Source organism: Bacillus sp. FSL K6-1366 (genome assembly GCF_037976695.1).
Lineage (GTDB): Bacteria > Bacillota > Bacilli > Bacillales > Bacillaceae > Bacillus > Bacillus subtilis.
The window spans coordinates 2,125,917-2,230,000 of record NZ_CP150268.1 but is presented as its reverse complement, the minus strand read 5'-3'; the positions used below and the strand labels follow the sequence as shown (position 1 = coordinate 2,230,000).

Annotated in this window: 98 protein-coding genes, 9 tRNA genes, 5 rRNA genes, 1 other RNA gene, 5 pseudogenes and 1 other annotated feature (2 of these 119 cut by a window edge); of the genes and pseudogenes, 61 read left to right on the top strand and 57 right to left on the bottom strand. The window is 43.3% G+C overall.

What is annotated here, in order from left to right:
- From MHI44_RS11695 to tadA, 11 genes are all read right to left on the bottom strand, one after another.
- Window positions 1–312 (bottom strand): 23S ribosomal RNA (locus tag MHI44_RS11695) (it extends 2,616 nt beyond the left edge of the window).
- Window positions 313–393: 81 nt separating this feature from the next.
- Window positions 394–469: transfer RNA gene (locus MHI44_RS11690), tRNA-Ala, on the bottom strand.
- An 11-nt stretch (window positions 470–480) separates the two neighbouring features.
- Window positions 481–557 (bottom strand) — tRNA-Ile (locus tag MHI44_RS11685).
- Between the two features lie 102 nt (window positions 558–659).
- Window positions 660–2,209 (bottom strand): 16S ribosomal RNA (locus MHI44_RS11680).
- The 16S and 23S rRNA genes sit together here with 2 tRNA genes alongside, the layout of an rRNA operon.
- Window positions 2,210–2,454: 245 nt before the next feature.
- A complete protein-coding gene (bofA, locus tag MHI44_RS11675; RefSeq protein ID WP_003225421.1) occupies window positions 2,455–2,718 on the bottom strand; it encodes a sigma-K factor-processing regulator BofA in 264 nt (87 codons plus the stop codon).
- Window positions 2,719–2,784: 66 nt separating this feature from the next.
- Window positions 2,785–3,009, bottom strand: a complete 225-nt coding sequence (locus tag MHI44_RS11670) for a YaaL family protein (RefSeq protein ID WP_212059419.1) — start codon at window positions 3,007–3,009, stop codon at window positions 2,785–2,787.
- A gap of 17 nt (window positions 3,010–3,026) precedes the next feature.
- Entirely contained in the window at window positions 3,027–3,623 is a 597-nt protein-coding gene (gene recR / locus MHI44_RS11665; RefSeq protein WP_003225425.1) for a recombination protein RecR, read from the bottom strand.
- Window positions 3,624–3,637: 14 nt separating this feature from the next.
- On the bottom strand, window positions 3,638–3,961 hold the full coding sequence (locus MHI44_RS11660) for a YbaB/EbfC family nucleoid-associated protein (RefSeq protein ID WP_003225427.1): 324 nt from the start codon (window positions 3,959–3,961) through the stop codon (window positions 3,638–3,640).
- A 23-nt stretch (window positions 3,962–3,984) separates the two neighbouring features.
- A complete protein-coding gene (gene dnaX, locus MHI44_RS11655) occupies window positions 3,985–5,676 on the bottom strand; it encodes a DNA polymerase III subunit gamma/tau (RefSeq protein WP_029317164.1) in 1,692 nt (563 codons plus the stop codon).
- A gap of 129 nt (window positions 5,677–5,805) precedes the next feature.
- An RNA gene (gene ffs, locus MHI44_RS11650) (signal recognition particle sRNA large type) lies at window positions 5,806–6,070 on the bottom strand.
- 82 nt (window positions 6,071–6,152) lie between these two features.
- On the bottom strand, window positions 6,153–6,638 hold the full coding sequence (gene tadA / locus MHI44_RS11645; RefSeq protein ID WP_003226784.1) for a tRNA adenosine(34) deaminase TadA: 486 nt from the start codon (window positions 6,636–6,638) through the stop codon (window positions 6,153–6,155).
- An 85-nt stretch (window positions 6,639–6,723) separates the two neighbouring features.
- Between tadA and MHI44_RS11640 the strand changes: the two genes are divergently transcribed.
- From MHI44_RS11640 to dck, 4 genes are all read left to right on the top strand, one after another.
- Window positions 6,724–7,269 carry an isochorismatase family cysteine hydrolase gene (locus MHI44_RS11640; RefSeq protein ID WP_003226786.1) on the top strand — a complete coding sequence of 182 codons (546 nt, stop codon included), beginning with the start codon at window positions 6,724–6,726 and terminating at the stop codon, window positions 7,267–7,269.
- Between the two features lie 69 nt (window positions 7,270–7,338).
- A complete protein-coding gene (locus MHI44_RS11635) occupies window positions 7,339–8,622 on the top strand; it encodes a glycoside hydrolase family 18 protein (protein WP_024572658.1) in 1,284 nt (427 codons plus the stop codon).
- A 98-nt stretch (window positions 8,623–8,720) separates the two neighbouring features.
- A complete protein-coding gene (gene dgk / locus MHI44_RS11630; protein WP_319622046.1) occupies window positions 8,721–9,344 on the top strand; it encodes a deoxyguanosine kinase in 624 nt (207 codons plus the stop codon).
- On the top strand, window positions 9,341–9,994 hold the full coding sequence (dck, locus tag MHI44_RS11625; RefSeq protein ID WP_003226792.1) for a deoxyadenosine/deoxycytidine kinase: 654 nt from the start codon (window positions 9,341–9,343) through the stop codon (window positions 9,992–9,994). The genes dgk and dck overlap by 4 nt, the downstream gene beginning before the upstream one ends.
- 111 nt (window positions 9,995–10,105) lie before the next feature.
- Here the strand turns inward: dck and MHI44_RS11620 are convergent.
- The 6 genes from MHI44_RS11620 to guaB form a co-directional block, all read right to left on the bottom strand.
- A tRNA-Ser gene (locus MHI44_RS11620) sits at window positions 10,106–10,198 on the bottom strand.
- A 134-nt stretch (window positions 10,199–10,332) separates the two neighbouring features.
- Entirely contained in the window at window positions 10,333–11,610 is a 1,278-nt protein-coding gene (gene serS, locus MHI44_RS11615) for a serine--tRNA ligase (protein WP_015253023.1), read from the bottom strand.
- Between the two features lie 56 nt (window positions 11,611–11,666).
- Window positions 11,667–11,879 (bottom strand) — a binding site (T-box leader).
- A 52-nt stretch (window positions 11,880–11,931) separates the two neighbouring features.
- On the bottom strand, window positions 11,932–12,522 hold the full coding sequence (gene pdxT, locus MHI44_RS11610) for a pyridoxal 5'-phosphate synthase glutaminase subunit PdxT (RefSeq protein WP_003226797.1): 591 nt from the start codon (window positions 12,520–12,522) through the stop codon (window positions 11,932–11,934).
- Between the two features lie 21 nt (window positions 12,523–12,543).
- A complete protein-coding gene (pdxS, locus tag MHI44_RS11605; protein ID WP_003247145.1) occupies window positions 12,544–13,428 on the bottom strand; it encodes a pyridoxal 5'-phosphate synthase lyase subunit PdxS in 885 nt (294 codons plus the stop codon).
- 196 nt (window positions 13,429–13,624) lie between these two features.
- A complete protein-coding gene (dacA, locus tag MHI44_RS11600; RefSeq protein ID WP_015482683.1) occupies window positions 13,625–14,956 on the bottom strand; it encodes a D-alanyl-D-alanine carboxypeptidase in 1,332 nt (443 codons plus the stop codon).
- Window positions 14,957–15,108: 152 nt separating this feature from the next.
- Entirely contained in the window at window positions 15,109–16,575 is a 1,467-nt protein-coding gene (gene guaB / locus MHI44_RS11595; protein WP_003226803.1) for an IMP dehydrogenase, read from the bottom strand.
- A gap of 120 nt (window positions 16,576–16,695) precedes the next feature.
- Here guaB and MHI44_RS11590 point away from each other — a divergent pair, with 120 nt between their 5' ends.
- Complete coding sequence (locus MHI44_RS11590) at window positions 16,696–17,643, top strand: YaaC family protein (RefSeq protein WP_015715083.1); 948 nt, start codon at window positions 16,696–16,698, stop codon at window positions 17,641–17,643.
- A 39-nt stretch (window positions 17,644–17,682) separates the two neighbouring features.
- Here MHI44_RS11590 and rrf read toward each other — a convergent pair.
- From rrf to dnaA, 12 genes are all read right to left on the bottom strand, one after another.
- Window positions 17,683–17,798, bottom strand: a 5S ribosomal RNA gene (gene rrf, locus MHI44_RS11585).
- 55 nt (window positions 17,799–17,853) lie between these two features.
- Window positions 17,854–20,781, bottom strand: a 23S ribosomal RNA gene (locus tag MHI44_RS11580).
- 81 nt (window positions 20,782–20,862) lie between these two features.
- Window positions 20,863–20,938 (bottom strand) — tRNA-Ala (locus tag MHI44_RS11575).
- 11 nt (window positions 20,939–20,949) lie between these two features.
- A tRNA-Ile gene (locus tag MHI44_RS11570) sits at window positions 20,950–21,026 on the bottom strand.
- Between the two features lie 102 nt (window positions 21,027–21,128).
- A 16S ribosomal RNA gene (locus MHI44_RS11565) occupies window positions 21,129–22,678 on the bottom strand.
- Between the two features lie 352 nt (window positions 22,679–23,030).
- A complete protein-coding gene (gyrA, locus tag MHI44_RS11560; RefSeq protein WP_014475555.1) occupies window positions 23,031–25,496 on the bottom strand; it encodes a DNA topoisomerase (ATP-hydrolyzing) subunit A in 2,466 nt (821 codons plus the stop codon).
- 210 nt (window positions 25,497–25,706) lie between these two features.
- Window positions 25,707–27,623, bottom strand: coding sequence for a DNA topoisomerase (ATP-hydrolyzing) subunit B (gyrB, locus tag MHI44_RS11555; protein ID WP_003226808.1), 1,917 nt, complete (start codon window positions 27,621–27,623; stop codon window positions 25,707–25,709).
- A 54-nt stretch (window positions 27,624–27,677) separates the two neighbouring features.
- Window positions 27,678–27,923 (bottom strand): extracellular matrix regulator RemB, encoded by a 246-nt coding sequence (gene remB, locus MHI44_RS11550; protein ID WP_003219266.1) that lies wholly within the window; start codon window positions 27,921–27,923, stop codon window positions 27,678–27,680.
- Between the two features lie 17 nt (window positions 27,924–27,940).
- Window positions 27,941–29,053, bottom strand: coding sequence for a DNA replication/repair protein RecF (recF, locus tag MHI44_RS11545; protein ID WP_339201978.1), 1,113 nt, complete (start codon window positions 29,051–29,053; stop codon window positions 27,941–27,943).
- A 15-nt stretch (window positions 29,054–29,068) separates the two neighbouring features.
- Window positions 29,069–29,284, bottom strand: a complete 216-nt coding sequence (gene rlbA, locus MHI44_RS11540; protein WP_003226810.1) for a ribosome maturation protein RlbA — start codon at window positions 29,282–29,284, stop codon at window positions 29,069–29,071.
- Window positions 29,285–29,414: 130 nt separating this feature from the next.
- Window positions 29,415–30,551, bottom strand: coding sequence for a DNA polymerase III subunit beta (gene dnaN, locus MHI44_RS11535; protein ID WP_003226811.1), 1,137 nt, complete (start codon window positions 30,549–30,551; stop codon window positions 29,415–29,417).
- 188 nt (window positions 30,552–30,739) lie between these two features.
- Window positions 30,740–32,080: a chromosomal replication initiator protein DnaA gene (gene dnaA, locus MHI44_RS11530; RefSeq protein WP_003242674.1), complete on the bottom strand. Its 1,341-nt coding sequence runs from the start codon at window positions 32,078–32,080 to the stop codon at window positions 30,740–30,742.
- A gap of 626 nt (window positions 32,081–32,706) precedes the next feature.
- Between dnaA and rpmH the strand changes: the two genes are divergently transcribed.
- From rpmH to noc, 8 genes are all read left to right on the top strand, one after another.
- The gene (gene rpmH / locus MHI44_RS11525) at window positions 32,707–32,841 is read left to right on the top strand and encodes a 50S ribosomal protein L34 (RefSeq protein WP_003178075.1); all 135 of its coding nucleotides are present in this window, start codon (window positions 32,707–32,709) and stop codon (window positions 32,839–32,841) included.
- 151 nt (window positions 32,842–32,992) lie between these two features.
- A complete protein-coding gene (rnpA, locus tag MHI44_RS11520) occupies window positions 32,993–33,343 on the top strand; it encodes a ribonuclease P protein component (RefSeq protein WP_003242628.1) in 351 nt (116 codons plus the stop codon).
- A gap of 144 nt (window positions 33,344–33,487) precedes the next feature.
- Window positions 33,488–34,273, top strand: a complete 786-nt coding sequence (gene spoIIIJ / locus MHI44_RS11515) for a YidC family membrane integrase SpoIIIJ (RefSeq protein WP_339201976.1) — start codon at window positions 33,488–33,490, stop codon at window positions 34,271–34,273.
- The gene (gene jag / locus MHI44_RS11510; protein WP_003243764.1) at window positions 34,270–34,896 is read left to right on the top strand and encodes an RNA-binding cell elongation regulator Jag/EloR; all 627 of its coding nucleotides are present in this window, start codon (window positions 34,270–34,272) and stop codon (window positions 34,894–34,896) included. The genes spoIIIJ and jag overlap by 4 nt, the downstream gene beginning before the upstream one ends.
- 310 nt (window positions 34,897–35,206) lie before the next feature.
- Window positions 35,207–36,586 carry a tRNA uridine-5-carboxymethylaminomethyl(34) synthesis GTPase MnmE gene (mnmE, locus tag MHI44_RS11505; RefSeq protein WP_339201975.1) on the top strand — a complete coding sequence of 460 codons (1,380 nt, stop codon included), beginning with the start codon at window positions 35,207–35,209 and terminating at the stop codon, window positions 36,584–36,586.
- Between the two features lie 20 nt (window positions 36,587–36,606).
- The gene (gene mnmG / locus MHI44_RS11500) at window positions 36,607–38,493 is read left to right on the top strand and encodes a tRNA uridine-5-carboxymethylaminomethyl(34) synthesis enzyme MnmG (RefSeq protein WP_003226825.1); all 1,887 of its coding nucleotides are present in this window, start codon (window positions 36,607–36,609) and stop codon (window positions 38,491–38,493) included.
- Window positions 38,494–38,506: 13 nt separating this feature from the next.
- Window positions 38,507–39,226, top strand: a complete 720-nt coding sequence (gene rsmG / locus MHI44_RS11495) for a 16S rRNA (guanine(527)-N(7))-methyltransferase RsmG (protein ID WP_015250777.1) — start codon at window positions 38,507–38,509, stop codon at window positions 39,224–39,226.
- Between the two features lie 121 nt (window positions 39,227–39,347).
- Window positions 39,348–40,199, top strand: coding sequence for a nucleoid occlusion protein (gene noc / locus MHI44_RS11490; protein ID WP_003226829.1), 852 nt, complete (start codon window positions 39,348–39,350; stop codon window positions 40,197–40,199).
- A 50-nt stretch (window positions 40,200–40,249) separates the two neighbouring features.
- Here the strand turns inward: noc and MHI44_RS11485 are convergent, their stop codons facing one another.
- Window positions 40,250–40,690, bottom strand: a complete 441-nt coding sequence (locus MHI44_RS11485; RefSeq protein ID WP_076457319.1) for a PH domain-containing protein — start codon at window positions 40,688–40,690, stop codon at window positions 40,250–40,252.
- Between the two features lie 247 nt (window positions 40,691–40,937).
- Here MHI44_RS11485 and soj point away from each other — a divergent pair, with 247 nt between their 5' ends.
- Complete coding sequence (soj, locus tag MHI44_RS11480; RefSeq protein ID WP_339203545.1) at window positions 40,938–41,699, top strand: sporulation initiation inhibitor protein Soj; 762 nt, start codon at window positions 40,938–40,940, stop codon at window positions 41,697–41,699.
- Entirely contained in the window at window positions 41,692–42,540 is an 849-nt protein-coding gene (gene spo0J / locus MHI44_RS11475; protein WP_003226832.1) for a stage 0 sporulation protein Spo0J, read from the top strand. The genes soj and spo0J overlap by 8 nt, the downstream gene beginning before the upstream one ends.
- A 38-nt stretch (window positions 42,541–42,578) precedes the next feature.
- On the opposite strand, the gene yyaC is transcribed toward spo0J, so the two are convergent.
- Window positions 42,579–43,196 carry a spore protease YyaC gene (yyaC, locus tag MHI44_RS11470; RefSeq protein ID WP_003226834.1) on the bottom strand — a complete coding sequence of 206 codons (618 nt, stop codon included), beginning with the start codon at window positions 43,194–43,196 and terminating at the stop codon, window positions 42,579–42,581.
- A gap of 459 nt (window positions 43,197–43,655) precedes the next feature.
- Here yyaC and MHI44_RS11465 point away from each other — a divergent pair, with 459 nt between their 5' ends.
- From MHI44_RS11465 to MHI44_RS11415, 11 genes are all read left to right on the top strand, one after another.
- Window positions 43,656–44,672: a membrane protein gene (locus MHI44_RS11465; protein ID WP_010886647.1), complete on the top strand. Its 1,017-nt coding sequence runs from the start codon at window positions 43,656–43,658 to the stop codon at window positions 44,670–44,672.
- A gap of 93 nt (window positions 44,673–44,765) precedes the next feature.
- Window positions 44,766–44,972, top strand: a complete 207-nt coding sequence (locus MHI44_RS11460) for a DUF951 family protein (protein WP_003226838.1) — start codon at window positions 44,766–44,768, stop codon at window positions 44,970–44,972.
- A 50-nt stretch (window positions 44,973–45,022) separates the two neighbouring features.
- Complete coding sequence (locus tag MHI44_RS11455; RefSeq protein WP_339201973.1) at window positions 45,023–47,026, top strand: molybdopterin-dependent oxidoreductase; 2,004 nt, start codon at window positions 45,023–45,025, stop codon at window positions 47,024–47,026.
- 126 nt (window positions 47,027–47,152) lie between these two features.
- A complete protein-coding gene (gene ychF, locus MHI44_RS11450) occupies window positions 47,153–48,253 on the top strand; it encodes a redox-regulated ATPase YchF (RefSeq protein ID WP_015250781.1) in 1,101 nt (366 codons plus the stop codon).
- A gap of 110 nt (window positions 48,254–48,363) precedes the next feature.
- On the top strand, window positions 48,364–48,651 hold the full coding sequence (gene rpsF / locus MHI44_RS11445; RefSeq protein ID WP_003244064.1) for a 30S ribosomal protein S6: 288 nt from the start codon (window positions 48,364–48,366) through the stop codon (window positions 48,649–48,651).
- 40 nt (window positions 48,652–48,691) lie between these two features.
- The gene (gene ssbA / locus MHI44_RS11440) at window positions 48,692–49,210 is read left to right on the top strand and encodes a single-stranded DNA-binding protein SsbA (protein WP_003219228.1); all 519 of its coding nucleotides are present in this window, start codon (window positions 48,692–48,694) and stop codon (window positions 49,208–49,210) included.
- A 43-nt stretch (window positions 49,211–49,253) separates the two neighbouring features.
- Window positions 49,254–49,493 (top strand): 30S ribosomal protein S18, encoded by a 240-nt coding sequence (gene rpsR, locus MHI44_RS11435; protein ID WP_003219224.1) that lies wholly within the window; start codon window positions 49,254–49,256, stop codon window positions 49,491–49,493.
- A 63-nt stretch (window positions 49,494–49,556) separates the two neighbouring features.
- Window positions 49,557–50,315 (top strand): exodeoxyribonuclease III, encoded by a 759-nt coding sequence (gene xth, locus MHI44_RS11430; protein ID WP_003226843.1) that lies wholly within the window; start codon window positions 49,557–49,559, stop codon window positions 50,313–50,315.
- Between the two features lie 58 nt (window positions 50,316–50,373).
- Window positions 50,374–51,309 carry a transcriptional regulator CcpB gene (ccpB, locus tag MHI44_RS11425; protein WP_339201970.1) on the top strand — a complete coding sequence of 312 codons (936 nt, stop codon included), beginning with the start codon at window positions 50,374–50,376 and terminating at the stop codon, window positions 51,307–51,309.
- Window positions 51,310–51,364: 55 nt separating this feature from the next.
- Window positions 51,365–51,745 carry a VOC family protein gene (locus MHI44_RS11420; protein WP_339201969.1) on the top strand — a complete coding sequence of 127 codons (381 nt, stop codon included), beginning with the start codon at window positions 51,365–51,367 and terminating at the stop codon, window positions 51,743–51,745.
- 15 nt (window positions 51,746–51,760) lie between these two features.
- On the top strand, window positions 51,761–52,315 hold the full coding sequence (locus MHI44_RS11415; RefSeq protein WP_032722825.1) for a sugar O-acetyltransferase: 555 nt from the start codon (window positions 51,761–51,763) through the stop codon (window positions 52,313–52,315).
- A 33-nt stretch (window positions 52,316–52,348) separates the two neighbouring features.
- On the opposite strand, the gene MHI44_RS11410 is transcribed toward MHI44_RS11415, so the two are convergent.
- On the bottom strand, window positions 52,349–53,704 hold the full coding sequence (locus MHI44_RS11410) for an MFS transporter (RefSeq protein ID WP_041337895.1): 1,356 nt from the start codon (window positions 53,702–53,704) through the stop codon (window positions 52,349–52,351).
- A gap of 226 nt (window positions 53,705–53,930) precedes the next feature.
- Between MHI44_RS11410 and MHI44_RS11405 the strand changes: the two genes are divergently transcribed.
- Window positions 53,931–54,830 (top strand): type II CAAX endopeptidase family protein, encoded by a 900-nt coding sequence (locus MHI44_RS11405; RefSeq protein WP_041337896.1) that lies wholly within the window; start codon window positions 53,931–53,933, stop codon window positions 54,828–54,830.
- Here MHI44_RS11405 and MHI44_RS11400 read toward each other — a convergent pair.
- The 4 genes from MHI44_RS11400 to MHI44_RS11385 form a co-directional block, all read right to left on the bottom strand.
- On the bottom strand, window positions 54,827–56,896 hold the full coding sequence (locus tag MHI44_RS11400) for a thioredoxin domain-containing protein (protein WP_339201966.1): 2,070 nt from the start codon (window positions 56,894–56,896) through the stop codon (window positions 54,827–54,829). The genes MHI44_RS11405 and MHI44_RS11400 overlap by 4 nt on opposite strands.
- Before the next feature lie 71 nt (window positions 56,897–56,967).
- Window positions 56,968–57,885: an EamA family transporter gene (locus tag MHI44_RS11395; protein ID WP_029726092.1), complete on the bottom strand. Its 918-nt coding sequence runs from the start codon at window positions 57,883–57,885 to the stop codon at window positions 56,968–56,970.
- A complete protein-coding gene (locus tag MHI44_RS11390; protein WP_339203543.1) occupies window positions 57,882–58,298 on the bottom strand; it encodes a MerR family transcriptional regulator in 417 nt (138 codons plus the stop codon). Before MHI44_RS11390 ends, MHI44_RS11395 begins: the two co-directional genes overlap by 4 nt.
- A 269-nt stretch (window positions 58,299–58,567) precedes the next feature.
- A complete protein-coding gene (locus tag MHI44_RS11385; RefSeq protein ID WP_134983403.1) occupies window positions 58,568–59,665 on the bottom strand; it encodes an amidase domain-containing protein in 1,098 nt (365 codons plus the stop codon).
- 32 nt (window positions 59,666–59,697) lie between these two features.
- On the opposite strand from MHI44_RS11385, the gene MHI44_RS11380 reads away from it, so the two are divergent.
- Window positions 59,698–60,174: a DUF4944 domain-containing protein gene (locus MHI44_RS11380; protein ID WP_339201964.1), complete on the top strand. Its 477-nt coding sequence runs from the start codon at window positions 59,698–59,700 to the stop codon at window positions 60,172–60,174.
- A 72-nt stretch (window positions 60,175–60,246) separates the two neighbouring features.
- On the opposite strand, the pseudogene MHI44_RS11375 reads toward MHI44_RS11380, so the two are convergent.
- Window positions 60,247–60,417, bottom strand: a pseudogene (locus tag MHI44_RS11375) (DUF255 domain-containing protein); the annotation flags it as partial.
- Between the two features lie 349 nt (window positions 60,418–60,766).
- Between MHI44_RS11375 and tet(L) the strand changes: the two are divergent.
- Window positions 60,767–62,143 (top strand): tetracycline efflux MFS transporter Tet(L), encoded by a 1,377-nt coding sequence (gene tet(L) / locus MHI44_RS11370; RefSeq protein ID WP_339201962.1) that lies wholly within the window; start codon window positions 60,767–60,769, stop codon window positions 62,141–62,143.
- A gap of 102 nt (window positions 62,144–62,245) precedes the next feature.
- On the opposite strand, the pseudogene MHI44_RS11365 reads toward tet(L), so the two are convergent.
- The 3 genes and pseudogenes from MHI44_RS11365 to MHI44_RS11355 form a co-directional block, all read right to left on the bottom strand.
- Window positions 62,246–62,408: pseudogene (locus MHI44_RS11365) on the bottom strand (DUF255 domain-containing protein).
- A gap of 254 nt (window positions 62,409–62,662) precedes the next feature.
- On the bottom strand, window positions 62,663–63,229 hold the full coding sequence (locus tag MHI44_RS11360; RefSeq protein WP_339201961.1) for a dihydrofolate reductase family protein: 567 nt from the start codon (window positions 63,227–63,229) through the stop codon (window positions 62,663–62,665).
- A 159-nt stretch (window positions 63,230–63,388) separates the two neighbouring features.
- On the bottom strand, window positions 63,389–63,745 hold the full coding sequence (locus tag MHI44_RS11355; RefSeq protein WP_339201960.1) for an MmcQ/YjbR family DNA-binding protein: 357 nt from the start codon (window positions 63,743–63,745) through the stop codon (window positions 63,389–63,391).
- A 396-nt stretch (window positions 63,746–64,141) separates the two neighbouring features.
- Here MHI44_RS11355 and satA point away from each other — a divergent pair, with 396 nt between their 5' ends.
- On the top strand, window positions 64,142–64,663 hold the full coding sequence (satA, locus tag MHI44_RS11350; protein ID WP_163189171.1) for a streptothricin N-acetyltransferase SatA: 522 nt from the start codon (window positions 64,142–64,144) through the stop codon (window positions 64,661–64,663).
- A 67-nt stretch (window positions 64,664–64,730) separates the two neighbouring features.
- Here the strand turns inward: satA and MHI44_RS11345 are convergent, their stop codons facing one another.
- Both MHI44_RS11345 and MHI44_RS11340 read right to left on the bottom strand, forming a co-directional pair.
- Entirely contained in the window at window positions 64,731–65,333 is a 603-nt protein-coding gene (locus tag MHI44_RS11345) for a YitT family protein (protein WP_167408612.1), read from the bottom strand.
- 1 nt (window position 65,334) lies between these two features.
- Window positions 65,335–65,775 carry a GNAT family N-acetyltransferase gene (locus MHI44_RS11340; RefSeq protein ID WP_264099407.1) on the bottom strand — a complete coding sequence of 147 codons (441 nt, stop codon included), beginning with the start codon at window positions 65,773–65,775 and terminating at the stop codon, window positions 65,335–65,337.
- 119 nt (window positions 65,776–65,894) lie between these two features.
- On the opposite strand from MHI44_RS11340, the gene MHI44_RS11335 reads away from it, so the two are divergent.
- The 3 genes and pseudogenes from MHI44_RS11335 to MHI44_RS11325 all read left to right on the top strand — a co-directional run.
- On the top strand, window positions 65,895–66,347 hold the full coding sequence (locus MHI44_RS11335; protein WP_003226875.1) for a MarR family transcriptional regulator: 453 nt from the start codon (window positions 65,895–65,897) through the stop codon (window positions 66,345–66,347).
- 146 nt (window positions 66,348–66,493) lie between these two features.
- A complete protein-coding gene (locus MHI44_RS11330; protein ID WP_339201958.1) occupies window positions 66,494–67,156 on the top strand; it encodes an MBL fold metallo-hydrolase in 663 nt (220 codons plus the stop codon).
- A 16-nt stretch (window positions 67,157–67,172) separates the two neighbouring features.
- Window positions 67,173–67,306, top strand: a pseudogene (locus tag MHI44_RS11325) (LysR family transcriptional regulator); the annotation flags it as partial.
- A gap of 24 nt (window positions 67,307–67,330) precedes the next feature.
- On the opposite strand, the gene MHI44_RS11320 reads toward MHI44_RS11325, so the two are convergent.
- The 3 genes and pseudogenes from MHI44_RS11320 to MHI44_RS11310 all read right to left on the bottom strand — a co-directional run bounded on the left by MHI44_RS11320 (window position 67,331) and on the right by MHI44_RS11310 (window position 69,227).
- Window positions 67,331–67,810 carry a hypothetical protein gene (locus MHI44_RS11320; protein ID WP_003243923.1) on the bottom strand — a complete coding sequence of 160 codons (480 nt, stop codon included), beginning with the start codon at window positions 67,808–67,810 and terminating at the stop codon, window positions 67,331–67,333.
- Between the two features lie 82 nt (window positions 67,811–67,892).
- The gene (locus MHI44_RS11315) at window positions 67,893–68,336 is read right to left on the bottom strand and encodes a GNAT family N-acetyltransferase (protein ID WP_003226881.1); all 444 of its coding nucleotides are present in this window, start codon (window positions 68,334–68,336) and stop codon (window positions 67,893–67,895) included.
- Window positions 68,337–68,349: 13 nt separating this feature from the next.
- Window positions 68,350–69,227 (bottom strand): annotated as a pseudogene (locus MHI44_RS11310) (LysR family transcriptional regulator).
- Window positions 69,228–69,413: 186 nt separating this feature from the next.
- Here MHI44_RS11310 and MHI44_RS11305 point away from each other — a divergent pair.
- Complete coding sequence (locus MHI44_RS11305; protein WP_087614839.1) at window positions 69,414–70,628, top strand: MFS transporter; 1,215 nt, start codon at window positions 69,414–69,416, stop codon at window positions 70,626–70,628.
- 34 nt (window positions 70,629–70,662) lie between these two features.
- Here the strand turns inward: MHI44_RS11305 and MHI44_RS11300 are convergent, their stop codons facing one another.
- Complete coding sequence (locus MHI44_RS11300) at window positions 70,663–71,502, bottom strand: pentapeptide repeat-containing protein (protein WP_339201954.1); 840 nt, start codon at window positions 71,500–71,502, stop codon at window positions 70,663–70,665.
- Window positions 71,503–71,647: 145 nt separating this feature from the next.
- Here MHI44_RS11300 and MHI44_RS11295 point away from each other — a divergent pair, with 145 nt between their 5' ends.
- On the top strand, window positions 71,648–72,037 hold the full coding sequence (locus tag MHI44_RS11295) for a nuclear transport factor 2 family protein (RefSeq protein ID WP_131228302.1): 390 nt from the start codon (window positions 71,648–71,650) through the stop codon (window positions 72,035–72,037).
- 67 nt (window positions 72,038–72,104) lie between these two features.
- Entirely contained in the window at window positions 72,105–72,893 is a 789-nt protein-coding gene (locus tag MHI44_RS11290; RefSeq protein WP_038429953.1) for a hypothetical protein, read from the top strand.
- Between the two features lie 37 nt (window positions 72,894–72,930).
- Here the strand turns inward: MHI44_RS11290 and MHI44_RS11285 are convergent, their stop codons facing one another.
- Window positions 72,931–73,668: a MerR family transcriptional regulator gene (locus MHI44_RS11285; protein ID WP_153255558.1), complete on the bottom strand. Its 738-nt coding sequence runs from the start codon at window positions 73,666–73,668 to the stop codon at window positions 72,931–72,933.
- A gap of 160 nt (window positions 73,669–73,828) precedes the next feature.
- Complete coding sequence (locus MHI44_RS11280) at window positions 73,829–75,139, bottom strand: MFS transporter (protein WP_014478548.1); 1,311 nt, start codon at window positions 75,137–75,139, stop codon at window positions 73,829–73,831.
- Window positions 75,140–75,239: 100 nt separating this feature from the next.
- On the opposite strand from MHI44_RS11280, the gene MHI44_RS11275 reads away from it, so the two are divergent.
- Window positions 75,240–75,560: a hypothetical protein gene (locus MHI44_RS11275; RefSeq protein WP_015715060.1), complete on the top strand. Its 321-nt coding sequence runs from the start codon at window positions 75,240–75,242 to the stop codon at window positions 75,558–75,560.
- 11 nt (window positions 75,561–75,571) lie between these two features.
- Entirely contained in the window at window positions 75,572–76,018 is a 447-nt protein-coding gene (locus MHI44_RS11270; RefSeq protein WP_015715059.1) for a DUF6376 family protein, read from the top strand.
- A 32-nt stretch (window positions 76,019–76,050) separates the two neighbouring features.
- Here MHI44_RS11270 and MHI44_RS11265 read toward each other — a convergent pair whose 3' ends face one another.
- On the bottom strand, window positions 76,051–76,980 hold the full coding sequence (locus MHI44_RS11265; protein WP_061890970.1) for a manganese-dependent inorganic pyrophosphatase: 930 nt from the start codon (window positions 76,978–76,980) through the stop codon (window positions 76,051–76,053).
- 205 nt (window positions 76,981–77,185) lie between these two features.
- Here MHI44_RS11265 and hypR point away from each other — a divergent pair, with 205 nt between their 5' ends.
- Entirely contained in the window at window positions 77,186–77,563 is a 378-nt protein-coding gene (gene hypR / locus MHI44_RS11260) for a transcriptional regulator HypR (RefSeq protein WP_014478546.1), read from the top strand.
- A gap of 31 nt (window positions 77,564–77,594) precedes the next feature.
- On the opposite strand, the gene cotF is transcribed toward hypR, so the two are convergent.
- Window positions 77,595–78,077, bottom strand: coding sequence for a spore coat protein CotF (cotF, locus tag MHI44_RS11255; RefSeq protein WP_003226906.1), 483 nt, complete (start codon window positions 78,075–78,077; stop codon window positions 77,595–77,597).
- A gap of 145 nt (window positions 78,078–78,222) precedes the next feature.
- On the opposite strand from cotF, the gene MHI44_RS11250 reads away from it, so the two are divergent.
- The 4 genes from MHI44_RS11250 (at window position 78,223) to rplI (ending at window position 81,988) form a co-directional block, all read left to right on the top strand.
- Complete coding sequence (locus tag MHI44_RS11250) at window positions 78,223–78,372, top strand: hypothetical protein (RefSeq protein WP_003226909.1); 150 nt, start codon at window positions 78,223–78,225, stop codon at window positions 78,370–78,372.
- A gap of 224 nt (window positions 78,373–78,596) precedes the next feature.
- Window positions 78,597–79,526, top strand: a complete 930-nt coding sequence (locus MHI44_RS11245) for a YybS family protein (protein WP_003226911.1) — start codon at window positions 78,597–78,599, stop codon at window positions 79,524–79,526.
- Between the two features lie 36 nt (window positions 79,527–79,562).
- The gene (gdpP, locus tag MHI44_RS11240; protein ID WP_003242517.1) at window positions 79,563–81,542 is read left to right on the top strand and encodes a cyclic-di-AMP phosphodiesterase GdpP; all 1,980 of its coding nucleotides are present in this window, start codon (window positions 79,563–79,565) and stop codon (window positions 81,540–81,542) included.
- Window positions 81,539–81,988, top strand: coding sequence for a 50S ribosomal protein L9 (gene rplI / locus MHI44_RS11235; RefSeq protein WP_003226915.1), 450 nt, complete (start codon window positions 81,539–81,541; stop codon window positions 81,986–81,988). The genes gdpP and rplI overlap by 4 nt, the downstream gene beginning before the upstream one ends.
- A 37-nt stretch (window positions 81,989–82,025) precedes the next feature.
- On the opposite strand, the gene MHI44_RS11230 is transcribed toward rplI, so the two are convergent.
- From MHI44_RS11230 to MHI44_RS11220, 3 genes are all read right to left on the bottom strand, one after another.
- Window positions 82,026–84,083 (bottom strand): glycosyltransferase family 39 protein, encoded by a 2,058-nt coding sequence (locus MHI44_RS11230; RefSeq protein WP_339201951.1) that lies wholly within the window; start codon window positions 84,081–84,083, stop codon window positions 82,026–82,028.
- 105 nt (window positions 84,084–84,188) lie between these two features.
- On the bottom strand, window positions 84,189–85,397 hold the full coding sequence (locus MHI44_RS11225) for a CynX/NimT family MFS transporter (protein ID WP_024572082.1): 1,209 nt from the start codon (window positions 85,395–85,397) through the stop codon (window positions 84,189–84,191).
- Window positions 85,398–85,469: 72 nt separating this feature from the next.
- Window positions 85,470–85,610: a YycC family protein gene (locus tag MHI44_RS11220; protein WP_003242786.1), complete on the bottom strand. Its 141-nt coding sequence runs from the start codon at window positions 85,608–85,610 to the stop codon at window positions 85,470–85,472.
- A 120-nt stretch (window positions 85,611–85,730) separates the two neighbouring features.
- Here MHI44_RS11220 and MHI44_RS11215 point away from each other — a divergent pair, with 120 nt between their 5' ends.
- The gene (locus tag MHI44_RS11215) at window positions 85,731–85,934 is read left to right on the top strand and encodes a hypothetical protein (RefSeq protein WP_015250806.1); all 204 of its coding nucleotides are present in this window, start codon (window positions 85,731–85,733) and stop codon (window positions 85,932–85,934) included.
- 47 nt (window positions 85,935–85,981) lie between these two features.
- On the opposite strand, the gene MHI44_RS11210 is transcribed toward MHI44_RS11215, so the two are convergent.
- On the bottom strand, window positions 85,982–86,182 hold the full coding sequence (locus MHI44_RS11210) for a DUF2188 domain-containing protein (RefSeq protein ID WP_003226922.1): 201 nt from the start codon (window positions 86,180–86,182) through the stop codon (window positions 85,982–85,984).
- Between the two features lie 169 nt (window positions 86,183–86,351).
- On the opposite strand from MHI44_RS11210, the gene dnaB reads away from it, so the two are divergent.
- The 14 genes and pseudogenes from dnaB (at window position 86,352) to MHI44_RS11140 (ending at window position 97,772) form a co-directional block, all read left to right on the top strand.
- Window positions 86,352–87,716 (top strand): replicative DNA helicase, encoded by a 1,365-nt coding sequence (gene dnaB / locus MHI44_RS11205; protein WP_003226923.1) that lies wholly within the window; start codon window positions 86,352–86,354, stop codon window positions 87,714–87,716.
- A 122-nt stretch (window positions 87,717–87,838) separates the two neighbouring features.
- The gene (locus MHI44_RS11200) at window positions 87,839–88,258 is read left to right on the top strand and encodes a VOC family protein (protein ID WP_029726112.1); all 420 of its coding nucleotides are present in this window, start codon (window positions 87,839–87,841) and stop codon (window positions 88,256–88,258) included.
- Window positions 88,259–88,463: 205 nt separating this feature from the next.
- Window positions 88,464–89,756 carry an adenylosuccinate synthase gene (gene purA, locus MHI44_RS11195; RefSeq protein ID WP_003226929.1) on the top strand — a complete coding sequence of 431 codons (1,293 nt, stop codon included), beginning with the start codon at window positions 88,464–88,466 and terminating at the stop codon, window positions 89,754–89,756.
- A gap of 223 nt (window positions 89,757–89,979) precedes the next feature.
- Window positions 89,980–90,055, top strand: a tRNA-Lys gene (locus MHI44_RS11190).
- Window positions 90,056–90,064: 9 nt separating this feature from the next.
- Window positions 90,065–90,136, top strand: a tRNA-Glu gene (locus tag MHI44_RS11185).
- Window positions 90,137–90,217: 81 nt separating this feature from the next.
- Window positions 90,218–90,294, top strand: a tRNA-Asp gene (locus MHI44_RS11180).
- 35 nt (window positions 90,295–90,329) lie between these two features.
- Window positions 90,330–90,402, top strand: a tRNA-Phe gene (locus MHI44_RS11175).
- Between the two features lie 383 nt (window positions 90,403–90,785).
- Window positions 90,786–91,493: a cell wall metabolism DNA-binding response regulator WalR gene (walR, locus tag MHI44_RS11170; protein ID WP_003244363.1), complete on the top strand. Its 708-nt coding sequence runs from the start codon at window positions 90,786–90,788 to the stop codon at window positions 91,491–91,493.
- 7 nt (window positions 91,494–91,500) lie between these two features.
- Entirely contained in the window at window positions 91,501–93,336 is a 1,836-nt protein-coding gene (gene walK, locus MHI44_RS11165) for a cell wall metabolism sensor histidine kinase WalK (RefSeq protein ID WP_009968432.1), read from the top strand.
- Window positions 93,326–94,693, top strand: a complete 1,368-nt coding sequence (gene walH, locus MHI44_RS11160) for a WalRK two-component regulatory system regulator WalH (protein WP_069323080.1) — start codon at window positions 93,326–93,328, stop codon at window positions 94,691–94,693. The genes walK and walH overlap by 11 nt, the downstream gene beginning before the upstream one ends.
- Window positions 94,680–95,522, top strand: coding sequence for a WalRK two-component regulatory system regulator WalI (gene walI, locus MHI44_RS11155; protein WP_029318542.1), 843 nt, complete (start codon window positions 94,680–94,682; stop codon window positions 95,520–95,522). Before walH ends, walI begins: the two co-directional genes overlap by 14 nt.
- A gap of 21 nt (window positions 95,523–95,543) precedes the next feature.
- A complete protein-coding gene (locus MHI44_RS11150) occupies window positions 95,544–96,338 on the top strand; it encodes an MBL fold metallo-hydrolase (RefSeq protein WP_003226939.1) in 795 nt (264 codons plus the stop codon).
- A gap of 81 nt (window positions 96,339–96,419) precedes the next feature.
- On the top strand, window positions 96,420–97,622 hold the full coding sequence (gene htrC, locus MHI44_RS11145) for a serine protease HtrC (RefSeq protein WP_015250812.1): 1,203 nt from the start codon (window positions 96,420–96,422) through the stop codon (window positions 97,620–97,622).
- Window positions 97,623–97,642: 20 nt separating this feature from the next.
- Window positions 97,643–97,772, top strand: a pseudogene (locus MHI44_RS11140) (hypothetical protein).
- On the opposite strand, the gene MHI44_RS11135 reads toward MHI44_RS11140, so the two are convergent.
- Both MHI44_RS11135 and MHI44_RS11130 read right to left on the bottom strand, forming a co-directional pair.
- Window positions 97,769–98,269 (bottom strand): PepSY domain-containing protein, encoded by a 501-nt coding sequence (locus tag MHI44_RS11135; protein ID WP_339201948.1) that lies wholly within the window; start codon window positions 98,267–98,269, stop codon window positions 97,769–97,771. The pseudogene MHI44_RS11140 and the gene MHI44_RS11135 overlap by 4 nt on opposite strands.
- Before the next feature lie 160 nt (window positions 98,270–98,429).
- The gene (locus MHI44_RS11130) at window positions 98,430–99,329 is read right to left on the bottom strand and encodes a PepSY domain-containing protein (protein WP_339201946.1); all 900 of its coding nucleotides are present in this window, start codon (window positions 99,327–99,329) and stop codon (window positions 98,430–98,432) included.
- A 211-nt stretch (window positions 99,330–99,540) separates the two neighbouring features.
- Between MHI44_RS11130 and MHI44_RS11125 the strand changes: the two genes are divergently transcribed.
- Both MHI44_RS11125 and MHI44_RS11120 read left to right on the top strand, forming a co-directional pair.
- Complete coding sequence (locus MHI44_RS11125; RefSeq protein ID WP_038428106.1) at window positions 99,541–100,224, top strand: response regulator transcription factor; 684 nt, start codon at window positions 99,541–99,543, stop codon at window positions 100,222–100,224.
- Window positions 100,221–101,687 carry an ATP-binding protein gene (locus tag MHI44_RS11120; RefSeq protein WP_339201945.1) on the top strand — a complete coding sequence of 489 codons (1,467 nt, stop codon included), beginning with the start codon at window positions 100,221–100,223 and terminating at the stop codon, window positions 101,685–101,687. Before MHI44_RS11125 ends, MHI44_RS11120 begins: the two co-directional genes overlap by 4 nt.
- On the opposite strand, the gene rocR is transcribed toward MHI44_RS11120, so the two are convergent.
- A complete protein-coding gene (gene rocR, locus MHI44_RS11115) occupies window positions 101,669–103,054 on the bottom strand; it encodes an arginine utilization regulatory protein RocR (RefSeq protein ID WP_003244510.1) in 1,386 nt (461 codons plus the stop codon). The two genes, MHI44_RS11120 and rocR, sit on opposite strands and share 19 nt — an antisense overlap.
- A 240-nt stretch (window positions 103,055–103,294) precedes the next feature.
- Between rocR and rocD the strand changes: the two genes are divergently transcribed.
- On the top strand, window positions 103,295–104,084 hold the 5' portion of the coding sequence (gene rocD, locus MHI44_RS11110; protein ID WP_339201944.1) for an ornithine aminotransferase. The gene runs 416 nt beyond the window's last position; the window shows 790 of its 1,206 coding nt (coding positions 1–790); its start codon is at window positions 103,295–103,297; its stop codon lies off the right edge, out of view.

Here is a 104,084-nt window from a genome sequence, read left to right as displayed (position 1 = left end):
CAGAGTGTCCTACAACCCCAAGAGGCAAGCCTCTTGGTTTGGGCTAATCCCGTTTCGCTCGCCGCTACTCAGGGAATCGCATTTGCTTTCTCTTCCTCCGGGTACTTAGATGTTTCAGTTCCCCGGGTCTGCCTTCTCATATCCTATGAATTCAGATATGGATACCACTCCATTACGAGTGGTGGGTTTCCCCATTCGGAAATCTCCGGATCAAAGCTTGCTTACAGCTCCCCGAAGCATATCGGTGTTCGTCCCGTCCTTCATCGGCTCCTAGTGCCAAGGCATCCACCGTGCGCCCTTTCTAACTTAACCGTTAAAAAGAATCACTATGTGATATCTTGTATTACTAATTGAATGTGATGTCTACTGTTATCTAGTTTTCAAAGAACACGTTGGTGGAGCCTAGCGGGATCGAACCGCTGACCTCCTGCGTGCAAAGCAGGCGCTCTCCCAGCTGAGCTAAGGCCCCGTTATATAAGATGGTGGGCCTGAGTGGACTCGAACCACCGACCTCACGCTTATCAGGCGTGCGCTCTAACCAGCTGAGCTACAGGCCCATCTTAACTTATTCAAGGAACAAAGTTCCTTCAAAACTAAACAAGACAGGGAACGTTCTGTTTATAAGACCCAAGGTCTTATATTCCGTAAAATATCCTTAGAAAGGAGGTGATCCAGCCGCACCTTCCGATACGGCTACCTTGTTACGACTTCACCCCAATCATCTGTCCCACCTTCGGCGGCTGGCTCCTAAAAGGTTACCTCACCGACTTCGGGTGTTACAAACTCTCGTGGTGTGACGGGCGGTGTGTACAAGGCCCGGGAACGTATTCACCGCGGCATGCTGATCCGCGATTACTAGCGATTCCAGCTTCACGCAGTCGAGTTGCAGACTGCGATCCGAACTGAGAACAGATTTGTGGGATTGGCTTAACCTCGCGGTTTCGCTGCCCTTTGTTCTGTCCATTGTAGCACGTGTGTAGCCCAGGTCATAAGGGGCATGATGATTTGACGTCATCCCCACCTTCCTCCGGTTTGTCACCGGCAGTCACCTTAGAGTGCCCAACTGAATGCTGGCAACTAAGATCAAGGGTTGCGCTCGTTGCGGGACTTAACCCAACATCTCACGACACGAGCTGACGACAACCATGCACCACCTGTCACTCTGCCCCCGAAGGGGACGTCCTATCTCTAGGATTGTCAGAGGATGTCAAGACCTGGTAAGGTTCTTCGCGTTGCTTCGAATTAAACCACATGCTCCACCGCTTGTGCGGGCCCCCGTCAATTCCTTTGAGTTTCAGTCTTGCGACCGTACTCCCCAGGCGGAGTGCTTAATGCGTTAGCTGCAGCACTAAGGGGCGGAAACCCCCTAACACTTAGCACTCATCGTTTACGGCGTGGACTACCAGGGTATCTAATCCTGTTCGCTCCCCACGCTTTCGCTCCTCAGCGTCAGTTACAGACCAGAGAGTCGCCTTCGCCACTGGTGTTCCTCCACATCTCTACGCATTTCACCGCTACACGTGGAATTCCACTCTCCTCTTCTGCACTCAAGTTCCCCAGTTTCCAATGACCCTCCCCGGTTGAGCCGGGGGCTTTCACATCAGACTTAAGAAACCGCCTGCGAGCCCTTTACGCCCAATAATTCCGGACAACGCTTGCCACCTACGTATTACCGCGGCTGCTGGCACGTAGTTAGCCGTGGCTTTCTGGTTAGGTACCGTCAAGGTACCGCCCTATTCGAACGGTACTTGTTCTTCCCTAACAACAGAGCTTTACGATCCGAAAACCTTCATCACTCACGCGGCGTTGCTCCGTCAGACTTTCGTCCATTGCGGAAGATTCCCTACTGCTGCCTCCCGTAGGAGTCTGGGCCGTGTCTCAGTCCCAGTGTGGCCGATCACCCTCTCAGGTCGGCTACGCATCGTCGCCTTGGTGAGCCGTTACCTCACCAACTAGCTAATGCGCCGCGGGTCCATCTGTAAGTGGTAGCCGAAGCCACCTTTTATGTTTGAACCATGCGGTTCAAACAACCATCCGGTATTAGCCCCGGTTTCCCGGAGTTATCCCAGTCTTACAGGCAGGTTACCCACGTGTTACTCACCCGTCCGCCGCTAACATCAGGGAGCAAGCTCCCATCTGTCCGCTCGACTTGCATGTATTAGGCACGCCGCCAGCGTTCGTCCTGAGCCAGGATCAAACTCTCCGATAAAGTAGTTTGACTGACTACGCACATCGCTGTGCGATTTTTAAAAACTGAATTAACAGGTACGTTTTGTCTTGTTTAGTTTTCAAAGAACTTTGTTTACCGCTCGTTTAAGCGACTTTATTATCATAACATTTACCGTCGTTACTGTCAACAACTTTTTAGCATTTTCTTTTCAAAAAAGCTGTTCGTCATCAGCGACGTATACTAGAATAACACCTTCGGTTGTCTAAGTCAATACATAATATCAATTAAATGATAAATTGCTTAATAACGACTAACGCAGCTATTCCGGGTATCCCTAAAATTCCGCTGATAGCTGTTGTAACCAGATTAATCGGCACATGAATGCCAAGACTGCCGCCAAACATATTTACACAAACCAGCAGCAAAGCACCTGCCACAAATTTAACAGCTGTGATGCCAATCCACTTTAAAGGCTTCGCAGCTGAACCTGATAAAAAAAGAAGAATAACCAGTCCTAAAATAATCCCGATAATAAAAATAGGCTCCATGAATCTTCTCATCTCCTTCGCTTGTTCTAGTACAAGCTTATGAGAAGATCCAGGAGTTTAGACCACTTACTTCCACCGGCTGATTTTTACATTTCGCTGCTTCGCTTCCCTTAAGTAAAAAAAATACTTCGCTTCAGCTACTTTCAGTTCGTATAACACTTCAGCAGACGGTTCTAAGCTTTTTTCGACCAGCTTTTTTTGCCTGTTCCACTCTTCCTTTTGCTTAAAAAGCTGCTCGGTTAGTTTTTCATCAAACTCTCTTCTTAATGTTTTCTTGCGAAGAAAACCCATGGATCGCTTTTTCCTCCTTACAATTCACGTCTTCCTTCAAGTGCTTTAGAAAGAGTGACCTCGTCAGCATATTCCAAGTCACCGCCGACGGGCAGTCCGTGGGCAATACGGGAGAGCTTAATACCAGACGGCTTGAGGAGCCTTGATATATACATCGCCGTTGCTTCCCCTTCTATATTAGGGTTTGTCGCGAGGATCACTTCTGTCACTTGATCATCCTGTAATCGTTTTAACAATTCTGGTATTTTAATATCCTCCGGTCCAATGCCGTCCATTGGAGAAATAGCGCCGTGAAGAACGTGATACTGTCCGTTGTATTCCTTCATTTTCTCCATAGCGATAACATCCTTAGGGTCTTGCACAACACAGATAACAGACTTATCCCTGCGCGTATCTTCACATATATAGCAAGGGTCCTGATCTGTAATATGCCCGCAAACTGAACAATATGTCAGGTTGCGTTTCGCATTTACTAATGCTTTCGCAAAATCTAATACTACATCTTCTTTCATACCTAGAACAAAAAAAGCCAGACGAACCGCTGTTTTCGGTCCGATCCCTGGCAATTTCATAAAGCTGTCAATCAGCTTTGATATTGGTTCAGGATATTGCATGTTCTTTTATCCCCCTAGAATAAACCTGGCATGTTCATTCCCTTTGTAAATTGACCCATTGTTTCGTTTGTGATTTCGTCAACTTTTTTCAAAGCTTCATTCGTTGCAGCAAGCACTAAATCTTGAAGCATATCAATATCTTCAGGATCAACGACTTCTTCTTTGATGATAACATCCAGGATTTCTTTTTGGCCGTTTGCTTTTACTGTTACCATACCGCCGCCTGCAGTTCCTTCAACAACCTTTTCTGCAAGCTCTTCTTGAGCCTTCGCCATGTCCTTTTGCATTTTTTGCATTTGTTTCATCATTTTTTGCATATTACCCATTCCGCCACGCATAGCATTCACTCTCTTTCATTTTGTTAGTCTTTTATTTCAATTAAATCCGCTCCAACAAGCTTTTTCGCTTCGGCAATAAGCGGGTCTTCTTCAGCCGGTTCATTTGATCCTTCATTTTCCTGCTGATGATCTTCTAAAAATTCTTCTCTTATTTTACCCCATTGTGCTTCTGGAACGCCAATCAAATCCATTCTTTTTCCGAGCATCGATTCTAAAATCTGCTCAAGATTAGTCCGGACTCCGTTGTTATCCTCAGCGACCATTTTACAATGAATTTCATATTTGAATTTCAGAACAAATGCCGCCGATCCGGCAGCCACAGGTTCACTGTCATTCAGCAAAGCGGCATGTGATACTTTGTTTTGCTGTTTGAGATGAGCAAGAAGCTTGCCCCAACTGTTTCTGAGCAGATCAAGATCCGGTCTTGTGGCTTCCTTCAAAATCTCATGAATTCTGCCTACTGGCGCTTTGTAATTGGATTTCCCGCCCTTTGGCACACGCGGCGCTTCTTTTTTCGGGCTTTCCGCAGCTGCTTTTATGCCCGTTGTTTTGAGCCGCTCTACTTCCTGTTCGAGCTGCTGGATTTTTTTCATCAGCATATCCACTTCCGGGAGATCAGCAGCAGATTGATGTGAGGTTTGGCAAATCTTCACAACAGCCACTTCGAAAAAGATACGCGGATGATTTGTCCATTTCATTTCCTGATGGCTCTTGTTCAGAATATCAATCATTTCATATAGGGCCTGAGCCGGAATTTGTTCACTTAGTTCCCGGAACGTTTCATCAACTTTTACTTTCTCAAGAACTCCCTCTAAGCCAGGGGCTGTTTTGTACAGCAGCATGTCCCTGAAATAGAAAATCATATCTTCTATCAGCTTAGCTGGATCTTTTCCTTGCTGAAGCAATTCATTTAATGTTTCCAGTGCGTCAGAAACGTTTTTATCATGCAGGGATTGTGCAAGCTTCCCGATATATAATTGAGAAACAGCACCCGTAATTAAAAGCGCATCTTCGACTTTCAGGATATCGCCGCTGAATGATATGGCCTGATCAAGAAGGCTCAGGGCATCCCTCATCCCTCCGTCTGCAGCACTCGCGATGATATCCAGCGATCCTTCCTCCACTTGCAGCTGTTCAGCATCAACAATTTTATTCATGCGGCCTACAATCGCCTGGGAGGTAATTCGTTTAAAGTCAAAACGCTGACATCTAGAGATAATGGTTAAAGGAATTTTGTGTGGTTCAGTTGTTGCTAATATGAAAATACAATGCTCAGGCGGCTCTTCTAATGTTTTTAGTAATGCATTAAAAGCGCCGATAGAAAGCATATGCACCTCATCTATGATATATACCTTATATGTGACGGCCGACGGGGCAAACTTCACTTTATCGCGAATGTCACGAATCTCATCAACACCGTTATTAGAAGCGGCGTCAATTTCTATGACATCGGATATTGACCCGTTTGTTATCCCTTTACAGGCCGCACATTCGTTGCATGGCTCATCAACAGGAGCATGTTCACAGTTGACAGCCTTAGCAAATATTTTGGCTGCACTGGTTTTTCCGGTTCCTCTTGGCCCGGAAAACAGATAGGCGTGAGAAAACTTTTTTTGCAAAAGGGCATTTTGCAGCGTTTTTGTAATGTGTTCTTGTCCGACCACATCTTCAAAGCGCTGAGGCCTGAATACTCGATATAAAGCTTGGTAACTCACGGGTTTGCCCTCCTCCGTTATTCATCATTCCCATTATACATGAACCTTGTTTCGATTCCAAAAGCTCTTTTTACATAACAAAAAACTCACCTAATATTAGGTGAGTCTGAAAATTTGATGATTGATTTACCGTGCACCTTCTGTCGATTCGCTACCCTAAGCGTTACTTAAGCAGTTAGCTCGGCCCAGGCAACCCTGCGGCACATGAGAGGTTTCACTTAATGCTGCTTCCTTCCGGACCTGACATGGTTCATGAATTCCCATTGCGCAGGACCCAAACGTCAACACCACTTACTTAAGGCAGGCCTTAAAGTAAACGAACCTCGAGAAGGGATTCGGCCCTGCTAGAGCGGATTGCAGGTACAGGGCACCGCTACCTCCCCGCTTAGCACGGCAAAATAAATATCAAATTTTATGTTGCATCTATTACGATGCACACTTAAGTATATCTGTTTCCCCTAAAAATTGCAACCGTACTATTCAGACAAGTTTTTCCTGGCAGCTTTCTTCTTTTTTCTTAGTTCTCTGAAAAACGCACTGAGCATTCCGCCGCATTCTTCCTCAAGTACACCGCTCACCACTTCAGCCTGATGATTAAAGCGTTCCTCCTGGAGAAGGTTCATTAGCGTGCCTGAACAGCCGCCTTTCGGATCAAATGCGCCAAAAACCACTTTTTCCACTCGAGAAAGTACGACTGCACCAGCACACATTGGACAAGGCTCAAGCGTCACATAAAGAGTCGCACCTTCCAGCCGCCATGTTCCCAGTGCCTTACACGCTTCATCAATCACAAGCATTTCTGCATGGGCAATAGATCGTTGCTCAGTCTCTCTTAAATTATGTGCACGCGCTATAATTTCATCATTAACGACAAGCACCGCACCTATTGGCACTTCACCTTTCTCTTCAGCCTTTTTCGCTTCTTTAATTGCTTCTTTCATATAAAGTTCATCTTGTGTCATAAGGATAAGCTCTCTTTTCAAAGTTTTTTCATTGCCTAAAAAGGCTACATATTAACTATAACTGAAACGGAAAGGAGACTGTCGATTGTCCAAAGCAGATACAGCCCTTCTCATTGTAGACATGATCAATAATTTTGAATTCGATATGGGAGAAACCCTCGCTAAAAAAACAGAAAAAATCGTTCCTCATATTTTATCATTAAAGGAGCACGCGAGACAAAATGAATGGCCGATTATTTACATCAATGATCATTATGGACTTTGGCAAGCTGACATTAAAAACATTCAGCAAGAATGCACAAATGAAAGAAGCAAGGATATCATCACTAAGATAGCCCCGGAAGATGCTGATTATTTTTTAATCAAACCAAAACATTCCGCTTTCTACGAAACTGCACTTCACACCCTTCTTACTGAGTTGCAGGTGAGACATATTATCTTAACAGGTATAGCCGGCAATATATGTGTGCTGTTTACCGCTAATGACGCTTATATGAGGGAATACAGCATCACGATTCCTAAGGACTGTATCGCGTCAAACAGTGACGAAGATAACGAATTCGCCTTAACTATGATGGAGAATGTTCTTTTCGCAGAAATTACGACGGAAGAACAAATTACAGAAAAATAAACATGATCAGCGCTTTTCTTTCATACATTGATAGCGATATGAAAGGAGGCGTTTTTCATTCAAATTTATGTGGTAAAACAAGGCGACACTCTTTCTGCTATCGCTTCACAATACAGAACAACCGTAAGTGAGATCACTGAAACGAATGAAATACCGAATCCCGACAGCCTTGTTGTCGGACAAACCATTGTCATTCCAATAGCCGGCCAGTTCTATGATGTGAAGCGAGGTGATACCCTGACATCCATCGCCCGGCAGTTCAATACAACAGCAGCCGAGCTCGCAAGGGTTAACCGCATCCAGTTAAATACCGTGCTTCAGATTGGTTTCCGTTTATACATCCCTCCAGCTCCTAAACGAGACATCGAATCAAATGCTTATTTGGAGCCCCGAGGAAATCAAGTCAGCGAAAATCTCCAGCAGGCGGCCAGAGAAGCGTCACCCTACTTAACGTACCTTGGCGCATTCAGCTTCCAGGCACAGCGGAACGGAACCTTAGTCGCACCGCCTTTAACGAATTTAAGGAGCATTACAGAAAGTCAAAATACAACATTGATGATGATTATAACGAACCTAGAAAACCAGGCATTTAGTGATGAACTTGGCCGGATCCTTTTGAACGACGAAACTGTAAAAAGAAGGCTTCTAAATGAAATAGTGGAGAATGCCAAGAGATATGGCTTCCGTGACATTCATTTCGACTTTGAATATTTGCGGCCCCAGGATAGAGAGGCCTATAATCAATTTCTCCGCGAAGCAAGGGATCTTTTTCATCGAGAGGGCTTAGAAATTTCTACGGCTCTTGCTCCTAAAACAAGTGCAACACAGCAGGGCAGATGGTATGAAGCTCATGATTACAGGGCGCATGGCCAAATTGTCGACTTTGTTGTTCTCATGACATATGAATGGGGCTATAGCGGCGGGCCGCCTCAAGCGGTTTCTCCAATTGGACCTGTCCGTGATGTCATAGAATATGCTTTGACTGAAATGCCTGCGAACAAAATTGTCATGGGCCAGAATTTATATGGATATGACTGGACGCTGCCATATACAGCAGGGGGAACTCCGGCAAGAGCAGTAAGCCCTCAGCAAGCCATTGTCATAGCTGATCAGAACAATGCTTCCATTCAGTATGACCAAACCGCTCAAGCTCCTTTCTTCCGCTATACTGATGCAGAAAACAGAAGGCACGAGGTATGGTTCGAGGATGCCCGCTCGATCCAAGCAAAATTCAATCTGATTAAAGAGCTGAATTTAAGAGGCATCAGCTATTGGAAGCTGGGTCTTTCCTTTCCACAAAACTGGCTGCTGCTGTCTGATCAATTTAATGTTGTCAAAAAGACGTTTCGATAATTTGGAAACGTCTTTTTTTCATGGGGGCACCTAAGGGTTGTGATACAATATGAAGGTCGGTAACTGACGCACGTTTTTCAGATATAAGGAGGATTCCGATGAATACAGCCCCTTTTATTGCAATAGAAGGTCCTATCGGGGCAGGAAAAACAACTCTCGCAACGATGCTCTCACAAGAGTTCGGATTCCCTATGATCAATGAGATTGTAGAGGATAACCCGTACCTTGATAAGTTTTATGACAATATAGAGGAATGGAGCTTCCAGCTCGAGATGTTTTTTCTTTGTCACAGATACAAACAGCTTGAAGACACCAGTGATCACTTTTTAAAAAAGGGACAGCCTGTAATAGCTGATTATCATATTTATAAAAATGTGATTTTTGCGGAACGCACCTTGTCTCCACATCAGCTGGAAAAATACAAAAAGATATATCACCTGCTAACGGATGATCTGCCAAAGCCGAATTTCATCATTTACATAAAGGCCAGTCTGCCTACATTGCTACTCCGCATTGAAAAACGCGGGCGCCCCTTTGAGAAAAAAATTGAAACTAGCTATTTGGAGCAGCTGATTTCAGATTATGAAGTCGCCATCAAGCAGCTGCAGGAAGCAGACCCTGAACTTACAGTGTTAACCGTAGATGGTGATTCAAAGGATTTCGTTTTGAATAAGAGCGACTTTGAACGCATTGCCGCCCATGTAAAGGAGCTTATCGTATGAAGGAACATCATATCCCTAAGAATTCAATTATTACAGTAGCAGGAACAGTAGGTGTCGGAAAATCGACTTTAACAAAAACTTTAGCTAAACGGCTTGGATTTAAAACATCTTTGGAGGAAGTCGATCATAATCCATACTTGGAAAAGTTCTATCATGATTTTGAACGTTGGAGCTTTCACCTTCAAATTTATTTCTTAGCTGAACGCTTCAAAGAACAGAAAACAATTTTTGAAGCCGGCGGAGGTTTTGTACAGGATCGTTCGATTTATGAAGATACAGGAATTTTCGCAAAAATGCATGCTGATAAAGGGACAATGTCAAAGGTTGATTATAAGACTTACACAAGCCTTTTCGAAGCAATGGTGATGACACCGTATTTCCCACACCCAGATGTGTTGATCTATTTAGAAGGAGATCTGGAGAACATTTTAAACCGGATTGAACAACGCGGCCGCGAGATGGAGCTTCAGACAAGCAGGTCTTATTGGGAAGAAATGCATACACGCTACGAGAACTGGATAAGCGGTTTTAATGCCTGTCCTGTTTTAAAACTTCGCATTGAAGATTATGATCTTCTGAACGACGAAAACTCGATTGAAAATATTGTAGATCAAATTGCTTCAGTTATTCATGATAATCAAAAAAAGTGAATCTCAGTCGAGATTCACTTTTTCTTTAAAATAAAAAATCCGCCGCACCGAATGCAACGGACAAAACAATCTCCAATATATGCTTGTGTTTCATTAGAATTAAAATCAATATGGCGGAGGAAGAGGGATTCGAACCCCCGCGGGCTTTGACACCCCTGTCGGTTTTCAAGACCGATCCCTTCAGCCGGACTTGGGTATTCCTCCGTATCGACAAGACTTACTATATCACGTATGTTCTCGTGTGGTCAAGCATTTTTAAAAACTTTTTTTGTTTTTATGAAAATGCCATGTTTACATAAGCAAAAAGGCGCACCTTGTCAGGCACGCCTTTCCATAATTTACGGTTTTATTACTTCTCTATTCCCCATATAAGGACGAAGCACTTTCGGAATCACAACGCTTCCGTCTTCCTGCTGATAATTTTCTAAGATTGCGGCAACTGTTCTTCCAACCGCCAGTCCTGAACCGTTCAGTGTGTGTACATGCTCAGGCTTGCCTTTCGCTTCACGTCTGAAACGAATATTCGCACGTCTCGCCTGGAACGCTTCGAAGTTGCTGCAAGAAGAGATTTCTCGATATGTGTCTTGGCTTGGAATCCAAACTTCGATATCGTATTTTTTCGCAGCCGTAAAGCCTAAGTCACCCGTACACATGCTCATGACACGGTATGGAAGCTCAAGCAGCTGAAGAACCCGTTCTGCTTGGTTTGTAAGCTTCTCTAATTCTTCATAAGAATCTTCAGGCTTCACAAACTTTACAAGCTCAACTTTATTAAATTGGTGCTGACGAATTAATCCGCGTGTGTCACGTCCTGCTGAACCAGCTTCAGAACGGAAGCAAGCACTGAATGCCGCATAGTTGATCGGCAGGCTGTCACCTGAAAGGATTTCATCGCGATGCATGTTTGTAATCGGCACTTCCGCCGTTGGAATTAAGAAATAATCTTCTTCTCTGATTTTAAATGCATCCTCTTCAAATTTAGGAAGCTGCCCCGTTCCCGTCATGCTTGCGCGGTTTACCATATATGGCGGGATCACTTCAGTGTAGTTATACTCATCCACATGCAGATCAAGCATAAAGTTATAAAGCGCACGCTCCAGACGAGCACCTAAGCCTTTATAGAACACGAAACGGCTTCCTGTTACTTTGGCAGCACGTTCAAAATCCAGAATACCCAGCTCATCCGCAATATCCCAGTGCGGCTTCGGCTCATAAGCAAATGAAGGCTTTTCACCCCATTTACGCACTTCTACGTTGTCGTCTTCTGTTTCACCGACAGGTACAGACTCATGCGGAATATTTGGGATTGAGAGCAGGATTGTATCAAGCTCAGCTTCCACTGTCCGTAATTCTTCATCGAGCTTTTTAATTTCCTCGCCGACTTCACGCATTTCTTTAATAATGTGATCCGCGTCTTTTTTCTCACGCTTCAGCACAGCAACCTGCTGAGAAACTTCATTTCGTTTTCCTTTTAACTCTTCAACCTTGCCGATAAGCTCTCTTCGTCTATCATCCAGCGCCTCAAACTTATCAAAATCAGTTAAGTCTTCGCCTTTGTGTACAAGCTTTGCTTTAATTTCTTGAAAATTTGCTCTCAGCATTTTCGTATCAAGCATGCGAAACACTCCTTTTTTTATTGATTTATCGAAAATAAAAAGAGCCCTCATCCCCATAAAGGGACGAGAGCTCTCGCGTTGCCACCCTGATTGAAAACAAATCAAAGACTCGTTTTCCACTTTCAAACATAACGGTTATCCCGTAAATGCCTACTCGCTTCAGCATTTCGCTCAAGGATGGATTCAGACAGCATCTTTCACCGATTCGCACCAACCATCGGCTCTCTTAGAAAGAGAGGCTCCCTACTAGTTCCTATCAACGCTTTTCGATCTTTATTTGTGCTTATAATGTACTATAAGTTTCCACAGCTTTCAACTGTTTTATACAAGTGCCTTTTGCTTATATTCCTCAACCATTTCAACAAACAGCTGCGTCACTCGGTGATCTTCTGTCAGCTCCGGATGGAATGAGCAGCCAAGGAATTGCCCCTGTTTCGCGGCTACAATACGACCATTATGCTCCGATAGAACTTCAACATTTTCACCAGCTTCTAAAATATGCGGAGCACGGATGAATACCCCAGTAAAAGGCTCGTCCAAGCCTTTAATTGTTAAATCAGCTTCAAAGCTGTCAACCTGCCGGCCAAATGAATTACGTTCTACAACCACATTCAGAAGACCTAAATGAGGATTATCTGAACCGGCAATTTCTTTTGCTAATATAATTAATCCGGCACATGTTCCAAACATCGGTTTGCCCTGAGCAGCGAATTCACGAAGCGGCTCCATGAATTGATACGTATCGATCAAACGGCGCATCGTTGTGCTCTCACCGCCCGGCAAAATCAACCCGTCAACTTCGTTCAGCTGCTCCGGACGTTTTACGACAAGACCAGCCGCGCCACATGCTTCAATCGCATGGATGTGCTCTCTAACTGCTCCTTGAAGTCCTAGTACACCTATTGTTAACATGTCAGCAGCGCTCCTATGTTCTTACCAGCCGCGTTCTTGCATACGCTGTTCTGGAAGTAAGTTTGAGATTTCAATCCCTTTCATTGCAGTACCAAGCTCTTTTGACAGCTCAGCGATCAATTTGTAATCAGTAAAGTGAGTTGTTGCTTCCACAATTGCTTTCGCAAATTTAGCAGGGTTGTCTGATTTGAAAATACCAGAACCAACAAATACTCCGTCAGCACCGAGCTGCATCATGAGAGCAGCATCAGCTGGAGTTGCTACGCCGCCAGCGGCAAAGTTAACGACAGGAAGCTTGCCGTCTTTTTTAATTTGAAGAAGAAGCTCGTAAGGAGCACCTAGGTTTTTCGCTTCTGTCATTAGTTCATCCTCACTCATCGCAACTACTTTGCGCACTTGAGCGTTAACTTTGCGCATATGGCGAACAGCCTCAACAATATTACCTGTTCCAGGCTCACCTTTTGTGCGAAGCATAGAAGCACCTTCCGCAATACGGCGTGTTGCTTCACCAAGATCACGGCAGCCACAGACAAAAGGAACTGTATATTCATTTTTATTTAAATGAAATTCTTCGTCAGCCGGCGTCAGAACTTCACTTTCATCAATATAGTCAACACCCATAGCTTCAAGCACACGCGCTTCAACAATATGTCCGATACGCGCTTTTGCCATTACCGGGATAGATACTGCATTCATTACTTCTTCCACGATTGTAGGGTCAGCCATACGGGCAACTCCTCCAGCCGCGCGAATATCTGCTGGCACACGTTCTAGCGCCATTACAGCGACAGCTCCAGCTTCTTCAGCGATTTTCGCTTGTTCCGCATTGATGACGTCCATGATGACGCCGCCTTTTTGCATTTCTGCCATTCCGCGTTTTACACGTTCAGTACCTGTTTGAGCCATTTCTTGGTCCCCCTAATCAAGGTATAGTTATATGATTTCTAATTCTTATTGTATCCTAGAAATCCAATAATTCATATGGATATATACTATTTTATTCGGTTTTTAGCGCTTTGAAAATCATTTTTTATTAAAAATTGGGTTTTTTCAGTATATTATGCGAAAGAGCCCTAACATCCATCAGAGCTCTTTCAATTGATTAAAACCAGCCGGTTACCGTATCAACAATGCTTCCCCAAATTCCGGCAAAAAATCCGCCGATACTGCGCATTGTCAAAACAAACCAGTTTGCTTTTTCTACATTTTCTTTTGTAACAAGGTCTACGCCAGCCAGATCGCTGTTAAGGAATCCGTAATCCTTTTCATCACCTGTGTATTCCGCAGTCAGCTTCCCAACCTTGGTTCCTTTTTTCACAGGAGCAGTTAAGTTATCTTTATTCAGTGTGACCTTCGCTTTGTAATTCTTTTCTTCACCATTTTTGACAGGAAGAGAGAACGCCTTGTTTGTCACAATGCCTACTTCTTTCTCTTTACCCTTATCAACTGAAATTGTTTTATGGCCTTTTACTTGATCGCCTTCAGCATAAATTTCTTTCATGGAGAAATTGTCGAAAGCATAATCAAACATTTTTTTCGTTTCATCGAAACGGCCTGTATGAAGGTTGCCCTTTGCGTTTAAAACAACAGTGATGACACGCATACCGTTGCGTTCAGCTGTTCCTGTAAAGCATGAACCCGCAGAGTCAGTAGAACCTGTTTTCAGTCCGTCTACAGTCGCTTTTTTATACTCGCTGACAAGCCCCTTCAGCATAAAATTCCAGTTCGGCATGTCCATTTCATCATCGGTGCCTTCTCGGAATTTCGTTTTGGCGATACTGGAAGTCTCCAGTATCTCAGGGTAGTCAGTAATCAAGTGATCCGCAAGAATCGCCATATCCTTTGCAGAAACTTCACTTTCTTCATTTACGCTTGTCCCCTCAGGCTGATGCCCGTGAAGATCTTTGTTTTCAAGACCTGTTGCGTTAACAAATTTGTAATCTGTTAACCCTAGTTCTTTTGCTTTTGCATTCATTTTTTCAACAAACTTAGTTTCAGAACCTGCAACGATTTCTGCAATCGCAATAGCAGCAGCATTTGCAGAATAAATTGCTGTAGCTTGATATAATTCTTTTACTGTGTATTTCCCGTCTTTCCGAAGAGGAACGTTTGATAAGCTGTTATCTTGGGAAATTTCATACACATAGTCATCAGGCGTATAGGTTTGGTCCCATTTCACTTTACCTTGATCAATTGCCTCTAATAACAGATACTCTGTCATCATTTTTGTCATACTCGCAATTGGCAGTCTCTTATCTGCATTTTTACTGTAAAGAATTTTACCTGAAGATGCTTCGATCATAATAGCAGCAGATGCATTGATATCAATTGGATCGCTGGCTGCTTTTGCTTTTGACATTGGAGCCAGACACGTGACAGCTAGAGTTAACACAACCAATGACATCAGTAGCTGTTTACATTTCTTGATGTTCAATCGTACGACCTCCGTATTTCATTTTCTTCATCTATAATTAAGCCGTTAAGGACATTTTCAATGCACAACAGTATAAATTTTATCATAATCAGTATAAAAAAAATAGACAGAGTCAGAGACCCTGTCAAATGTTTTTAATTTGTAACAATTTATTATGAAATTGTATAGTTAGGTGATTCTTTTGTAATCTGTACGTCATGCGGATGGCTTTCGCGAAGTCCTGCGCCAGTCATGCGAATGAACTGAGCTTCTTCTCTTAGCGCACGCAGATCTTTGGACCCGCAATACCCCATACCAGAACGAAGGCCTCCGACTAGCTGATAAACGGTTTCTTCAACTGGTCCTTTGTAAGGTGTGCGTCCTTCAATTCCTTCAGGAACAAATTTTTTGTTTTCTTCTTGGAAGTAACGGTCTTTACTTCCTTTTTCCATTGCAGCAACTGATCCCATGCCGCGGTATACCTTAAATCTTCTGCCTTGGTAGATTTCAGTTTCACCAGGGCTTTCTGATGTGCCTGCAAGCAAGCTTCCGAGCATAACAGCATGTCCGCCGGCTGCCAATGCTTTAGTGATATCGCCAGAGAATTTAATCCCACCGTCGGCGATGATTGTTTTGCCGTGTTTTCTTGCTTCAGTCGCACAATCATAAATTGCTGTAATTTGCGGAACACCCACGCCTGCTACAACACGTGTAGTACAAATTGAACCAGGCCCTATTCCAACTTTGACAACGTCTGCTCCAGCTTCGATAAGCGCTCTTGTCGCTTCAGCTGTTGCCACGTTTCCAGCAATAATGTTTAATTCGGGATACGTTTCACGGATTTTTGTGACTGTGTTTAAAACGCCTTGAGAGTGTCCGTGAGCTGTATCGATAACAATCACATCAACATTGGCTTCAACAAGCTTTTTGACGCGAGTCATTGTATCGCCAGTTACACCAACTGCCGCGCCAACGATCAGGCGGCCGTGAATGTCTTTAGATGAGTTCGGGAACTCAATGACTTTTTCAATGTCTTTAATTGTGATAAGACCTTTTAATTTATTCTGGTCATCTACGAGAGGAAGCTTTTCAATTTTATGTTTCTGCAAAATCTTTTCAGCTTCATCCAGAGTAGTTCCTACAGATGCAGTAACTAGCTCTTCTTTCGTCATGACGTCGCTGATTTTCATTGAGTAGTCAGAAATAAAACGAAGGTCACGGTTTGTTATAATTCCAACAAGCTTCTGGTCTTCTTCGTTATTTACAATCGGAACACCGGAAATTCTGTATTTCCCCATCAAATGCTCCGCATCAAATACTTGGTGATCAGGAGTTAAAAAGAAGGGATTTGTGATAACGCCGCGCTCAGAACGCTTTACTTTATCAACTTGTTCAGCCTGCTGTTCAATGGACATATTTTTGTGAATGATGCCCAAGCCGCCCTGTCTTGCCATTGCAATTGCCATTGCTGATTCTGTTACAGTGTCCATACCTGCGCTGATGACAGGAATATTTAGCTTTAACGTTTTTGTAAGTTCTACAGATAAATCCACATCACGCGGAAGTACCTCAGACTTTGCTGGTACAAGCAGCACATCGTCGAACGTTAAGCCTTCTTTTGAAAATTTACTTTCCCACATTAGTAAATCCCCCTCTTTTCGGCAAAATATTATATGTAGATTATCAACTAGCCAAGAGCATGTCAAGGAAGCGGGAAAGAGTTGAAATATTTAGATAACGGAAAGGATTAAGAAATATACATGACATATCATGAGTGGAAAGACTTAGCGCTATTTTACTCCGTTGAATCAACCCAGAAATTTCTAGAAAAGGTTTATATCTTAAACGGTATTGACGATGCGAAAAAAAACTCTTTTAAAAACAGTGAACGGTTTATTTATTTCTTAAAGCATGCCGAATCGTTTTATAAACAAGCTGCATATTCTCCCTTAGAAATCAAACCGATTCTTTTATTTTATGGAATGGCACAGCTTATCAAAGCATGCTTAATTACACGTGATCCTCATTATCCAAGCCATACATCAGTACTGGCACATGGCGTAACAACAAGAAAACGAAAGAAACAAAATTATTGTTTTAGCGACGATGAAGTGAAAATACAACGGAATGGCCTATGCGTACATTTTATGAAACATTTATTTGGACAATCGGATATAGTAGATGAACGGTATACCATGAAAAAATTATTAATGGCCATTCCAGAACTTAGCGATATTTTCTACTTTCAGCAGAAAGAACGATTTATGACAAAAGTTGAGAAGGATAAGAACGAAATTTTTATACCGGAGGAAGTAGTAATCAATTACAAAATGTCTGATTCAAGGTTTGCTGAATACATGTCCCATCATTATCAATGGTCTTTTACAAAAAAAAATGAACACGGGCTGCTGTTCGAAATTTCACCACAAGACAAGGAGCCATGGACATCGACCAGCTTATTGTTTGACATGGAAAAGAACCAATATTATATCCCTTCTCAAAGGGAGCAATTTCTGAGGCTTCCCGAAATGACAATTCATTATTTGATTTTGTACAACGTTGGGATGATTGCAAGGTATGAAACAGAATGGTGGTATGAGTTATTAACACAGCATATAAGTGATGACTACGTGTTAATTCAGCAGTTTTTATTAGTATCAGAAAAGAAATTCCCTAAATACGCTTCACAGTTTCTTCTTCATTTTTAACAAACAAAAAACCCAGCTCAATGAGCTGGGTTTAAGCTTGCTTGGCGGCGTCCTACTCTCACAGGGGGAAACCCCCGACTACCATCGGCGCTGAAGAGCTTAACTTCCGTGTTCGGTATGGGAACGGGTGTGACCTCTTCGCTATCGCCACCAAACAAATTGAGAGTGTTCTCTCAAAACTAGATAACAGGTGTGACATCATTCAAAAATATGGTTAAGTCCTCGATCGATTAGTATCTGTCAGCTCCATGTGTCGCCACACTTCCACCTCAGACCTATCAACCTGATCATCTTTCAGGGATCTTACTTCCTTGCGGAATGGGAAATCTCATCTTGAGGGGGGCTTCATGCTTAGATGCTTTCAGCACTTATCCCGTCCGCACATAGCTACCCAGCGATGCCCTTGGCAGAACAACTGGTACACCAGCGGTGCGTCCATCCCGGTCCTCTCGTACTAAGGACAGCTCCTCTCAAATTTCCTGCGCCCGCGACGGATAGGGACCGAACTGTCTCACGACGTTCTGAACCCAGCTCGCGTACCGCTTTAATGGGCGAACAGCCCAACCCTTGGGACCGACTACAGCCCCAGGATGCGATGAGCCGACATCGAGGTGCCAAACCTCCCCGTCGATGTGGACTCTTGGGGGAGATAAGCCTGTTATCCCCGGGGTAGCTTTTATCCGTTGAGCGATGGCCCTTCCATGCGGAACCACCGGATCACTAAGCCCGACTTTCGTCCCTGCTCGACTTGTAGGTCTCGCAGTCAAGCTCCCTTGTGCCTTTACACTCTGCGAATGATTTCCAACCATTCTGAGGGAACCTTTGGGCGCCTCCGTTACCTTTTAGGAGGCGACCGCCCCAGTCAAACTGCCCACCTGACACTGTCTCCCCGCCCGATAAGGGCGGCGGGTTAGAAGGTCAATACAGCCAGGGTAGTATCCCACCGATGCCTCCACCGAAGCTGGCGCTCCGGTTTCCAAGGCTCCTACCTATCCTGTACAAGCTGTACCAACATTCAATATCAGGCTGCAGTAAAGCTCCACGGGGTCTTTCCGTCCTGTCGCGGGTAACCTGCATCTTCACAGGTACTATAATTTCACCGAGTCTCTCGTTGAGACAGTGCCCAGATCGTTGCGCCTTTCGTGCGGGTCGGAACTTACCCGACAAGGAATTTCGCTACCTTAGGACCGTTATAGTTACGGCCGCCGTTTACTGGGGCTTCAATTCGCACCTTCGCTTACGCTAAGCGCTCCTCTTAACCTTCCAGCACCGGGCAGGCGTCAGCCCCTATACTTCGCCTTACGGCTTCGCAGAGACCTGTGTTTTTGCTAAACAGTCGCCTGGGCCTATTCACTGCGGCTCTCTCGGGCTTGCACCCTAACAGAGCACCCCTTCTCCCGAAGTTACGGGGTCATTTTGCCGAGTTCCTTAACGAGAGTTCTCTCGATCACCTTAGGATTCTCTCCTCGCCTACCTGTGTCGGTTTGCGGTACGGGCACCTCTCACCTCGCTAGAGGCTTTTCTTGGCAGTGTGGAATCAGGAACTTCGCTACTATATTTCGCTCGCCATCACAGCTCAGCCTTATGGGAAACGGATTTGCCTATTTCCCAGCCTAACTGCTTGGACGCGGATATCCAATACCGCGCTTACCCTATCCTCCTGCGTCCCCCCATTGCTCAAATGGTGAGGAGGTGGTACAGGAATATCAACCTGTTGTCCATCGCCTACGCCTTTCGGCCTCGGCTTAGGTCCCGACTAACCCTGAGCGGACGAGCCTTCCTCAGGAAACCTTAGGCATTCGGTGGAGGGGATTCTCACCCCTCTTTCGCTACTCATACCGGCATTCTCACTTCTAAGCGCTCCACCAGTCCTTCCGGTCTGGCTTCACAGCCCTTAGAACGCTCTCCTACCACTGTTCGAAGAACAGTCCGCAGCTTCGGTGATACGTTTAGCCCCGGTACATTTTCGGCGCAGAGTCACTCGACCAGTGAGCTATTACGCACTCTTTAAATGGTGGCTGCTTCTAAGCCAACATCCTGGTTGTCTAAGCAACTCCACATCCTTTTCCACTTAACGTATACTTTGGGACCTTAGCTGGCGGTCTGGGCTGTTTCCCTTTCGACTACGGATCTTATCACTCGCAGTCTGACTCCCAAGGATAAGTCATTGGCATTCGGAGTTTGACTGAATTCGGTAACCCGGTAGGGGCCCCTAGTCCAATCAGTGCTCTACCTCCAAGACTCTTACCTTGAGGCTAGCCCTAAAGCTATTTCGGAGAGAACCAGCTATCTCCAGGTTCGATTGGCATTTCACCCCTACCCACACCTCATCCCCGCACTTTTCAACGTGCGTGGGTTCGGGCCTCCATTCAGTGTTACCTGAACTTCACCCTGGACATGGGTAGATCACCTGGTTTCGGGTCTACGACCACGTACTCATGCGCCCTATTCAGACTCGCTTTCGCTGCGGCTCCGCATCTTCTGCTTAACCTTGCACGGGATCGTAACTCGCCGGTTCATTCTACAAAAGGCACGCCATCACCCGTTAACGGGCTCTGACTACTTGTAGGCACACGGTTTCAGGATCTCTTTCACTCCCCTTCCGGGGTGCTTTTCACCTTTCCCTCACGGTACTGGTTCACTATCGGTCACTAGGGAGTATTTAGCCTTGGGAGATGGTCCTCCCGGATTCCGACGGAATTTCACGTGTTCCGCCGTACTCAGGATCCACTCAGGAGAGAACGAAGTTTTGACTACAGGGCTGTTACCTCCTATGGCGGGCCTTTCCAGACCTCTTCATCTACCTCGTTCCTTTGTAACTCCGTACAGAGTGTCCTACAACCCCAAGAGGCAAGCCTCTTGGTTTGGGCTAATCCCGTTTCGCTCGCCGCTACTCAGGGAATCGCATTTGCTTTCTCTTCCTCCGGGTACTTAGATGTTTCAGTTCCCCGGGTCTGCCTTCTCATATCCTATGAATTCAGATATGGATACCACTCCATTACGAGTGGTGGGTTTCCCCATTCGGAAATCTCCGGATCAAAGCTTGCTTACAGCTCCCCGAAGCATATCGGTGTTCGTCCCGTCCTTCATCGGCTCCTAGTGCCAAGGCATCCACCGTGCGCCCTTTCTAACTTAACCGTTAAAAAGAATCACTATGTGATATCTTGTATTACTAATTGAATGTGATGTCTACTGTTATCTAGTTTTCAAAGAACACGTTGGTGGAGCCTAGCGGGATCGAACCGCTGACCTCCTGCGTGCAAAGCAGGCGCTCTCCCAGCTGAGCTAAGGCCCCGTTATATAAGATGGTGGGCCTGAGTGGACTCGAACCACCGACCTCACGCTTATCAGGCGTGCGCTCTAACCAGCTGAGCTACAGGCCCATCTTAACTTATTCAAGGAACAAAGTTCCTTCAAAACTAAACAAGACAGGGAACGTTCTGTTTATAAGACCCAAGGTCTTATATTCCGTAAAATATCCTTAGAAAGGAGGTGATCCAGCCGCACCTTCCGATACGGCTACCTTGTTACGACTTCACCCCAATCATCTGTCCCACCTTCGGCGGCTGGCTCCTAAAAGGTTACCTCACCGACTTCGGGTGTTACAAACTCTCGTGGTGTGACGGGCGGTGTGTACAAGGCCCGGGAACGTATTCACCGCGGCATGCTGATCCGCGATTACTAGCGATTCCAGCTTCACGCAGTCGAGTTGCAGACTGCGATCCGAACTGAGAACAGATTTGTGGGATTGGCTTAACCTCGCGGTTTCGCTGCCCTTTGTTCTGTCCATTGTAGCACGTGTGTAGCCCAGGTCATAAGGGGCATGATGATTTGACGTCATCCCCACCTTCCTCCGGTTTGTCACCGGCAGTCACCTTAGAGTGCCCAACTGAATGCTGGCAACTAAGATCAAGGGTTGCGCTCGTTGCGGGACTTAACCCAACATCTCACGACACGAGCTGACGACAACCATGCACCACCTGTCACTCTGCCCCCGAAGGGGACGTCCTATCTCTAGGATTGTCAGAGGATGTCAAGACCTGGTAAGGTTCTTCGCGTTGCTTCGAATTAAACCACATGCTCCACCGCTTGTGCGGGCCCCCGTCAATTCCTTTGAGTTTCAGTCTTGCGACCGTACTCCCCAGGCGGAGTGCTTAATGCGTTAGCTGCAGCACTAAGGGGCGGAAACCCCCTAACACTTAGCACTCATCGTTTACGGCGTGGACTACCAGGGTATCTAATCCTGTTCGCTCCCCACGCTTTCGCTCCTCAGCGTCAGTTACAGACCAGAGAGTCGCCTTCGCCACTGGTGTTCCTCCACATCTCTACGCATTTCACCGCTACACGTGGAATTCCACTCTCCTCTTCTGCACTCAAGTTCCCCAGTTTCCAATGACCCTCCCCGGTTGAGCCGGGGGCTTTCACATCAGACTTAAGAAACCGCCTGCGAGCCCTTTACGCCCAATAATTCCGGACAACGCTTGCCACCTACGTATTACCGCGGCTGCTGGCACGTAGTTAGCCGTGGCTTTCTGGTTAGGTACCGTCAAGGTACCGCCCTATTCGAACGGTACTTGTTCTTCCCTAACAACAGAGCTTTACGATCCGAAAACCTTCATCACTCACGCGGCGTTGCTCCGTCAGACTTTCGTCCATTGCGGAAGATTCCCTACTGCTGCCTCCCGTAGGAGTCTGGGCCGTGTCTCAGTCCCAGTGTGGCCGATCACCCTCTCAGGTCGGCTACGCATCGTCGCCTTGGTGAGCCGTTACCTCACCAACTAGCTAATGCGCCGCGGGTCCATCTGTAAGTGGTAGCCGAAGCCACCTTTTATGTTTGAACCATGCGGTTCAAACAACCATCCGGTATTAGCCCCGGTTTCCCGGAGTTATCCCAGTCTTACAGGCAGGTTACCCACGTGTTACTCACCCGTCCGCCGCTAACATCAGGGAGCAAGCTCCCATCTGTCCGCTCGACTTGCATGTATTAGGCACGCCGCCAGCGTTCGTCCTGAGCCAGGATCAAACTCTCCGATAAATGGATCACAGGTTAAGTTCACCGCATCCTGCGGCGACACCTGTGTGACCTGCGTCGTGCAGGCCCTAGTTTGACTGACTACGCACATCGCTGTGCGATTTATAAAAATGAATTAACAGGTACGTTTTGTCTTGTTTAGTTTTCAAAGAACTTTGTGTGCTTCTCTCGAAGCGACTACTTAATAGTAACATTTTTAGTTAACTAGGTCAATACTTTTTTGAAAAAGTTTTTACTAGTCATAATGGTCATGCTTGTGTCTTTAAAAAGACAACAGAAATGATTATACCATAATTTTTATGACTGTAAAGGGTTATGACACAAAAAAGCGCAGCTATTTCAGCTGCGCTTTTTCTCACACTTCTTCTTGTTCTTCTTCATTCTCATCTTCTTCGTTTTTCTCTACTAAAGCTACTGTAGCAACATGCTCTTCTTCTGCCATTCTGATGAGACGCACACCTTGAGTGACACGTCCGGTGATGGAGATATCATTGATGTCCATTCTGATGAGTACGCCGCTAGCTGTAATAATCATTAGATCCTCTTCACCTTTAGTAGCTTTCACTGCTACTAGTTGGCCGTTGTTTTCGGTGATTTTCGCTGTTTTGAGTCCTTTTCCGCCCCGGCTTTGGGTTCTGTACTCTTCAGCCGGAGTTCGTTTTCCGTACCCTTTTTCAGTTACGATAAGGACGTGTGATTCTTCCTCTAAAATCTCCATGCCGACAACAACGTCGTCATCCGTCAGAGTGATGCCTTTTACGCCCGCCGCAGTTCTTCCCATCTCCCGGACATCTGTTTCAGGGAAACGGATCAGTAAACCGTTTTTCGTTCCAATGATGATTTGTTTTGTGCCGTCAGTCAGACGTACACCCATCAGTTCATCATCTTCACGAAGACCCAGAGCGATTAGACCATTGTTGCGGATATTAGCGAATTGAGATAGCGATGTTCGTTTTGAAACCCCATGCTTTGTAGTGAAGAAAAGGTAAAGCTCCGCATTGAATTCCGTGACTGGAATAATCGCGTTGATCCACTCACCCTTTTCTACCTCCAGCAGGTTAATAATCGGGATTCCTTTTGCCGTTCTGCCGTATTCAGGGATTTCATACCCTTTTGCACGATACACTTTCCCCTTGTTCGAGAAGAAGAGAATCGTGTCATGAGTTGACGTAGAGATCAAATGCTCAACGAAATCATCTTCGTTTGTTCCCATACCTTGTACACCTTTTCCGCCTCGTTTTTGACTGCGGTAAGTTGATGCAGGAAGACGTTTGACGTATCCGTTGTGCGTCAGAGTAACTACGATATTTTCTCTCTCGATGAGATCTTCATCTTCAATTGTCTCCAGTCCAGAAGTGACGATCTCAGTACGTCTTTCATCGTTAAAACGCTCTTTGATTTCCGTGAGTTCTTCACGAATGATCTCAAGCACTTTATATTCATTTGCCAAGATGTCTTTTAGCTCTGCAATTAATTTAACAAGAGATTGGTATTCTTCTTCTATCTTTTCACGTTCCAGTCCCGTTAAACGCTGGAGCCTCATATCAAGGATCGCTTGTGCTTGCTTCTCTGTCAGTGAGAATTGTTCAATTAAACCTGTTCTCGCAATTTCAGCCGTTTGAGAATTACGGATAAGGGAGATAACTGCATCGAGATGATCCAGTGCAACTCTCAATCCTTCCAGGATATGAGCTCTCGCTTCCGCTTTACGCAATTCATAAGCAGTACGGCGTCTAATGACAACTTTTTGATGGTCAAGGTAATGCTCTAGGCATTGCTTAAGAGTTAAAACTTTCGGCTGGCCATCAACAAGTGCAAGCAGGTTGATGCCAAAAGATGTTTGTAGAGCAGTTTGTTTGTACAGATTGTTTAAGATGACATTTGCATTGGCGTCGCGTCTGATTTCAATGACAATTCTCATACCTGTACGATCTGACTCATCACGCAGATCTGTGATACCCTCTATCTTTTTGTCCCTTACGAGATCAGCAATTTTCTCAATTAATTTCGCCTTATTCACTTGGTAAGGTAACTCTGTAACGATAATTCTTTCTTTACCCGAAGATGTTTGTTCGATCTCAGCTTTTGCCCGGATCGTGATAGAGCCTCGGCCTGATTCGTATGCTTTCCGGATACCGCTGCGTCCCAAGATTTGACCCGCGGTCGGGAAATCAGGCCCTGGAATGACTTCCATAAGCTCTGGAATTGTAATGTCCGGATTCTCACTGACAGCAAGTACACCGTCAATGATTTCTCCCAGCTGGTGCGGAGGAATGTTTGTTGCCATACCTACCGCAATGCCGGCAGCACCGTTCACGAGCAGATTCGGGAACCTTGAAGGCATAACGACAGGTTCTCTTTCTGACCCGTCATAGTTATCCTGGTAATCGATTGTGTCTTTTGTGATGTCACGAAGAATCTCCATTGAGATTTTAGACATTCTTGCTTCTGTATAACGCATGGCCGCCGCTGAGTCTCCGTCAACAGAACCGAAGTTTCCGTGACCGTCAACGAGCATATAACGGTAGTTGAAATCCTGAGCCATTCTGACCATGGATTCATATACCGCTGAATCACCGTGCGGGTGGTATTTCCCGATAACTTCTCCAACGATACGCGCGGATTTTTTATAAGGCTTGTCACTTGTCATGCCTAAATCATTCATTGCATACAAAATCCGTCTATGAACCGGTTTTAAACCGTCTCGAACATCTGGAAGAGCACGGGACACGATAACGCTCATTGCATAATCCAAGAAGGACGTACGCATTTCCTGACTGATATTTATTTCACGAACTTGTGGTGTGTTTTGTTCACTCATTAAAAAACCTCCCTGAAGTATCACATGAAATATGTGGGAGTAGATTGTCCATTATGACCTTCAATACGATTTCACTATTCTCCATTATATCAATAAACTTATGATTATACACATTAAATTGCTAGAATATATAGGTACTGCAAGCATTGCTGCATCTGATCTTGTTCAGAAAAAAGCCTTATTTCTTATTGGAAATAAGGCTTTTTATGATTAGATGTCAAGATTTTTAACGTATCTCGCATTCGCTTCTATGAAGTTTCGGCGCGGTTCTACCTTGTCGCCCATAAGCATTTCAAAAGTCTCGTCCGCATCCATTGCATCTTCAAGAGTTACCTGAAGAAGTGTTCTGGAGCTAGGATCCATGGTTGTCTCCCATAGCTGGGTGGCATTCATTTCACCAAGACCTTTGTAACGCTGCAGTCCAGGCTTAGGCGTTTGAGGAAGAGTTTTTAACAGCTCTTCCAGCTCCTTGTCATTGTACGCATATTCAACGCGTTTCCCCTGTTGAACCTTGTAGAGCGGCGGCTGCGCAATGTACACGTAGCCATTTTCGATAATTTGGCGCATATATCTGTAAAAGAACGTTAACAGCAGTGTTCTGATGTGCGCGCCGTCAACATCGGCATCTGTCATAATGACAACTTTGTGGTAACGGGCTTTCTCAAGGTTGAAGTCTTCCCCAATACCTGTGCCGAGCGCTGTGATCATAGAGCGAACTTCGTTGTTAGAAAGGATTTTATCCAGTCTGGCCTTTTCAACGTTTAGGATTTTACCTCTAAGCGGCAAAATGGCTTGGAAATGTCTGTCGCGTCCTTGTTTAGCAGATCCTCCGGCAGAGTCACCCTCTACGATATATAACTCGGAGATGCTCGGATCTTTTGAAGAGCAGTCCGCTAACTTACCGGGCAGGTTGGAAATTTCCAAAGCACTCTTACGGCGTGTTAGTTCACGGGCTTTTTTCGCAGCCATTCTTGCTCTTGCCGCCATTAAGCCTTTATCGACAATTTTTTTGGCTGCATCTGGATTTTCCAGCATAAATGTTTCCATCGCTGTAGAAAATAACGTATCGGTGATCGTCCGTGCTTCTGAGTTGCCCAGCTTTGTTTTTGTTTGGCCCTCAAACTGCGGATCAGGGTGTTTGATTGAAATAATCGCTGTCAGCCCTTCCCTTACGTCATCTCCGCTTAGGTTTGGATCATTTTCTTTAATAAGCCCTTTTTTTCTGGCGTAATCGTTGATAACACGAGTCAGGCCCGTTTTGAAGCCAGCTTCATGGGTACCGCCTTCGTACGTGTTAATGTTGTTTGTAAACGAGTAAATGTTGCTTGTATAGCTGTCATTGTATTGCAAAGCCACTTCAACCGTAATGCCGTCCTTTTCGCCTTCAATGTAAATCGGCTCTTCATGGACAACCTCTTTAGAGCGGTTTAAATACTCTACATAACTTTTAATTCCGCCTTCGTAATGGTATTCATTTTTGCGCTCTTGTCCTTCACGTTTATCTTCAATCGTGATGTTTACGCCCTTTGTTAAAAAGGCTAATTCACGCACGCGGTTGGCAAGCAGATCGTAATCATACTCGGTTGTTTCTGAGAAAATTTCAGGGTCCGGGACAAAATGTGTCGTCGTTCCTGTATGATCCGTTTCGCCAATGATTTCAAGGTCTGTAACCGGAACTCCGCGTTTATAGGTTTGGCGGTGAATTTTACCGTCACGGTGAACCGTCACATCAAGCTCTGTGGATAGTGCGTTTACGACCGAAGCACCTACACCGTGTAATCCTCCGGATACTTTATAGCCGCTTCCGTCAAATTTTCCTCCGGCATGAAGCACCGTCATAATGACTTCTACCGCAGGACGGCCCATTTTTTCATGAATACCGACTGGAATACCGCGGCCATTATCTACAACCGTGATACTGTTGTCTTTTTCGATTTGGATATTGATATCCGTACAATAACCGGCAAGGGCTTCGTCAATACTATTGTCGACAATTTCCCATACCAAGTGGTGAAGGCCTTTGCTGTTTGTCGAACCGATATACATCCCCGGTCTTTTACGAACAGCTTCCAATCCTTCTAGTACCTGTATCTGATTTTCATCATAACTGTTTTGCTGCTGTTCCATAGCCACGTCATTCACCTACACTTTTCTAAACGATATATTCGTGATAAAAAATTTCTAAGAATCTATTTCAAACATAAATTGCGCACGTTTTTTTAATGTGCTGGAAGATAAGGGAGAGTAATATATATTCTGAACCGTGACTACGATAGATTTGGGCGTGCCGTTTACGGAAGGCACCACCTTGTGTTTCTGTTTTTTCAGAAATTCTTCAACAATAGGCGACATGTTGGCTTTAAAGTCAAAAATGCCGACAATATCTCGTGTTGAAACCACAAAGTCATCACCTAAATGAATATACAATTGCTCACCTCATTTCTTCACTTCACTAACGCACCATTTTGCACACGGAACATTCCTGCTTGACGTAAGGTTTCGTGATCAATGCCATCAACGCTTGTCGTTGTGACAAACGTTTGTACACGGCCTTGGATCGTATGAAGCAAGTGTGACTGGCGATAATCATCCAGTTCACTCAGTACATCATCCAATAGTAAAATGGGATATTCTCCGATTTCTTCATGGATCAGGTCAATCTCCGCCAGCTTAAGGGACAACGCCGTCGTTCGCTGCTGTCCTTGAGAACCATACGTCTGCACATCGCGTCCGTTCACATAGAAAAGAACATCATCGCGATGAGGCCCTGACAGCGTCACACCACGCTCAATTTCTTTTTCTCTTAATTTAGAAAACGCTTCTTGATAGCTATCTCCTATTTTCGACAAATCTAGGGGATCTGATACATCAAGAGCTGTATGGTATTTCAGGGTCAGTTCTTCAAGCCCTCTTGAGATGCCTGCATGGATGGGCTGCGCCCATTTCTCGAGCTGTGCTGTAAACTGCAGGCGTTTTACGACGACTTTTGCTGCAACTTCTACAAGCTGATCGGTCAGAACATCGAGCATCGTCCGGTCAGTTTGTTTTCTTGTTTGCAGCTGTTTCAAAAAATGATTCCGCTGGGAAAGGATTTTCTGGTAAAGAGAAAGATCATGAAGGTAGACGAGAGAAACCTGTCCGATTTCCATGTCAAGAAACCGCCTTCTCACTTGAGGGCTTCCCTTTACAAGATTTAAATCTTCCGGCGCGAACATAATGGTGTTGAGGGCCCCGACATACTGGCTGAGCTTTTGCTGTTCAATATGATTGACCTTGCCCTTTTTACCCTTTTTGGAGATGACGAGCTGCATCGGGATCGCCCCGTTTTGCTTCATCACTCTTCCCTCTATTTTAGCATAGTCTTTGTCCCACCGTATAAGTTCTTTGTCATTTGATGTCCGGTGCGATTTCGCCATGGACAAGACATAGATCGCCTCCATGAGGTTTGTCTTCCCCTGGGCGTTTTCTCCGATGATCACATTTACTTTATTTTCAAATTGAAGTTCAGCATGGTCGTAGTTGCGGTAAGATGTCAGTTCTAAGTTCTGGATATACAATCAGTGTCACCCGCTTTAATTGACGACTTGAAATGAACCAAATCCTTCAATCTCTACCACATCTCCAACATACAGCTTTCTGCCCCGGCGGTTGTCCGGCTCATCGTTCACAAGCACTTCATGCTCGCTTAAAAACCACTTCGCCATACCGCCAGACTGAATCACATCGGCTAATTTTAAGAATTGTCCGAGTGTAATCATCTCTGTATCAATTGAAATCGGATTTGCCATTATATCGACCTCTTTCAAATATCACTAATATCTAATTGTACTAAAAAAAAACGAATTAGGGAAAGGGAAAACTTGTCGGAGCAGATACCGAATAGAAAAGCTGCCGACAAGTCGGCAGCAGTGTATCGGATTAATAGGTTCTGACAGGGAGGATAAGCTGTACAATCGTTTCATCATTCGGCGTGCGAATTAAGAAAGGTCTCATTGCACCTGTAAAGCTTACGCGTATTTCTGCTCCTTCAAGCACCTTTAGTGCATCCAGCATATATTTTGGACTAAAAGAGATATTTAATTCCTCACCTTCAATTTGATCCGCAGCAATTGCTTCCACAACTTTACCGATTTCCGGTGAGTTGGAGGAAATTTCAATGGATTCAGCCGGTTTTGCGGACAGTTTTACAACGTTGTTGCGTCCCTCTCTAGCTAAAAGAGATGCACGATCAATGGCCTGAAGGAATTCTTTTGTGTTCACAATGATTTCTGTTTTGCTGTCTTGCGGAATCAGGCTGGTTGTGTCTGGATAATTCCCGTCCAGAAGCCGTGAGAAGAATAAGACGTTTTTCGCTTTAAACAGAACTTGGGTTTCTGTGATGACGATATCTACAAGTTCCTGGTTGTCATCTAAAATCTTGCTGAGTTCAGTTAAACTTTTTCCCGGAATCACGACGTTATAAGATCTGTCTTCTGGAATATCAAGTTTCGCCTTTCTTAATGCAAGACGGTGGCTATCCGTTGCAGTGCATAATAATTCACTTTGCTCCACTTTCCAGTTTACACCTGTCAAGATAGGGCGTGTTTCTGAGGTGGACACTGCAAATACTGTTTGTCTGATTAGATTTTTTAACAAATCAGTTGGGATCTGAATCGCATGATGCTCTTCAATCTGCGGCAAGTGCGGATACTCGTCAGCATCCAGTCCGTTTAGATTAAATTCAGCTTTACCAGAACGGATAATCGTCAAATACTGATTTTGGACTTCGATTTCTACAGTTGCCATCGGCAATTTTTTTACAATTTCACTAAAAAAGCGAGCCTGTAAAACGATGCTTCCGGGCTGTTCAATAGTGACGATTTCTTTATCTCCTTCTTCTTTTGGAATGAAGGATTCAATAGAAATATCTGAGTCACTCCCTGTAAAGGATACTCCATCATCTGATGCAACAATTTTAATACCAGTCAGAATGGGAATCGTGGTTCTGGATGAAACTGCTTTTAATACATCTTGGACACTTTCAACAAGACGATCTTTTTGAATCGTGAATTTCATTTTTATCCTCCTAACGGATAATGTATTAATATATATATTTATAAAAAGTAGTAGAAGTAATAGTAGGGCCTGTGGATTTGTGGATAAGTTGTGAAAAAGACAGGAAACACAGCCTATCCACATGTGGACAGACTGTGTATGACTTCCGAAAAGTTATTCACACTTTCCCCGATTGATCCCCGGTCCTGCTATTTAAGCTGTTCTTTAATTTCTTTTACATGCTGCTGAAGCTGTTCATCATCTGCCAGCAGTTTTGAAATTTTTTCATGCGCATGAATAACGGTCGTATGATCACGTCCTCCAAACTCTTCACCGATTTTAGGAAGAGAGGAATCAGTCATTTCCCTTGATAAGTACATGGCGATTTGACGCGGAAAAGCTACTGACTTTGTCCGTTTTTTTGCTTTGAAATCCTCGAGTTTAATATTAAATTGCTGGCCTACTACCCTCTGAATTTCCTTTATCGTAATGACTTTCGGTTTTGAGGAAGGAATAATATCTTTCAACGCCTCAGCGGCCAGATCAGCATTAATATCTTTATTAATTAAAGATGAATAAGCGACAACTCTGATTAATGCGCCTTCGAGTTCCCGAATATTGCTGTCGATTTGATTCGCGATGTAAAGCATAACCTCGTTCGGAATATCGAGGCCTTCTGCTTTGGCTTTTTTTCTTAAAATTGCAATTCTAGTTTCTAGATCAGGCGGTGTGATATCTGTAATAAGTCCCCATTCAAAACGTGAGCGCAATCTGTCCTCAAGCGTCGGAATTTCCTTTGGCGGTCGGTCACTTGAAATGACGATTTGTTTGCTTTCTTCGTGCAATGTGTTAAATGTATGGAAAAATTCTTCCTGGGTTTGTTCTTTCCCCGCTAAAAATTGAATATCATCTATCAAAAGCACATCAACATTTCGATAGCGATTGCGGAAGTCGACGGCTTTATTATCTCGGATAGAGTTGATGAATTCGTTTGTAAATTTCTCAGAAGACAGATAAACCACTTTGGCAGAAGGATTATGATCTATTACATAATGGCCGATCGCATGCATTAAGTGCGTTTTCCCTAAGCCGACGCCCCCATAGATAAATAAAGGGTTGTAAGCTTTCGCGGGTGCTTCCGCTACTGCGAGGGAAGCAGCGTGTGCAAATCGGTTTCCAGATCCGATGACAAAAGTATCAAAAGTATATTTTGGATTGAGCATATTTTGAGGAAAATCAGATGTATCTTCTTTGACCGCTTTTTTGACTTGCGGTTTCGGCATAAAGTCCTCAACATCTTGATTTTGAGGAATGACAAACTTAATGCTCAATTCTTCCCCGGTTAATTCATATATAGTATCTGCAATCAGATGCAAGTATCTGGACTCCAGCCAGTCTCTGGCAAATTCATTGGGAGCCGTGATCGTTAATGTATCGCCTTGCAGTGAGTGGGCTTTGGTTGACTTCATCCAAGTCTCAAAACTCGGTTTGCTCAACTTTTTTTCGATTTGAGCAAGGGCTTGGTTCCACAGGTCTAATATATTTTCCATCTTCCGGCACGTCCCTCCTTTTCATAGAAAATGTTGTCTTTCTCTGTTATAGAACACAAAAAAAGAGCAAATGGCGCTTACCATTCGTACACATTAAATGTTGAAAACATATAATATAGTAGATAAATAGCTTTTCGACAAATTTCACAACTTGTGGACAACCTTCTACACAAGCTGTGTGAAATCAATCCACAACTTATCCACACTTTGTGGATAAAGAGGAAAGGTAGTATTAGTAATCAAGAGTTAAAACACAAATATAATACCAAAATAAACGAGAGCTTGCAATGGTTATCACAATCTTATCCACAAAGCGGACAACCTGTTGAAAAAGCCTTGTCCACAGGGGTTGGTAATGTGAAAATGTTGTCGATAACCTCTGTGGATACTAAAAAAAGCCGAAAAAGATATCCACATGCGTGATTTTAGGGGCAAATTATTTGGATTTGTCTTTTTTCCGTAAAATTAAGGAATCTAAAAAATAAGGTTTCGAAAGTTGAAAAGGTATGGTATCCTATTATGGTTGCAAGAAATAAAAGCACTAGTGAAGTTGACAATGAATAGGTAACGCAAATATAATAAGTAAGACTGTCTTTAACAGCTATTCCTCGAGGGAGGTGTCATAAATGAAAAGAACATTCCAACCGAATAACCGTAAACGCAGCAAAGTTCATGGCTTCAGAAGCCGTATGAGTTCAAAAAACGGTCGTCTAGTTTTAGCACGCCGTCGCCGCAAAGGCAGAAAAGTATTATCAGCTTAGGCCACTGAATAATGTCAGTGGTCTTTTTTCACGTTATGGGAAAAGATAGATGTGATGCGTAATGAACCGGGGCATGCTTCCTGGTTCAGATGCATCTCATGTTCATAATAAATTTTAAAAGTTTCTGCCAGCCAGTATCGGAGTGAGTCATTTGAAGAAGCGAAATCGTTTAAAGAAAAATGAAGATTTTCAAAAAGTGTTTAAACATGGGACATCAGTTGCAAACCGCCAGTTTGTCTTATATACGCTTGATCAGCCTGAAAATGATGAACTGCGTGTCGGACTTTCCGTCAGCAAAAAAATTGGCAATGCTGTAATGCGAAATCGGATTAAACGTTTGATTCGGCAGGCCTTTCTTGAAGAGAAAGAGAGACTGAAGGAAAAGGATTACATCATTATTGCCAGAAAACCGGCGAGCCAGCTGACATATGAGGAAACGAAAAAAAGTCTGCAGCATCTATTCAGAAAGTCTTCATTATATAAGAAATCTTCGTCAAAGTAGGCATCACCACTGCTTTCTTACAACTTTTAAAAGCGCTTCCTTTCTGGTTGATCAGAAAAAGACACCATTTAAAACTGAAAGATGCTAAAATACATACAAGTATGCTTTGCAATAAAAGAGTGTAAAGATTAATTATAGGAGGAAATGTTGTTGAAAAGGAGAATAGGGTTGCTATTAAGTATGGTTGGCGTATTCATGCTTTTGACTGGATGCTCGAGTGTGAAAGAGCCGATCACTGCAGATAGTCCGCATTTCTGGGACAAGTACGTAGTATATCCATTGTCTGAGCTCATTACGTATGTAGCGAAATTGACGGGAGATAACTACGGGCTTTCAATTATTCTAGTTACCATTTTAATTCGTTTATTAATTTTACCGCTGATGATTAAGCAGCTGAGAAGTTCGAAAGCGATGCAGGCTTTACAGCCGGAAATGCAAAAGCTTAAAGAAAAATACAGCTCAAAGGATCAAAAAACGCAGCAAAAGCTTCAGCAGGAAACAATGGCTTTATTCCAAAAGCATGGTGTCAATCCATTGGCGGGATGTTTCCCGATTTTGATCCAGATGCCGATTTTAATTGGATTCTATCATGCGATCATGAGAACACAGGCGATTTCAGAGCACAGCTTCTTATGGTTTGACTTAGGAGAAAAAGATCCTTACTATATTCTTCCTATCGTTGCCGGTGTCGCTACATTTGTTCAGCAAAAACTGATGATGGCTGGCAATGCGCAGCAAAATCCGCAAATGGCGATGATGCTTTGGATTATGCCAATTATGATTATCGTATTTGCGATCAACTTCCCGGCGGCTCTTTCTCTTTATTGGGTAGTCGGTAACTTGTTTATGATTGCGCAAACTTTCCTCATTAAAGGACCTGATATTAAAAAAAATCCTGAGCCGCAAAAAGCCGGAGGAAAGAAAAAGTGAGGAATGTGACTGCTGCAGGGCGAAATGTCGATGAAGCAGTACAGTCCGGATTGCAAGAGCTGGGATTAACGAAGGATAAGGTAGAAATTACTGTTATTGAAGAGGGAAACAAAGGGTTTCTCGGTATTTTCGGTAAAAAGCCTGCGATCGTAAAGCTGGTTGAAAAGATTGATCCGATTCAGCAAGCGAAGTTATATCTTCAAACGATTGCCGAAGCCATTGCCGGGAAGTCTGATGTGACTGTTCAAGAAAGCAAAAAGACAGTGAGATATCATATAACAGGTGAAAAGGCAGCATTGTTGATTGGGAAAAGAGGACAAACCTTAAACGCCCTTGAAACTTTGACACAGCTTGCCCTTAACCGTTATCCAGGCCAATATAAAAATGTGACGGTGGATGCAGAAAACTATCGTTTGAAAAGAAAAGAAACACTGAGCCAGCTGGCCATCAAGCTTGCTGACCAGGTTTTGAAAACGAAAAAATCCATCCAGCTTGAGCCCATGCCGTCCAGCGAAAGAAAAATTATTCACGATACTCTTTCTGGATATGCAAACCACCAGATCAAAACATATTCAATGGGTGAAGGCGAAAATCGTCATCTCGTTATTTCCCATAAAAGATAGCATAAAACCGAAGTCCGATAAAAATTGGATTTCGGTTTTTTTGTATCCGAAAAATCTACTTTTCCTAGTAATATCAAGGTTTTGCCGTTTAAGTTTTTTCTTTTTAGGTGTATCCTGTTGATAAAAAGGAAGTTCAGGAAATAAAATTAATTGTTATTCACATGTGGATAAGTTAAAGTAATAAGGGACGAATTTCTATTTCTGTGGATAACAAATCTTCCACTTTGAACCTAACTATGTTATCTTTTAGTTTTGGCATAATAAAAATTTTTTTATATAGATGAAGTATAAGTAAAGAGAGGTGAACAACATGGATACAATTGCGGCAATTTCCACACCGATGGGAGAAGGCGCGATTGCGATTGTACGGTTGAGCGGACCAGAAGCCATTCAAATCGCAGATAGAATTTATAAGGGACCGAAGGGGAAAACACTCAGCTCGGTCGAATCACATACGATTCATTATGGTCATATCGTAGACAGACCTTCGGATCGTGTCGTTGAGGAAGTAATGGTATCAGTGTTAAAAGCGCCGAGAACTTTTACACGAGAAGATGTCATCGAGATTAACTGTCACGGGGGAATTGTGACTGTGAACCAAGTGCTTCAGCTTGCATTAAGAGAGGGAGCGAGACTGGCAGAGCCTGGTGAATTTACGAAACGTGCGTTTTTAAACGGCCGAATCGATCTTTCACAGGCGGAAGCGGTTATGGACTTAATCAGAGCGAAAACGGACCGGGCAATGAACGTTGCTATGAATCAAATGGAAGGGCGTCTTTCTGCTTTGGTGCGCCGTTTGCGCAGTGAGATTTTAGAAACACTGGCCCATGTTGAGGTGAATATCGATTATCCGGAGTATGATGATGTAGAGGAAATGACGCATCAGATTTTAGTCGAAAAGGCAACCGCCGTGAAAAAGGAAATTGAGGCGCTGCTGAGGACTTCTGAGCAAGGAAAAATCTTACGTGAAGGTCTTTCTACCGTCATTATCGGCCGGCCGAACGTAGGAAAATCATCTCTTCTGAACAGCCTCGTTCATGAGGCAAAAGCCATTGTAACCGATATTCCCGGAACGACACGGGATGTGATTGAGGAATACGTGAATGTAAGGGGCGTCCCGCTTCGTCTGGTTGATACAGCAGGTATTCGTGAAACAGAGGATATTGTTGAGCGAATCGGTGTTGAACGTTCTCGCCAGGTTCTAAAGGAAGCGGACCTGATTTTACTTGTGCTTAATTATAGTGAAGAGCTTTCTGATGAAGACGTGAAGCTTTTTGAAGCCGTTGAGGGCATGGATGTTATCGTGATTTTGAATAAGACTGACCTTGAGGCGAAGATTGACACTGAACGTGTCCGTGAGCTTGCCAATGGACGTCCAGTTGTTACGACATCTCTTTTAAAAGAGGAAGGCATCAATGATCTGGAAGAAGCGATTCAATCGCTGTTCTACACGGGTGCCATTGAAGGCGGAGATCTGACTTATGTCAGCAACACACGTCACATCTCTATTTTACAGCAAGCAAAACGCGCCATTGAAGATGCGCTTAGCGGCATCGAACAGGATGTCCCGATCGACATGGTGCAAATTGACCTTACAAGATGCTGGGAGCTTTTAGGGGAAATCATTGGAGATTCTGTCCACGAAAGCTTAATTGATCAGCTCTTTTCTCAATTCTGTTTAGGAAAATAATAAAAGGAGGAACTAGAATCATGGGGTATGAAGCAGGCCAATACGATGTGATTGTGATTGGCGCCGGGCATGCCGGTGTTGAGGCTGCCCTCGCATCTGCACGCCAAGGCGCCAAAACGCTTGTCTTGACCATCAACCTAGATATGGTTGCATTTATGCCATGTAATCCGTCTGTCGGCGGCCCCGCAAAAGGGATTGTCGTCCGCGAAATTGACGCGCTCGGCGGAGAAATGGGAAGAAACATCGATAAAACGCATATTCAAATGAGAATGCTGAATACAGGAAAAGGTCCTGCGGTTCGTGCTTTGCGTGCGCAAGCAGACAAATTCCAATATCAGCACGAAATGAAAAATACGCTTGAAAAGGAACCAAACTTAACATTGCTGCAAGGAATTGTGGAGCGGCTGATCGTTGAAGACGGCGAATGCCGAGGCGTTATTACACAAACCGGTGCACATTATCGTGCGAAAGCAGTTGTCATGACGACAGGGACATATTTAAGAGGACGTATTATTCTTGGCGATCTGTCTTACTCAAGCGGCCCAAATAACCAGCAGCCTTCTATTAAGCTTTCTGAGCATTTGGAGGAACTTGGTTTTGACCTTGTTCGTTTTAAAACAGGTACGCCGCCTCGCGTTAAAAGCGACACGATTGATTACAGCAAAACGGAAATTCAGCCTGGTGACGATGTGCCTCGCGCTTTCTCATATGAAACAGTGGAATATATCACAGATCAGCTCCCTTGCTGGTTGACATATACAAGCCCTGAGACACATGAGATTATTGACAGCAACCTGCACCGTTCACCGATGTATTCCGGTATGATCAAAGGTACGGGCCCAAGATACTGCCCATCCATTGAAGATAAAGTTGTCCGTTTTAATGATAAACCGCGTCACCAAATCTTCCTTGAGCCGGAAGGCAGAAATACACAGGAAGTCTATGTCCAAGGTTTATCTACAAGTCTTCCAGAAGACGTACAGCAAAGAATGCTTGCAACGATTCCTGGACTTGAAAACGTGCAAATGATGAGAGCCGGCTATGCGATCGAGTATGATGCAATCGTACCGACACAGCTCTGGCCGACACTTGAAACAAAAAAAATCACAAACCTTTACACTGCAGGCCAAATTAACGGAACATCCGGTTATGAAGAAGCTGCGGGACAAGGGATTATGGCGGGAATCAATGCAGGACGAAAAGCGCTTGGAAAAGAAGAAGTAATTCTAAGCCGTTCTGACGCCTATATTGGTGTTCTGATTGATGACCTTGTGACAAAAGGTACCAATGAGCCATATCGTCTTTTGACATCACGTGCTGAATACAGATTGCTGCTTCGACATGACAATGCTGATTTGCGTCTGACAGAAATCGGACACCGCATTGGATTGATTTCTGATGAGCGCTATGCGGCTTTTGAGAAGAAAAAAGCGGCGATCGAGGCGGAGAAAAAACGTCTTCATTCTGTAATTATCAAGCCGTCTCCGGAAAATCAAGAATATATCCGTTCTCTTGGCGGAAGCGAATTGAAAGATGGAGTTCGCGGCACAGACTTGATGAAGCGTCCTGAAATGAACTATGAAACAGTCACAAAACTGGCGCCGCCAGAAGTGCCGGTTCCTCAAGACGTGGCAGAACAAGTAGAAATCCAAGTGAAATATGAAGGATATATTGAAAAATCTCTTCAGCAAGTGGAAAAACTGAAGAAGATGGAAAATAAAAAAATTCCAGATCGAATTGATTATGACGCAATTAAGGGGATTGCGACCGAGGCGCGTCAAAAACTGAAAAATGTACGGCCTTTGTCTGTTGCCCAAGCTTCTCGCATTTCCGGTGTAAACCCGGCGGACATTTCAATTCTATTGGTGTATTTAGAGCAGGGACGCATCGCGAAGATAGCCGAATAGAAAGGATGACGGCATGAATATTGAAGAATTCACTTCTGGTTTGGCGGAAAAAGGGATCTCCCTTTCTCCCCGTCAGCTGGAGCAATTTGAGCTGTATTACGACATGCTGGTTGAATGGAACGAAAAAATCAATCTGACTTCAATAACAGAGAAAAAAGAAGTGTATTTAAAGCATTTTTATGATTCCATTACAGCTGCTTTTTATGTCGACTTCAATCAGGTGAACACGATTTGTGATGTCGGAGCGGGAGCGGGTTTTCCAAGTCTGCCGATAAAAATATGCTTTCCGCACCTCAATGTCACAATCGTGGATTCACTGAATAAACGGATCACGTTTTTAGAAAAGCTATCTGAGGCTTTGCAATTGGAGAATACAACATTCTGCCATGACAGAGCTGAAACGTTCGGGCAACGGAAAGACGTGCGTGAAAGCTATGATATTGTGACAGCGCGAGCAGTTGCGAGATTATCTGTTTTGAGTGAGCTTTGCTTGCCTCTGGTGAAGAAAAACGGTTTATTTGTTGCTTTAAAAGCCGCATCAGCTGAAGAAGAACTGAATGCAGGCAAAAAAGCAATCACGACGCTTGGAGGAGAACTTGAGAATATCCATTCTTTTAAGCTGCCTATTGAAGAAAGCGATCGTAATATTATGGTGATACGCAAAATAAAAAATACACCTAAGAAGTATCCAAGAAAACCGGGAACTCCTAATAAATCGCCAATTGAAGGGTAATTTAGACAGCCTGATATGACAATACCATCATATTTTCATCAAAATTGATGGATGTACAGCAGGAAAAACCATGAGAAAATAGAATTATAAAAATGGCAGTTTTTAAAGGTGGTGTAGGTACATGAAGCATTCATTCTCTCGTTTCTTCGGGCTTGGTGAGAAGGAACAGGAGCCGGAGATTGCTGAACATGATACAAACAAAGAAGAGATTCTGGAAATACCGGTAAATGCTATCGTTCCCAACCGTTTTCAGCCACGCACCATTTTCTCAGATGAAAAAATCAAAGAGTTAGCAATGACCATTCATACACACGGCATTATTCAGCCGATTGTTGTAAGGCATACAGAAGAAGAAGGCCAATACGAACTCATTGCAGGTGAAAGACGCTGGAGAGCGGTTCAATCGCTTGAGTGGGAAAAGATTCCGGCAATTATTAAGGATTTTTCCGACACGGAAACCGCTTCTGTGGCGTTAATCGAAAACTTGCAGCGGGAAGAACTGTCTTCTATTGAGGAAGCGCATGCTTATGCTAGGCTGCTTGAGCTGCATGATTTAACACAGGAGGCACTCGCACAGCGCTTAGGAAAAGGGCAGTCTACAATCGCGAATAAGCTTCGGTTATTAAAGCTGCCTCAGCCGGTCCAAGAGGCAATTATGGAGAAGAAAATCACCGAGCGCCATGCCAGAGCACTGATTCCGCTGAAACAGCCTGAGCTCCAAGTCACACTGCTCACAGAGATTATTGAGAAAAGTTTAAATGTAAAGCAGACGGAAGACCGCGTGGTGAAAATGCTGGAGCAAGGCCAGAGAAAGCCAAAGCCGAGACGCAAAGCATTCAGCAGAGATACAAGAATTGCGATGAACACGATTCGCCAGTCACTATCAATGGTGGAAGACAGCGGTGTAAAATTGAATACGGAAGAAGAAGAATTTGAAGAATATATTCAATTAACGATTCGCATACCAAAATAGAAGCTCTCCTGAAAAGCAGGAGAGCTTTTTATATTTTTAATAAAAGGTAATCACTTACTTTTAGTGAATATTATTATATTAGAATTCTTTTCTTTGAGCTTGTGGATAAACTCTTCAGATTTTTGCGGTGAAATTACTGCATGTCCCCATCCCCCCTGATAATATATTGTGATGGCATGGCGAGAGCCGATCAGACGAAAACCGGACCACAGTTTCTTTTTTTGAACGATTTTCTCGATGTTTTCATAAGGAATTTGATGTTTGATCAATCCGGCTTTAATGATCAGATGGTGTTCCTTCAATACATATTTTAGGTCAATAAAGCTCCAAATGATGAGTCCATTTAAAAGAGTCAGCAGAATAAAAATGATCCAGCCGGAAACTCTCATATTTCCCAGCACAAAAGGAACAATGGCATCTGCTTGTATCAGTAATATGAGAAACACAATCATCAGCGTAACGGGTACATCTCTCTTCGTTTGATAAACCATTTTCTCACCATCCTGTTTCCACGTTCTGTACTGTGACTTCTTCTTTTTTTCTTTAAGAAATTCCTTTTTTAAGTCAAAAAAACATAGAAATTGCAGAATTTATAAGAGAAAGCATAAAGCGTGCTTGAATTTTCAATTATTTCCCTTCTGATTCGGAACAAAATGATGAAAAAAATGAAACGCTTTAATCTTTTTTTGATAGAATAGAAGCAAGATAGTACATGTTCATGTGAAAGTAGGTGACATCGTGGGAAAAATCATAGCAATTACGAACCAAAAAGGCGGGGTCGGCAAAACAACGACGTCTGTCAACCTTGGGGCATGTTTGGCTTACATAGGGAAAAGGGTTCTGCTGGTAGATATTGATCCGCAGGGAAATGCGACAAGCGGATTAGGGATTGAAAAAGCCGATGTAGAGCAGTGTGTGTACGATATTTTAGTAGATGATGCAGATATAATAGATATTATTAAAGCAACGACAGTAGAGAACTTGGATGTGATTCCTGCGACGATTCAGCTTGCAGGGGCTGAAATCGAGCTGGTTCCTACAATATCAAGAGAAGTGAGATTGAAGAGAGCGCTTGAAGCAGTAAAGCAAAATTATGATTATATTATCATTGATTGTCCGCCGTCATTGGGCTTGCTGACGATTAATGCCCTTACTGCCTCGGATTCCGTTGTGATTCCTGTACAGTGCGAATATTATGCCTTGGAGGGGCTCAGCCAGTTATTAAATACAGTACGTCTTGTGCAAAAGCATTTGAATACTGATTTAATGATTGAAGGTGTATTGCTGACAATGCTTGATGCCCGGACAAACCTTGGCATTCAAGTGATTGAAGAGGTTAAAAAGTATTTTAGGGATAAAGTATATAAGACAGTTATTCCGCGTAATGTCCGTCTGAGTGAGGCACCGAGTCACGGAAAACCCATCATTTTATACGATCCGCGGTCAAGAGGTGCGGAAGTATATTTAGATTTAGCAAAGGAAGTGGCTGCGAATGGCTAAAGGCCTTGGAAAAGGGATTAATGCGTTATTTAATCAGGTAGATTTGTCTGAAGAGACAGTTGAAGAAATTAAAATTGCCGATTTACGCCCTAATCCTTATCAGCCAAGAAAACACTTTGATGACGAGGCATTAGCTGAACTAAAAGAATCTGTGCTGCAGCATGGCATTCTTCAGCCGCTTATCGTCAGAAAATCTTTAAAAGGCTATGATATTGTTGCGGGTGAACGGCGTTTTCGAGCGGCAAAGCTGGCAGGTTTAGATACAGTTCCGGCCATTGTCCGTGAATTATCAGAGGCGTTAATGAGGGAAATTGCTTTATTAGAAAACCTTCAGCGTGAAGATTTATCTCCGCTTGAAGAGGCTCAGGCATATGACTCCTTGTTGAAACACTTAGATCTCACACAAGAGCAGCTTGCCAAACGTCTTGGGAAAAGCAGACCGCATATTGCGAATCATTTAAGACTGCTGACACTGCCAGAAAATATTCAACAGCTTATTGCCGAAGGCACGCTTTCTATGGGACATGGACGCACGCTTCTTGGCTTAAAAAACAAAAATAAGCTTGAACCGCTGGTACAAAAAGTGATTGCGGAGCAGCTCAATGTTCGCCAGCTTGAGCAGCTGATTCAGCAGTTGAATCAGAATGTTCCACGTGAAACAAAGAAAAAAGAACCTGTGAAAGATGCGGTTCTAAAAGAACGAGAATCCTATCTCCAAAATTATTTTGGAACAACAGTTAATATTAAAAGACAGAAGAAAAAAGGCAAAATCGAAATTGAATTTTTCTCTAATGAAGACCTTGACCGGATTTTAGAGCTTTTGTCTGAACGAGAATCATAAATGAAAAAACCATCTTTCAAACGAAGATGGTTTTTGTTTTATATGCGCCCAGTGAGCCTTTGCAGCGGGTTAATGCGTTCTTGCCTCCACTCTGTCCGATCTGTTAAACTCAAACCTTCCGCTAGAACATTTGCCATATTCATGACCAAGTTGAGTCTAGTATTTTGCAATACAAAATATTCCATAAACCCGCTAACATTCACGATTCCGTTAATATGAAGATCTCCCACTTCAGGAAGGTCTTTTTGTACACCGGCTCCGGGCTTTAATGGCCCGTCCCCGATTTGAAATGAACCCACACTCTTAACGCGGCCTAAGCATGCATCGACTGCTATAACAAATGGGTTTTTATGTAATTTATGAATGTCATTGATTTTATCCTTCATGTTCACAGCATGGACGGGGTCAGATAAGGTTCCGTAGACATGGAATCTGGTGAGCTGCATCTGTTTGAGTTTCATTCCTACGAGCGGGCCCAATGAATCACCGGTTGAACGGTCTGTTCCGATACAAACCACAACAATTGGTTTGCCGGCAGCTTTACGTAAGGATGAAGAAAGGATGGTTTGGATTTGTTTTGCCGCTGCAGCATCTGTATGTGAAACATATTGCTTTACTCGTTCCTGAGAGGAAAAAAGCCCGCCTTTTCGATTCATGGGTTTCACTTCCTTGTTATAGTAGGTAACAGAATTGCTATGGTGTGTAGTTATGTAAGCTTGTTTACAGTATATCCAGCAGTATGATTTTTTATGCTTTGTGTATGGCACCGGAGATTTTAAAAAAAGTAGAGGGCATGATATGAATGGTTAGTGGGCGATTACAAGTATTGTCCCCCATTGCCTCGATCATGATCAAGCAATGGTCTGTTTATGAAACACTTGAATAGGTAGGAATGGTTAGAAAAAAGTGAAGAGTGAAGTTCACTTCTTCATTCCGCGGACAAACAAATAAATATCTCTTTTTAGACTGCCATATTAGCAGTCTTTTTTTATGTGTATTTCGTATGATAATTTCACCTTGTGTTCAAATGTCTATGAAAATATGGCATGTTTGCTTTCCTTTATTTATATAGTAACAATAACGGGAACAAGCTGAACTTTGTCTATGAGGTGATAGTGTTGTGGAGAGCCGGAATGAAGTGGATGCTGCTCATATTAGGGAGCCTGATCGGGGCCGGATATGCGAGCGGTCAGGAGATATGGCAGTTTTTTGGGGCGGAAAGCGGACTTGCTATTGTGCTGTTTACAATTATGTTCATTTTCTCGTCTTATATTGTGATGAAAATCAGTTTTAAGGTTCAATCCACTCATTTTCTGCCGGTTCTGGAGCATTTAATGGGGCCATGGCTGGCGAAAATTTATGATGTCCTCATCATTTTTTATTTGTTTTCGACGACTATGGTGATGATTGCCGGAGGCGGTGTGACCCTGCAAATGTACAAGCTTCCTTTCTGGTGGGGAATCACGCTGATTTGCATCGTGACAGTGTGTTTGTTTTTGTGGGATGTGAAAGGAATATTATCTATAAATAGTATTTTGATTCCTGTGTTAGTAGCGGGGCTTTTATATGCGCTGATCTCCTTTCAGAGCACACATCACCATACGTGGACGATTGATTTGTCCCAGCAGTATAACTGGCCTGCGAGCATTACGTTTACCTCTTTAAACATCCTTTCAGTTGTTGCGATTTTATCCTCTGTTGGGAAAGAGATGAAAGGGCTTGGAGAAGCAAAAATCGCAAGTGTGGCAAGCGGTCTTATTTTTGGCGTGATCTCATTTGTTTATAATGAAACGTTGGTGGAGCTGGCGGGCTCCCTTTCTCAGTTTGAAATACCGCTGTTTGCCGTTCTGGAGGGTGCGCCTTATTTCCTTTTTTTATGTATGACGGCGGTGCTGTGCCTGGCGATTTACACGACGACGGTAGCAGGTTTGCTGGGGCTGTCCAGCCGGCTGATGGCGTTTATTCATATGCCTAGATGGATGATTGTGTTGATTTTGTTAGTGTTAATGGTACCTTTTACTTCTTTCGGATTTTCTGATTTGATCGCGTTCTTGTATCCGATATATGGGATGCTCAATTTGTATTTGTTAGTCTGTCTGCTCTTATATCCTATTTTGAGTAAATGGAAATAAGAGGATGTATTTCTTTTCAGGTATCTTGATTGCTCTTATGATCAGTTTTTTTGTACAATAGATACAGCAGTTTAGGAAAAGAGGTGAAGGGTCTTGGCGGATAAAGACTTTGGCCTGAATGATATCGTAGAAATGAAAAAACCGCATCCATGCGGAGCGAACAGCTGGAAAATTATACGCATGGGAATGGATATTCGAATTAAGTGTGAGGGATGCTCTCACAGTGTTATGATTCCGAGAAGAGAATTTGAAAGAAAACTAAAAAAAGTACTAGTCAAGCATGAGGAGCCTACTTCATAAATAGGCCGACACTCATGCTTTTTCATATAGAAGGTAAGGAGAAGACGGCGATGAGCAAAGTGCATCAGTCGGCATGTCCGCTGAATTGTTGGGACAGCTGCGGCTTTTTGGTGACTGTTGATGATGGAAAGGTAACAAAAGTGGACGGAGATCCAAACCATCCGATTACGGAAGGTAAAATCTGCGGCCGCGGCAGAATGCTTGAGACAAAAACAAATTCCCCTGATCGGCTTCGCTATCCACTGAAAAAACAAAATGGCGAGTTTGTGCGGATTTCTTGGGAGCAGGCACTTGATGAAATTGCCGATAAACTTCGGGAAATCAAGGAAACGTCGGAGACGACTGCTGTTTTGCACAGCCATGATTATGCGAATAACGGTCTGTTAAAAGCGCTTGATCAGCGTTTTTTTAATGGATATGGCGGCGTGACTGAAATCGTCGGAAGCATATGCTGGGGCTCCGGCATCGAGGCGCAAAGCTGGGATTTTGGCCGTTCGTACGGTCACGGCCCGCTTGATATTTACAACAGCAAGCATGTTGTTGTGTGGGGAAGAAATGTATCCAGAACAAATATGCACTTATACCATCACTTGCAGCAGGTGAAAAAGAAGGGCGCCACGATTACGGTGATTGATCCGATCTTCAACCCGACTGCTAAGCTTGCTGACCGCTATATCTCTGTAAAGCCTGGAATGGACGGCTGGCTTGCGGCAGCCGTTTTGAAGGTTCTGATTGAGACGGGAAGAACGGATGAAACGTTTATTTCTGAGCATTCTGTCGGTTTTGATGATGTGAAAGAGCTTTTGAAGACCGTTTCTCTGGAAGAGTTTATTGTGAAAACAGAAACTTCTATGGAGGAGCTGGAGTATCTGGCCGGTTTGTATGCTGATGGTCCGGTGTCTACTTTTATGGGGCTTGGCATGCAGCGATATAAAAACGGCGGGGGAACGATTCGTTGGATTGATGCACTTGTGGCGGCAAGCGGAAATGTCGGAATTAAGGGCGGCGGCGCGAATTTCGGAAATGTCCAGATTGGTGAGAGCTTTGCAAAAACAAAGCTGACGCTGCCGGAATTAAAAACAACATCCCGTTCTTTTTCAATGATGACACAGGCTGAAGAAGTGTTGACCGCTGCTGATCCTGCGATTGAGATGATTATTGTGACGTGCGGAAATCCGCTGACTCAGGTGCCGAATACAAATAAGGTGAGACAAGCTTTTGAAAAGGTTCCAATGACGGTCGCGATTGATTCCATTATGACGGATACCGCAGAGCTGTGTGATTATGTTTTGCCGACTGCCACTGTTTTTGAAGAAGAAGATATCTACTATTCCAGTATGTATCATCATTATGTTCAGTACGGGAAGAAGCTTGTGGAGCCGCAGGGTGAAGCGAAATCGGACAGCTGGATCTGGTCAGAGCTTGCAAAACGTCTTGGGTTTGGCGAGCTGTTTGAATATAGCACTCAAGAATTTTTAGAGATGGGGCTTTCTTCATTGGAAGCAGAGGATGTGACACTTGAGCGTTTAAAAGAAAAAGGCCACCTCCCTCTTCCAGTAAAACAGGTGCCGTGGGATGATTATCAGTTTTTGACACCGAGTGGAAAATTTGAATTTACTTCGTCGCTAGCTGAGCAAAAAGGATTTAGCGGCTCGCTTCAATTAAATGTGCCCGAAGAATCTGTTTTCCATAATGAGGAGTTAGCTGGAAAGTACCCTTATACGCTCTTATCCATTCATCCGCAGCGTTCCAACCATTCACAGCATGTGCCATTTATTGAAAAGCTTCAGCACGTTCAGGTCGATATTTCTCCAGATATAGCGGCTGAGCAGGATCTTCAGGATGGAGACGAGGTTGTCATCTTTAATGACCGCGGACGCTTGAAGGGCAAGGTGAAAGTGATGAAGCAGGCTCATGCGAAGACGATTAATATAGATGAAGGCATGTGGGCGGCTTTTGGAGGGTCAGTCAATGCACTGACAAATGATACAAATTCTGATAATGGAATGGGAAGTACGCTTTTTGACTGTTTAGTAGGCTTGAAAAAAGCATAATCAAAGGGATTGGCAGGCTGAAAATGCTTTTTTGTCAGCTTGTCTTTTCCAGTGAACCTCCTTATAATTGCTCTAGGTTCAAAATACGCTCATACAATGACGGTTTTATATAGAGGAGATGAAAGAATGGCTTTAACAGCTGGAATTGTTGGTTTGCCGAACGTCGGAAAATCAACACTATTTAACGCAATTACACAGGCCGGTGCCGAATCAGCCAACTACCCGTTCTGTACAATTGATCCGAACGTGGGAATTGTAGAGGTGCCGGATGATCGTCTGCAAAAGCTGACTGAGCTGGTCAACCCGAAGAAGACTGTGCCGACTGCTTTTGAATTCACTGATATTGCAGGGATTGTAAAGGGCGCATCTAAAGGAGAAGGACTCGGCAACAAGTTCCTATCTCATATTCGCCAAGTTGACGCGATTTGCCACGTTGTCCGTGCTTTTTCCGATGACAACATTACACACGTTTCCGGAAAGGTTGATCCGATTGATGACATTGAAACGATCAACCTTGAGCTGATCCTCGCTGATATGGAAACGGTTGAAAAGCGGATTACACGCGTCAGCAAGCTTGCGAAGCAAAAAGATAAAGACGCTGTATTTGAGTTTGAGATTTTATCTAAACTGAAAGAAGCGTTTGAGAGTGAAAAGCCTGCTCGATCTGTAGAACTCACTGAGGAGCAGCAAAAGCTTGTGAAGCAGCTCCATTTACTGACTTCGAAGCCTATTTTGTACGTGGCCAACGTAAGTGAAGATGAAGTTGCTGATCCATCTGGCAATGAAAATGTAGCGAAGATTCGCGAGTACGCTGCCGGCGAAAACGCAGAAGTTATCGTTGTGTGTGCAAAAATCGAATCTGAAATCGCTGAGCTTGAAGGCGAAGAAAAGCAAATGTTCTTGGAAGAGCTGGGCATTCAAGAATCAGGTCTTGATCAGCTGATCAAAGCGTCTTACTCTCTTCTCGGCCTCGCAACATATTTCACAGCCGGAGAACAGGAAGTCAGAGCTTGGACATTCAAAAAAGGCATGAAAGCCCCTGAGTGTGCAGGAATTATTCATAGTGACTTTGAGCGGGGCTTCATTCGTGCTGAGACAGTTGCTTATGAGGATCTTCTTGCGGGCGGCGGTATGGCAGGAGCTAAAGAGGCAGGAAAAGTCCGCCTTGAAGGGAAAGAATATGTGGTCCAAGACGGAGATGTTATTCATTTCCGATTTAATGTATAGGATGCAGTTGTAAAGGGACAAGAGCTTTGGTATAATATAAAATTGTGAGTAATAGAATTATTGCTCCTTGCCCATTATGGGCCGCTTAGTCCAAAAGGAGGTGCAAACAGATGAGAAAGTACGAAGTTATGTACATTATCCGCCCAAACATTGACGAAGAGTCTAAAAAAGCAGTTATCGAGCGTTTCAACAACGTTCTGACTTCTAACGGTGCGGAGATCACTGGAACAAAGGATTGGGGTAAACGTCGTCTTGCTTACGAAATCAACGATTTCCGCGACGGTTTCTACCAAATCGTAAACGTTCAATCTGACGCTGCGGCAGTTCAAGAATTTGACCGTCTAGCTAAGATCAGTGACGATATCATTCGCCACATTGTTGTTAAAGAAGAAGAATAAGCAATTTTGAAATATATAATGGTAAAAGGTGGTCTTTCTTATGCTTAACCGAGTTGTATTAGTCGGAAGACTGACAAAAGACCCAGAGCTTCGTTATACGCCAAACGGTGCGGCTGTTGCTACGTTTACTCTTGCTGTGAATCGTACATTTACGAACCAGTCCGGAGAGCGTGAGGCCGATTTCATTAATTGTGTCACTTGGAGAAGACAAGCCGAAAACGTTGCAAACTTCTTGAAAAAAGGAAGCCTTGCAGGCGTAGATGGCCGTTTACAAACAAGAAACTATGAAAACCAGCAAGGACAGCGTGTCTTCGTGACAGAGGTCCAAGCTGAAAGTGTTCAATTTCTTGAGCCGAAAAACGGCGGCGGTTCTGGTTCAGGTGGATACAACGAAGGAAACAGCGGCGGAGGCCAGTACTTTGGCGGAGGCCAAAATGATAATCCATTTGGGGGAAATCAAAACAACCAGAGACGCAATCAGGGGAACAGCTTTAATGATGACCCATTTGCCAACGACGGCAAACCGATTGACATCTCGGATGATGATCTTCCATTCTAATGTGATTATCACCTAAAATGAAAAAGAAAGGAGGGAAATGACAATGGCAGGAGGACGCAGAGGCGGTCGTGCGAAACGCCGTAAAGTGTGTTATTTCACTTCTAACGGTATCACGCACATCGACTACAAAGATGTAGATCTTCTTAAAAAGTTTGTTTCTGAACGCGGTAAAATTTTACCACGTCGTGTAACTGGAACAAACGCTAAATACCAACGTAAATTGACTGCAGCGATCAAACGCGCACGTCAAATGGCTTTACTTCCATACGTAAGCGGTGAGTAAGCTGATACGTAAAGAGCAAGGACCTTCGGGTTCTTGCTCTTTTTTATAGGGGGAGGATGAAACATGAAGTTGATTTCATGGAATGTAAACGGCCTGCGGGCTGTGATGAGAAAAATGGATTTCCTCTCTTATTTGAAAGAAGAGGATGCAGATATTATATGTCTTCAGGAAACGAAGATACAGGACGGCCAGGTTGATCTCCAGCCTGAAGGCTATCATGTGTACTGGAATTATGCAGTGAAAAAAGGATATTCCGGCACAGCTGTTTTTTCTAAGCAAGAACCGCTGCAGGTCATCTACGGTATCGGAGTAGAAGAGCATGACCAAGAAGGCAGAGTGATTACGCTGGAATTTGAAAACGTGTTTGTGATGACTGTTTACACGCCCAATTCCAGAAGGGGATTAGAGCGGATTGATTACCGCATGCAATGGGAAGAGGCTTTATTGTCTTATATTCTTGAATTGGATCAGAAAAAACCAGTGATTTTATGCGGTGATTTGAATGTAGCCCATCAGGAGATTGATTTGAAAAATCCAAAGGCGAACCGGAATAACGCTGGATTTTCAGATCAAGAAAGAGGGGCATTCACTCGTTTCTTAGAAGCTGGCTTTGTTGATTCTTTCCGTCATGTTTATCCTGATCTTGAAGGCGCTTATTCCTGGTGGTCGTATCGTGCCGGCGCCCGGGACAGAAATATCGGATGGCGGATTGATTATTTTGTTGTTTCTGAAAGACTTAAGGAACAGATTGAAGATGCCAGCATATCAGCGGACGTCATGGGTTCCGACCATTGTCCTGTTGAACTTATCATCAATATATGATGAGATAGCAGTAAGGATTTTACACTTACTGCTTTTTTTATATGAAAAGGAGAAAGAGATGGCAAATATAAAAGAGATCGCAAGACTGGCAAATGTATCTGTTTCGACTGTCTCGCGTGTATTGAATCATCATCCTTATGTATCTGAAGAAAAGAGAAAGCTAGTTCATCAAGTCATGAAGGAATTGGATTATACACCAAATCGAACCGCAATCGATCTCATTCGCGGGAAAACCCATACAGTCGGTGTGATTCTGCCTTATAGCGATCATCCCTGCTTTGATAAAATCGTTAACGGAATCACCAAGGCGGCTTTTCAGCATGAGTATGCAACGACCCTTCTCCCCACCAATTATAACCCCGATATTGAAATCAAATATTTAGAGCTGTTAAGAACGAAGAAAATAGACGGTCTCATCATTACTTCCCGCGCCAATCATTGGGACAGCATTTTAGCTTATCAGGAATATGGGCCGGTCATCGCTTGTGAGGATACCGGAGACATTGATGTCCCTTGTGCTTTTAATGACAGAAAAGCTGCTTATGCAGAGAGCTTTCGCTATTTAAAGGGCCGCGGGCATGAGAATATTGCTTTTACGTGTGTCAGAGAAGCTGATAGGAGCCCGAGCACGGCTGATAAAGCTGCGGCCTATAAAGCTGTCTGCGGAAGGTTGGAAGACCGCCATATGCTGTCCGGATGCAACGATATGAATGATGGTGAGCGGGCAGCTGAACATTTTTATATGAGCGGGAGGGTTCCGACTGCTATTTATGCAAATAGTGATGAAGTGGCAGCTGGAATTCATCTATTTGCCAAAAAGAATAATTGGGATGTTGAAATCATAGGCGAGGGGAATACTTCTATCAGCCGTGTTCTTGGTTTTCCGTCGCTTGATTTGAACCTTGAGCAGCTCGGCATCGCAGCATTTTCTCTATTTTTGCAGGATGAACCCGCTGATATCAAAATTCAGCATAAATTTAAGAAAAAAGCTTGAACTGAAATGCATTTCATACCTTATAACTTCATTGAAGGCGAAGGAGGAGGAAGAAATGCAGATTGAACATATAGCGGTCTGGGTCAATGATTTAGAGCGAATGAAATCTTTTTATGAAACGTATTTTAATGGCGAAGCGAATGATTTGTATCATAATGAGAAAAAAGATTTTAAGTCTTATTTTATTACGTTTGATTCCGGAGCAAGGCTGGAGATTATGAAAAAAGGGAATGTGACCGATCCGCCCTCACAAACAATGACAGGCTGGGCACATATTGCCTTTTCCGTTGGGAGCCGGGAGACAGTTGACGAACTGACTGATCGATTGAAAGCGGATGGTTTCGCAGTAGTAAACGGCCCGAGGACAACAGGAGACGGCTACTATGAAAGTGTGATTGAGGATGATGAAGGAAATTTGATCGAGATTACAATCTGACATGGAGTGACTTAAATGCTGAGGACAGAAAAAGAAAAAATGGCAGCCGGAGAATTATACAATTCGGAAGATCAACAACTATTACTAGAACGCAAGCATGCGAGACAGCTGATTAGACAATATAACGAAACACCGGAAGATGATGCAGTGCGGACGGAGCTTTTGAAGGAGCTGCTCGGTTCGGTTGGGGATCAAGTCACGATTTTGCCGACATTCCGCTGTGATTATGGCTATCACATTCATATCGGAGATCATACATTTGTTAATTTTGACTGTGTCATTTTAGATGTGTGTGAGGTGCGTATCGGCCGTCATTGTTTGATTGCGCCAGGTGTACATATCTACACGGCCGGTCATCCTCTTGATCCGATCGAAAGGAAATCCGGGAAGGAGTTCGGTAAGCCTGTGACAATTGGAGATCAAGTTTGGATTGGAGGCAGGGCGGTGATTAACCCGGGAGTGACAATCGGTGATAACGCAGTGATTGCTTCTGGATCTGTTGTCACTAAGGATGTACCCGCTAATACTGTTGTAGGCGGAAACCCCGCGAGGATTTTGAAGCAATTGTAATGAGATCAGTGCGGCAGATCCGCACTGACTTTTTTAAATCTGTTTCGCATTCGTATTAGGACCGAAGAAGATTAACAGCAAGGAGCATGCGAGCCAGCAGCCCCCAATAAATAAGAAGACGCTGATATAGCCGAGCTGAACGGCAATAAATCCGACAAGCAATGAGCCAAAAATGTTTGAAAAACGGCCAAGACCATAGGCTAAACCGCTGCCAGACGAGCGGTATTCAGTCGGATAAGGTTCAGATGTATAGGCGTATAAGTTCGAGGTAAAGACCCGTTCTGTGATATTCACGATAAAACCAAAGACAATGATCATGATGGGAATAAAAGTCATACCATATAAGAGCCCGGCGATGGCCGTCAGAAACGCACTCGCAGCTAAAATCCATTTTCTTTGAAATCTTTCAGAAATCATGGAGCCGAGCAGTGCGCCAAGCGGAGCGCCGACGGAATGCAATACGTTATACCACAATGTATTTTCCATGGTGACACCATTGCTTTTTAACAGGCTTGGAACCCATGAGGCAAATCCGTAAAACCCAAACGTTTCAAAAATCCATACAGCAGATAATACGATGGTGATTTTGAGGTTTCTGCCTTTCAATAAGCCTGCGTAACCCGTATGCTGCTTAACAGTTTCGCTTACTTTAGGCTGGGATGCTGCCGGAAGCGGGCCTTTCTCCTTTTCAACCTGTGCCTCAATTCGGTTGAGGATCGCATCGGCTTTCGCATATTCCCCCCGATTTTCGTGCCAGCGAGGTGACTCTTCCAGACGGCGGATGAAGAAAAAATAAATAAGGCCGACGGCACCCCATACAAATACTAGCCTCCATCCCCATGAACCAAGAGGAATGACAAAGGCAGACACAATGTTGGTGATCGGAACCCCGATCAATCCAATCATGGCACAAAAAGAAATATATTTTCCACGAACACTTGAAGGGAAAAATTCCGCCAAATAGCTATTCGTAATGACCATGGCAGCTGCAACGCCAAATCCGGTGAGGAAACGGAATGTCATTAAAGATGGAATGTCCCATGCCGCAGCATTGCATAGCGATGCGATTGAGAAGACAAAGACAAATAGATTTAAGGCTTTTTTGCGGCCGATTCGATCGGACAGCCGTCCGCCCAGTGAAGCGCCTAAAAACATGCCTAAAAACGAGGCAGCCGTTACATTGGCAATGGTGGAAAGCGGGATGCCCCAATGCTCGATCAGTGCCGGCGCTACATTGCTGAGGGTAAATAAATCTGCGAGATCAAAGAAATAAACAATGCCGAGAGCGGTTAACACTTGGAAATGAACGCGTGAAATCGGAAGGCGGTCTAAACGATTCGCTGCGTTTGAGAAAGGATGTGTATTCTTTTGTTTGAAGATCGTATTCATAAAAAACCCCCTTTTGAGTAGTAAGAAAAGACTGAAAATTCCCCTCTTGGGACTATTATAAGTATCTTGGTTCATTGGCAACAGAGTTCAAATCACTAGATGGAAGAACTAAATTCACACTTTATATTTTAATTTTGCTTAAAAGATTTCCAAAACAGTAGATTCATAGACCAATTTATGCAAATATATAGTAATATTCTCATTGAAAGGAAGAGACATAGAAGGAATGAATTCATTTATCCGTCCTATAGAAGGAAACAATACGTTGTGGAGATATTTTTTCGCTTTTTTGGTGATGGTAGGGTTATATGTATTCGGGAATATAGCTTACCTTTTCGCTATATTGTTCACGGTTATTGTGAATCCCAATATCACGTTTGATTTGGATGAAGCTGTACTGAGTGATCCTCTCGTAGATCTTTATTTGTCCCATGTGATTTATTTATTCGCCATTCCGGGAGTTTGGCTGGCTGTGCGCTTTATTTTGAAGCGGCCTTTCCGAACTGTGATTACACCAAATTCAAAGATGAATTGGCGGAGAATTTCCTTTGGTTTTATTGCTTATTTCTTGCTGATGATCGCCGTACAATTGGTTGATTTTGCGATTCATCCTGATAGCTATTCAATGCAGGAGTTTAATGCCTCACGCTTTATCTGGCTGCTAGCGGCTGCCCTCATTTTGGTTCCGATTCAGACATCAGCTGAGGAACTGTTTTTCAGGGGATTTTTGCTTCAAGCTTTCGGGAGATTGACGAAAAATCCTCTATTTTTGACACTGATTGTCGGAGGATTGTTTGGCGTATTGCATTTTGCGAATCCAGAAATGAACAACGGTGCTGTCTGGGCAGGAATTGAGTATTTAACATTTGGTTTTGTGTGGACCTATTACACGATTAAAACTGGAAGCATCGAAATATCACTTGGCGCCCATGCCGCGAATAATATGTTTTTGTGTATGTTTATTACAGAAAAAAACAGTGTGTATGGAGGAATTCCTTCTCTGTTTACGGTTACGCGGGGGAACCCGATGTGGGAGGCTTTCTTTACGATAGCGGTCAATCTTGTGTTTGCGGGGATCGCTTTATGGTACCATAAGAAATCAAAAAGTAAGCAGCAAGGGTCTTAATCCCTGCTGCTTATTAACGTTTGGATGGCTTCTTCGATATTCGTTGTCGGCTGCTGGCAGGCGAAGTTTTCACAAATATACACGGTTGTTTTGCCGTCTATGATGCGGTAGTCTGCTGCAAATGGCGCAATGTCTTTGCATTGCTCGGGCTGCTCTGCCACCAGAATGGAGTCGTTAGGCTTAAAGGCTTTTTGAAGCTCCGTTATGATTTGTTTTCTGGCTGGATCGTCTGCACTTCCAAAAATCACGATTTCTTTCTTAGGCATCAGATGTCTTAACACACTTTGCATAAAGAAAGCATGGCCGCTCGGATACGCGTCGATGTCTGGCTTGAACACGGAAAACATCGTTTCTGCTTTTTCAATTAGTGATAAGTCGCCTGTGACTTGTCCAAGACGCAGCAGCTGAACAGCTGCCACACTGTTTCCTGAAGGCACGGCGCCGTCGTACACTTCTTTTTCCCGGACGATTAAGGCCTCAGCATCGTGTCCGGTGAAGTAGAATCCGCCATGCTCCTCATCCCAAAATAAGCTGATCATATCGTCTGTCAGTTTCTTCGCTTTTTGTAAAAAAGATAGATCAAACGAAGCTTCATAGAGATCCAGATAAGCCCATAGGAGAAAAGCGTAATCGTCGATAAAGCCTTTGTTTTTCACTTCGCCATCACGATATCGGACCATCACACGGCCGTCGATGATTAATTTGTTTTCAATAAATGTGATGGCGTCTTTCGCTAGGCTGAGATATTTCGGCTCCTGGTATACCTTTGCCGCTTTCGCAAGACCCGCGATCATCAGCGCGTTCCATGAGGTGAGCACTTTATCATCGACATGCGGATAGGTTCTTTCCTCGCGTGTCTTCAAGAGCTGCTGTCTTGCGTCTTCGAGTTTGAGGCTGAGCTCTTTTTCGGTTAACCCGGCATCCGCTTGGATTTGTTCCCACTTTGTGTGAATGAGGTTAGGAATATTTTTGCCTTCAAAGTTTCCTTCTTCAGTGATGTCATACACTTGGCAATACAGCGTTCCGAGATCGTCCCCGAGCGTTTTCAGAATCTCTTCCTTTGACCACACGTAGTACTTTCCTTCTTCTCCTTCTGTATCCGCGTCTAAAGCAGAGAAAAAGCTTCCGTCTTCATGAGTCATTTCCCTCTGAATGAACGTAATGATCTGCTCACAAATCTCTTTATAGCGGCTGTTTTGCGTGACCTGATAGGCTTCTGTATAAGCAGTCAGCAGCAGCGCATTGTCGTACAGCATTTTTTCAAAGTGGGGAACGAGCCACTCGTCATCGGTCGAATAGCGGGCGAACCCATAGCCGATATGATCGTAAATGCCGCCATTCGCCATGCTGTCCAGCGTTTTCGTCACGTTGTATAAAGCGTTATCCTGCCCCGTATTGTGATGATAACGAAGCAAATACATCAGCATATGGGGCATCGGAAATTTCGGTGCCTGCCCGAAACCGCCGTAGATCGTATCAAACCCGCTGGCAAGCTGCTGGAATGTCCGGGAAATCGCTGACTCGCTAAGGCCTTCGCCTGATTTGGCGGCTGTTTTGGTCTGCAGATGTTTAGCGGCGTTCTCCGCAATATCCTCGACATGCTCACGGTCGTTCGCAAACGTCTCAGACAGATGCTCAAGCACATCAACAAAACCGGGACGATTGAATTTGCTCGTCTTTGGAAAATATGTACCCGCGTAAAACGGCTTCTGATCAGGCGTGATAAACACATTCAGCGGCCAGCCGCCCTGCCCGGTCATCAGCTGGCAGATTCTCATATAAACAGAATCCACATCCGGCCGCTCTTCCCGGTCGACTTTAATCGCCACAAACCGTTCATTGAGAAGACGCGCGATTTCTTCGTCTTCAAAGCTTTCGTGAGCCATAACGTGGCACCAATGACAAGTCGAATAACCGATGCTGACCAGAACCGGCTTGTTTTCGCGTTTTGCTTTTTCAAAAGCTTCTTCTCCCCACGGGAACCAGTCCACAGGGTTGTGGGCGTGTTGGAGTAAGTATGGTGATTTCTCATTGATTAATCTATTGGGTTTACTTTTGTTTGGCATGGGATCACCTTCTTCCTATAATTAGTGTATATTTAACTTAACACATTTTCTCAAAAATACTCCCTATTTCTTTATATAGCTGACTGTTCTTTAGTATTGTACTTAGGAATACGTATTACCCCCGAAGCGGTTAAAACGCCTAATATAACTAACACAGCCCCAATAACTTGAAATACCTTTATCGGTGTTCCAATTGCAAATGAAATAATCATCGTTACAACGGGAACAAGGTTGAAAAATAAAGATGTTTTACTAGCCCCAATCTCTTTAATCCCCTGATTCCACCATAGGTAACCCAAAACACTTGTAAAGAAAGCCATAAAAGCAATTGCCCCCCAAACTCCAATCGGGATGTTCGATAAAGAAACAGGTTTGGATGTAAATAAGGAAACTACTATTAAACTAACAGCACCAATAACCATCGTATAAGTGGTTGTAGATAGCGGTGTACCATCCTTTACAAACCGACGTCCAAGTACGCCATAAAGTGCCCAACAAACGTTACCTGTAAAGATTATTAAGTCTCCTCCTGAAATTGATAAGGTTTTAATGGTTTCGATAGAACCTTGTGTAATGACTAACAATACACCGATGAATGCAAAGAATATGCCGAGTACTTGTTTTTTTGTCATGTTGTCCTTTAAGATAATTCGAGCGAGAATTGCTGTTAATAAAGGATTCAGCCCCATTATTAATGCTCCGTTAACGGGAGATGTATATTTTAAACCAACAAAAAACAAGGCATTAAATCCAAAGATTCCTATAATTCCAAGAACAATGTATGAAACGGCGTTTTTCCGTAATTGACTCTTCTTTATACCTTCAGTAAAAATCAAAATGATGAGCATCACTGCAGCCGCTAAACCGAAACGCCATGCCGCAGAAGACGATGGAGAAAAATATCCAACTGTATATTTTGCAAGATTAAAAGTAGCTCCCGTGAAAATAGAGAAGCCAAGTAACATTATGTATATATTTAAATGTTTCATTTGTTTTCCACTTCCTCTTTCAAAATTGAATAATATGTATCCAGTTTTCCTTTTGTAGTAGAAATCACTTCTTCCAGCTCCCTTTTTTTAATTTCCATTTTCTCTAAGTGCTTGGTTAAAATCTCAATACGTTTATTTATAGATGGGGAGAGTTGTGCCGATTTAACATCCGAATTGATTTTTTCCAAAATGCATCCGTCTTTGACAAACTCATTAATATCCTCCAAAGACATACCTGTTTTCTTTAAACTTTTCAGGAATAACATGAACTGAATATCAGTCTCCGTATAAAAACGCCTTCCACTGTTTTTTCGTTTTGGTGGTGGAAGTAACCCAATCTTTTCGTAATATCTTAATGTATACGAACTAATACTAGTCTTTTCAGCAGCTTTACTAATGGAATACAACAACATCATCCCTCTCATTTAATTAAAGTTAGTTTACAATTTAGAGTTAACTCTAAGTCAAGCAAATAAAAAAACCTGCTACCGCATGGTTACGGATTACAGGTTTTAAAAATGAATGATATAAAAGGTAAAACTGTATTATTTGAACAATTGTATTACCATTTAAAATGCCTTATGTTATTCCACACGAGTTGATTATCCTAGGCTACCAACAGCACGTTATTGCACATATAAAAAAAGAAGCTACTAATTAGGCAGCTTCTTTTTATTTTTCTTCAAAACTTAATAACTCTAAATCTATACTTACTTCCTTTAAACTCTATTGGTAGATGTGCATATAAGTGAGCATTAGAGTGGGCTGAAAATCTTGTTTCTCCTTTTTTCACATCATAAACAACAACTGTGTGGAACCAGTTTCCAGAGTTTCTATTATAGACTTGCACCACATCTCCAGTTGAAACTTTCTTTGATACTTGTGAGGCAGTTAAGTTAGAATAAACTTTATGTTTTTTAGTACCAACCCAGTATCCATAGAAATCTTTAACTCTGACCCAAGAAGTAGAGTAATTAATTGTAGATGTTCCCTGTACTCGATATTCCTTAACTGAAAACCAACCCTTTGTAGTCGAGGTATAATGACTGCCGTAATAACCTTTCAAGTTAGTAGGCATTCCACCTGCATGAACAACTTGAGATGCATAGTTTGTACAGTCTCCGCCTTTACCACCTAGGTAACCGTATAAGGAGTTGGATTTCTTATCCCAATTGTTTGTCATATATTTTTTGGCATTTGTTCTGTTATAACTCGAAAGAGCACTAAACTCTAGTGAAGATTGGGACTGCAAGTCTTTTACTTCATTATCAACTTCAGTATTTTCATCTTCATTTTTTTCTCTAATTTCTTTGATTTTTTTATTTAGTAAAGAATTGCTTAACACAAAAGGTTTTTCTTCAGTATCTTCAGTTTCCTTAGTAGCCTGTTCGAATTTATATTCTTCATTCTCGGCTAGGTAGATGCTGGAGTATGTTTGTATTAAGTCTTTATTATAGTTTTTAAAATCCAGTTTCGTTGCGGACTCTAAGAAATTAACAAATTGTTCTGATCCGATTTTGTAATTCTTTTTATTATCTTTAAGATACTTTAGGACTTCATTTTGGGCGTCTTTTAATGTATAAGTGTCCGTAGAAAATGTTTCAGTTTCTTTAGCTGATGTTACATTTGGTATGACAAATAAAGATAGTATTAAAGACATTATGATGAAGCCAAAAAATCTTTTTTTCACTTTCTGCACCTCTGTTTTTCCATAAGCTAATTTGGTATAATCACTAGTGAAACCATTTTTTACTATATCATCTTTTTGGATGATATTCAATTTTTTTCTATAAAAATATAGGAGTGGAGTATGTGAAAAAAAGAAAAATAATGAAAATAATCATTCCAGTAGTGATTTTATTGGGGATATTTGTTGTTTTGTATTCGATATACGAGCAACAAGATCTTTATAAAGGAACAAGTAAGGATAATGAATGGAAAGTTTCAATTGAAAAGTCAGATAAGACATCAATTGGACCAAACTATTTTCTAAATCTATACTGGCAAGGTAGCGAAAGTAAAGAAAAAAAAATCACTATTAAACAAATTGAATTGATAGTGGATGGGAAAGTATACGAAGAGGGCGGCCCTTACCATCTATCTGAATATAATGGTGAACAATTAAAAGACGGTGGGAAAAAACCTAATCACGTTTCAACTTTTGATTATATGCCCGAGGAAGATATTAAGGGACACAAATTAGAGGTCAAGATAAAGTGGAATGAATCAAAAGAAAAATCAACAGTATTTAAATTAGAAGAGAAAAAGTTTTCGAATCTAGGTTTCTAAAAATTTGCAATAAAATTATTAAAAGGCAGCCGAAACTGGTTGCCTTTTGTGGTTATTTTAACAGACATGGCACCAATGACAAGTCGAATAACCGATGCTGACCAGAACCGGCTTGTTTTCGCGTTTTGCTTTTTCAAATGCTTCTTCTCCCCAAGGGAACCAGTCCACAGGGTTGTGGGCGTGTTGGAGTAAATAAGGAGACTTTTCAGCGATTAATCTATTGGGTTTACTTTTGTTTGGCATGGGATCAGCTTCTTCCTAAGTTGGTTATATTCAGGTTACCACAGTTATCCTAAACAAATACAATAACTGACTGCTTATCGATAATTGTGATGTGAAAATATAAACTAATGTTTCATTTTGCCACTTGAGATAAATGCGAATAACGTTTTTCCTTGTTTCGCAATCTCTTCAAATTTTTATAAAAAAAAGTAAAAGTTTAAACCTTAGTCTATATATAATAAGATCATATCAATCAAATGTAGGGGGAGTTATTATGAAGTGCAATAAAATGAACAGGGTACAATTAAAAGAGGGAAGCGTATCAATGGCCCTATAAACTGCGTCTGCCCTCATTAATGGAGGGGAAATTGTGAATACGTCTTATTCACAGTCAACTTTACGGCACAATCAAGTTTTGATTTGGCTTTGTGTTCTATCATTTTTCAGCGTATTAAATGAAATGGTTCTGAACGTCTCATTACCTGATATTGCCAACGAGTTTAATAAACTGCCAGCAAGTGCAAACTGGGTGAATACTGCCTTTATGTTAACCTTCTCCATTGGAACAGCTCTATATGGAAAGTTATCGGATCAGCTGGGCATTAAAAAGCTGCTTCTATTTGGGATTATGGTAAATGGCTTTGGGTCGATCATTGGATTTGTTGGACACTCTTTCTTTTCTATACTCATTCTAGCCCGGTTTATTCAAGGGATTGGTGCAGCCGCATTCCCAGCTCTTGTGATGGTTGTCGTTGCGCGCTATATTCCAAAAGAGAACAGGGGGAAAGCATTTGGCCTGATCGGGTCCCTGGTAGCAATGGGAGAAGGTGTTGGGCCAGCTATTGGCGGAATGGTTGCTCATTATATCCATTGGTCGTATTTGCTGCTTATTCCAACTGCAACAATTATCACCGTTCCATTCCTTATAAAATTGTTGAAAAAGGAAGAGAGAATAAGAGGACACATTGATATGGCAGGGATTATATTGATGTCTGCAGGTATCGTATTTTTTATGCTGTTTACAACATCTTATAGATTTTCTTTTCTGATCATCAGTATTCTTGCTTTCTTCATATTTGTAAAACACATTAGGAAAGCTCAGGACCCTTTTGTTGACCCTGAATTAGGGAAAAACGTCTTTTTTGTGATTGGAACCCTTTGCGGAGGACTAATATTTGGTACAGCAGCAGGATTTGTCTCTATGGTTCCTTACATGATGAAAGATGTTCACCATTTAAGTACTGCAGCAATTGGAAGCGGCATTATTTTCCCCGGAACAATGAGTGTCATCATCTTTGGTTACATTGGGGGATTGCTTGTTGATCGGAAAGGTTCCTTGTATGTACTAACTATTGGAAGTGCATTGCTTTCTTCGGGCTTTTTAATCGCTGCCTTTTTTATAGATGCAGCACCATGGATCATGACAATTATAGTAATTTTTGTTTTTGGAGGGCTATCTTTCACAAAAACAGTTATATCTACAGTTGTGTCTAGCGGTTTGAAAGAAAAGGAAGCGGGCGCTGGAATGAGTTTGCTTAATTTCACGAGCTTTTTATCAGAGGGAACGGGTATTGCGATTGTAGGCGGTTTATTATCTATCGGCTTCCTAGACCATAGGCTGTTGCCTATTGACGTTGATCACTCTACCTATTTGTATAGCAATATGCTCATACTTTTTGCAGGAACCATTGTTATTTGTTGGCTAGTAATCTTGAATGTATATAAACGTTCGCGGAGGCATCGCTAAATGAGTGAAAGGGTCAATCTTGTGAAAGTAATCCAAGGTTGATCCTTTTTTGTAAAATGAATAAACATGGCATCAATAGCATGTTCTTTAGATTAGCCATCGTTAGCTATACCCAATAGATACGAGAACAGGCTTGTTTTCGCGTTTCGCTTTTTCATATGCTTCTTCTCCCCAAGGGAACCAGTCCACAGGGTTATGAGCATGTTGAAGTAAAATTAGTAGACTTCTCAGCCAATAATCTATTGGGTTTATTGTTAGTGGGCATAGGATCACCTCTTAGCCGATTTACTTAAAAGAGGGAGAATGAAATATACTATAATGTTTAATTATGTTAATGTGTCCTTTCCAGTCTTCTTTTCTTTTAATACAAGAGAATGGATATTTTTAGCTCTGTTAAAATTTGATGTTGATAATTCAATAGTATTAAGGAGAACCCATTGGATTCCCCCTTTAGTTCAATAAGAAAAATAACTGTCGAGTGTTACCTTACAATGTATATTTTGGAGGAGTAAGATTTTTTTAGCCATTCCAATGATAAACGATTTGCACAACGCCAGAGGAAAATGTTCTTGTATTCACCATTTTTAAATTTATCCTCTGTTTTACATCAATAAACAACGGTTTTCCTTCTCCCAAAACAACAGGGTGAATAGATAATCTAAATTCATCAACAAGCCCCAAATTTATAAAAGTTGTAATGAGACTCGCTCCACCATATAGCCAGATGTCTTTGCCAGACTTTTTCTTCAATTTATTTACTTCTTCAAGAATATTATCATTTATAAATATGGCTTGATTATCAATCTCATTTTGTGTTCTGGAAAAAACATATTTCTTTTTACTATGAATTAATTTCCAAATTTCCTTTTCCGTATCAGGGTCTTCTTTTTTGGGGATATACTGTCCCCATAAATCGTAGCTTTTTCTACCATATAAAATAGTATCAATTTGATTTAAGAAATCAGTAAACCCCATATCAGGGTCCATAATACACCAATCAACTTCTCCATTTTTCCCTTCAATAAAACCATCTAGAGTAACTGCTAAATCTAAAATTATTCTTCTCTGTTTTAAGTTATTTGTCATAACTATTCATCCTTTTACATAAGAAGTTGGTAGAAATTCTTCTTCCACTCACACACCAGATGGATTAAGTTGCGTTTGTGGACAGAGTGAAGAACAATATCCTAAAATGAAAGTGCCCACTACTCTTTGCAGCTCGATTAGCAGGAACACTCTTTATCTTCACTTGGTTAAATGGAAGCTCTGTTCGATTAAGTTATAGATTTCGCTTTCTGGATCTGTCCGTTCTAAAACAATTGAAATCCAATGTTCCTTATCCATATGATATCCGGGTAAGATATTTTCCCCGTTTCTTAAGCTATCACTTATTTCAGGTGGACATTTTAGATTTAGAATATCTATTTCGCCATGACCATCCAAGCCTAATTTTTCTGGGAGAACATTCATGATAAGACCGTACCATTTTTTGTTTGATGTATGTCTCAAAGAAGCATAGTTTGGGTATTTCTCCCACGGGTAATCAGGCGATGTACCGTATTTTCCTTTGACGTGTTTAAAGATATCTTCTCTTGTTAACATACTCAATCACTCCTTTATTCACTCTACTTTCTTCTTGGAAAAGTCAAAGAGCGATCCTTGGTTGTCCTTTGGATACTTCAATAGAGATGTCACCAATGGCAGAAGCTGTGTCAAAGCTTCCTCTCTCCACGGTACTAGTCAACAGGGTTGTGGGCGAGTTGAAGGAAGTATGATATTTCTCATTGAGTTTATTGTTAGTGGGCATAGGTTCATCTTCTTTTCTCTTGTTTCTATTCCTTTTTACTGTACCACAAGCCTCTGTTGAAATACCTCATTAAGATAGTGAAATATATAAGGTAATGGATGCCTTACCTAGTGCTGTTCTCTTTTGGAAGCTGTTATTGAATAGTATCGAAACGAGTTTACTAAATATTATCTCGATTGGCGGGGATTGATATGATCATTAAAATGACTAAATTGAATATGAAAGATTTCAATAAACCAAATGAACCTCTCGTTGTTTTTGGGAGAATGATACCTGCTTTTGAAAACGGTGTTTGGACATATACTGAGGAACGATTTTCTGAACCTTATTTTAAACAATATGAAGATGATGAAATGGATGTTAGTTATATTGAAGATGAAGGGAAGGTTGTCTTTTTATATTATGTTGAAAACAACTGCATCGGCCGGATTAAGATTCGTTCTAACTGGAATGGGTATGCACTAATAGAGGACATTGCCGTTGCAAAAGACTATAGACAAAAAGGCGTTGGAACAGCATTATTACATAAAGCGATTGAGTGGGCAAAGGAGAATCGCTTTTGTGGTCTTATGCTTGAAACACAAGATATTAATGTTTCAGCTTGTCGTTTTTATGCCAAACATCACTTTATAATAGGTGCAGTTGATACGATGCTTTATTCCAACCTTCCAACAGCAAATGAAATTGCGATTTTTTGGTACTATAAATTTTAATTTACCATAAAATTTTTGAACGAAACGTAGCTTGTTTTGCGTTTCGTTTTTTCAAAGAAGAGGTTTTTTAACCCCTTCTTTTTTTTGATAAGAATTGTTTTTCCACAATAGGCATAAAAACGTGAAGGATCATTCCTCCCAAACAGACGGTTAATAGGGTTCCGATGCCGATAGGGCCTTTAAAGATGATGGCTAATACTAAGAAAAGAGCGTATACCAATGTTCTTGAAAACAAGATTGTTCTTTTGGAGAGATCTCGGATAATAAGTGTTAAATGATCGATGGGTGTTGATGCGAATTTCGTCTGAAGATAGATGGCTGTTCCAAGACCGATGAGCACCAAACCAATTCCGAAACAAATCAGTTTGCTTAACAACGCGTTTAGATAGAGGGTGTTTTTTACAACAAACAACCAAAGATCAATGCCTATTCCAGTAATGAATGCTGTAATCAAGCCCAGCAAAATAGGTTTTTTTCTCGTTAATATAGCGTTGCAGATTAAGAGTATCACAGAAATAAGGACCTCCCAGCTTCCTACGGTAAGACCGATTTCTTTTGACAGACCCACCAAAAGGGCATCGAAGGGTGATGTGCCCAGTCCTGATTGTATGGTTAAGGAAATGCCCAAACTTAATATGAGTATGCCTAATCCGTAAAAAATATATTTCATGTTAAATCCGCGATATGTCTTTTGTCATCAAGACATGAGGGATGCCGTCTTCCATAAATGCCTGTGAAGAAATCTGGTAGCCCAGTTTTTGATAAAAGCCTGCTGCTTGTGTTTGACCATGCAGCTTACATGCAGTCAGCCCTTTTTCTTTTATGATTTCTTCTAACCCGCTTACGATGACTTTCCCCAATCCGTACTTACGGTAAGGTTTTATGATGCAGATTCTTTCCAGCTTTGCTGTATGGTCAACGATGCGCACACGGCCCGTGCCGACAGGCTGATTCTCATGATATACCAAGACATGCTGGCATTGTTCCTGGAGCGTATCAAATTCATCGAACTCTTCGGATTCCGATACATGTTGCTCCTCAATGAAAACCGTCTTTCTAATATTCAAAGCTTCATGTAAATCAGCTTCAGTTGTTATTCTTTTTATATTCATTATGAATCAATCCTTTTCTGATATTAGTCTGGACTGTACAGCACGCATGTGGTCTTATAATAGTAAGGTTAAAACATTTTTGTTGTAATTGCAACAAAAATATGTGAGGGGTTTTAGGAATGAATGATATTTTGCGTGAGATCGGCATGATAGCAAGAGCGTTGGATTCCATAAGCAACATCGAATTTAAAGATTTAGACTTAACAAGAGGGCAGTATCTCTATCTCGTGCGTATATACGAAAATCCGGGAATTATTCAAGAAAAATTGGCGGAAATGATAAAGGTGGACCGGACAACGGCCGCGCGGGCCATTAAGAAGCTGGAAATGCAGGGATTTATTCAAAAACTGCCGGATGAGCAAAATAAAAAAATAAAAAAACTGTTCCCGACTGAGAAAGGGAAAAAGGTATATCCATTGTTAAGAAGAGAAGGAGAACATTCCACGGAAGTGGCCTTGTCCGGTTTTACTTCAGAGGAAAAGGAAACCATTTCTGCACTCCTTCATAGAGTGAGGAAGAATATAGAACGTGATTGGGAATATGTGAAGAAGGGGAACAAAAGGGATTATTAATGGACAACGTTAACAAGTTGAGCTGATGCTGGCGAAAATCGGCGTTTCCTCTCAAGAATCCAGTCAGCTCGAGCGTGGGTGAAAATAGTCCGTTCACTTCTGTTTTCTTTAAAACTATCAAAAAATTTCCACAGGAGATGGTTTGCGTGAATTTGAGACAACTATCAGAACATGTCTTTCAATGTGAATTTGAGCTTGATGTGCCTCTTCGTATTCCGGTTCATACCTGGTTTATCAAAGATGGTGATGATCTTTATATTGTTGATACGGGAATAGAACGTTTTGCTGATGCTCAAATTAGGGCAGCGTTAGCGATCGGCAATCCAAAAGCCATTTTGCTTACCCATGGCCACAGTGATCATATCGGGGGTGCATCAAAATGGTTAGAGAGATTTGATATTCCGATTTTTGCGCACCAGAAAGAACTAAAGTACATCAATGGGGAAGAGCCATATCCGAACAAAAATGAAGTGGAGAACACAGGGGTAGCCCATATTGTACAGCCGCTGACGGAGCAAACGCTTGCTCATCTGCCTCTGAAATACTATTTAACACCTGGCCATTCGCCGGGGCATGTTGTGTATTATCATAAAATCGATCGTACGCTATTGACGGGCGACCTTTTTATCACAAGTAAGGAGGATTTACACCCACCTATAAGAAGATTCAGTGTTGATATAAATGAGAACATCGACAGCGGCTCAATCATAGATCAAATCAAACCAACGCTCATTTGCTCTTCACATGGCGAAGAAATCCTTTATAACGAAGAATTGTATAAAAACTATGTGGTAAGGTATAGGGATTAATGGAAGTGAAAAACATAAGCTGAAAAATCTCCAGCATGGTGAAGCCCTCGATCCGATTTACTCACACCCAAAAAGAAAAAATGGCAGCTGCCTGCCGCAGAGGCTTTTGCGGAGCTTGTTTTACATTCGATTCATGAGCAAAAGGAGTGAGTGTCAGGCTCACTCCTTTTCTATTTAAATTGCGGCTGTGAGCTTTGGTTTTACAAATTTCATGAAAACTCCTCTGACTAATGGGCCCATAATCAGTAATTGCAACGGATAGGCCAGGATGAAATTTTTCAACACAATCATAAGATAAGCACTGAAGAGGCTGTCCCCGTTCAGCCCATTTGCTAGAACCGCTGTCACTAAACCGAACACAGACATACAAAGTACCATGCCAATCACCATACAAGTTGACATGGCAAGGATGACATAAATTTTTTTAGTCTTGTCGAACGGCATGCGGAATGCAATCTTCTTGGCGAGGGGGCCCACTAACAGTAAATCTAACAGGAGGGCGATCATAAAACCGATGACCATTTCAAAAACGGTCATCAGTGAAAAATCGTAGATGGCTCGGTTGATGATGGCATTGTAAATCGACATGACGCAAACCATTCCAAAGCACATCATCACGCCAAATATAAGGCCTTCTTTTTTATTTGCTGGCATACAATCATTCCTTCTCTCCATAATCGGTGATTAGTATACCAATGAACCGTTCATGCTCATAAGTGACAAATTTGTGAACAATCTATAGCGCAGAATCGTCTTGTTTTGTCATCAGCACATGCGGAATGCCGTCCAGCATAAATTCTTCTGATGCAGTCCGATAGCCGAGCTTTTCATAAAAGCCTGCCGCCTGTGTCTGGCCGTGCAGTTTGAAGGCAGAAATGCCTTGTTCTTTTACAATACGTTCTAATGCATCGACGATCACTTTTCCCAAACCGAATTTGCGGTAAGACTTCAGAATGCAGATTCGTTCCAGTTTCCCCGTGTGGCCAACGATACGGACACGTGCAGTGCCAACAGGTACATTCTGATGATAAGCCAGGATGTGCTGGCAGTCACCGTGGAGTGTATCGAACTCATCGAATTCATCCGAAATGGGACAGCCTTGTTCCTCTACAAATACTGCCTTTCTGATTTCAAACGCTGTATGTAAATCCTGTTCTGACGTGATTTTTTTGACATTCATGCTTGAATCCTTCCTACTCAGAAAAATGGCTGATCACATATTGTTTAAAGGTCTCAGCAACCGGTGATAAAAACCTGCCTTTTATCCAGGCAATTCCTATGACACGCTGACATTCCGGCCAGCTGACGCGGATTTTGGTGATTTTGCTTTGGTCTAAGCCTTTCAGGTCTGGGAGAATAGATATGCCCAGACCGGCTGCCACAAACCTGCGGCAGTAGTTGCTTCTTCTCCTTCAAACATAATGTTCGGCTGTATATTGGCCTTCTCAAACAGCTCATCGACCGTCATCCGAAGCGCATAGCCCTTTTTCAATAAAATAAAACGCTCCCCGGCAATCTCATTCAGGGTAATGCTTTCGCGACTGGCTAATGGGTGATCATTTGGCACAAATACAAAGAGTTCTTCACTCCACAGCTTGATCCATTGGATCGGATTTTCAGGCTTAATCGAAGCGAGGAGACAGAGGTCCAGATCTCCGGATTTTAATCGTTCAAGCAGCCAATAAGAGTGGTTTTGCTTCAGCTGGAAGGAAATGTTGGGGTATTCCTGCTGAAAGGAGCCGATGAGATCGGGCACGAGCGTGGTGCCTAATGTATGTAAAAAACCGAGAGAGACTACGCCTTGGTCTGGCTTTAATAAGGCTTGGATTTCTTCTTTTCCTTCGGTATACTCCTTCATCATCGCCTGAACCCGTCGTAAAAAAATGTGTCCGTATTGATTTAAGCTGATGGATCGTCCTTGCCTGTCAAATAGCGGGACGCCCAAATGATTTTCCAGCCTGGCGATAGAGCGTGAAAGTGCAGGCTGTGTGATGGAGAGGCTTTTTGCGGCTTTCGTGACGTGCTGCATCCGGGCCAGTGTTTGAAAATATTCAAGTTGTTCCCATTCCAATTATCATCTCTCCTTATTACATATAAGCATGAAAAGGATATTTTATATGCATTATACAACATATATCAACGGTGCTAAGATAATAATATAAACAGACTCGAGGATGTTTGAATTCGTAAGAAATAAAGGATGATTGTTTATGAATGGCAGTGCTCCACAACATGATGAGGGACCGATAAAGTCCCGATGACATACATTCGAAAAGGCACACCGGTTTTTCGAAAAATTACGTTTGCTTTCTTCGCTGCGGGTTTCAATACATTTGCGATTCTATATTGCGTACAGCCGCTCATGGAGGAATTCACGCGGGAATTTCATGTAACGCCTACTGCGGCGAGTCTTTCTTTATCTGTTACCACAATGCTGTTAGCTGTGAGCATGCTTGTCTTTGGTTCATTATCCGAGGTGTGGGGACGCAAGCCTATTATGGGTATTTCCATGCTGGCCGCATCGGTTCTCTGTCTGGCATCGGCCTTTAGTCCGAGCTTTCATACACTGCTCGTATTGAGAACCATTCAAGGCGTTGCGCTCGCAGGCCTTCCGTCGATTGCGATGGCTTATCTTGGGGAAGAAATTGAACCCGGAAGTCTTGGATCAGCGATGGGGCTATATATCAGCGGAAATGCAATCGGCGCCGTTTTCGGAAGGATCGTTTCCGGGCTCCTGAGCGAGTACTTGAATTGGCATATGGCGATGGGGACAATTGGTGTCATTAGTTTGATTGCTAGTGTTATATTTTTTATAAATTTGCCGCCATCCAGGCATTTTACGCCAAGAAAATTGAAGCTCGGGAAATTGGGAATGTCTCTGATCGACCACTTGAAGGACCGAAAACTATTCAGCTTGTTTCTCATTGGTTTTTTGCTGCTCGGAAGCAATGTTGCCTTGTTTAATTACATTGTGTATGTGCTGTTGGGCCCGCCGTATTCGCTTAATAAAGCATTTTCCAGCTGGATCTTTATTGTGATGATTGTAGGCATTTTCAGCTCGTCTTTCATTGGAAGAATGGTTGATCGGTATGGCTATCCGAAAATATTGGTGATGAATATTTTCATCGTCATTGCAGGTGCTTTATTCACGATAAATAGTATGCTGGCAGTGAAAATTCTGGGGATTGCCCTCTTTACTTTCGGTTTTTTCGGAGGGCATTCAGTTGCCAGCAGCTGGGTGGGACGGAGAGCTCTTCACAACAAAGCACAGGCTTCATCGCTGTATTTGTTCTTTTATTATGCCGGTTCAAGTGTTTTCGGAACAATCGGAGGGCTATTCTGGTCTGGTTTTCATTGGCTGGGCGTTGTCGGTATGATCACCTTCATGCTGCTGATTGCGTTATGGCTGTCGGGATACTTGGCAAGAAGTGCGAAAGTGCCGGATAAAAGCAACGAAAAAGGATTCAATTGATGACAGCAAAAAAGGACCATAAGCGGGTCCTTTTTTATTTCCAATGGGCAGGGATTCGTAAAGACGGCGGCAGCTTTGTGTTCGAATCGCCGTTGGCGGCGTTCACCTGTGCCTGTGTCAGAAAGATGCTCCCGGTCAGGTCGGCGCCGCTGAGATCAGCGTCTCTCATATCTGCACCGATAAAGTCTGTCATTCTCAAATCGGCATTTCTCAGATCTGCGGCTATGAGCAGCGCCCCTCTTAGATTTGCTCCTCGCAGATCAAGCCCTTTCAGTTTCGCGCCGATCAGGACACTTCCCCGGCTGACCTTTTTCGGGAGTTTTGGATGGCGGGCTTGGGCACGCACCAGCTCACTTGTTTTTAACAGCCATTCATTGACCTCAGCTCGATGCTCGTCCACCTGCAGTGTCAGCAAGCGTTCTTTGCTGAGTCTGGTGAGCCTTTCTATTTTTTCGAAAGTGGTTCTCAGTTCAGGATGAATCGGCTTGGCTATATCTATAGAAAGAGCTTCATGTAAATACCAGAGCATTTCGTGCAGCTGCTGCATGATAGGAAAAACGTCAAACATCTGGTTGGCCGTTTCGGGGCTGCTTCGCCAATCCTTTCCCTCATAAGTGATTTGGGATACTTTTTGGCCGGCGCCAAAGCATTCATATGCAGAGCAGCCTCGAAATCCTTTTTCTCTGAGATCTTTATGTATAGAACATTGATAGTTTGATTGTAAGTTGCGGCAAGGCGTGCCCCCGTCTTTATCAAAAGCAAAATCTGCCGACTTCGCATAAGGCAAGGCGACACAGCACAGGCCAAAACAGTGCTGGCAATCCGCACTTAAATCATGATGTATATTATCATGTAACGTTACTTCCGCAGACAATAATGTTCACCCCTTCACTTGGGTACTTTGTTAAATATATCTATTTGATTATATAGGAAAAAAGGATACTTTTCATTTTGTTTTCAAGGTTTCGGTGGTCTAGCGATGTATAATATATCCAATCATGATGATTGGGGGAATTCATTTGGAACAGCAATTGAAAGACATCATCTCTGCGTGTGATTTGGCAATCCAAAATGAAGATTTTGATACACTGATGAATTATTATTCGGAAGATGCCGTTTTAGTTGTGAAGCCGGGCATGATCGCGCGAGGCAAGGAAGAAGTCAAAAAAGCGTTTATCACGATTGCGAACTATTTCAATCATCATATTGTCCCGACACAAGGGAAAATGATCCTGTTGGAAGCAGGTGACACGGTACTCGTTCTTTCTCAGACACTGCTTGATTCGGATAAAAAGGACTCCGAGTATGCGATGGAAAGAAGGGCGACCTATGTATTTAAGAAGAATGCGCAAGGCGAGTGGCTTTGTGTAATCGATAACTCTTATGGTACGGATTTAATTGGTGTGTAAGATATGTCTTTGATGTGCCATTCCTGCATATAATGATTCATTCAGCTGATTAGGGAAGGTGACACAATTGAATGTGTATGACATCAGAATGGCTCCTTATTGGTTTTATGAAAGCAGAGGATTTGTTCAACATCCATACGTATTTCGGCAGCCCGTCTCCTCACGTGCTATCATTGCATCTACCCGCGGCGATGTAACGGGAGACGGCGTTATTGACGAGGTCTTTCTAACTGGAAATCAAATGCCCGGCAGCCCGTTATGGAGAGATATCACATTGGTGATCCGTGATGGCAGAACCCATCAGGAGCAGCAGATTCAGCTTCAAAACAATATGGGATACAATCCGTCACTTTTTCTGGGGGATATGACAGGCGACAAGATTGAGGATGTGGCAGTGGTTATGGATACAGGGGGAAGTGGCGGTGCTATTTATGCATATGTGTTTGCCTATCTAAACAGGCAGTTCCGGCGAATTTTCAATTCAGATGTATTGAATGATGAATTAAAGTACAGTGTGAGGTATCAAAATCAATATAAAGCGAGCGTCATCAGTCATCAGCAAAACGAAACGTATATCCTCGACCTTACTTACAAGGGCAGGGAATATTTGAATGAGATTTATAACAGCCAAGGTGTGTTAAAAATGCCGATAGAAGGATGGGTGAATCCTTTATCGGGCTTGTATCCGGTTGATTTTGACAGAGACGGCGTATACGAATTATTGGCGTACCAGCGGATAGCGGGAAGGTATAACGCCGACTCATTGGGATATGTTCAAACCGTATTGAAATGGAACGGACGGCGTTTTGCCGTTGACCGGCAGAATGTTTCGATTGTTGGCGGTGCTGTCTCGTAATCCTGATGGCTGTCACCCTATAAAGGGTGACAAAACACTACAGGTGTTCTGCAACGACAACCAAATAATAAGATAAACCGGTTTGCTGCTCTTCTAACATTCCTCTATGGAAATCATCTTGCATAAAAAAACGTGTTTGTTTTACGTAGTCTTCTTTACTTGTCGGATGCCCGTTCTGATTTAGGAACTTAAGATGATTCATGACATGCTCTTGCACGGAAGGGTCATGATACGTTACACCATTTCTTAAAAAATCAGCCATCCTATCAAGAAAATGTTTAGCCTCTATTGCCATTTTGTTCATTTCATCGACATTGATTGTATGTGTATCCAATTCAAAATCGTAACGCTCTTTTAAATACCCATTTTGTTCTGCTAAAGATTGTTTCCATTCTTCAGCGCTTTCAAATCCTTTAAACATTACCTTATGATCCATGTTTTCACCTTTTCTCGTGTATTCTAAAGATGTGTTGACTGTTTGAATGAGACGCTGATACTTTTCAATTTTCTTTTCAAACAGCTTTTTTTGTTTTTCTAATGTACTTGTTCTTTTAGCATCCTCATTTAGTAATGTTTTAATTTCTGACAAAGGAATATCTAATTCTTTGTAAAAAAGGATTTCCTGCAGTCTTTTTAGTTCTTCAGCACCATAGTACCGATATCCGGCTTCGCTTATTTCCTTTGGGGCCAGCAAGCCGATTTTGTGGTAATGATAAAGCGTTTTGATTGTGACATTCGCAATATTGGATAGTTCTTTTACTGTTAATTTCACCATCTGACTCCTCCTTTCTTCTTTCACTATGAGGCCTTACCTTTGGTTGGAGTCAAGGATAAAATGGTGGTGTTTTCGTCCGAGAACAGCCTAGTGAATGTTGGGAGAAAGAAAATAACACCTGGCGGATTCAAAGAAAAGAGTGCTTTTCAGCAAGCACTCTTCATTCCAGTTTAATTCGTTTTACATCCCCTAGTACAAACACATAAAAAACCAATCCCAGCAACAGCACAAAACCAGCTACCAGAAAGCTGAGGGTAAAGGAGCCTGTCACATCAAACAAATACCCTGTCAGTGACGCAGCAATAATGCCTCCGAACAGGTTGTTTGCGAGATTCACCATGGAGCTCAGCATGGATACGGAACCGATCGGCGCGAGTTCTGCGGAGATGGACCAGCCGACCGGAGCGGTTGCTGAAATTCCGGCGAGTCCGATGGAAATGCAAATAATGGCTACGGTAATATTGTTCGTCAGAATGGAGCCTAAGAAGAAAAAGCCAAAGCTCATTCCGACTATGATTACGGTTCGGTACACCTTGGTGTTAGGATAGCCTTTCTTAATAAAATAATCGACGAGCCAGCCGCCGACGGCAATTCCGGAAATGGTTGAGATCAGCCACGGCACTGCCGTAAATAAACCGGACGACATGAGATCCATACCGTATGTATGTTTAAAGAAAGTCGGAAGCCAGGTGAGCAGCAGGTTGAATGTATACCCGTACCCTGTAAATCCGATCATTAAGCCCCATACTTTCCGATTGGTGAAAAGCTTTTTTAAAAGCGGGCCCGTTTTGTAAGGGATTTGCTCTGTTGTAATGGCATTGTGTTTTTGAATATAGTTTAGTTCACTTTTAGAAATGCGTTTGTGCCGTTCAGGCTGTTCATAATACTGCCAGAAAAAGATCGTAAACAGCACATTGATGCATCCAATCGTCAAAAAAGCGACACGCCAGTCAAATGTTGTGACAAGAAAAGCGACCAATGGCGCGCCGATTACATTTGAAAACTTGGCGGCCGAATCGAACAGTGAGTTTGCCAATCCCCGCTCACTTGGAGGAAACCAGAGAGCGGTTGCTTTAGAGGCAGCAGGGAACGCAGAGGCGCTCGTCAGCCCAATGAGAAACCGGAACAGATACAACAGCAATTTTCCTTGCAAAAAAGCAAGAAGGATCGTTAAAAAGCTCCATATTGTCATTCCAACCCTCGTGACCCATGCGACCCCAAAACGGTCCAGCAAACTTCCGACAGGCAGCTGCATCAGTGTATAGGAATAGGTGTAAATGGAAAACACGATGCCGAGTTCAGTTGCAGTAAGGTGAAACGAATCTTGTATCGCAGGGGCCGCTACCGAGATGGCCACTCGGTCAAAATAATTAAGAATAATAATGCCGCTAAGTAACGAAGATATGTACCATCTGGTATGCCCAGGCCGTTTCACGCGCTCTTGACTCATGATGAAAACCTCCTCTGTCATAGCATGATCTCCTGATAGAAAAACCATTCAAATTTTAAATACCACAGCGCGCTTTTATATAAACGGCAGGAATTTGACTGGAACAGATCGGTGCTTTAGAATGAAAGTAATAAAAATGAACACTCCAAAGGGGAGTAGCTTTCACAGTAAAGTCGTCATTACGGGACAAGTTGTCCTCGGCTTTGCTGGCAATCTCATTGTTAGCGAGACCTTTGCCAAATCTGATTTGGTGAAGGTCTTTTTGTTTCAGGAACTTCACCAAATTGGTGGAGTTTTTTCATTTTTATCAAAAAGGGAGAGGAGCATCAGAATGTCTAAGCTGAAAAAGTGGCTGAAGCGTGAATTGGTGAGGAAAGGGCTGCCGTTAGCGAAAGAGAAATTGATTCCGATCTTAAAAGAAAAAATGAAAAAGAAACGATGAGGGGGCTGAAGATGAAGATCATTTTGACAATACTTGCCGGAGTGGGACTTTTGAGTGCAGGCGGATGTGGCATGCTTGATCAGGTGAACGACGGATTGAACTATACGAGTGAAGCAGCGGGGTATGTGGAGAAGGTGAAGACATTTGCAGAGGAAGCGCCTGAATTGGCTGAGAAAGCTGTAAATGACACCGAGGCGAAAGAAAAACTTGAAGCGCAGCTTGAGTCGATTCAGAAGGATGCCGCTGATTTTAATGAATTAACGCCGCCTGATGCCGCAGCGGAGATTCATCAAACCATTCAGGAGCATAACGAAACCTTGCAGAAAAGCGCTGAAGAGGTGTTGAAACAAGCCGAGGAAGGCAAGGTATCGCTTAAAGAATTGGAGCAGTCAGACCTGGTCCAAAACGCAAAGCAAATTACTGATGTGATGGGACAAATTGAGAAGCTGGGTGAATAAGAAAAAGCATCCCGATGCGGGATGCTTTTTGCTTATTCAGCCATTGCGTCTGTTAAGACAGGAACGACTTGTTTTTTACGGGAAACAACGCCTTTTAAGAGGGCTGTGTTGTTTTCTAATGTAACGTTGAACGCTTTTTCCACTTTCGCTGCTTCGTTACCGATTGCAAGAGCAAGTGAATCATTTTCTAAGATATCAGTGATAACGAGAAGGAACAGATCAAGATTCTTCTCAGCCACAACTTTTGAGATCACAGCTTCTAATTCAGCTTGGCGTTTTTTTACATCTTCAATGTCCACTGTGTTTACTTGTGCGATTTCGACTTTCTTGCTGCCGAGCGTAAATTCTTTCGCATCAAGAGAAATGAGCTCTTCCACTGTTTTTTTGCTTAGATCAGCGCCTGCTTTCAGCATGTTCAAGCCGTATTCTTCAGCATTTACGCCAGCGATCTCCGCAAGCTCTTTTGCTGCTGCTACGTCTTGGTCCGTGCAAGTTGGAGATTTAAATAACAGGGAATCAGAAATGATCGCAGACAGCATAAGGCCGGCAATTTCTTTCTCGATTTTCACGTTATTCTCTTTGTACATTTTGTTTAAGATGGTAGCCGTACAGCCTACAGGCTCAGCACGATAGTAAAGCGGCTCAGCTGTTTCAAAGTTAGCGATGCGGTGATGGTCGATAACCTCTAAAACCTGAACCTCTTCAATGTCTTTGATGCTTTGCTGGCGTTCGTTATGGTCAACCAGGATAACGGCGTTTACTTCGTTTGCAGCTGTTTCAACAAAGCGCGGGCTTTCTTGTTTGAAATAGTCAAGCGCGTATTGTGTTTCGCCGTTGACTTGTCCGAGACGGACAGGCTCAGCATTGAAGCCGAGTTTGTTTTTCAAATCAGCATAAGCAATCGCAGAACAAATCGTATCTGTGTCTGGGTTTTGGTGTCCGAAAATAAGTATCTTTTCCATGATAGCTCCTATCCTTTTTTTAAGTAGTGTAATCTTTATATAGTTTAACACGTCTTGCTGCAGGTGTAATCATGCAAACCCTTAAAAATTGATGTGAATAAGAAGCATTTTCTTTGAGCTAAGGAGAAAAGGTGTGTAAAATACTGGGTAGCTTAGTTGCAAAATGTAATGTAGTATCAAAAAAGGTACTATTGGAGGGTCAAGAATGAGTGGAAAAAAGAATATATACCCGAACAAAGAAGGCTGTCCAGTTGAATTTACTCTAGATGTCATTGGCGGAAAGTGGAAAGGAATTCTTTTTTATCACATGATAGATGGCAAGAAACGATTTAATGAGTTTCGGCGAATCTGCCCGAGTATTACTCAAAGAATGCTTACTCTTCAGCTGAGGGAGCTGGAAGCGGACGGCATCGTGCATCGTGAGGTTTATCAACAGGTGCCGCCCAAGGTTGAGTACTCTCTGACGGAATTCGGGCGAACGCTTGAACCGATTGTTTTGCAAATGAAAGAATGGGGAGAATCCAACAGAGACGTGCTGGAATCTTATCGTTCGAACGGCTTACTGAAGGATCAGCAGAAATAGCAGCAAAGGGAAAACTCCTTTGCTGCTTGTTTTATTTCATTGAAATGGCTCTGTTGGCGTTTCTGACATCGTTTTTCAACAGTTCAGAAAGGTTGTAAGACGGATAATATCCATGCTGATACATGTATCGATAAACTTGGGCGTGCAGCTGGATGGCAGCATTCAGCTGTTTGACCAGTACGTTTCTTAATTGAGGTGTTGCTGTTTCTGTAATTGCGATGGCATAGCTGCGGACAGATGTTTTAGCAAAACCGAGCAGGTCACCGCTGTAAAATGGGTTATCTGCGCGTTCTTCTTCCTCATCTTCTCTGTGCGGAGCCTGTGGAAAGAACGGAAGAAGCTCTCTCAAATTTTGCTCAACGCTCTGAATAGACACGTTATAAAGCTGTCTGAGCTGAGGGTCTTTTACTTCTCTTATCATTTTCTTCAGTTTAATGAGTCCGTTTGATTGAAAAGCAACCAGCTCGTGCATTTCTAATGTTTCATGCCAAGCCAATGTTCTGCGTTCATCCATGTGAAAATTCTCCTTTATCGATCAGATTCCATATCAGCATATGCCCAATGCTCAATGTTGTTCATGATGTTTTGAAGTTTTTAAAAAGGGAAATTCACCTTATATAGGATACGGGTTGAGAACATGCACAAAGAGGTGAAACACAATGTGGGACATGATAAAGAACTTTTTCTTGTTTAGCAGCGGCGTTCTGCAAGCAACAACCCTTTTACTGGTGATCTTAATTTTTATGTATGTCAGAAAAACGAAAAAGAAAAACAAGGAATCTTCTGGCTTTATGGATGATAAACATTAATTGTGATGGGCATTCTTTTCAAAGAATGTCTTTTCATTTTTCATGTTTCACATGAAACATTAGCGTTATTTTACTTGCGATTTGGACTTATGTTAAAATATAAAAGTAAAATTTAGAGATGATATAAAAACATTCGGTGTAACGTATGTTGCAGCGATGAAAAAGAGCAGTCGTTTATGCTGCTCTTTTCTATTCGTATGTTCAGGATGATACGAGGTGACTAAGTGAAACAAACGAGAGCTTTAATGGAAGGTGCTATTTTAATCAGTCTGTTTGCGATCATCACGCTTCTGGTCGTTTATGTTCCTGTGATTGGAACAATTCTGTTATTTGCACTGCCGCTGCCAATGATCTTGTATACGATCAGACATGGATTGAAGCTAGGGATATGGATGGGCGCTGTCAGTCTTCCGGTTGTTTTTATTGTCGGGTCCTTTAACGGGCTTATTGTAGCTTTTATGTCAGCTTGCGCCGGCATTGCCATGGGACATTTTTTCAAAAGGAAAGAGCCCGGGCACGCCATTATTTCGGGCGCTCTTATTTATATGCTTAGTATTGTCTTCTATTTTGTGATAAGCATTCAGTTTTTGGGTATCAATATCATTGATGAGGCGATGACACAATACCGGCAATCTCTTGATATGGTAGAAACTGTAGCGAAGCAGTCGGGCAATGCTGGACAGTTTGAGAAGCAATTAAAACTGATGGAAGAACAATTGGGTATCGTTCAATATCTTTTTCCAACAGCTATTGTGATGGTAGGAGTTATTTTTTCTTTCCTCAGTTACCTTATCGCTAAGCCGCTCTTAAGGCGATTCTCCCCCGATATTCCTAATCTAAAGCCTTTTAGAGAGTTGAAGTTTCCGCAAAGTGTTGTAGTACTGTATTTGATTATTGTCATGCTTTCATTTTTGCCTTTAGAAAAAGGCCAAATGCTGTACTCTATCGCTTTAAATGGGGAGTTTATACTCGGGTTTCTGATTTTCATCCAAGGTTTATCATTTATCTTTTTCTATTGCCATAAGAAACAATATCCAAAGGCTGCGGCTGTGATTGCTGTCATACTTGGATTTGTGCATCCGGTCTTCATGGCAGCCATTCGCATTTTAGGCGTTTTAGATATGGGCTTTCATATAAGGAATAAGGTGAAGTGAACATGAGTTTTACTCACATGGTGGGGAGTGATAGAAATGCCAAGCTTTTATGAAAAACCGCTGTTTCGGTATCCCATCTATGCATTGATTGCTCTGTCAATTATTACAATCCTCATCAGCTTTTATTTTAACTGGATATTAGGAACCGTCGAAGTGCTGCTGCTGGCAGTTATTTTGTTTTTTATTAAGCGTGCTGATTCTCTTATTCGACAAGAGATTGATGCTTATATTTCTACGTTGTCCTACAGGTTGAAAAAAGTCGGTGAAGAGGCATTGATGGAAATGCCGATTGGAATCATGCTTTTTAATGACCAATATTATATAGAATGGGCAAATCCGTTTCTTTCCTCTTGCTTTAATGAAAGCACTTTAGTGGGGAGATCACTTTACGATACTTGTGAATCGGTAGTGCCGCTTATCAAACAAGAGGTGGAATCGGAAACGGTTACATTGAATGACCGCAAGTTTAGGGTTGTCATCAAACGGGATGAGCGTCTGTTATATTTCTTTGATGTAACAGAACAAATTCAGATTGAAAAGCTATATGAAAACGAAAGAACCGTCCTGGCATATATTTTCCTTGATAACTATGATGATGTGACACAAGGATTGGATGACCAGACGAGAAGCACGATGAACAGCCAGGTGACATCTTTGCTGAACGCTTGGGCGCAGGAGTACGGGATCTTCTTGAAAAGGACGTCTTCAGAACGCTTTATCGCTGTACTTAATGAACACATCTTAACTGAACTCGAAAATTCGAAGTTTTCGATTCTTGATGAAGTGCGGGAAAAAACCTCGTTTGACGGTGTAGCGCTGACGTTAAGCGTCGGTGTCGGGGCTTCAGTCTCTTCCTTGAAAGAACTTGGCGATTTGGCGCAATCCAGCTTGGACTTAGCACTGGGACGCGGCGGAGACCAGGTAGCCATTAAGCTGCCAAACGGCAAGGTGAAGTTTTACGGCGGTAAAACAAACCCAATGGAGAAACGAACAAGGGTGCGGGCCCGCGTGATTTCTCACGCCTTAAAGGAAATCGTCACCGAAAGCAGCAATGTGATTATCATGGGGCATAAATTCCCCGACATGGATTCTATCGGCGCAGCGATCGGGATTTTAAAGGTGGCTCAGGCAAATAACAAAGATGGTTTTATCGTGATTGACCCAAACCAAATCGGATCAAGTGTGCAGCGTTTGATTGGGGAAATCAAAAAATATGAAGAACTGTGGTCAAGATTTATTACGCCTGAAGAAGCAATGGAAATTTCCAATGATGACACACTGCTTGTGATCGTTGATACACATAAGCCGTCACTCGTCATGGAGGAACGGCTGGTCAATAAAATTGAACATATCGTGGTCATCGACCATCACCGAAGAGGTGAGGAGTTTATCAGAGATCCGCTGCTTGTTTATATGGAACCATACGCTTCTTCCACAGCGGAATTGGTGACAGAGCTGCTTGAATATCAGCCGAAGCGTTTAAAAATCAATATGATTGAAGCAACAGCCCTATTAGCTGGTATAATAGTGGATACAAAGAGCTTTTCTCTCCGCACGGGCTCGCGGACTTTCGATGCGGCTTCTTATTTAAGGGCAAAAGGCGCCGACACGGTGCTGGTGCAGAAGTTCCTGAAAGAAACCGTTGATTCCTATATTAAACGGGCGAAGCTGATCCAGCATACGGTCCTCTATAAAGATAACATAGCGATTGCTTCTCTTCCTGAAAATGAAGAGGAATACTTCGATCAAGTCCTGATTGCGCAGGCTGCCGATTCGCTGCTGTCGATGAGTGAGGTTGAGGCTTCATTTGCGGTGGCGAGACGGGATGAACAAACGGTTTGTATCAGTGCGCGGTCGCTTGGCGAGGTAAATGTTCAGATCATCATGGAGGCCCTGGAAGGCGGAGGGCATTTAACAAATGCGGCGACTCAGTTGTCCGGCATTTCAGTTTCTGAAGCGCTGGAACGGCTGAAGCACGCCATAGATGAGTATTTTGAGGGAGGCGTACAGAGATGAAGGTTATTTTCTTACAAGATGTAAAAGGAAAAGGAAAAAAAGGCGAAGTTAAAAACGTAGCAGACGGTTATGCGCATAACTTTCTAATTAAAAAAGGCCTCGCGGTTGAAGCGAACGCGTCAAACATCAGCGCGCTAAACGGACAAAAGCAGAAAGAGAAAAAAGAAGCCATTGCCGAGCTTGAGCAGGCTAAGAGCTTGAAAGAGACATTAGAAAAACTGACTGTTGAGCTTAGCGCAAAATCAGGTGAGGGCGGCCGTTTATTTGGTTCAGTGACAAGCAAGCAAATCACTGAACAGCTCCAAAAAGACCATAACATTAAAGTAGATAAGCGGAAGCTTGAACTGCCGGACGGCATTCGTGCATTAGGATATACAAACGTGCCTGTGAAGCTGCATCCTGAAGTGCAGGCTGTGTTAAAGGTACATGTAAAAGAAGAAGCTTAATAGAAAAGAGGCTTGGATTCATCCAAGCCTCTTTTTTTTATTCCACGAGATAAAGAGTTTGCTGGCTTTCTCCGCCAGGTCCTCCTCGCATTCCCTGCACGCTGTTCGTGCTGCTGGAGGAACGGCTGTACTCGTCAGATGTTATTTCTTTTCCGTTTTTCTTAATCCAGGAAACAAGTTCGCTGTTACCTGAGTTGTTTTCTGCCAGAAGGAAGTATTTCACTTTGCCTTCTTTGATCAGTTTTTTCAGTTCCGACACAGTCAGAATGGGATCCGTGCCGTTAAATCCGCCCATTGCCATAACAGATTCATTTTCGTAAATGATGTATGGCGCAGCTGTTACGGTTGTCAGAGTAGCAAATAAATATTCTTCGCCGGTATTGTGTTTTCTCAGATAGGACAGGAGCCCGCTGTCGACCTCTGAAGAGAACATGTTCCCGCCGTTTGCTGAGCCTTTGAGCTGCGGGCCGGATTCAGGAAGGACGCTGTTGCCACCGTATAGAAGCGGCGTTGCTGACCAGTAAACAGGTGTGAGAAGCAGAACGCACAAGCTGATGATGGTCAGCTGCTTACTGAACGGATGGCTGCGTTTAAGCATCAGAAGTGCAAGGGTGATGCCCAGTCCTAAGAGCCCCAGGACATACATCCATACACTGCCGATTTGGCTTGTATAAGCGCTCAGAATATACACCTGGAACACGGCTGTGATCAGAACGGCTGCCGGCAGAAGATAGCTGGACCAGTCTTGATTATTTTTGTATAAGCGGTGCATCGTATACCATCCGATACCAGAAAGGGCGGCAATCGGCGGTGCCAGCATAATCAAATAATACTGGTGGAAGAATCCTGCGATGCTGAAGAAACCAGCCACGGGAACAAGCCAAGCCGCCCAGAATAGCGTTTCTTTCATTTCAGCAGCATGTCCGCGGCGATCACGGTACCAGCTGACGATTGCGCCCAGTAATCCGATCAATGAGAATGGAAGCATCCAGCTGATTTGGCCGGAAAGTGCTGATTGGAAGAGACGGAGCGGTCCAGGATCACCGGTGCCGAACATATTCACGCTTTTTCCGCCTCCACCGCCAGGCCCTCCATTTCCAGGACCGTTGCCACCTGTGGGAGGTGTGCCTCCGCCTCCATTGAGAGCGCCGGTTTGTCCGTTAGGCGGCTGAGGCGCCTGTGAATGGTTTCCGAATGATTGATTTCCGTTCTGAGAAAAAGATGAACCGTTGCCATTTGGCGCTTGCATGTTGTCTTGATTCTGCATCTTCCCTCCGCCAGCAGCATTCATATCACCCTTTGCCAGGCCCGTAGTTTGCCCAAGCAGACGCTCTGTGCCGTTGTAGCCAAAGGCCAGTTCTAGCACTGAGTTGGTCTGGCTGCTTCCTACATAAGGCCGGCTTGAGGAAGAGGCTGAATCCACTGCAATCGCCCATGAGAGTGAAAGGCCTGTCAGAAGGACAAGAGACAGAAGCAGGGACCCGATTTTTTTCTTCAGAGAAACCCGAGATGCAATCAGGTAGAATAACACAAATGCAGGCAATACCATAAACGCTTGCATCATCTTCATATTAAAGGCGAGCCCAATCAGGGCAAATGCTGTCAGCAGCCAAACCAGCTTACCTTGTTTTACTGCCCTAAGCAGACAAGCTGAACCGAGCAATAAGGTAAAAACAAGCATGCTGTCGATATTGTTTGTCCGGCTGACAGCTACTGCGATAGGGGTCAGTGCCATGACAAGTGCGGCAATGCGGGCCGCTCCAATTCCAAAAGTCGGCTTAATCATTCTGTAGAGAAGGAATACAGACCCAACTCCGGCAAGAGCCTGGGGAATGATGACACTCCACGTGTGAACACCGAAAATCAGTGCGAAAATCGTTTGAATCCATAACACGACAGGAGGCTTATCTACTGTCACAAATCCAGAAGGGTCAAATGACGCATAAAAGAAATTATGGAAGCTTTGCGTCATGCTTTTTACAGCCGCCAAATAGTACTGGTTCGCTGTATCATCCTGCCAAATGTGATACGTATTCAAAAAAGCTGCTCCCAGCAAAATAAAAATAAGGGCTGCGTCGAATCGTTTGGTTTTCATCGTTTTTCACCTCTTTATGGTGTCTAATTGTAAAAAACAAATATGAAAAACTTATGAATAAACCATAAATATTCAAAGAAAAAAGCGGAGATATTTTCCCCGCTTTTATGCTGAATTTCTTTGTTTTTCTGACTGAAAAATGTATCGATCTCGTCCGGCTCCCTGTCCAGCTGCTCCCATTACGATCAGGGCAGCAATGAGAAGCACAATCGGCATCGTCCAAGAATGCGTCTGGTCAAAGAGATAGCCGACAAAGATTGGCCCGACTGCTGCCAGCAGGTAGCCGAATGACTGAGACATGCCTGACAGCGCAGCGGCCTGTTGGGCATTTTCACTGCGGAGACCAATCAAAGTGAGCGCCAGACTAATGCTGGAGCCTTGCCCGATACCGATAATGATCATCCAGATGGCAAGCAATGTATGGCTTCCGCCCGCTAATAATCCGCAGAGGCCGATCAGATAAACTGAGGCCAGCGCCGCAACGATACCGCGCTGCTGTTTCACACGGTCAGCTAAAACTGGTGTCAGAAAAGTGGAAGGCAGACTCGCAAATTGCATGAGTGATACCATCCATCCGGCTGTTGCCGTATCAATCCCGTGTGAACGGAGAATTTCAGGAAACCAAGCGATGCTGCTGTAAAATAAAAACGATTGCAGGCCCATAAAGATGGTGACATACCATGCCATTTTGGAAGCCCAAATGGAACTGGATTGCAGCTTCATTGTCTGGTTTGCCGTATCTCGATGGCGCAGCTGAGGTATCCAGATTAGCAATGCAAGTAAAGCCAGCCCGCCCCATAAGAGAAAAGCCTGTTTCCATCCGCCATCCATCTGGGTCGCTAAAGGAACGCTGACACCCGATGCTAAAGCTGCGAATATATTCATTGATGTCGTATACAGGCTGATCATGATCCCTGGCTTTTCAGGGTATTTATGTTTGATTAAGCTTGGCAAAAGTACGTTACCAATCGCAATCCCGACGCCGATAAGTGCCGTTCCGAAAAACAAAGCGGCAGTATAGCCGGTAGAACGAGTCAAAACACCGATCAGCAGTATCACGAGACCTAGCCATAAAGTTCGCTCATTTCCGAGGCGCTGTCCAAGCTTAGGTGCAAGCGGAGAAAGAACTGCAAACGAAAGCAGCGGCAGTGCGGTCAAAAAACCGGCTGCCCCATTGGACATGTGCAGCTCTGCCCGGATAGAGCTGATGACCGGACCGACTGAAGTGATCGCGGGCCGTAAGTTAAAGGCGATAAAGATAATGCCGGTGATCAGCCAAAATGATTGGATTTTTTTATTATGTGGATGTGGCAAAGCAGTTACTCCTCTTTTCTAACATATACATGATATTATCCCGAAACAAGTAAGCAAGTATGTGAATGAAGGCTATGATTTGTCCTCTTTTTGCAGTTCAGCCATTTTGGCAAGCAGAATATGCTGAGGCATATGCATGATCTGTTCAAGCGGCAGATTCAAGGACTCTGCAAGCTTTTGTGCAGTTTCAGCAGAAATTTGCAAAGGTCTCACAAAAGATCCCTCCTCTCTTCTGTCCATTGTACAAGAATCAGATGTGAAATGTAAGAAGATGTCACAAAGGAATAGAGCAATCGGAAAATGACCGTTATAAAAGAGGTAAGGAGGGTTCTTATGCACGCACCGTTGTCTTTATTAAAACAAATGCTGAAGGAACACCAAATAGACACTGAAAAAGCTGTCACTTTCGAAGAATATATAGCAGTGAGGCTAAAGCTTCAGGAGCTGATGGGGAAATTTGCTTCGATCGGAGAGTGGGATCTGTATCAAAAAGCGGCAGATTTGATGATGCACATAGGCATCCAATGGATGAAATAAACCGATAACCGCTAAAAAACCCTCGCTGCAGCGAAGGCTTTCATTCATTAAAATGAGTGTTCTTCTTCCACATTTTTAAACTGGTCATAAATTACAAGCTTAGACGGACTGTTTTCCTTAGCCACCTGTTTGGCTTTTTCAATAGCGGCGTCTTTAGACGTATACAAAGCTGTCGGCGCTACATTCTCCACCTCAATAAACCAGCCGTCCGCATCAACATTAGGTGTAATCGCATATTTCTTTATCATCTTTCATTCCTCCCTCATGTTTTATTGCATTTTTCCCGCCTTGTTACTGTCCGAAACGATCCAATCTGCTAACTGAAAAAAACAGGAAACAGACAATTTTTCTATTTTTTTTCTGTAGAAATGGTAGAATGGAGGTTGGAGATTTTTTAATGAGAGGACGGTGCTTAGCATGACAGACCTTCTGAATGACCGGCTTCCTCCGCAAAATATAGAAGCCGAACAAGCCGTGTTAGGCGCTATTTTTTTACAGCCGTCTGCTTTAACACTGGCTTCAGAAGTATTGATTCCAGATGATTTCTATAGAATGTCCCACCAAAAAATCTATAATGCGATGCTGGTGCTCGGTGACCGAGGTGAACCGGTTGATCTGGTGACAGTCACATCAGAGCTTGCGAACACAGACCTGCTGGAAGAAGTAGGCGGCATTTCATATTTGACAGATATCGCAAACTCGGTGCCGACAGCGGCTAACATAGAATATTACGCGAAAATCGTTGAGGAAAAATCGATTCTTCGCCGATTAATCAGAACTGCGACAACGATTGCTCAAGACGGGTATACCCGTGAGGATGAGGTCGAGGATTTACTAAGTGAAGCGGAAAAAACGATTATGGAAGTGGCACAGCGCAAAAACACGAGTGCCTTCCAAAATATTAAGGACGTCCTTGTCCAGACCTATGATAATATCGAACAGCTTCACAATCGAAAAGGTGATATCACGGGGATTCCAACAGGGTTTACGGAGCTTGACCGGATGACTGCGGGTTTCCAGCGCAACGACTTGATCATTGTGGCTGCCCGTCCGTCAGTAGGGAAAACAGCCTTTGCCCTGAACATCGCACAAAACGTGGCGACGAAGACCGATGAGAGCGTAGCGATTTTCAGTCTTGAGATGGGTGCAGAGCAGCTCGTTATGCGTATGCTCTGTGCCGAGGGAAACATCAATGCCCAGAATCTCCGTACAGGTAACCTGACCGAAGAGGATTGGGGCAAGCTGACGATGGCAATGGGAAGCCTGTCGAACAGCGGGATTTACATCGATGATACACCGGGTATTCGGGTGAGTGAAATCCGTGCCAAGTGCCGCCGCTTGAAGCAGGAAAGCGGGCTGGGCATGATTTTGATCGATTACCTGCAATTGATTCAGGGAAGCGGTCGTTCAAAGGACAACCGTCAGCAGGAGGTATCTGAAATTTCCCGTGAACTGAAGTCGATTGCCAGGGAGCTGCAAGTCCCTGTTATCGCCCTTTCTCAGCTTTCCAGGGGTGTTGAGCAGCGTCAGGATAAACGTCCGATGATGTCTGATATCCGGGAATCAGGAAGTATCGAGCAGGACGCGGATATTGTCGCGTTCCTTTATCGTGATGACTACTATGACAAAGAAACCGAGAATAAAAATATTATCGAAATTATTATCGCCAAACAGCGTAACGGCCCGGTAGGAACCGTGTCTCTTGCGTTCGTAAAAGAATACAACAAATTCGTCAACCTGGAACGGCGTTTTGATGACGCAGGCGTTCCGCCCGGCGCATAAGCCCCAAGAGCTGCTCTTGGGGTTTTTTTTTCATTCGAAAGATGGAAGAAATACCGTTCGCTCAGCGGATGAAAATTTGAAAGCGTTTTAATAAAATGGTGCAAAAAGGAGATGGTAACAATATGGGAAAACGTTTTTCGTCTTTTCAAGCAGCACAAATCCGAATTGCGCGTCCTACGGGCCAGCTTGATGAGATTATTCGTTTTTACGAAGAGGGACTGTGTTTGAAACGAATAGGAGAATTTTCACAGCATAACGGGTATGACGGTGTCATGTTCGGCCTTCCTCATGCCGATTATCATTTGGAATTCACCCAGTATGAAGGTGGAAGCACTGCCCCCGTTCCCCATCCCGACAGCCTTCTTGTTTTTTATGTGCCGAATGCAGATGAACTGGCAGCGATCACTTCAAAGCTAAAGCACATGGGCTATCAAGAGGTCGAATCAGAGAACCCGTACTGGAGCAATGGGGGAGTGACGATAGAGGACCCGGACGGCTGGCGGGTCGTTTTTATGAATTCAAAAGGGATATCAGGCAAGTGATTCTTTCTTATGCTAAAGGGTGAAAGTTTCGCAAGCTTTTTATGACAAAGCAGTGAGAAAACGCTTATAAAACGAATGAAAGCGAACGAATATAGATTTACAATAATTTAATGTTCGGATTTACAATTGACTTTCTGTTTCTTCACTGATAAACTTGATTTGTTTGAATAGAATCGTTTTGAAAGGTTAACGGAGGTGCACGGACATGTCTTCAGTAGTTGTAGTAGGTACGCAATGGGGCGATGAAGGAAAAGGTAAAATTACAGATTTCCTATCAGAAAATGCAGAAGTGATCGCCCGTTATCAAGGCGGAAATAACGCAGGGCATACAATCAAGTTTGACGGAATCACATATAAGCTTCATTTAATCCCGTCTGGAATTTTCTATAAGGATAAAACGTGTGTAATCGGAAACGGAATGGTTGTAGATCCGAAAGCATTAGTCACAGAGCTTGCGTATCTTCATGAGCGCAACGTGAGTACAGATAACCTGAGAATCAGCAACAGAGCTCACGTGATTCTGCCGTATCATTTGAAATTGGATGAAGTGGAAGAAGAGCGTAAAGGGGCTAACAAGATCGGCACAACGAAAAAAGGAATCGGCCCTGCTTACATGGATAAAGCAGCCCGCATCGGAATTCGCATCGCGGATCTGTTAGACCGTGACGCGTTTGCGGAAAAGCTTGAGCGCAATCTTGAAGAAAAAAACCGTCTTCTCGAGAAAATGTACGAGACAGAAGGGTTTAAACTTGAGGATATCTTAGACGAATATTATGAGTACGGCCAGCAGATTAAAAAATATGTTTGCGATACATCTGTTGTCTTAAACGATGCTCTTGATGAAGGGCGCCGTGTATTATTTGAAGGCGCACAAGGGGTTATGCTCGATATCGACCAAGGAACATACCCGTTTGTTACGTCATCTAACCCGGTTGCCGGCGGTGTCACGATCGGTTCTGGTGTCGGCCCAACCAAAATCAAGCACGTTGTCGGTGTATCAAAAGCATATACGACTCGTGTCGGCGACGGTCCTTTCCCGACTGAGCTGAAAGATGAAATCGGCGATCAAATCCGTGAAGTCGGACGCGAATATGGAACAACAACAGGCCGCCCGCGCCGTGTCGGCTGGTTTGACAGCGTTGTTGTCCGCCACGCCCGCCGTGTGAGCGGAATTACAGATCTTTCTCTGAACTCAATTGACGTCCTAACAGGAATTGAAACGTTGAAAATCTGTGTGGCATACCGCTACAAAGGCGAAATCATTGAAGAATTCCCAGCAAGTCTTAAGGCACTTGCTGAATGTGAGCCGGTATATGAAGAAATGCCAGGCTGGACTGAGGATATTACAGGTGCGAAGAGCTTGAGCGAGCTTCCGGAAAATGCGCGCCATTATCTTGAGCGTGTGTCTCAGCTGACAGGCATTCCGCTTTCTATTTTCTCTGTCGGTCCAGACCGCTCACAAACAAATGTCCTTCGCAGTGTGTACCGTGCGAACTAAATAGAATATGTCTGCAAGCCCCTATTTAAGGGGCTTGTTTTTGTTTGAAAGCCGCATATAAGTTGGTCTGAGAAAAAAATATGAAAAAAAACCAAAAAAGTTATTGCCACTTCTATTTGTTCGTGATATTATAAATCTCGTTGTTACGGAAACTGCTTCAATAGAGTACGAGATAAGAACTAGATCTAAGTCGTTTGCTCTATAGAAATTCCGACATCTTTAAGAGCCATTAGCTCAGTTGGTAGAGCATCTGACTTTTAATCAGAGGGTCGAAGGTTCGAGTCCTTCATGGCTCACCATTTCGTGAAGGCCCGTTGGTCAAGCGGTTAAGACACCGCCCTTTCACGGCGGTAACACGGGTTCGAATCCCGTACGGGTCATTGATTTACTTTAGCGTTATTGCTAAATTCCTTATTTGTCTGTGAGAGCTGACACGACAGCTCTCCGGGCAATTACTGTAAGGTCCGGTAGTTCAGTTGGTTAGAATGCCTGCCTGTCACGCAGGAGGTCGCGGGTTCGAGTCCCGTCCGGACCGCCATTTTACTTTACTTAGTAGAGAAAAATAAAACATTTGGCTCGGTAGCTCAGTTGGTAGAGCAACGGACTGAAAATCCGTGTGTCGGCGGTTCGATTCCGTCCCGAGCCACTTACCAAACGCATCTGCAATCGTAGGTGCGTTTTTTCTTTTAGGAAAAAGGCAAACATGAGGAGTGTTATAATAGAAGAAAAAGGGAGAACCGGCCCTGCGGCCGGTTCAAAGAAGAAGACGTCATTGATAAAGACGCACTCCGGTGAGGGGAGGTTTCAATAAAGTTATCTTTTTTAAAAAAAGTTGACCAGCATGACATTAGATAAACAACTGGCGATAAAGGTGAAACATGTGTTTTTTTTCTAAACCTTTATTTTTTTTATCTTTTGACCTTAAACCGTTATAATAGACAAGGACCCATTCTTTACATGGGCCATAAGTGATGAAACGAATGTTATATAGATGAAATGAAGTCATTCGGCAGGAGGAAAATCAAAATGATGGATAAAAAGATCCTTGTAGTAGATGATGAAAAACCGATTGCAGATATATTGGAATTTAACTTAAGAAAAGAAGGCTATGAAGTGCACTGTGCCCACGACGGAAACGAAGCCGTTGAAATGGTAGAAGAGCTTCAGCCTGATTTAATACTTTTAGATATTATGCTCCCGAATAAAGACGGCGTTGAAGTATGCCGCGAAGTCAGAAAGAAATACGATATGCCAATCATTATGCTGACGGCTAAGGATTCAGAAATTGACAAGGTTATCGGGCTTGAAATCGGTGCTGATGACTATGTCACAAAACCATTCAGCACACGCGAGCTCTTGGCACGTGTAAAAGCGAACCTGCGTCGCCAGCTGACAACAGCGCCTGCGGAGGAAGAGCCTTCCTCTAACGAGATTCATATCGGCTCTCTCGTTATCTTCCCTGACGCGTACGTTGTATCAAAACGAGACGAAACAATCGAATTGACTCATCGTGAGTTCGAATTGCTTCATTATTTAGCAAAACATATCGGACAAGTGATGACCCGTGAACATTTGCTTCAAACCGTTTGGGGCTATGATTACTTCGGCGATGTCAGAACGGTTGACGTAACAGTCCGCCGGCTTCGTGAAAAAATCGAGGACAACCCGAGCCATCCAAATTGGATCGTCACACGCCGCGGTGTAGGTTATTACTTGAGAAACCCAGAACAGGACTAATTCCCATATGAATAAGGTTGGTTTTTTTCGGTCGATCCAATTTAAGATTACCTTGATTTATGTGCTTTTGATTATCATTGCCATGCAAATCATTGGTGTGTATTTTGTCAATCAGGTAGAGAAGTCGCTAATCAGCTCTTATGAACAATCGCTGAATCAGCGAATCGACAACCTTTCTTATTATATCGAACAAGAATATAAGAGCGATAACGACAGCACCGTCATAAAGGATGACGTCAGCCGTATTTTGAATGACTTCACGAAAAGTGATGAGGTTCGGGAAATTAGCTTTGTAGATAAAAGCTATGAAGTGGTCGGTTCTTCAAAGCCGTATGGTGAGGAAGTGGCAGGGAAACAAACGACCGATCTGATTTTCAAAAGAATTTTTTCTACCAAACAGTCGTATTTAAGAAAATATTATGACCCGAAAAGCAAAATCAGAGTTCTTATTTCCGCGAAGCCCGTCATGACTGAAAACCAAGAGGTTGTGGGCGCGATCTATGTTGTCGCGAGTATGGAAGATGTCTTTAATCAAATGAAGACGATCAACACGATACTGGCGTCCGGCACAGGTTTGGCACTTGTTTTGACGGCTCTTCTCGGTATTTTTCTGGCAAGAACCATTACCCACCCGCTTTCAGATATGCGAAAGCAGGCGATGGAGCTTGCGAAAGGGAATTTCTCGAGGAAGGTTAAAAAGTACGGGCATGATGAAATTGGGCAGCTAGCCACAACGTTTAACCACTTAACGAGAGAGCTTGAAGATGCCCAGGCGATGACTGAAGGAGAACGCAGAAAGCTAGCCTCTGTCATTGCTTATATGACAGACGGCGTTATCGCCACAAACCGAAACGGAGCGATTATTCTCTTAAACAGCCCGGCGCTGGAGCTGTTGAACGTTTCACGTGAAACAGCCTTAGAAATGCCGATTACGAGTTTGCTGGGGCTTCAAGAGAATTATACTTTTGAAGATTTAGTGGAGCAGCAGGATTCTATGCTGCTTGAAATTGAGCGCGATGATGAATTAACGGTGCTTCGCGTGAATTTCTCTGTGATTCAAAGGGAACACGGCAAAATTGATGGTTTAATCGCTGTCATTTACGATGTAACCGAACAAGAGAAAATGGATCAGGAACGCAGAGAATTCGTTGCGAATGTATCACATGAGCTGCGGACGCCGCTTACGACAATGCGCAGCTATTTAGAAGCGTTAGCTGAAGGCGCGTGGGAAAATAAAGACATTGCTCCGCGCTTCTTAATGGTGACGCAAAATGAAACAGAGCGTATGATCCGGCTTGTCAATGATCTGCTTCAGCTGTCGAAATTTGACAGTAAGGATTATCAATTTAACCGGGAATGGATTCAGATTGTCCGGTTTATGTCACTTATTATTGACCGTTTTGAAATGACAAAAGAGCAGCATGTGGAGTTTATCCGCAATCTGCCGGACAGAGATCTGTACGTCGAGATCGACCAGGATAAAATTACGCAGGTGCTCGATAATATTATTTCTAACGCTTTAAAATATTCACCGGAAGGCGGACATGTCACGTTCTCGATTGATGTCAATGAAGAGGAAGAACTTCTCTATATCAGCGTGAAGGATGAAGGGATTGGTATTCCGAAAAAAGATGTCGAAAAAGTCTTTGACCGCTTCTACAGGGTGGATAAAGCGAGAACGAGAAAGCTTGGCGGCACCGGTCTGGGATTGGCGATTGCCAAGGAAATGGTACAGGCGCACGGCGGAGATATTTGGGCGGACAGCATAGAAGGAAAAGGCACGACGATTACATTTACTCTTCCATATAAAGAGGAACAAGAGGATGATTGGGATGAAGCGTGAAAATATAAAAACGATATTACTTACCGTACTCGTCGTCATCAGTCTTGTTTTTACATGGGGGATATGGACGTTCCAGCCAAACTTTTCTGAAGGCTCATCCTCAACAGAGTCTACCGTGCGTGAGAAACACAAAATTGAAAAAACCACCCAAAAGCTGTCTGAAACGGTAAGGCCGCGAGACATGTTTATCCATGATGACGGCGCTCATTACAAAGTGGATGACAATGCCCTCTATGAAGAAATCTGGTCTGACTTGCCGCATTGGGATGTAAAAGGAATTAAAGATATTTCGGATCAGTATGACAAGTCTGGATTCAAGAGCTGGTTTTATGGAATAGGCGGTTCTGAAGCCAAGCTTGACTTGCAATTCAGCGATACGATTCCGATTGATATTTTCCAAACGCTGTTTAAATGGTCTAATCAGTCGTTTGAATACAGTTCGTTTGACCATATTCTGATCCCGTTCAATGAAACAAAAGCGAACAAGAAAATCTATTTGGTGTCATACAGCAAGCAGCTCATTCTTGAAGTGACGGTTGAATCAGCAAACTACCGGAACATTATGAACGACTTGAAAAACAGGCAATCAAATATGCCGGCGTTCAGTTTGTTCTCCATTGGCTCAAAGAAAGAGTTCTTGCTGCCGAACAAACCGCTTACGATGGACAAAAAAGAATTTGTCACAGAATCGATTAAAACAAATACCTTTAAGCAGGCTTTGTTTAGTGATCCGAGCATTGTAAGAGAAGATTCGAATTACAACAACAGAAATGTGCTGACAGATGGGATCAGCCGGTTAGATGTGAATCTAAGCCAGCGACAGGTGCAATTCCAGCAGCGCAATTTGGTGCAGAGCACATCCTATCAAACAGGTGAGTTAATCAAAAAGAGCCAAAAATACCTTGAGGATACCGGAAGCTGGACGGATCACTATCAATTTTTCAGTATCAATGACAGCCAGCAGCTGAGTTTCTATATCTTTATGGATCAGATCCCGGTCATTAACAGCACCGCCAAACCTTTCGGAGCGACATCGGCGATTACGGTGCAATGGGCGAATGATGATATTCTCAGCTATAAGCGGCCGAATTACAGTCTCGGAACGAATCCAATTAAAACAAGTGAAACAGAGCTCATGAGCGGCAGCGAAGTGAAGATGCTGCTTTCTAAACAAACCGCTTATGATACGGACAAAATTGATCAGATCTTCCTTGCTTATCAATTGGTATCAACATCAACCAACGATGATCCTCTCGTTGAACTGGAACCGGTTTGGGCGATGAAAGTAAATGGAAAAATTGTGCCGATTACAAAGGATTTATTGAGGAAGGAGGGGGCTAACAGTGGAGTGGAATAAGACAAAATCAATCTTCATCGTTGCCTTCCTCATTTTAGATATTTTCTTAGGCTATCAGTTTTTTCAAAAATGGCAGGCTACCGGCAAAGAATATGAAGTCATTAAAAATGATGTCGAGCATGACATGAAGGCCGATCATATCACGTATGAAGGCTTGAATAAGGAAGCGACAGAAGGCTATCGGATCACGGCAAATCAAAAAGCCTTCACCAAGGAGGAAATTGAGGCGCTGAAGGATCAAAAGCCTTTGATGGACATGCCTAGTGATGATCATAAAGTAACGAGCCTGAAAATGAAGTTTGCAAATCCAATAGCCCTATCAAAGAAGGATATCGAGGACGATGCTCAGGCACTTGTTTCTTCAAAGATTCAAGATGGCGAAAAATATAAGCTTTGGAAGGTTAATAAATCGAAGAAAGAAATTATTTTCTTCCAAACGTACGAAGGCCATTATATTTACCAAAAGACCGATAATCCCGCTAATATGATCGGGCAAGTGGTATTGCACTTAAACGGTAAAAACGAGGTTGTGTCGTACGACCAGACTACGCTTGAGACCTTCAAGCAAATCCAGAAAGAAAGCTTAATTACTGAAATGGATGCGGTTGAGCTATTGTACTATCAAAATCAATTAAAAGAATACAGTACTGTGAAGAGCTGTAAATTCGGCTATGTAGCACAATATCCGCTGACAAGTACGCAGGTGCTGGCGCCGGTATGGAGAATTACGGTCGAGTACGAGAAAAAAGTGAACGGTGAGAAAAAGACAGTACAAGAGTATTTTACTGTGAATGCTTTGGAGAGTACGATTTTAGATACAGATCAATGAAAATAATGGAGTGAGACAAACATGAGCTTGCAATTTAGCGTACTTGCGAGCGGGAGTACGGGAAATGCGTTTTACCTCGAAACAGAGGATCACGCATTTTTAGTGGACGCCGGTTTGAGCGGAAAAGCCATGGATGGGCTGATGGCGCAGATCGGGCGTAAGCTGGATGATGTAGACGGCATTTTTGTGACGCATGAGCATAGTGACCATATTAAGGGCCTTGGTGTCGTCGCCAGAAAGTACAAGCTTCCGATCTATGCGAATGAGAAGACTTGGAAAGCGATGGAGAATCAAATCGGCAAAATTGACACCGATCAAAAGTTTGTATTTCCGATGGAGACGGTGAAGTCGTTCGGCGGACTTGATGTTGAATCGTTTGGCGTCTCCCACGATGCGGCGGAACCGATGTTTTATGTGTTCCATTATAACGGCCGAAAGCTCGCATTAATGACAGATACGGGATATGTCAGCGACCGAATGAAAGGCATTATCCGTTCAGCGAATGTGTTTGTGTTTGAAAGCAATCACGATGTCGGTATGCTGCAAATGGGGAGATACCCATGGAGCATTAAGCGGCGGATTTTAAGTGACGTCGGGCACGTGTCAAATGAAGATGCTGCCTTGGCGATGACGGATGTCATTGGCGATGAGACGTCTCGTATTTACCTGGCGCATTTGAGCCAGGACAACAACATGAAGGAGCTGGCAAGAATGTCCGTGCAGCAGACATTGGCTTCTAAAGGATTTGTGACGGGTGAGACATTTGACTTATACGACACTGATCCGAAGAAGGCCACTCCGCTTTGCGCTGTATAATTTTTCTATGTAAATCATGACTATTCTAGGAGCTTCTAACCCACAATATAACCATATTAACGTTCTTGGAAAGGATGGAATATGGTGGATTACGAACGTGAGGAAGAACATACTACTCCTGAACAGCCAAAGAGAAGCAAAAAAGGATATTTTCTTTCAAGCCTGATTGGTGTGATTGTCGGTGCCGTATTAATGGCGTTTATCATGCCGTACCTTTCAAATGAAGGGCTGGATACGGGCGCTTTAGATCAGCAGCAGAACAATAACGGCCGGGAATCAATCAGGACGGTGAATGTCAGTGTCAACAATACGGTCACCAAGATTGTCAGCAATGTGTCGCCCGCCGTTGTCGGTGTTGTGAACATCCAAAAATCAGATATACGGGGAGAGAGCGGCGAGGCTGGGAGCGGCTCTGGCGTCATCTATAAGAAAAATGACCATTCCGCTTATGTCGTGACCAACCATCATGTCATCGAAGGCGCTTCCCAAATTGAAATCAGCTTGAAAGACGGATCGCGTGTATCAGCTGATCTTGTCGGCAGCGACCAGCTGATGGATCTTGCCGTTTTACGGGTGAAAAGCGATAAAATTAAAGCAGTCGCCGATTTCGGAAATTCAGATAAAGTGAAGTCTGGGGAGCCGGTTATTGCGATCGGGAACCCGTTAGGCCTTGAGTTTGCTGGCTCTGTCACACAAGGCGTCATCTCGGGTACGGAGAGGGCGATCCCAGTAGATTCAAACGGTGATGGACAGCCTGACTGGAACGCAGAAGTCCTGCAAACAGATGCGGCCATTAACCCTGGGAACAGCGGCGGCGCTTTGTTAAATATGGATGGGAAGGTCATTGGCATCAATTCAATGAAAATTGCCGAGTCAGCGGTTGAAGGGATTGGCCTGTCCATTCCGTCTAAGCTCGTGATCCCTGTGATAGAGGATTTAGAGAGATACGGAAAGGTCAAACGCCCGTTCCTTGGCATTGAGATGAAATCCCTAAGCGACATCGCAAGCTATCATTGGGATGAAACATTAAAGCTTCCTAAGAACGTCACCAATGGAGCGGTTGTGATGGGTGTAGACGCCTTTTCACCTGCCGGAAAAGCGGGACTGAAGGAACTCGATGTCATCACGGAATTTGACGGTTACAAAGTAAATGATATTGTTGACCTGCGAAAACGGCTTTATCAGAAAAAAGTCGGTGACCGGGTGAAGGTGAAGTTTTACCGCGGCGGAAAAGAAAAATCTGTTGACATCAAGCTGTCGTCCGCAGACCAATTAGGAAGTTAATCAAAACAGTCTGGCATCGTTTGCCAGGCTGTTTTGATATGCAAAAAAACTGAACGGGGGTCACGCCCGTTCAGTTGAAAAGGATATATCGAATATGAAGAAAAATACAAGATGGATGTTACACGTGAAACAGCAGCAAATGGCTGTTAACTGCAAATACCTCCATTCTCAGCATTCACTTTAATGGTTTGTACCGTGTGGTTGCTGCCTGTGATGGTGATGATGTACACATAGGTGCCATTTTCTTTCTTCAATGCAGAAGATGTGACGGTGCCTATGCACTTGTTCAACGCAATGCTTTGTGCTTTTGCTTTTGTGATCGCGGCTTGTTTATTTTCAACGTGATGCTTGACGATTTTTCCGCTGCTGCAGTTAATGTTAAAGGTGTGAATTTTGCCATCCTCACCAAGCACTTTAATGACATAGACATAAACGCCATCTGCTTTCTTCATTTGTGCTGATTGAACTGCGCCTTTGCACTTCTTTAAAACGACAGTTTTTGCTTTAGAGAGCGTAATAGAAGCCTGCTGCTGGGTTTGAACTTTAGCAGTGTCCTCTTTATGCAGAACAGCCGCGTGTGCGGATGATAAAGAACTGATTGAAATGACCGCGCCTAAAGCAGCTGCAGAACATATTTTCATATTCATTTGTAGGTCCTCCTTAGAAAAAGAACTGAACGCGGGTCACACACGTTCAGTTTAAAAGAGTATTTAGAAAAAGGTAGACATGAACTTAGAACTTTGTGTTAAAACAAGACTGGTGTTATACGTTGAATTTCAGTTATTTTACTGCTGGCAAGCAGTTATTTTATTTGCAAATGCTTCCGTTTTCAGCGTTCACTTTCACTGTATGTTCAGTGTGGTTTTGGGCAGTGATTTTAAACACGTAAACGAATGTGCCGTTTTCTTTCTTCAAATCAGTAGATTTCACTGTGCCTTTACATTTATTTAGTGCAATTTGATGTGCTTTTGTTTTTGTAACGGCTGCGTTTTTCTTTTGCACTTCTTGTTTTACGATTTTACCGCTGTCACAGTTGACATGAATTTTATGAGTTTTTCCATCTTCGCCAAGCACTTTGACAACGTAGATGTATGCGCCGTTTTCTTTCTTCAGTTCAGAAGATTGAACTGCGCCTTTGCATTTGTTGAGTGCGATTTGATGCGCTTTTGTTTTAGAAAGATGTGCTTGTTTCTTTTGCTCGTGTTTTGCGACTTTGCCGTTTTCTCCATTGATATGGAACGTGTGAAGGCTTCCGTCTTCACCCATTACTTTCACGACGTAAGCGTAAACACCGTTTTCTTGCTTCAGCTCAGAAGATTGAACCGCACCTTTGCAGTTTTTCAAAGCGATCGATTGGGCTTTTGTTTTGCTGATATAGCTTTGTTTCTTTTGAACATCATGTTTCACAACTTTGCCGCTGTTGCAGTTGACGTTCATCGTATGCTGTTTGCCGTCCTCACCGAGAACTTTCACAACATATACGTATGTGCCATTCACTTTCTTCATTTGGGCCGTTTGAACAGTACCTTTGCATTTGTTCAACGCAACCTGTTTTGCCTTTGCTATTGTGATGGAAGCCTGTTGCTTCGTCTCAACCTTCGTTGATGTATCAACCTTTTGAATGACAGCGGCGTGAGCAGAAGTGAAAGAACTGATTGAAATAATCGTTCCCAGTGCAGCTCCTGATAAAACTTTAGTGATATTCATGTGAGATTCCTCCTTTATTTCATTGTTGGCTGTACCAACTAAGGCAATTGTATAGGCCGAAGCTGAAAATCAAATGAGGGCTGGCTGAAAACTTGCTGAATTCAGCTGATTTTTAGGGAAGATTCAGTTTGTTTTCAGGTAAAAACGAATAATAGGAGGGGAAGGGAAAAAACTAATCAGAGGTTTATGCCAACTAAGGAGAGAGCACAGCATGAATAGGATGAAAGGCATCAAGATTTTGCTCGTGGACGATGAACCGGCGATATTAGATTTTTTGACAATGGGTCTTGAAAATGAAGGCTTTGAAGTGAAGACAGCAGCTGACGGAATGACAGCGATGAACACCGTAAAGACATTTCAGCCGCATGTGGCCATCTTGGATGTGATGATGCCCGGAATGGATGGACTGGAAGTATCAAAAATGATAAAAAAAACCGGCCATACCGCGGTTATTATGCTTACGGCCAAGGATGAGGTGGGGGTTCGGGTAAAAGCGCTGACAGAGGGCGCTGATGATTATATGATCAAACCCTTCAGCTTTGAAGAGCTGCTGGCGCGAATCTATGCGAGAATTCGGGATCACTTTCCCAACCTGTTTGAAGAATTCGCGCTCGGTCCGTTTCGAATTGATGATCGGCGCAGAGAAATCCGCTATCAGGAAGAGGTGCTCAAGCTTTCAGCAACAGAATACGAGCTTTTAAAGTTTTTGGTGCTGAATCACGGCCTTGTGCTCAGTAAAGCAAGGATTCTGGATAAAGTATGGGGGTATGATTTTTACGGAGAAGAAAATATTGTTGAAGTGTACATTCGTTCCTTGCGGGAAAAATTGAATGACAAAAAGCATGAAGTGATCCGAACGGTTCGGGGTGCGGGCTATCGGGTGGATATTGAATGAAAAAACGATTCAAAACACTGCGCTTTCAGCTTTTATTCCGTTCATTATGCATTCTCGTTCTTCTATTGGTGTTTGTCGGCGCTATGCAATATGTGTTTGGTAAACGCCTCTTATATGAAAACCGAGCTGTCAGCATTCAAAGTTATATCAACTCAACGGAGCCAACCATCTGGAATAATATTAAAACATACAAAAGCCATCCCGACAGCTCGGAAAAGTCAGATGGTGCTGTCCGTCCCGCCTTTATCTATCCGGGCGTGACCATTGTTTTTATGGATAAGAAAACAAAAGACAGTACGGTATTGTCGACCGATCCATATGCGGGAGCACCGCCAACAGTGAAAAAAAGTGTATATGATGAGGCATTAAAAGATACGATGGCCTTGCATTACAAAATCACGAAAAATGAATCCGGCGAGGAAGTGCTGATTGTGTTTCAGGCTATTACTATTGATGGAAAAGAAGCAGGCGTGATCCAAATGAGTACTTTAACAGAACCACTGAAGGACGTACTGCTCCGGCAAATCAGCATTTATTCCACGCTCTCGCTGGTTGCGCTCCTGCTCGGGCTTTTCACGTTCTTGCCTGTGGTCAGACATACGCTTAAACCGTTATCACAAATGGTACATATGATGGGAGATATTAATGCAGGAAATTTGAATAAAAGGCTTCCTGTATATCGAAAACAAATGGAAATTGATACGCTTGCCATTTCGTTTAATCGCATGCTGGAGCGGATTGAAACGTCATTTAAAGCAGAAAAAGAAGCGAAGGAGCGCATCCAGCAATTTGTATCAGACGCTTCACATGAATTGAGAACGCCTTTAACGTCCATACACGGCTTTATCGAAGTGCTGCTGCGTGGCGCCGCGCTTCAGCCGGAGCAGAGAGATAGGGCGCTGAATAGTATGTATGAAGAGTCGAAGAGAGCCACTCGGCTGATAGAGGATCTGTTGTTTTTAGCAAAAATTGATCGGGTGCCGAGCTTTGAAATGAAGAGAGGAAATCTCGATGCGCTCATAAGGGAAATGGAGCCGCAGCTCAGTCTGCTTGCAAAAGAAAGAAGACTGCAGCTGTGGCTTGAGGATGATGCTGAAGCGGTGTTTGACAGAGATAAGATGAAACAGGTCATTTTGAATTTGGTTTATAACGCGGTGCAGTATACAAATGAGAAAACCGGTGCCATCACCATCTCTCTGCAAAGAGGCAGTGACGGCGTGAGGTTGATGATAGCGGACAACGGCACAGGCATCGCGCCGGAGCATTTGCCGCATTTATTTGACCGGTTTTACAGGGCAGACCCATCCCGCTCCCGAAAATATGGAGGTTCGGGATTAGGCCTTGCCATAACGAAATCGATTATCGACAGTCACAATGGGACGATTGACGTGAAAAGTGAAATCGGCAGAGGCACTGTTTTTCTGATCAGGCTTCCTGCTCCGGATTATTCGTTAGACGAGTGAGAAAATTTCTTCAGCCGATATTGGAGGCTTTGTCTGCTGATGCCAAGCTCCTGAGCAGCTTTCGAGATGTTATGGCCGTGTTTTCTTAACACGTTCTCTATCACATATTTTTCGAAGCTTTCCATTTTTTCTTTTAAGTCCGCGGCCGGCTGGTGTCTTGGTGTTTCCGGCTCTGGGATGTCAGCCGGCTTGATTTTCATGCGGTATTGATAGGGCAGATGGGAAGCCGTAATCGTTTGCTCGTCCGTCATGAAATTCATTGCGCCTTCGATCATATGCTCAAGCTCGCGAATATTTCCCGGCCAGTCATAAGAAAGGAAAAATTGCTTCACGTCATCGCTGATGTGTTCAACATTCATTTGGAACAGATGGTTGTTTTTCTGGATGAACTCCGACGCAAGAAGCAAAATGTCTTCTTTTCGTTCCCGAAGCGGCGGGATGATCAGCGTCACGACACTCAGCCTGTAATACAAGTCCTTCCGCATTCGTTCGCCTGCAATTGCATCAATTGGATCTTCATTCATCGTGGCAATAATACGTACGTCAATCGGTGTATCCTTTGTTGAACCGATGCGCCTGATTTTCCGCTCTTGAAGGGCGCGCAGCAGCTTCGCCTGAAGGCTGAGATTCAGCGAGTTGATTTCATCTAACAGCAGCGTCCCGCCGTGGGCTTGTTCAAACAGGCCGGGCTGGTCGACAGCGCCGGTAAACGCGCCTTTTTTCGTCCCAAACAAAATGCTTTCCACAAGGCTGTCTGGCAATGCCGCACAGTTTTGCGAAATAAACGGGCCGCCAGAACGATCGCTTCCATTATGGATACTTTGCGCGAACAGTTCTTTTCCCGTGCCGGTTTCGCCTGCGAGAAGGACAGATGATGACGTACGGGTTGCCCGCTTGGCGTTTTCGATGACGTCTTGAATGGCCGGACTGGTGCCGAGAATACTGTCAAACGTATAGGTTGTGCTGCCTTTTTTGTTCATATTCTCCCTGATCAGCCGTTCAAGCTTTGTCACATCCTTGGCAATTTCAACGGCGCCTCTGATTTTGCCGTCTTGGACGATGGGATATGTATGATTGATCGTCGTAATTTCCTGGCCCTTATTATTGAAATAGCTCTGTTTGACGTTTTTAATCGTCTTGCCTTCCTGAAGAGCCTGTACCAGTGTGCTGTCCTGCTGCTTTGAAAACATAAACACATCCATCAGGTTTTTATTCAAGACGTCATGCTTCTCCATATCTTCAATCTGCATCATTTTATTGTTATAAACGATTGTGTTTCCATGCTCGTCTACCACGTGCAGGCCAACATCGATTTCATCTAAAATGCTCTGAAAAACCAATGTGAGGAATTCGCTGTCTTTGACCACTGTATGAACCTCCCTCAATTATTTTCTTAATATTGCTTCTATTTTATAAAAAAACGGAGAGGATATGCAAAAGAATTTTGCACTTGCGGGAATTTTTGCTCGAAATATCAGAATGTTTTTGCACCTTGTCCTCGAAAATTGTAGAAAACACACGAATTCTTGATTTGGCACAGAACTTGCATTTATATAAAGGGAAAGCAGGATAACATGTTGAAACAGAAAACAAGGGGGAATTCAAATATGCCAGCTTTATCTAAATCCAAAGAAATTATTGATCAGACGTCTCATTACGGAGCCAACAATTATCATCCGCTCCCGATTGTTATTTCTGAAGCGCTGGGTGCTTGGGTAAAGGACCCGGAAGGCAATGAATATATGGATATGCTGAGTGCTTATTCTGCGGTAAACCAGGGGCACAGACACCCGAAAATCATTCAGGCATTAAAGGATCAGGCTGATAAAATCACCCTCACGTCACGCGCGTTTCATAACGATCAGCTTGGGCCGTTTTACGAAAAAGCAGCTAAACTGACAGGCAAAGAGATGATTCTGCCGATGAATACAGGAGCCGAAGCGGTTGAATCCGCGGTGAAAGCGGCGAGACGCTGGGCGTATGAAGTGAAGGGAGTAGCTGACAATCAAGCGGAAATTATCGCATGTGTCGGGAACTTCCACGGCCGCACGATGCTGGCGGTATCTCTTTCTTCTGAAGAGGAATATAAACGAGGATTCGGCCCGATGCTTCCGGGAATCAAACTCATTCCTTACGGCGATGTGGAAGCGCTTCGACAGGCCATTACGCCGAATACAGCGGCATTCTTATTTGAACCGATTCAAGGCGAAGCGGGCATTGTGATTCCGCCTGAAGGATTTTTACAGGAAGCGGCGGCGATTTGTAAGGAAGAGAATGTCTTGTTTATTGCGGATGAAATTCAAACGGGTCTCGGACGTACAGGCAAGACGTTTGCCTGTGACTGGGACGGCATTGTTCCTGATATGTATATCTTGGGCAAAGCGCTTGGCGGCGGTG

Coding starts and splice junctions, on each gene's coding strand:
- bofA (WP_003225421.1), bottom strand. CDS start 2,718: ATGGAGCCTATTTTTATTATCGGGATTATTTTAGGACTGGTTATTCTT.
- MHI44_RS11670 (WP_212059419.1), bottom strand. CDS start 3,009: ATGGGTTTTCTTCGCAAGAAAACATTAAGAAGAGAGTTTGATGAAAAA.
- recR (WP_003225425.1), bottom strand. CDS start 3,623: ATGCAATATCCTGAACCAATATCAAAGCTGATTGACAGCTTTATGAAA.
- MHI44_RS11660 (WP_003225427.1), bottom strand. CDS start 3,961: ATGCGTGGCGGAATGGGTAATATGCAAAAAATGATGAAACAAATGCAA.
- tadA (WP_003226784.1), bottom strand. CDS start 6,638: ATGACACAAGATGAACTTTATATGAAAGAAGCAATTAAAGAAGCGAAA.
- dgk (WP_319622046.1), top strand. CDS start 8,721: ATGAATACAGCCCCTTTTATTGCAATAGAAGGTCCTATCGGGGCAGGA.
- dck (WP_003226792.1), top strand. CDS start 9,341: ATGAAGGAACATCATATCCCTAAGAATTCAATTATTACAGTAGCAGGA.
- serS (WP_015253023.1), bottom strand. CDS start 11,610: ATGCTTGATACGAAAATGCTGAGAGCAAATTTTCAAGAAATTAAAGCA.
- pdxT (WP_003226797.1), bottom strand. CDS start 12,522: ATGTTAACAATAGGTGTACTAGGACTTCAAGGAGCAGTTAGAGAGCAC.
- pdxS (WP_003247145.1), bottom strand. CDS start 13,428: ATGGCTCAAACAGGTACTGAACGTGTAAAACGCGGAATGGCAGAAATG.
- guaB (WP_003226803.1), bottom strand. CDS start 16,575: ATGTGGGAAAGTAAATTTTCAAAAGAAGGCTTAACGTTCGACGATGTG.
- MHI44_RS11590 (WP_015715083.1), top strand. CDS start 16,696: ATGACATATCATGAGTGGAAAGACTTAGCGCTATTTTACTCCGTTGAA.
- gyrA (WP_014475555.1), bottom strand. CDS start 25,496: ATGAGTGAACAAAACACACCACAAGTTCGTGAAATAAATATCAGTCAG.
- gyrB (WP_003226808.1), bottom strand. CDS start 27,623: ATGGAACAGCAGCAAAACAGTTATGATGAAAATCAGATACAGGTACTA.
- rlbA (WP_003226810.1), bottom strand. CDS start 29,284: ATGGCAAATCCGATTTCAATTGATACAGAGATGATTACACTCGGACAA.
- dnaN (WP_003226811.1), bottom strand. CDS start 30,551: ATGAAATTCACGATTCAAAAAGATCGTCTTGTTGAAAGTGTCCAAGAT.
- dnaA (WP_003242674.1), bottom strand. CDS start 32,080: ATGGAAAATATATTAGACCTGTGGAACCAAGCCCTTGCTCAAATCGAA.
- rpmH (WP_003178075.1), top strand. CDS start 32,707: ATGAAAAGAACATTCCAACCGAATAACCGTAAACGCAGCAAAGTTCAT.
- spoIIIJ (WP_339201976.1), top strand. CDS start 33,488: ATGTTGTTGAAAAGGAGAATAGGGTTGCTATTAAGTATGGTTGGCGTA.
- mnmE (WP_339201975.1), top strand. CDS start 35,207: ATGGATACAATTGCGGCAATTTCCACACCGATGGGAGAAGGCGCGATT.
- mnmG (WP_003226825.1), top strand. CDS start 36,607: ATGGGGTATGAAGCAGGCCAATACGATGTGATTGTGATTGGCGCCGGG.
- rsmG (WP_015250777.1), top strand. CDS start 38,507: ATGAATATTGAAGAATTCACTTCTGGTTTGGCGGAAAAAGGGATCTCC.
- noc (WP_003226829.1), top strand. CDS start 39,348: ATGAAGCATTCATTCTCTCGTTTCTTCGGGCTTGGTGAGAAGGAACAG.
- MHI44_RS11485 (WP_076457319.1), bottom strand. CDS start 40,690: ATGGTTTATCAAACGAAGAGAGATGTACCCGTTACGCTGATGATTGTG.
- spo0J (WP_003226832.1), top strand. CDS start 41,692: ATGGCTAAAGGCCTTGGAAAAGGGATTAATGCGTTATTTAATCAGGTA.
- yyaC (WP_003226834.1), bottom strand. CDS start 43,196: ATGAATCGAAAAGGCGGGCTTTTTTCCTCTCAGGAACGAGTAAAGCAA.
- MHI44_RS11455 (WP_339201973.1), top strand. CDS start 45,023: ATGAGCAAAGTGCATCAGTCGGCATGTCCGCTGAATTGTTGGGACAGC.
- ychF (WP_015250781.1), top strand. CDS start 47,153: ATGGCTTTAACAGCTGGAATTGTTGGTTTGCCGAACGTCGGAAAATCA.
- rpsF (WP_003244064.1), top strand. CDS start 48,364: ATGAGAAAGTACGAAGTTATGTACATTATCCGCCCAAACATTGACGAA.
- ssbA (WP_003219228.1), top strand. CDS start 48,692: ATGCTTAACCGAGTTGTATTAGTCGGAAGACTGACAAAAGACCCAGAG.
- rpsR (WP_003219224.1), top strand. CDS start 49,254: ATGGCAGGAGGACGCAGAGGCGGTCGTGCGAAACGCCGTAAAGTGTGT.
- xth (WP_003226843.1), top strand. CDS start 49,557: ATGAAGTTGATTTCATGGAATGTAAACGGCCTGCGGGCTGTGATGAGA.
- ccpB (WP_339201970.1), top strand. CDS start 50,374: ATGGCAAATATAAAAGAGATCGCAAGACTGGCAAATGTATCTGTTTCG.
- MHI44_RS11420 (WP_339201969.1), top strand. CDS start 51,365: ATGCAGATTGAACATATAGCGGTCTGGGTCAATGATTTAGAGCGAATG.
- MHI44_RS11415 (WP_032722825.1), top strand. CDS start 51,761: ATGCTGAGGACAGAAAAAGAAAAAATGGCAGCCGGAGAATTATACAAT.
- MHI44_RS11410 (WP_041337895.1), bottom strand. CDS start 53,704: ATGAATACGATCTTCAAACAAAAGAATACACATCCTTTCTCAAACGCA.
- MHI44_RS11405 (WP_041337896.1), top strand. CDS start 53,931: ATGAATTCATTTATCCGTCCTATAGAAGGAAACAATACGTTGTGGAGA.
- MHI44_RS11400 (WP_339201966.1), bottom strand. CDS start 56,896: ATGCCAAACAAAAGTAAACCCAATAGATTAATCAATGAGAAATCACCA.
- MHI44_RS11395 (WP_029726092.1), bottom strand. CDS start 57,885: ATGAAACATTTAAATATATACATAATGTTACTTGGCTTCTCTATTTTC.
- MHI44_RS11390 (WP_339203543.1), bottom strand. CDS start 58,298: ATGTTGTTGTATTCCATTAGTAAAGCTGCTGAAAAGACTAGTATTAGT.
- MHI44_RS11360 (WP_339201961.1), bottom strand. CDS start 63,229: ATGACAAATAACTTAAAACAGAGAAGAATAATTTTAGATTTAGCAGTT.
- MHI44_RS11355 (WP_339201960.1), bottom strand. CDS start 63,745: ATGTTAACAAGAGAAGATATCTTTAAACACGTCAAAGGAAAATACGGT.
- satA (WP_163189171.1), top strand. CDS start 64,142: ATGATCATTAAAATGACTAAATTGAATATGAAAGATTTCAATAAACCA.
- MHI44_RS11345 (WP_167408612.1), bottom strand. CDS start 65,333: ATGAAATATATTTTTTACGGATTAGGCATACTCATATTAAGTTTGGGC.
- MHI44_RS11340 (WP_264099407.1), bottom strand. CDS start 65,775: ATGAATATAAAAAGAATAACAACTGAAGCTGATTTACATGAAGCTTTG.
- MHI44_RS11335 (WP_003226875.1), top strand. CDS start 65,895: ATGAATGATATTTTGCGTGAGATCGGCATGATAGCAAGAGCGTTGGAT.
- MHI44_RS11320 (WP_003243923.1), bottom strand. CDS start 67,810: ATGCCAGCAAATAAAAAAGAAGGCCTTATATTTGGCGTGATGATGTGC.
- MHI44_RS11315 (WP_003226881.1), bottom strand. CDS start 68,336: ATGAATGTCAAAAAAATCACGTCAGAACAGGATTTACATACAGCGTTT.
- MHI44_RS11305 (WP_087614839.1), top strand. CDS start 69,414: ATGACATACATTCGAAAAGGCACACCGGTTTTTCGAAAAATTACGTTT.
- MHI44_RS11285 (WP_153255558.1), bottom strand. CDS start 73,668: ATGGTGAAATTAACAGTAAAAGAACTATCCAATATTGCGAATGTCACA.
- MHI44_RS11280 (WP_014478548.1), bottom strand. CDS start 75,139: ATGACAGAGGAGGTTTTCATCATGAGTCAAGAGCGCGTGAAACGGCCT.
- MHI44_RS11275 (WP_015715060.1), top strand. CDS start 75,240: ATGAAAGTAATAAAAATGAACACTCCAAAGGGGAGTAGCTTTCACAGT.
- MHI44_RS11270 (WP_015715059.1), top strand. CDS start 75,572: ATGAAGATCATTTTGACAATACTTGCCGGAGTGGGACTTTTGAGTGCA.
- MHI44_RS11265 (WP_061890970.1), bottom strand. CDS start 76,980: ATGGAAAAGATACTTATTTTCGGACACCAAAACCCAGACACAGATACG.
- hypR (WP_014478546.1), top strand. CDS start 77,186: ATGAGTGGAAAAAAGAATATATACCCGAACAAAGAAGGCTGTCCAGTT.
- cotF (WP_003226906.1), bottom strand. CDS start 78,077: ATGGATGAACGCAGAACATTGGCTTGGCATGAAACATTAGAAATGCAC.
- MHI44_RS11250 (WP_003226909.1), top strand. CDS start 78,223: ATGTGGGACATGATAAAGAACTTTTTCTTGTTTAGCAGCGGCGTTCTG.
- gdpP (WP_003242517.1), top strand. CDS start 79,563: ATGCCAAGCTTTTATGAAAAACCGCTGTTTCGGTATCCCATCTATGCA.
- rplI (WP_003226915.1), top strand. CDS start 81,539: ATGAAGGTTATTTTCTTACAAGATGTAAAAGGAAAAGGAAAAAAAGGC.
- MHI44_RS11230 (WP_339201951.1), bottom strand. CDS start 84,083: ATGAAAACCAAACGATTCGACGCAGCCCTTATTTTTATTTTGCTGGGA.
- MHI44_RS11215 (WP_015250806.1), top strand. CDS start 85,731: ATGCACGCACCGTTGTCTTTATTAAAACAAATGCTGAAGGAACACCAA.
- MHI44_RS11210 (WP_003226922.1), bottom strand. CDS start 86,182: ATGATAAAGAAATATGCGATTACACCTAATGTTGATGCGGACGGCTGG.
- dnaB (WP_003226923.1), top strand. CDS start 86,352: ATGACAGACCTTCTGAATGACCGGCTTCCTCCGCAAAATATAGAAGCC.
- MHI44_RS11200 (WP_029726112.1), top strand. CDS start 87,839: ATGGGAAAACGTTTTTCGTCTTTTCAAGCAGCACAAATCCGAATTGCG.
- purA (WP_003226929.1), top strand. CDS start 88,464: ATGTCTTCAGTAGTTGTAGTAGGTACGCAATGGGGCGATGAAGGAAAA.
- walR (WP_003244363.1), top strand. CDS start 90,786: ATGGATAAAAAGATCCTTGTAGTAGATGATGAAAAACCGATTGCAGAT.
- walK (WP_009968432.1), top strand. CDS start 91,501: ATGAATAAGGTTGGTTTTTTTCGGTCGATCCAATTTAAGATTACCTTG.
- walH (WP_069323080.1), top strand. CDS start 93,326: ATGAAGCGTGAAAATATAAAAACGATATTACTTACCGTACTCGTCGTC.
- MHI44_RS11150 (WP_003226939.1), top strand. CDS start 95,544: ATGAGCTTGCAATTTAGCGTACTTGCGAGCGGGAGTACGGGAAATGCG.
- htrC (WP_015250812.1), top strand. CDS start 96,420: ATGGTGGATTACGAACGTGAGGAAGAACATACTACTCCTGAACAGCCA.
- MHI44_RS11135 (WP_339201948.1), bottom strand. CDS start 98,269: ATGAATATGAAAATATGTTCTGCAGCTGCTTTAGGCGCGGTCATTTCA.
- MHI44_RS11130 (WP_339201946.1), bottom strand. CDS start 99,329: ATGAATATCACTAAAGTTTTATCAGGAGCTGCACTGGGAACGATTATT.
- MHI44_RS11125 (WP_038428106.1), top strand. CDS start 99,541: ATGAATAGGATGAAAGGCATCAAGATTTTGCTCGTGGACGATGAACCG.
- MHI44_RS11120 (WP_339201945.1), top strand. CDS start 100,221: ATGAAAAAACGATTCAAAACACTGCGCTTTCAGCTTTTATTCCGTTCA.